Origin of the sequence: Acinetobacter sp. YH12040 (assembly GCF_013420005.1) — a bacterium.
In the GTDB taxonomy this organism is placed as follows: domain Bacteria; phylum Pseudomonadota; class Gammaproteobacteria; order Pseudomonadales; family Moraxellaceae; genus Acinetobacter; species Acinetobacter amyesii.
Genome location: NZ_VOZB01000005.1, coordinates 111,759 through 227,101, shown reverse-complemented (window position 1 = coordinate 227,101; position 115,343 = coordinate 111,759). Strand labels below are relative to the sequence as shown.

Genomic DNA, 115,343 nt, shown 5'->3' with positions numbered 1-115,343 from the left:
GTTGAGCTGTGCCAACAAAATGCGGTAGCCAATGATGTGGTGTTATTGTCTCCAGCGTGCGCAAGTTTTGATATGTTTAAAGGCTACAGTGAGCGTGGACACCAATTTGTTGATTGTGTGAATGCACTCGTTTAAAAGAACGATAAGGAAAGTTGTATGGCTGGGTTGGCTCAGACGACCATAAATAGAATAAATGAAGTTGTAGAGCGTTGGCTTCCTCGGTTACCTGCCGAGGTCAACGTGCGCAATGTTCTGGTGTTCTGTGTTTTGGCATTGTTGTGTATTGGTTCGATCATGGTGGCATCTGCATCGATGCCTTATGCAGAACGCATGCATGAAAATGCCTTTCATTACATTTCACGACACGGTATTTCGATTGCCGCTGCCGCCGCCGCCGCCTATATCGCCTATAAAGTGCCGTTGAATGTTTGGTTTAATAACACCTTCTTTTTATGGATTATCACGATTATCTTATTGGCTGCTGTATTGGCTGTCGGGACAGAGGTCAATGGTTCTAAACGTTGGATTCGTATTGCTGGTTTCACCTTACAGGCTTCGGAGGTCGCCAAAGTCATGATGGCGATATTTACCGCGGACTATGTGGTACGACGTGCTGAAGAAGTCCGCAATAACATCAAGGGCTTGGTACGATTGGCAGTGATTATGGCTGCAACTGTCGGTTTAGTCATGGCAGAGCCCGATTTAGGGGCGACGGTGGTGATTGCCTTAACTATGCTAGGGGTATTCTTCCTCGCAGGTGCACCGTTGATTCAGTTCGCAATTGCCTTTGGTGCGATCATCATGGCCTTTGTGTTCTTGATTTTATTTGAACCTTATCGTTTAGAACGTTTGATGTCCTTCTCAAATCCATGGAATGATCCATTAGGCGCAGGCTACCAGTTGTCGAATGCATTAATGGCTTTTGGTCGCGGTGAATGGTTTGGTGTCGGCTTGGGTCATAGTATTCAAAAAATGTCGTATTTACCTGAGGCTCATACCGACTTCATGTTGGCGGTTTTGGGCGAAGAATTTGGCTTCTTTGGAATTTTGACCGTATTGACGCTGTCATTTGTGATGTTGATCTGCTGTATTCGCATTGGTCATCGTGCTTTACGTCATCAATACTTACGTGCAGGCTACTTGGCTTATGGCATTAGTATTATCTTCTTGCTGCAAATTTTGGTGAATGCCGGCATGAACATGGGCATGCTTCCAACCAAGGGTTTGACCTTACCGTTTATTAGTTATGGGGGGTCTTCTTTGATTATCTGTGCGGTTATGGTGAGTCTGATCTTAAAGATCGATGCGACGACCAAAGAAGTGAACCCAAGTAAAGAAGAATCAAGCTTCTAAATTTGTATCTCGTTGCGGATCGGGAGATGCATGGTGCAGTACACTCGCCGGCATCTCCGTTCCACAATGGAGACATTTGACCAAGCTCGCCTTGGCTTTAGATAGTGGAATCAATGGAATAAAAAATAAAGAAAAATAATGACGTTGCTGTTTCAACTCATACTGAGTTCTGCTGCGGCAGACAGGGCAAGTAAATTGGCTCTTTTCAATGACTTTGGTTTTCGGACCAACTCCAAAAATAAAAAACATTAGGCTCTCCAATGGTCGATTGATCACTTTATTAAAGCATAATTCAATTGAATATCGAGTGATTGGCTTAGATCAATATTTGGGTTTATTGATAGATTTGAGGCAATGCTGTGCCATGGGGAATATGTTGAATATCCCACTGCGCAATCGCCTGTTGCAGCATAATATGTGGCGTGTCTAAGTCGACTGGCGGTTGATGTAGGGCCTGCAATGCTTGTTGCAATAAAGGTGCTGCTTGGTTTAAATCAAGAGCTTGAGCCATATTCTGTTTTGACAGCTTTTGTCCCTGATTATTCATTGCTAATGGCAAGTGCATGTATTCAAGGCGCGGATAACCCAAAACCTGTCCGAGCCAAATTTGACGTTCGGTATTGTCCAAAAGATCAGCCCCACGTACAACATGGGTCATCCCTTGTAGGTAGTCATCCACCACGACAGCAAGTTGATAATTGATAATGCCATCACGGCGTTTTAAGACAAAGTCACCCAAATCCTGTTGCAGATTGGAGCAATGCGTCCCTTGTAAGCGGTCGGTAAAACAAATGTTCTGTGCATCGACTTTGATTCGAATGGCCTGATCCTGAAGGGGAAGGCCGAGATTGCGACATGTGCCTTGATAGATATGATTCGAACCAAGCATTTTTCGGGTGCATTGACAAGCATAGATCAAGTCTTGGGAATACAAATGTGCAATGACTTCCTCATAGATTTCTAAGCGGTCTTTTTGGAAAATGATCTCGGCATCTGGTTCGAATTGAAATGCATCAATACAACGTAAGATATGTTCTTCGCTGCTGGGAAATATACGTGGAATGTCGGTATCTTCGATACGAACCACCCATTGCCCCTGATGGGCACGGGCATCGCAGTAGCTTGCGACTGCTGTAATTAAAGAGCCAAAATGCAAAGGGCCGGTTGGCGATGGCGCAAACCGACCCACGTAATGCTCTGCAGCTTTCCCTCCCTTATCTAAAGGGAGGGCTAGAGAGGAATTACTCAACACAGAATTAACCGTTATTTTGCTTCTCTTTGATCTCTGCAAGTGTTTTGCAGTCGATACATAAAGTCGCTGTTGGACGCGCTTCTAGGCGACGTAAGCCAATTTCGATACCACACGTTTCACAGAAGCCGTAGTCATCATTTTTGATCGCTTCAATTGATTGTTCAATTTTACGGATCAGTTTACGTTCACGGTCACGTGTACGAAGTTCAATCGCAAATTCTTCTTCTTGCGTTGCACGGTCGTTCACATCTGGAAGCGCAGTATTTTCGTCTTGCATGGTATTCAAAGTACGGTCTACTTCAGACATTAACTCAGCTTTCCACGCCAATAAGATGTGACGGAAATGCTCAAGTTGCCCTTCAGACATGTATTCTTCATTCTTTTTAGGCTGATAAGGTTCAATACCAAATAAGCTTGCAGTAGAACCACCTTCAGTCGCCTTTGGCTTTGATTTGCGCACGCGTTTGGTAGACTTTTCGTCTACTACATCAGTTTGTTCGTCTAAGACTTGATTTTGGTTGTCATTCGCCATGTAGGGCATTCCTCATCATATGCATATATCTATACGCAAAAAATATGGTGATATGCAAGTTTTTTATCCACCCAACACAGAGTTTCCTTCTGTGGGGGTCGTCATCATATAGACTTTTTCTGCTTATTGATAGTCTTTGATGTTTGGATTCTAACTATCACTTTTCCTTTAGAAGCCATAAAGTAAAGCAAAAGAATCAAATTGAAAAGTTAATAACCTGAAATTTCAACATTAATTTGAGGTTGTTTTAATTTGACCCGAACAACTTCAGTTTTAAATTCACCATTATCATTCAGATAGAGTGCACGATACCCTGGTAAAGCTTCATCTAAGGCAAAATTTTCACTATGTGGTTTGAACTGAACACTGGTCGAAGGTGTCGATAAAAACTGAATATTGTGCCATTGATTAGATGAGTCTTGATGCACGTGTCCGCACAGTACAATTTTGACATTGTCGTGATGTGAAAGCACATCCATCAGATGTTCAGCATTCTTTAGTTTATGCTGATCTATCCAATGCGATTGCATGGCAAAAGGGTGGTGGTGGCATGCCACAATGATGTGTTGCTGTGGGTGTGCTGTGAGCAACTGATCTAATTGTTCCAACTGCTGTTGTGATACCCAACCATCGACTTTTCCTTTGACCGCACTGTTCAGTAAAATCAGACACCAATTGCCTAATGCGATGCAGTGTGCCCGATCTTTCTGTTGATGAAATGGGAAGCAAGACGCTTCGTCATGGTTCCCCGGAATCTGATAAAACGGAAACGGCTGCTGTTGCATATATTCGAGATAACGCGCATAGGTACGCTCTACCGGCACTTGTGCAAGATCGCCAGTATGGACAAGCGTATCGATGTGATGATGGTTCAACTGAATTTGTTGAATCACATCGTGAAAACTCTGCTCTGGATTCATGCGGACAAATTCAAGATCTTCCTGATCCATTAAATGTGTGTCCGAGATCTGGATCAGTGTCCAGTCGTATTGTGGTGTATCCCTTAAAGTCATGTCCTTCCCCTTAGACATTCCTTGTAGTATGTATTTGTTGTTGTAACCATTGCAAGGCCATAATGACAGGTGCGTTTTTTAGCCGACCATTGGTTAATAATTCAGGAATATCAGCATAGTTTAAGATATGCAATTGAATATTTTCTCCTTCATCAGGCATGCCAAAGACTCCGCCATGTTCAGGAAGTTCAGCTTCAGCACTATAAAGGTGGAATAATTCCGCGCAGGCACCCGCAGAGGGATAAAAACTAAATAAATGCTGTAGTGCATCTAATTCACAGCCTGATTCTTCCAAACTTTCACGGCGGATGCAGCTTTCAGCAGATTCATCACCATCGAGCACGCCGGCAATAATCTCTAGTTGCCATGGCGAAGTTTCATCATCAATCGCCCCAATGCGGAATTGTTCAATTAGGGCAAATTTTTGTTGTTGATGACTATAGATCAGCACACCTGCTGCTTCAGGACGATGAATCAATTCACGCTGAATGGTTGGAATCATGCTGTCTTGATGGAATAAGCGGTGTCGAAGCTGAACTTTTTCAACTTGAATAAAGCCTTTATAAAGATGTTCACGCCCTTCAATGCTGTAATCTTTTTTGTTATATGTGGCCTGTTTAATAATATTCATAAGCGCTAATTAGGATGAAATCTTCCATTTCATCCTAACCGAGATTTTGTTGAATACAAAAGATTTTTTTTAAGCTTTACACTTTGTGGTACAACTTTTGACCATGTTCATGATAGGCCGCTTTCATGCTTTGTAAACCTGTTTCAATTTCAGGATTAGATTCTGAAGAAAGCTGCATATCTTGCTGATTTTTTGCATAATCTCTCACATTTTGTGTGATTTTCATCGAGCAAAATTTAGGTCCACACATCGAACAAAAATGGGCTGATTTATGTGCTTCTTTCGGCATAGTTTCATCATGCATGCTACGCGCTGTATCAGGGTCTAAGCTCAGATTAAATTGGTCTTCCCAGCGGAATTCAAAGCGTGCTTTGGATAATGCATTATCACGAGCCTGCGCACCGGGATGACCTTTGGCAAGGTCTGCGGCATGGGCTGCAATTTTGTAGGTGATAATGCCATCTTTGACGTCTTTTTTATCTGGTAGACCAAGGTGCTCTTTCGGGGTCACATAACACAGCATCGCGGTGCCGTACCAACCAATCATTGCTGCACCTATCGCAGAGGTAATGTGGTCATAGCCCGGGGCAATATCGGTGGTGAGTGGTCCAAGGGTATAGAAAGGCGCTTCTTTGCAAACCTCGAGTTGTAGATCCATATTTTCTTTGATCATGTGCATTGGTACATGGCCTGGGCCTTCAATCATGACTTGTACATCATGCTCCCATGCACGGTGAGTCAATTCACCTAAGGTGCGTAATTCACTAAATTGAGCTTCATCGTTGGCATCTTGAATACACCCTGGACGTAAACCATCACCTAAACTGAATGACACATCATAGGCTTTCATGATTTCGCAGATTTCATCAAAATGCGTATACAGGAAGTTTTCTTCATGATGCGCTAAGCACCACTGCGCCATGATGGATCCGCCACGTGACACAATCCCTGTTAAACGGTTGGCGGTGAGTGGAACATAACGAAGCAGTACGCCTGCGTGAATCGTAAAATAATCGACACCTTGCTCGGCTTGTTCAATCAGTGTGTCTTTGAAAATTTCCCAATTTAAGTCCTCTGCGACACCATCAACTTTTTCTAAAGCTTGGTAAATTGGCACGGTGCCAATCGGTACAGGGGAGTTGCGAATAATCCATTCGCGGGTCTCATGGATATTTTTACCTGTCGATAAATCCATGATGGTGTCAGCGCCCCAACGAGTTGCCCAAGTCATTTTTGCCACTTCTTCATCGATGCTTGAACCAAGTGCTGAGTTACCAATGTTGGCATTGATTTTCACCAAGAAGTTACGACCAATAATCATCGGTTCACATTCAGGGTGGTTAATGTTGGCAGGGATAATGGCACGACCTTCAGCCACTTCTTGACGTACAAATTCTGGGGTGATTTCAGTTAAATTGCGTGCGCCAAAATTTTGACCGGCATGTTGGCGCATATCAACACCTTCACGCTGGCGCTGATTTTCACGAATCGCAATGTATTCCATTTCAGGGGTGATGATGCCTTGTTTGGCATAGTGCATTTGAGACACATTGTGTCCACGACGAGCGCGACGGGGTTTTGAAATATGCGCAAAACGAATCTCTGCAGTACGAATATCTCGAAGACGCTCTTGTCCAAATTTTGAAGTTAAGGTATCGAGTATTTCCGTATCATTTCGAGACTCGATCCAAGATTCACGGACATTGGGTAGACCTTGATTCAGGTCAATTTGAATATTGGGGTCTGTATAAGCACCAGAGGTGTCATAAACCATGATCGGCAGATTTTTTTCTCCACCCAGACCTGTAGGCGTATCTGTAAGACTGATCTCACGCATTGGTACGCGAATATCTGGACGTGAGCCTTGGATATAGACTTTCTTTGACGCGGGGAGAATACGAGTGAGATCTTTAGCATCTTGTTCATGTTGAGCAGCGCGATCTGAAGCGGTGAGATTCGTTAATTGGTTCATTGCAATGATCCTTATGAATGACATCAACGAATCAAGCACGACCAAAAACGTGGCAGTTTATCTGATGGATTCACCTGAAAATAAAGGCGTAAAACCAAGAGATAAGAAGGGCTTAAGTTTTTAGATGGCTTGATTCCTACGCAGGTATTAACCTGATCAGGTTCAACGGTACTCATCCTTAAATTTAGCGAACTAAATTTAGATGATCTCAGCAGGAAATTACCTGCGCTCCGTCAAGCTTTGTGCGGATATTAGCATGAAGGCTGTTTTAAAACAGTGTTATTTTTCATCGATTTTGCAGTGCAGAATTTTGGGCAGGCTCGTGTGCAATTGAGCTAGAGTTAGCTAAAAGGACTATTTATTTACACAAATAGCATCACTAAAACAGTCTTTCTTATAATGCGGATCAGGATTACGGACACCAATTAAATTCAACAACTGAGCTTCAGAACGTTGAGTAGATGCAGCAGTATTTTGATCTAATAATTTTAAAAATAAACGCGCCTGATCTGCCAATGTGGAGTTTTTTAATTGAGCCAAACGTTCAATTTCTTCTAAAGAACTGGCTTGAATACTGAGGCGGTCTGAAAAATCATTAGAAACTGGGCTATGCGCTGAACCAATAAATAACAACTGGCTATATTGATATAGCAATTGTTGTGCATCTTTTTTGTATGGGCTATCTGGATATTGTTTCAGATAGTCTTCCCAAAAAATTGCACGTGTTGCAATCTCTTGCGGCTCAATGGTTAAACTTTGTTGCAGCAAGGCAGGTTGTGCATTTTGTTCAGCCAGTTTTTCAATAAAGACTTGCTCAGATTCTTCCATATAAGGCGCAAAAATTTTGGCTAAATATTCAGGACTTCGGCGATAGCGTAATTGTCCTTCACCTGCATCGAACAATTCTACATAGGCTTGGCCTTTATGTTTCAGTAAGTATTGATCTCGGGCAGTGAGCTGCTCATAATGATTTTGTTGAATTGTGGGATGCTGAGCCATATCAAAGGCAAATTGTTCGAACGCCATTTGCTGTTGAGCTGTACGTTCAACATGTAAAAAGTTGCGATACATTTGATTGGACAAACGCAGTAATTTTTTTTGTTCGTCCGCTTTTAACAGCGGTAAGCAGACTTTGAGATCTTGGTTGATTTGTTCTAAAGCGAAAGTTGTGCGTTGATCGTCTATTTCCAGCATGTTTTTTTCAAGTTTTTGGCACAGCAAAGACAAATCGACTGCTTCTTTTTGAACAGTCTTATTGTTGGGAAACTCTGGTGCAGGTTGAGGTTCAGGCTGTTGTTGGCATCCATTCAACATACTGAAACATAAAAACATTGCACTAAACTTTGCAGGCAGCTGAAAAAATTTTGACACAGGAACTCGATGCGCTATAGAAGTGGTATTGTCCGATGGAATGTCGACTATTTTATAGATGAAACACGTGCAATATGTGTACTATTGTACAGTTCTTTGTTATAGCGTTGTGAGTAGTGTCCGAAAACGACTGAAATTATCCGGTTTTGTCGCATTTGATATAAAAAATTAATAAAAATCATACGGAAATTTGTAAGGATATGATTAGTATCTGCTTAGTTTTAGGCTTGAATATTCAATCTCGGGTATTTGAATATTAGGAATTTACAAAAAAAATGAACAAAAAAGTTGTGGTGGGTCTTTGTTTGCTTTTCACGAGTCAATGGGCGTGTGCGCTAGACCTTGTGCAAGCTTATGAACGTGCAAAACAAGAAGACCCCAATTGGCAAGCCAATAAACTACAATATGAAGCGGATAAATTGAATTTGGGGATTGCCAATGGGAACTTACTCCCGACGGTAACAATCTCCGGAAATGTGACCCGAAAAAATCAAAATTCCAACCAAAGCGGCGCTCAAGCCGGGCTGATCATGCCAGACAGCACCACAACAAGACAAATTGCGCTCACTGCCCGTCAGCCCATTTTTCGTTGGGATGCATGGGAAGGGCTGAAGCAAGTCAAGACCTCGATTAATTTAAGTGAAATCAATCTGCGGATTCAAAAACAAGATCATATTTTAAATGTCTCTGAAGCTTATTTTAATGTCCTACGTCAGCAAGCATTGACGGTTGCCAACTTACAAGAAGAACAGGCGCTATCTGAACAGCTGCGCATGATGAATGCTAAATTAAAAGAAGGCTTGGTGGCAAAAAGTGATGTCAGCGAAGCCAATGCTCAATATCAAAATGCTCGGGCCAACCGTATGGCGACTAATGTTCAATTGGTTTTGGCGCAGGAACAATTACAACAGTTGATTGGGCCATATCGAGAAAATTTGGCGGTGTTACGTGAAGATTTTCAGTTTGAAAAACCGATTCCAAACAATGTACAAGCGTGGGAAGAACTGGCTCAGGAGCAGAACCTAGGCATTTTACAAGCGCGTATGCAACAACGTTATGCGGAAGATAGCAAACGCGTCGAAAAAGCTGCCTTATATCCTCAGATTGAAGCGGTAGGGACCTATGGTTATAACAAGCAAAGTCCACAATCCATCATGTCGCAAGATGGTCAATTTGATCAGGTGGGGATTGAAATGAACTGGAATGTGTTTAATGGTGGACGGACACAGAAATCCATTAAGCAAGCGGCGATCAATGTTGAAAAAAGCCAAGCACAGGTGGATGCAGCGATTCGAAAAGCACAAACCGATGTAAAAAAATCTTATATGCAAGTCGAAACGGATCAAAGTAAATTACAGGCACGTAAAGCCGCGATGGATTCTTCCGCGCAAGTGTCGTTGGCCTCACAAGCCCAGTATCAGGAAGGTCTGAAAACCATGGTTGATGTGCTACTGGCACAGCGTAATGCCTTTTCAGCCCGTCAAGATTATTTAAATTCCAAGTACGATTATTTAATTCATGTTCTACAACTTAAAGCCTCAGTTGGGAAATTAACGGAAGCTGATTTAGTGGAAATGAATGCGTGGTTGGTCGATCAGAAAAATCAGCCATCGATCCTACTAAAGAAATAATCCATGGTCATAAAAGTTTCACAATCAATATGCTTTAATATGGCACTAAAATCTGCCGATTCACGTTGTAGTGGAGACTCGCTTTGCCTAATAATCCTGTTTTAAATCATCACATTTCTTCGCAATTCAATGAAGAGTTGCAGGATGTGCATACCAAATTTATGACCATGGGTGGTTTGGTGGAGCAACAGGTTGCAAATGCCATTCATGCCTTATTGGATACGGATGCAACAATGGCGATTGATGTTCAATTTCAAGACAATACGGTGAACCGTATGGAAACTGAAATTGATGAAGCGCTTACCCTAATTTTGGCGCGTCGTCATCCTGCTGCGATTGATCTACGCATGGTGATTGCGATGTCGAAAGCCAACACAGATTTAGAACGGATTGGTGATGAAGCGGCAAAAATTGCCCGTATTGCACAAAGCTTGTGTGAAGAGGGTGGTTCACCGCGTGGTTATATGGAAACACGTCATATTGGCAACCAAGTCCGCGTGATGATTCATGATGCGCTCGATGCCTTTGCACGTTTGGATGTAGATCAGGCTTTACGTGTCCTTTTGGCCGATGCTGATATTGACCGCGAGTACCAATCGGCAACCCGTACCCTCATGACGTATATGATAGAAGATCCACGCCACATTACTCGGGTCATGAATGTACTTTGGGTGCTGCGTTCACTTGAACGTATTGGTGACCATGCTCGAAATATCTCTGAACAAGTGATTTATATGGTGAAAGGTCTAGATGTCCGTCACACCAGTGTTGAAGAAATTGAGCAAAAAGTTCAGCGTTAATTGAATAAAACAAATATGAACGAAGCCCATCAAACGATGGGCTTTTTTCGGTGTAAAATTAACTATGTGTTTCTTCGTCTTCCTCAAAAGTACGGGCAATTTTGTCAATATTTAAACTTTTCGCCATCGCATTGAAGATTTGCTTATAAGCACCTTCTTGATGGTACAAATCATGATGCTCCCCGTGTTCTACGATTTGTCCGTCTTTCATCACATAGGTGTAATCGGCATCGATAATTTGCGACAAACTATGTGAAATCATGATGACGGTACGCTCTTGTTTAATTTGATCCAGACTATTTTTAATTTGTTCAGCAGCGATCGCATCTAAACTTGCAGTCGGTTCATCTAAGAAAATAATCGGCGGATTTTTTAGGAACATACGTGCCAAGGCAATACGCTGTTGCTGTCCACCTGAGAGCAGTAAGGCATCTGCTTCATAGGCATGTGGCAGTTTTAAGATCTGATCATGGATCGAGGCTTTCCGTGCTGCATCGAAGACTTCTTGTTCTGTAGCTGTACTTTTTCCATAGCGAATATTTTCAAAAATTGAACCTGGGAAAATATGATTTTTTTGCAATACCAAACCAATATTTTCACGTAAATACTGTGTATCAATCTGTTCTAAATCGATGCCATCGAGTTTGATATTGCCCGCTTGAGGATGATAAAACTTATCCAGTAAGCTAATTAATGTCGATTTACCAGCGCCAGATAAACCAACCAAGGCGGTGATTTTGTTCGGTTGGATGGTCATATTGATGCGGTGCAATGCCTGAAAACCATTGGGATAGCTAAAGTCGACATTGCTTAATTCAAACTGACCTTGAATCGGAGGTTGAGCAGTGCCACTGGTTTCAATTTCATGATCCGCTTCTAAGATGTTAAAGAAGCTTTCCGAATAAATCATCGCAGAGTTAATTTCATCATAGATACGATGCAGCGAGCGAATCGGGGCAGAGACATTATTAAATAACAACACGTGATACATAATCATCCCGATACTCATTTGCCCATCCAAAACAAAATAGGCTGTCAGAATGATGATCAGTACCACACCGACCTGTTCAATAAAGGTTTTGAGTCCGTCAAAGATATAACTGGTTTGCCGTGTCTGCATCTGGTTTTCAGTCAGCGACTTTTGCAGATTTAATTGCTTTTTCGATTCGACGGCTTCTTTGTTAAAAGATTTAATGACCGTTATCGAATTGATAATACTCAGAATACCCTGATTTTTCTTTTCAAAATTATCGCGTAGGGCACGGCGTTTGCCTGCCAGTTTTTGTGATTGTTTGAAAGTTAGCCAAAAATAAATCGGCACAATAATTGTGGCCACCACGCCAACCCAAACATTGGCATAATACATTAAGCCCAGTGCAATAATGGCACTGGTAAATAACGGTAAAATATCAATAAAAAAGATTTGAACCAGTCGTGTGAGCGAGCTAACCCCCCGATCAATTCGAGTTTGGAGTTTGCCTGCTTGGTTGTCTTGTTGATCGAAGAATGCCAATCGATAGGTGATAAATTTTTCAATAATGCCTTGGGATAAATCCTGAGAAATTAAAATACGTAATTTTTCACCAAACGATTTTTGTCCAAATTGCACGATGGCATTGATGACTTCTTTTCCCAGTAAGACTACGGTGATGGTGATTAATATATGCCAACCATTCGCTAGACCGAGGCCTTGTTGTAAAAGCTGATTGATGCTGTCTACAGCATATTTGAGTGTCAGGGCATTCACCTGTGCCGTGAGTGAGCCAATTAAGGTCAAGATCAGCGTCACGACCACCAGCCAGCGGTATGGCTGTACGAATGGACGTAATTTTTGGAAAAGCTGCCACAGGTTCATAAGCAATTATTTTTATTGTGAATATGAGCTTTAGTCTAAGACTGAAAATTCTATGCGACAAGTAATGACAATGTTTTGATTTGTGACGAGAGTTTTTCGGCTAAGATATTTTTTAAATGTGCTCACGACATCAGCATCACGCTGCTGTGCCAAACAGTGTTGAGTTGAACCGATGAATTTTGAATTATTTACGCCTGAACCGCATGCAAATCTGTTGCCCTATGATGGTGAAGTTGAAGATTATGGATTGATCTTCAATGCTGAAGACAGTGAAAAATATTTACGCTATTTCCTCACGCAGTTGGCTTGGCAGCATGATGAAGTCATTTTGCATGGACAGTATTTTCAAACGGAACGAAAAGTGGTTTGGTATGGAGATGCTCATTATGAGTATCACTATTCAGGCATGCAAAAGCAGGCATTGATCTGGAATCCAGCTTTACTGCGCTTAAAGAAATATATTGAGCAACGGGTGGGTCAGACGTTTAATTCCTGTTTGGCCAATTTATACGAAAATGGTACGCAAGCGGTGGGGTGGCATAGTGATGATGAGCCATCTTTGCTTTCACCCACACAGCAGGTGGTGATCGCATCTTTGAGTTTTGGCGCAAGCCGAAAGTTTTGCTTTAAACATAAAAGCACTCAAGAGAAAGTACAGCTTTTACTGCAAAGTGGACAGTTGATTGTGATGCGTGGGAAAACCCAACGGTATTGGAAACATGCCCTAATGAAGTCGATGAAAGTGACCGAGCCGAGGGTGAATTTAACCTTTCGTTATTTCTATGATCAACAGCCGTAAAAAAAGCCCATATCTAGATGAGCTTTTTTCTTTCTCTGAGGAAGAGTATAGCGACAATCAACTGAAATCATGGAACACATGGTTGAGATGACTGCTAAAGAACAATAATCATATTATGATAATTTATCCAATATTTATAATTAATAAATTCAATTAATAATATGAATTTATCAGATTAATTAAATATCATCTTTACAACATCGCATCAGTTGTGCGCAAACTGATCAGATTTAAATGGCGTCCGATTCTTCCATCATACTGCTGTATTTTTTCTCAATACGCGCTGTACAGTCTTGCATCATTTCTACGACTTTTTGAAAATTCATAAATTCAAAACGATTTTTAGACGCCAATAGGGTCAAAGCAAGTGGGGGTTCTTTACTGGAAAACTTAATCGGAATCGATAAGCTCGACATATTCGGGTCAACTTCACCATTGGAAAAATAATAACCCTGCTTTTTAATCTTTTTCATTTGCTGCATAAATTCTTCTTCATTATGCGCAAAACCAACTTGTGATAACTCGTCCGCAAAACGGTGGTAATAATCTAAAATCCGTTGCTTAGATAACTGCGACAAAATCACTTTAGACGATGAGCCTTTGTACATTGGACGTGGGCTACCTCGACCATATGCCAAGGCAGTATAGTCCTTATACAGTTCATGATGTACATCAATACATGAGTCGATATTCAGATGCGTCAATAAGCAACAAGACTCTGTGCGTTCCACAATTTCTTTCATGAAGGGAATGCTAATTTGCACCAATGGATCGGTGGTGCGAGAAATAAAATCAAGCACAGCAATTTTTGAACCCAGTGTGTAATCGCCAGAAGTCCCACTGAGGCGCTGCAATAATTCAGCAGAAACCAGTTCTTTTAAATAGCGATAGCTCGTTGGTTTAGATAAGCCTAATTCTTCACTAATAATGTCGACATTGATGATGGGACGAGCAACTGAAAATAAGTCGAGTACGGTGAGAATTTTACCAAAACTGGAAAGCGCCATAAGAACCTGCTTGGTCACAATAAAAATGAATCGTTAAGTTACTTTATAACAAATTGCTCGGCCTGATGTTGCGCTTTTCTACACTGGAAATGAAACAAATCTGAAATATCACAGGGTTTCTTGGGTTATTCTGATAAAAGCATAATAAAAAATTGAAATACGCATTTAAAATATAGGTCAATTATCAAAATAAGATATTAATATTGACTTTAATTTGTTTTTTTAGCAAAATTGCTATGAAAATATCCTATATTGAATAAATATTGCCCATATGTTCGATGCGCAGGGAATATTGCACACTACTTTTTGTATTCAAATAGTTTGAAACACGATTTGAATCGCTTCTTTACTTATTGAAATTTCTAGTCATTCCTGTGCCGTGATACAGGTTGTGCTGTCGAATGTTTAAGCATTCGATACGAGGCCGTTTTCACTAAAAAGAAGCAAACTGACGAGATCAATCATGTTGCTGACGAAACAAATACTCGCTTTTCGGCCCAATAAAATGGACTGGATTTTTGCGACCAAAACGTTCATCGCGGGCATGTTGGCATTGTATGTGGCCTTTGTACTGAATTTGGCTTATCCGATTTGGGCAATTGGCACCGTTTTCGTGATCGCGAATCCATATTCAGGGATGACGTCTTCAAAAAGTTTGTATCGTGTATTAGGAACATTCTTAGGGGCGGCCGTGTCGGTGGTGGCACTGCCACATCTCATCCATATGCCAGTACTGTTTACGGTGTTTTTGGCGGTTTGGGTTGGGTTTTGCCTGTATTTGTCACTGCTAGACCGTACGCCTCGTAGTTATGTTTCCATGTTGGCGGGTTATACCACGGTCATTATCTGTTTTAACGTGGTGTATTTTATTGATACTGCTTCGATTTTCGATATGGCCTTGGGACGTTTTCTCGAAATTACGGTGGGTGTGGTGTGTAGTGCCATCGTGACCACGACAATATTTCCAATGCATATTGGTCCTGCAGTCGAAACGCGAGTGAGCAAAACCTTTGCCGATACCAAAGAAATTTTTGATCAAATTTTATTAGAGCCTGCTGAGTTAGAAAATTATTCAAAAAACCTCGGCAATATTGCACGAGATATCGCGGATATACATGTCATGGCGGTGCATTTGTCTTATGAAAAATCCACCTTAAAAGGTATGACACGTCCATTGCAGGAAATCTTGCATCAGTTGAGTTTGTTGGTCAGTAACTTGGTGGCCATGTCTGAACGGATGAAACAATTAGACGGTCTGGACACACATTATCGGACGGCACTCAAACAAGCCCATGAACATATTGCAGCGTTTTTATTAGATCGACATCAGATTGAGGAAAGTGAACTTAATCAATTACCTGAACAATTTGAGCAAGATTTTCAACAGATTCAGACACAGGCATTGCCAACACAGCAGGTGATTTTGGGTAGTCTAAAAATGGATATTCGCCATTTTATTCAGAATATTCGTGCGATTCGTCTGCTTTGGCAGCGAGTACAACAAGGCGACTCCACTTTACCAGCTACACTGACTGCCTTGGGCAATAGTCATTATCCGACTTTGCACCGAGATGTGGGGGTTGCCATTCGTGGCGGGGTGTCTGCGTGTCTGATTATTTTAATTTCCACGGGTTTTTGGATCGTTAGTGGTTGGAAAGCTGGATTTATGATGGCTGAAATGGCTGCGATCAGTGCCTGTATTTTAACGGCAATGGATAATCCTGTTCCTGCATTGAAAATGTTTATTCGCGCGAATATGTATGCAGCGGTCGTGGTATTTATCTACGCCTATGGCATTTTCCCGCATGTGACCGCCTTTTGGCAGTTGATCGTGGTGTTAGCACCGTTTGTGATGTTCTGTCTGATGTTGTTTTTACATCCACCTTTGATTGGAATTAGCTTGCCATTACTGATGGGGGCGATTATGGGACTGAATATTCAAAACCGCTTTAGCCTCGATCAGGTGTTTTTCTTTGATGCATCGATTGGGACGGTTTTGGGACCCATTATTTCGGTGTTTATTATTCATTTAGTGCGTGCAATGTCACCAGATATGACGGCCCAACGCATCCTTTCTCAGCATTATAAGGCGCTGCGTCAGGCTTTATATCTGCCGTACGGCTTACCGTTTCGGGTGCATTTACGCAGTATGTTGGACCGAATCGGCATCCTAAATAGCAAAATGGTGCAATCAGGGAACTTGAAACAACAGATCGAGTGGGCTTTGGTGGAAGCCAGTGCGGTGATTGATTTGACCCGCTTGCAAGAACTCATGAATAAACTCGATCCGAATGATGCACTGGTCAGTGAACTTGAAGAGTTACAACAAGATTTAGATGACTATTTTCGGGCCATGGAACAAGGGCAAAAGAATGTCTTTATGAGCTTGAAACAGCAAATTGTAGAGCGAGTTCAACGATTGAATCAGGCCGTTCAGGGTGTGGAAAACGACGATGTTATGCATCGAATTCAGTATTCACTGAACAATATTCAAAGCAGTTTGTGTCATGTCCTAACACAGCAGACTCCAAATCATTTACAGGTCGAGGCACAACATGGGTGAGCTAAATGTATATGGCATTTATGTGCCCATTCTATTGATTCAAGCGGTATTGGCCTATCTGTTATTGCGGGTCATCATGCGTTTGCTTGACCGATGGATGGCGCAAGATTGGGTGCCGATGCCTAATATTTTTTATTTGGGTGTATTTGTGATGTTGCTTTGGCTGGTGCATGAAATCTTTATTTTCTGCCAGTTCTAAGCCCCTAAAAAAATGAAATGATTGAGGTAATCGTATGACCAATTTGAATGTCCGAAAATATATTCGGCCTGTATTGCTAATAATTGTGCTATGTGGCGCATTACTTGCGCTGAAACATATTTGGGAATATTACAATTCGGAACCTTGGACGCGTGATGGACGGGTACGTGGTGACGTGATTCAAGTGTCATCGGATGTTTCAGGTTTGGTCACAGACGTTTTGGTTCAAGACAATCAGCAAGTGAAAAAAGGCCAAGTGTTATTTCGTATAGATATGGCACGTCAAGCGTTGGATGTTGAGCAAGCCAAGTCTGACTTGGCGAAAGCCAAAGCAGGACTGGCAGGGGCTGAAGCGCAGCTTGCTGAAGCCAAAGCCAATCTAGTGAAGTCACAAGCCAATATCAATCTTGCAGATAAAAATGCAAATCGTTATGCAAGTTTGATGGACGGTGCGATTTCAAAACAAGAACAAGATCAAATGTTTGCAGTACGTGATCAATCACATGCAGAGCATGAGCAAACTCAGGCAGCGATTGAACAAGCCCAAGCCAGTGTGGTGCAGCAAAAAGCCCTAATTGAAGCAGCGAATAGCAGTTTGCATTTGGCTGAGTTGAATTTAAAACGTTCGGAAGTGGTTGCACCAACAGATGGAACTTTGTCTAACTTTGAACTCAAAGCAGGGAATTACGTCAAAGTAGGCCAAGCCGTAGCGGCTTTAATTGATCGTCAACAATTGTATGTTGTGGGATATTTTGAAGAAACCAAACTGGATAAAATCTATGTTGGCGCACCTGCAACAATCCAACTGATGGGAAGTTCTGAAGTTTATAAAGGCCATGTACAAGGCGTTGCCACAGGGATTGAAGACCGTGAACGTACGTCGACTGATGGTTTGCTTGCTAATGTTAATCCAACCTTTAGTTGGGTCCGTTTGGCACAGCGTGTACCAGTGAAAATTGTACTGGATGAAGTGCCGCATGATCAGTTGGCTTTTGTCGCGGGTCGAACCACCACGATTCATATTGTGGATAAAAACTAAGTTATCCCCAATCATTTCATTTGCGCAGCATTGAGTGATCAATCTTGCGCATAAAAAAGCATCCTCTTTTGGATGCTTTTTTATTTGCCTGTTTGTTGAAAGCGCTTAAGGTTTTAGTCCAACTGGGTTTCGATACCAACTTTCAATAAATAATGCTGCAGCAAGGCTGTCGGCAGAAAGATTCTTCGCACGGCCTTGGGATTGATAGTGATCTAATTCATCACGCGCTTCACGTGTCGTTAAGCGTTCATCGACCATCAAGGTTTCAATATTGGTTTGGTGGCGAAGGCGTCGTGCAAATTTACGCGCACGTGTGGAGAGTTCAGATTCGCTATCATCCATATTGAGCGGTAGACCCACGATGAACAAATCCGGCTGATACTGTTTCACAATCTTGAGTAGATTATCCCAATTGGGAATGCCATCTTTCATGGGAAAGAGTGGCAGGGGATTTGCACTTTCAATCAAGGCTTGTCCCACAGCTATTCCTGTTTTTTGTGTGCCAAAGTCAAAGGCCATAATCATTTGATATTGTGGTAAATCAGGCATGTCCAATCTCAGATGATAACCACATGCGGTCTACGCCCATTTTTTTATAGGCAGCATCCCAGCGGTCGTCATAAGGTAAGTTAAATATTAAATCCATGTCTGAGTCACAAATGAGCCAATCACCCCGAGCAATTTCTTCTTCTAATTGCCTTTTACCCCAACTGGCATAGCCTAGAGCCACCTGATAACGACCAACACCTTCATTGTGCGCAATCGCATCTAAAATATCTTTAGATGTGGTAATGCAGACATTTTCACCTATAGCAATAGACGAATGCCATGTCGGTTGACCGGTATGAAGAACAAAACCTGCCTCTGGGCGCAAAGGACCACCTTGCAACACTTCATGAGGATGCACATTATCTGCCTCAATTTCCAAATCATTCAATAGTTCTTTGATCTGCAAGCCCGAAGGACGATTAATAATGATGCCTTGAGCGCCATCTTCATCATGTCGCGCTAAATAAATCACCGTATTGGCAAAGAATTCATCGTTCATTTCGGGTGGAGCAATCAGGCAGCGGTGTGTGAGGTATTGTTTAGTCACCTAATGGCTTCTCCTTATTGGGGTAAGTTTGATTCTTGGGGTGAATTGCATTCGAATAACGTTGTATTTATCAACATACTAGACTCACAAGTTTTCAACAATGAGTTTTTCTGCAAATTCAATATTTGTCATGCTCGACCGGTGAGGGACATGCTAAAAATCTTCATCGTGCAGGCAGGTCTACAGTACGGTGAATTGTAAAGCGATGATTGGTGATTTGAACAACAGCAGTACAAAAGTGAGGAGAAGATATACGTGATGGATGACTGAGATTGCTTAAAATAGCAGGATAAACTGAGGGTAAAACAATGACACATTATTCAAAAATAATAGGGATGGCACTCTGTGCAAGCCTACCTATTTCAGGCTTTGCAGGAAGCGCTGACTTACAAAAACATGAATCTCAGGTGATTAAAAAATATAAAAACTTAAATTTTTATGAGGTCAATGAAGCGATAGAACGTGAAATTGTGGATGTCATTGCGGCAGATCCGAGCAGTTTTCACTACGGATTTACGCAACTCGAAAAGCAAGGTTTTGTTCATGTGCAATATTCACCAGATAAAAAACTTAAATTTTATAGTTTTGATGTGTCTGGCGGAGGCACCATGGGGGAGTGGAGCAGCTATGTGCAATATGCAACGGGAAAAACGCAACATTTAGATCAATTTGACTCAGGCTATATCAATCAAATTTTGCCGGTCAACATCCAAAATAAAACCGTATATTTGGTGAAGAGTTATTATAAAGGTGATAATTGCAGTGGACTACATCATCTAAGAGCTGTTGAAGTTGGACCAAAACAGTTACTTAAATCTTATGTATTTCAAACTAAGCAAAAGAAACTAGATCAAATCTCGGTAGATTATGACTGCCATTATGAAACCGATCGTCGTAGCGGTAATGAATATCTCAAAATCAGTCCGAAACACGTGGATGTTATGTTACTCAATCAACAACATCAGCCGCAGTATAAATATTTACGCTATAGCTTGGGCTCAAAAGGCTTTGTGTATCAGGGGATTTTCAAATAGTGTATTTAAGAAAAAAGCCTGTGTACTTTGAATACACAGGCTTTTTTGAAAGCATCAAAAATTAACTATGTTGAAATTTTAATTGTCGCAACTGTTTTGCGTGTTGTAAGGTCGTTTGACTAATCTCCACACCACCAGTCATTCGAGCCAGCTCTTGGATCCGATCATCTTCTTCTAATTCGATAATGGTACTGCTTGCAGGATCCGTTTGACGTTTTTTCACCAAGAGATGTTGGTCAGATTGGGCAGCGACTTGGGCTTGGTGAGTAATACATAAAATTTGAACATGCTGTGCCAAATCAGCCAACAAACGCCCGACAATTTCTGCCGTTCCGCCACTGATCCCGACATCAATTTCATCAAAGACTAACACTTCGGATTCGGTTTTTTCAGCATTCATCACTTGCATGACTAAGGCGATACGTGACAATTCACCCCCCGATGCCACGCGTGCTAGAGGCTGAGCAGGAATCCCTTTGTTGGCTGTGAATAACAGCTGAATAAAGCTTAAACCTTCACTCGAAACATGTTCAAGCGGTTCAAATTTAAATTCAAAATGCGCTTCAGGCAGAGCCAGTTGTTTGACTTGTTCAGTTAATTGTTTAGCCAATGGCGTAGCAGCGTCTCGGCGTATTTGATCCAAGTGCTCGGCTTTGGAAATGAAGTCTTGATGAGAAACCTCGACTTGTTCTGCCAACGTTTCAGGATCTTCCAGCTGATGCAGTTGCTCTAACTCAAGTTGCCATGCTTCGTATTCTTGTTTTAAATCTTCAGGCTGAGTACGATATTTACGCGCTAGGCGATGAAAAACTTCCAGTTTGGTATTTAATTCGTCCATACGTTCAGGATCAAAACTTTGACGATCAATAAACTGACGTAAATTTGCTGTCGCGTCTTCAATTTCACTTTGAGCGTTCAGCAGCGACGTATAAATTTCAGAAAGTTGTTCACTACGCCCTGCATGCGATTCAATCCGACGAATGATCGCGCCCATTTCTTGATTGATATTTTGCTCGGCGTCATCGAGGACATTTAGACTATAGCTACAATCCTGCATGATATGTTCATGATGACTGAGACGGTCAAATTCTTGCTCGATTTCTTTGTAGTCCGTTTGCACAAGGTCTTCAAGTTCTTCTAATTGAAGTTCAAGCGTTTCTATCCGTTGCTTACGTGTGGCTTGGGCATCGAGTGCTGCTTGGTGCTGTCGAATATCCTTTTGCCACTTGCTATAGGCATCACGAACGGCTTGAGCCGGCTGATAAAAATTGTAATAGCGATCTAGCCAATGTTTTGGATAGGGCGGTTCTAAGAGTTGTTGTTGGCTGTGTTGGCTATAGAGTTGTACCAATAAGCGGCCAATTTCTTTTAACTCAGATAAGCTGCTCGGACGTCCATTAATCCATGCTTTGCTACGACCTGTTGCAAAAATCACGCGACGTAAATGGATTTCTCCAGACTCATCATCCAGCTCATGTTCTTTGAGCCACAGTGCTTCAGGACTGTGCTCTTGGTAGCTAAAGGTCGCTGTTACATCGGCTTTGTCTGATCCATAGCGCACATAGTTGGTGTCTGTACGTTCACCTAAGCAAGCTGATAATGCGTCTAGAAGTAAAGATTTACCAGCACCTGTTTCACCCGTCAGGACGTTAAAGCCTTGTTCAATGTCGATGGCTAAATGGTCGGCTAATGCAAAATTGATCAGAGTTAAATGTGTCAGCATAAACGCATCCGAGCTGCGAAAAGTTCTAGTTAAAGATAATTAAGTTTTGTTTTGGTCACAAGATAAGTTTTATTTTAAGATGACGAAAAACCTCATAATTCTATCCTAAATTTCAGTTTAATAAGAAATTAGTTTCGTATCTGCCGTAAGCACGCAGTGTAGTGATGCAAAGAGTAAATGATCTTGCATAACGTGAGCTTAAACCATCCAACATTTTGCTAAGTTCTCACAAAACACGTTTGTGTATGTATTCTTGTATCTAATCTAAAGTGTTATTGCCTTAAAACGTCATGATTTGGTCTCTTAAATCCGTCCATATAATTCATTATCCATGTATATCTGTGAAATGATTTTGCAGCGTTTCTATAGACCCTAACTAGGACTTTAGTGGATGAAATAAAAAAAGTATTTTGTACAAAAGTACAGTTTGTTTTAGATTCTCAATGTCAAGATAGTGAGATGGTATTGGGACATATCCACTTCTCAGATTTTTGTAATTATCTATCTCAAAATTTTCAACACTGATTGATTAGTTTTTGCAGCACAATTAAACTACTTCGATCAAAATATTATAAATATGCTTTATCTGGAGAAAACGCATGTCAGCACAGTTTGATCATGTATCAGTCATCAAAAAATCAAATGTTTATTTTGGCGGTCTATGTATCAGCCACACTGTGCAATTTGAAGATGGAACCAAGAAAACACTGGGTGTGTTGCTTCCAACTGAACAAGCGCTGACTTTTGAAACCCATGTACCTGAACGTATGGAAATTATTTCAGGTGAATGTCGTGTTCAAATTGCTGATAGCGAAGAAAGCGAACTATTCCGTGCGGGTCAATCATTCTACGTGCCAGGTAATAGCCGTTTTAAAATTGAAACAGATGAAGTCTTGGATTATGTGTGCCACTTAGAAGGCTAATAATTCAATCCATTTAGGCACAGTTTTTTAACTTCAAATCGGTTAAACTATGTGTCATAGCATAAATCCTGTAAAGCTTGCTTTGCAGGATTTTTCTTTTTGATAACCTAAGCTGTGCGCTGGGTGATCATACCCTGTTTAAAAGTTTATCGAAGTTTGCAAATTAGAGGTCGTTCATGGCGAAACCGGAATATTATTATGGCGTTCATTCAGTGGAGTCATTACTGGAACTTGAGCCAGAACGCGTATTAACTTTATTTGCGTTAAAAGGACGTGATGATCAGCGTTTAAAACGTATTTTTGAGTTGGCAGAACCGTTTGGTGTCAGCATTCAAAAAGCTAGCCGTGATAGTTTGGAAAAACTTGCGGGACAACCGTTCCATCAAGGTGTGGTCGCGGCTGTACGCCCCCATCCAGTCTTAAACGAAAAAGATTTAGAGGCTTTATTACAAGCCAATCCCAATGCGTTGCTATTGGCTTTAGATCATATTACAGACCCACATAACCTTGGTGCATGTATCCGTACAGCGGCAGCTATGGGCGTTGAAGCCGTGATTGCACCGCGTGATCGTTCAGCGACACTTACCCCAACAGCCCGTAAAGTTGCTGCTGGTGGTGCTGAAAAAGTGAAGTTTATTCAGGTGACCAACTTGGCACGTACATTGGCTCAAATCAAAGAAGATTTTAACGTGCGTGTGGTCGGCACCATGCTAGATGAAAAAGCGTTGCCGATTCAAAAATTTGACTTCACTGGTACGGGTGTATGTGTGGTGATGGGCGCTGAAGATACAGGTTTGCGTCCTATTACGCAGGCGCAATGTGATCAAACTGTTTTCATTCCAATGGCTGGTAACTTGCAAAGCTTAAATGTCAGTGTCGCAACCGGTATGGCATTGTATGAAGCATGTCGTCAACGTAATAATGAATTGAAATAGAAGTGATGATGTCTCCCCAAAAGCAAGGTTATTTATATGTTTTCATTACCATGTGTATTTGGGGCGGATTCACCTTAACAGCGCGTTTAAGCGCCAATTGGGGAATCAGTGCTTGGGATATCACGGCACTTCGGTTTGCTTTGGCATTTTGCATCTTAATGCCAATTTTGATTTATAAAAAAGATACGGCTTTTTTATGGAAGAAAGAGCCTTTTATCCTCGCCATGCTCGGCGGGGTGACCTATTGTTTAACAGCCTATAGCGCATTTCATTATGCTCCTGCGGCCCATGCTGCAATTTTCCTCAATGGTTGTATTCCCTTATGTACGGCCATAGCCGCGTTTCTGATCTTCAAACAGCCGATCGATAAGCATACGTGGATCAGTGTGGTGATTATGGTCTCTGCCATTAGCTTAATGAGCTATTTAATGTACGTCGAGACTGGTGTGGCATTTGGTTTAGGTGATTTGCTATTTTTTATCAGTGCCATTTGGTGGGGGATATTTACGGTATTGCTTAAGCAATGGAGGCTCTCTGCTTGGCATGCCATGGCGGGGGTTGCGGTTTGGTCTGCCGTGGTATTCGTGCCTATTTATCTACTATTTTTCCCTAAACATTGGTCTGACCCAGAGCCATTGCAACTCATTGGACAAGTTATCTTTCACGGTATTTTTGTAGTGATTATTGCGACTTTAACGTATGTAGAGGCGATCAAGCGTCTGGGTGCATTTAAAGCCGGAAGTATCGTAACTTTGGCACCTTTTATTGCTGCAATTTTAGCGGTACCGCTGCTGAATGAACCCTTAAGTTTTGCAATTGTGTGTGGATTGGTCGGGATGGGGATTGGAGCGATTCAACCTTGGAAATGGTTGGGACGAAAGGATAGTCTAGAGCAGCAACTCGAACAACAAAAAAAGCAGTCTGAGTAAGACTGCTTTTTATTTAGCTTTTTTCAGCGTGCGCTAAGTACTTAAGATGCAATGGCTGAAGCTGCGCATAAAGATGATCTAAATGACCATCATTCAGCACGATATCATCGGCGATTTTTTGCTTTTCCTGACGTGACATTTGTACGTGAATAATTTTTTGGATTTGCTCGATAGTTTGACCATCACGCTGTGATGCACGCTGAATTTGCAATTGTTCTGTGGCATCAATAAGTAAGGTGTGATTGGTTAATTCATGTTGATTGGTTTCAAATAACAGCGGCGAAACCAAGATGACATAGGGGCTGGTGGCTTCATTTAACTGTTGGATAATGGACTGACGTATTGCAGGATGGGTAATGGCTTCAAGTGTTTGACGTGCTGTAGGATCTTTAAAGATATATTCACGTAAAGCGCGCCGATTTAACTCACCATTCGCAAGTAAAACCCAATCACCAAATTGTTGTTGAATCTGAATCAGTGCGGGTTGCCCCGGTTCGACAACCTCGCGAGCAACGATATCAGCATCGACGACTTGAATGCCTTGGAGTTCAAACCAATTGCTTGCAGCAGATTTTCCGCTACCGATACCACCTGTTAAACCCAAGACAAATGTCATACAACGACCTTACTGACCCAAATAAATTTTCATAATTTGATCACCCCATAAAAAGGCGATCCATCCAGCGATGGCAATATAGGGACCAAATGCAAAAGGTTGGTTTTCTTTACGAACTTTGAGCAAAATAATGCCAATGATTGCACCTACCAGTGAAGAGAGTAATACAATCAGTGGGAGCAGGAAAGGGCCCATCCATGCACCCAACGCAGCTAAAAGTTTAAAGTCACCATAGCCCATGCCTTCTTTGCCAGTGATGATTTTAAATAAATAGTAAACAATCCATAGGCATAAGAACCCGATGATATACCCCCAAATGGCTGAGGTTGCAGAGGTATAAATGGCATAGCTATTCACGCCAAGCCCGAGTGCAGCCAAAGGAAGGGTATAGCGGTCAGGTAAAAGTTGGGTGTCAAAGTCAATAAATGTTAAGGCAATCAATACATAAGTCAGCACTAGACCAAACAGCATTTGGATAGTTGGACCAAAAACTGCAACAACAATCAGCGCACAGATCATGGTGAGTAATTCGATCAGTGGATAACGGCTACTGATTGGATTTTGGCAACTTCCACATTTTCCGCGTAAAACGATCCAACTGATAACCGGAATGTTTTGATACCAACGAATGGGCATTTTGCATTTTGGGCAGGTTGAAGCAGGTGTGCTCAGTGTGATCTTTGTTTCGTCAATAATCGGTTGATCCGGATGTAAAAACAGTTGGCAATCCGTACGCCATTCTTGTTCCATCATCTTTGGTGTGCGGTAAATTACCACATTCAAAAAACTACCGATGCAAAGACTAAAAATCCCAACTGCGATATATAACGCAATTGGGGTATTAATTAAATATGTTATTAATTCTTGCATTAAACCACAGAACCCATTTGGAAGATTGGAAGATACATTGCAATCACAAGACCACCAACGAGGACACCTAGTACCGCCATAATCAAGGGTTCCATCATCGAAGTTAAGCCATCTACGGCATTATCCACTTCATTTTCATAATGGGTTGCCACTTTGTCTAGCATAGCATCCAAGGCACCGGATTCTTCACCAATAGCCACCATTTGAATCGCCATAGATGGGAATTTATCGGTGACACGCATAGCAAATTGCAGTTGTTGACCAGTCGCCACATCTTCACGAATTTTCATGACCGCTGTTTCATAGACCACGTTGTTGGTTGCACCTGCAGTTGATTCGAGCGCATCGATTAAGGGTACGCCCGCGGCAAATGTGGTTGCCAAGGTACGGCTATAGCGGGCAATAATTGCTTTATAAACCAAATCACCAAAAATCGGTGCTTTGAGTGCAGCTTTGTCTAAGAAGTCTCTGAAAGCTTTGCTACGTTTTTTTGCTTCCATGAAACCAGCAATCACAGCGCCAATTCCAATGATGAGGAAGAACCAATATTTTTGCATCCATTCCGACATGTTCACTACCATTTTGGTAAAGGCAGGTAGGTCTGCACCAAATGATGAAAACAAGTCTTGGAATACGGGAACTACTTTTACCATCAAAATGATTGTCACAATAACAGCGACAACAATTACCGCTGCTGGGTATTTCATGGCTTTTTTGATTTTTTGCTTAAGCAATTCACTTTTTTCTTTGTAAATTGCAACACGGTCTAGCATAGTTTCAAGTGCACCCGACTGTTCACCTGATTCAACCAAGGAGCAAAATAGGTTATCGAAATACTGCGGATATTTTCGCAGCGCACCGGCAAAGGTATTACCGCCTTCAACTTCACCTTTAATCCCCAAGACTACTTCACGCATGGCTGGGTTTTCTAAGCCTTCCGCTACGATTTCGAATCCTTGAACGAGCGGTACACCAGCTTTCATCATGGTTGCAAGTTGGCGCGTGAATACCGTGATATCCAAAGTGGATACTTTCTTTTTCATCAAGCCTTCGAGAATATTTTTGCGTTTTTCTCGAATGGTTTTAATGGTGATGCCTTGCTTACGTAAAGTAACTTTGGCTAAAGCCATATTACGCGAAGGCATTTCCCCTTTGATTTTCGCCCCTTTGCGATCCACGCCTTCATAACTGAAGGTTGGCATCATCTGCGCTTTTTTTACAGCCATGAATTTATCCTTATTTTTAAATACTAATTCACTTACTCACTGGTCACACGATTGACTTCTTGAAGTGAAGTCACCCCCTGCATGACCTTAATTAAGCCTGAACGGCGTAAATTGTTAAAACCTGCTTGATTTGAAGCTTCGGCAATTTGTAAGGCATTGCCGTCTTCCATAATAATTCTTGAAATTTCAGGTGTCACTTTCATGACTTCGTAAATACCCACACGACCTTTATAGCCTTCACGGCATTCGGCACAACCCACAGGCTGGTATATTTGGAATTCTGGTGTATTTAAATCATCTTCGGTAAAACCAAGCTCCAATAGACTTTGTTTTGGTACGTCTACTGTTTCTTTACATTGTGAACATAGGCGACGTGCAAGTCGCTGCGCAATGACAAGGTTCACGGATGTCGCGATGTTAAATGAAGGCACGCCCATATTGCGTAAGCGTGTCAGTGTTTCAGGTGCACTATTGGTATGCAGTGTAGACATCACCATGTGACCTGTTTGAGCCGCTTTAATTGCAATTTCAGCCGTTTCTAAATCTCGAATCTCACCGACCATCACAATATCAGGGTCTTGACGTAAGAATGATTTTAAGGCTGCAGAGAAGGTGAGGCCGACTTTATTATTTACGTTGACCTGATTGATCCCTTCTAAGTTAATTTCCACAGGGTCTTCGGCCGTTGAAATGTTGGTATCTTCACGGTTAAGAATGTTTAAACCTGTATATAGAGATACGGTTTTACCGGAACCCGTTGGACCGGTAATGAGTAGCATGCCTTGTGGTTTTTCTAAAGCCTGCATGAACAGTTCTTTTTGATCCGGTTCATAACCCAACGCATCAATCCCTAGCATCGCACTAGATGGATCAAGGATACGTAGAACAAGTTTTTCACCAAACAAGGTCGGTAAAGAGTTTACACGGAAGTCGATAGCTTTGTTCTTTGACAGCTTTAACTTGATACGACCGTCTTGAGGTATACGCTTTTCCGAGATGTCCATTTGTGACATGACTTTTAAACGTGAAGCGAGTCGTGTAGCGAGCTGCAAGGGCGGATTTGTAATTGTTCTTAACACGCCATCGACACGGTAGCGGACGCGATAGGTTTTTTCGTAGGGTTCAAAATGTAAGTCAGATGCACCCATACGAATTGCGTCGACTAGCAGCTTATTGATGTATTTAACAATCGGAGCTTCATCCCCCGTTGCCTCATCTTCATCTTCTTTCGCTGGATCAATAGTTTCCTGTTCTAAATCAAGATCAAAGTCATCATCAAAGTCAAAAGTACTTTCTTCAGCAAAGTTCTGTTCAATTAACTTTTCAAGTTTGTCATGTTCAACAATAATTGTTTCTGTATTCAGCTTACTACCAAATCGAATGGCATCCACTGCTTCAATATTGGTGGGATTACTGATTGCAACGAATAATAAATTGCCATGTTTAAAAATAGGCAAAATACGATGCTTGGTAATGAGTTTATCTTCAAATTCATCACGTATAATTAAAGACGTATCATAAGTTGAAATATCAAAAACCGGTTCACCGAACTCTATCGAGATGGTTTCTGCGATCAGGCGTGCTGAAAGGTGATATTCCTGAATCAAATGCGGCACGATATCTTGATGAGCCTTTTTTGAATTTTGCAGCGCTGCTTGCATTTTTTCGGCAGACAGATGCCCTTCGTCAACTAAGCGACGAATAAACCCCGTAAATCTTGAAGAACCTTGAACTGCTGTCATGCTTTTACTTGCCTATGCTTCAGTCTGTTTATAATTGGTATAGCAAAATTATACTTTTGTTGCACAAAAATACCATATCTTAAAGTGTTGTCACTAGCTAAGAATTGGTAAAAAGCATGAACCAGTCCTTAAATCTGCTTAATTTTTTTACAGAAAAGTGAAGATCTTGGAATGACTGGTGTGCTTCGAAGATGCAAATGTGTTGAAATTTATCTTCAAAATTATGAATTACGTGTAGAATGTGCCCGATTTCATCTTTGTCATGTGGGATAAATATGTCGGGTTCGACGATTACGCCTTGGGTAGTGGGTAACTGGAAAATGAACCCATTGCAAGCCGATGCTGGCGCACTTCTTAAGAATTTTAAGCAATTATTAGATGAACAAAATATTGCTGAAGCGGCATGTCATATTGGGGTTGCACCAACAGCTATTGCTCTGACCACGGTGCAAAATGAATTAACACAAGCTAGCCGTAACATCATAACCGTTGCACAAGACGTTTCTCGCGTTGCAGGTACAGGTGCATATACGGGTGAACTCAGTGCTGAGCTATTAAAAGATTATGGTGTTGAATTTGTACTGATTGGTCATTCGGAACGCCGTGAAATATTCGCTGATCAACCGCATATCATTAATGAAAAAGTAAAAAATGCATTAAACGCAGGTTTGACTGTGATTTATTGTGTGGGTGAAAGCTTGGAACAACGTGAAAGCGGCCAAGCAGAACAGATTGTATTACAACAAATATGTGATATTGCTGCTGTTGTACAAGCAGAGCAGTGGAAACAAATTGTGGTAGCTTATGAGCCAATTTGGGCCATTGGTACAGGTAAAACAGCGTCACCTGAAGATGCGCAAGCGATGCACGCTAAAATTCGTGAAGGTTTAAGCCAAATCACCCCAATGGGACTTCATACTGCGATTCTTTATGGTGGTAGTGTAAAACCTGAAAATGCAGTAGAGTTGGCAGCCTGTCCGGATATCAATGGTGCGCTGGTCGGTGGTGCATCATTAAATGCAGAGTCGTTTTATAAAATTGCTCAAGCATTTGCAAATACAAAATAATTAGGAGTTCAGCATGCATACGTTTGTGCTGGTGGTACATATTATCTTAGCGATTTTAATGATCGTGCTGATTTTAGTTCAGCATGGTAAAGGCGCAGATGCGGGTGCATCTTTTGGTGGCGGCGGTGCTGCAACTGTATTTGGTGCATCGGGTTCGGGTAACTTTATGACCCGTTTGACTGCGATTTTAACGGCTTTGTTCTTCGTTACGAGCTTGACACTTGCTGTGTTTGCAAAGAAACAAACGACAGATGCTTATAGTCTGAATGCGATTTCTTCAGTACCGACTGCGCCTGCAAAATCGGCTGAAACTTCGCCAACTGCACCAAAAAGCGCTGAATAATTTATTTAGCACTTTCTTTTTTGACGTGTTGCGACTAGAATGCGTCACAGCTGCGGTGGTGGTGGAATTGGTAGACACGCTACCTTGAGGTGGTAGTGCTTTCGGGCGTGGGGGTTCAAGTCCCCCCTTCCGCACCAACTTATAATCCAGAACATAAGTTGGTGTATGCAGCAAAACTCTGTTGATGCGGGATGGAGCAGTCTGGTAGCTCGTCGGGCTCATAACCCGAAGGTCGTTGGTTCAAATCCAGCTCCCGCTACCAATCAATTCTATTTTTAAGATGCAAACTTTTAAATGGACAGCTTTTAAAGCTGAGAAAACTATTTGCATATTGATGCGGGGTGGAGCAGTCTGGTAGCTCGTCGGGCTCATAACCCGAAGGTCGTTGGTTCAAATCCAGCCCCCGCTACCAATCTTATATGGCACACAATCTATATAAGCAGTTTATCTGAAAGTCATTGTGATGTTGATGCGGGATGGAGCAGTCTGGTAGCTCGTCGGGCTCATAACCCGAAGGTCGTTGGTTCAAATCCAGCTCCCGCTACCAATCCTCTGAGATGCAACTCAGTAGGGCAATTCTTCAGGTTGTTTAGATTGAAAATGACCAAGAAATTGTATATAATTTTTGCATGTTGATGCGGGATGGAGCAGTCTGGTAGCTCGTCGGGCTCATAACCCGAAGGTCGTTGGTTCAAATCCAGCTCCCGCTACCAAGTTTCTAAAAGAGGCTCACAACTAGGTGGGCCTTTTTGCACAGTGGACTATGGTTTTCTGTGTAATAATGGGGCGATTTACGCCCTTTTTTATTGGCTATCGTGTAGTGTCGACAGTATTTTGGTCAAACCGTCATGTTTCACTACTACTATAGTTTCGCATTGGTCTGTAGTGGTCATTTCGACCATCGAATCGCACAAATTTGACGAGAGTAAATGAAGCTATCAAATAAAACTCAAGCACTTCAGGACTTAATTGCCCCAGCGGTGCAAGCATGTGATGTAGAACTTTGGGGGATTGATTTCCAACCTCAAGGAAAACGTTCACTGTTACGTATTTATATCGACCGTGAAGTTGATGAAAATGCAGAACCTGTCATCAATGAAGATGGCGAAGTTGAGCAAGGCCGTGGTATCGGCGTGCAGGACTGTGTTCGTGTCACTCAGCAAGTGGGTGCGATGTTGGATGTACATGATCCAATTTCAGGCGAATATGCATTGGAAGTGTCATCTCCAGGTTGGGATCGTCAGTTCTTTAAATTGGAACAAATGACGGCATACATTGGTCAGCAAGTCGCTTTGCGTTTGATCAGTGCTGTAGATAATCGTCGTAAATTCCAAGCCAAACTTGTAAACGTAGACCTTGAGAACGAAATGATTCAGGTTGAAGTTGAAAAGCAACAAGTGTTGGATATTGACAGCCACAATATTGATAAAGCAAATCTGGTTTTCCAAGATTAATTTAATAAATAAGAATCTGAACGAATAGGTGACTTATGGCTCGTGAAATTCTTACCGTAGTAGAAACGGTTAGTAACGAAAAAGGTGTAAGTCGTGATGCAATTTTTGAAGCGCTTGAACAAGCTTTAGTTGCAGCGACTAAGAAGAAATTCTACGAGGGAACTCACTCGGAAGAAGCTCGTCTACGTGTAGAAATCGACCGTCGTACTGGTGATTACCGTACTTTCCGTCAATGGGAAGTGGTTGCCGACGAAGATCACGAAATGCCAGCATGCCAAGATGCGATCTCTGATGTAGATCCTGCAAAATGGGCAATTGGGGATATCCGTGAACTTGAAGTTGAATCGATTGATTTTGGTCGTATTGCGGCACAAATTGCGAAACAAGTGATTGTTCAAAAAATTCGTGAAGCAGAGCGAGCGCTAATTGCAGATGCTTACGAATCTAAAGTTGGTGAACTCATCTACGGTGAAGTGAAAAAACAAACCAAAGATGGCTTTATCATTGATTTAGGTGACAATGCAGAAGCATATCTTGCGCGTGAAGAAATGATCGCTAAAGAAATTCTACGTCCTAAACAACGTGTAAACGCGATTTTGTTTAACGTAAACCGTGAAGGCCGTGGTGCTCAGTTATTACTTTCTCGTTCTAAACCAGAAATGCTTATTGCATTGATGAAGAAAGAAATTCCTGAAATTGCTGAAGAAATCATTGAGATTAAGGCTGCTGCACGCCAACCTGGCGTTCGTGCTAAAATCGCTGTGAAAACAAACGATCACCGTATTGATCCTGTAGGTGCATGTATTGGTATGCGTGGTACACGTATCCAAGCAGTTCAATCAGAGTTAAATGGTGAGCGTATTGATGTAGTCGTTTGGTCTGATGACGCGGCACAGTACATTGCAAGTGCTCTAGAGCCTGCTGATGTATCAGGTATCGTGATTGATGAAGAAGAACGTACTGCAGATATTATTTTTGCAACGAGTGATCAGTTAGCACGTGCAATTGGCTCTCAAGGTCAAAACGTACGCTTAGCATCTGAATTGACTGGTTACAAGCTCAATATGATGCTTGAAGAAGAATATCACGCACGCCAACAAAACGAAGCGCAACAATATTTAGATATGTTTGTTACACGTCTAGATATTGATGAAGACTTAGCGATGGCGTTAGTTGAAATGGGTTTCACATCATTAGAAGAAATCGCGTATGTTCCTGCGGAAACATTCGATGAGATCGAACTTGATGCTGAAACTGTTGAAATGCTACAAGGTCGTGCAAAAGAAATTGCATTGGCTGATGCATTGAAGCAACAAGAAAACATCCAAGAGCCAAGCGAAGAGCTTGCTGCAATGGAAGGCGTGACTAAAGAAATCGCATATGCGCTTGCCGCTCGCGGTGTGGTAACTGTAGATGATCTTGCAGATCAAGCCACTGACGATATCTCTGATATCGAAGGTTTAGGTGCTGAAAAAGCAGGTCAACTTATTATGAAAGCGCGCGAATCATGGTTTAACTAGGAGGTAATATATGACGGACAAGTCGATTAAGGAGTTAGCTCTCAGCGTGGGTCGTCCAGTTGAGAAGCTACTGGAACAGGTTCGTGATGCGGGTTTACCACAAACTAAACCTGACGATATTATCTCCACTGAACAACAAAATGCCCTCGTTAACCATTTGAAAAAAGTTCATGGTCAGGATGCGGGCAATGCAGGACAAATCACGTTGAAACGTAAAACTACCAGTACTGCTAAAGTGGCGAGTACATCGGGCAAGGCAAAAACGATTAATGTAGAAGTTCGTAAGAAACATACATTTGTTAAACCGGATCCTGAGCAAATTAAAGCTGAAGCATTAGCGAAAGCACAAGCTGACCAACAAGCACGTAAACAGGAACCTAAGGTTGAAGCGAAAGCTGAAGAACCGAAGCAACAACCAGTATCTAAAGCGAAACAAGCTTTAGAAGCAATGCGTGCTGCTGCGAAGCAAGAACATGCGAAGCAAGAAACACCGAAAGCTGCGGTTGTTGTAAAACGTAAGTCAAACAACAAGCCAATTACAAAACCTGTTGAAACTCTAGAACAGAAAAAAGCACGTGAAGCTCAAGCAGCACAATTGAAAGCTGTAGAAGAAGCGGCGCGTCGTAAAGCCGCTGAAGAAGCGCAACAACGTACGCTTGAGCAAATGCGTCAAATGGCGTCTAAGTATTCTAACGAAGACACTACTGCGACCATTCGTGTTGTAGATGATTCTCCGCTTGCTGCCGGCCTTGTAGGTCAGGCATATGAAGATTCATTTGCGAAAGAAGACCGTGAAATTAAACGTGGTACCAATACCAACAATTCACGTTCACCTAAAAAAGGTGGTCGTCGTGGCGAAGAGCAATCTTTCCGTGATAACTCACATAAACGTGGTTTAAAAACAAGTCAAGCGAACAAGCATGGCTTTGAAAAACCAGTTAAAAAACAAGTTTATGATGTTGAAATTGGTGAAACAATTGTTGTTGCTGACTTGGCTGCGAAAATGGCGGTTAAAGTTCGCGAAGTTATTAAATCACTCATGAAAATGGGCGAATTGGTTACTCAAAACCAAGCGATTGATCAAGAAATTGCAGCACTTGTTGTTGAAGAAATGGGTCACAATCCAGTACTTGTTTCGGATACACAAGCAGAAGACAACTTACTTGAAGCAGCTGAAGAAGCGCGTGGTGTCCAAACCACTCGTCCGCCAGTTGTGACAATTATGGGTCACGTTGACCATGGTAAAACATCACTTCTTGACCGTATTCGTCGCTCTAAAGTGGCTGCAGGTGAAGCAGGTGGTATCACACAGCATATTGGTGCTTACCATGTGAAAACTGAAAAAGGTATTATTACTTTCTTAGATACACCGGGACACGCAGCATTTACTGCAATGCGTTCACGTGGTGCGAAATCTACAGATATCGTAGTGTTGGTTGTTGCAGCGGATGATGGTGTTATGCCACAAACTGCGGAAGCGATTGACCATGCACGTGCAGCAGGTACGCCAATTATTGTTGCTATCAACAAAATGGATAAAGAGTCTGCTGATCCAGATCGCGTATTGAATGAGTTGACGACGAAAGAAATCGTACCTGAGCAATGGGGCGGTGACGTTCCAGTGGCAATGGTTTCTGCGCACAGCGGTGCAGGTATCGACGAACTTCTTGACTTGATCTCAATTCAAGCCGAACTTCTTGAGCTTAAAGCATCTGAAGAGGGTGCGGCACAAGGTGTTGTAATTGAAGCACGTGTAGACAAAGGGCGTGGTGCGGTAACATCGATTCTTGTTCAAAACGGTACATTGAAAGTGGGTGACCTTGTTCTTGCAGGTTCGTCATACGGTCGTGTACGTGCAATGACAGATGAAAATGGTCAACGTATTAAATCTGCTGGTCCTTCGATTCCTGTGGAAATCTTGGGTCTACCAGAAGCGCCAATGGCGGGTGATGAAGTTCTTGTTGTAAATGACGAGAAAAAAGCACGTGAAGTAGCTGATGCGCGTATGGATCGTGAACGTCAAAAACGTCTTGAGCGTCAATCTGCGATGCGTCTTGAAAATATCATGGCGTCTATGGGCAAGAAAGATGTGCCTATTGTCAACGTGGTATTGAAAACAGACGTACGTGGTACTTTGGAAGCATTACACGTTGCACTTGCTGAACTTGCAACTGATGAAGTGAAAGTACGTATTATTGGTTCAGGTGTTGGTGCGATCACTGAGTCTGACGTAACACTTGCTGAATCTTCAGAAGCGGTTCTTCTCGGCTTTAACGTACGTGCTGATAATACTGCACGTCAAAAAGCTGATGCTGATGGTATCGACATTCGTTACTACTCGATCATCTATCAATTAATTGATGATGTGAAAGATGCGATGAGCGGTAAATTGGCGCCTGAACACCGTGAAACAATTCTGGGTGTGGCTGAAGTACGTGAAGTGTTCCACTCAAGTAAATTCGGTGCTGCTGCAGGTTGTATGGTACTTGAAGGTACATTACACCGTAATAAACCGATTCGCGTATTACGTGATGACGTGGTGGTATTCCAAGGTGAGCTTGAATCTCTTCGTCGCTACAAAGATGTGGTTGAAGAAGTTCGTGCCGGTATGGAATGTGGTCTTGCGGTGAAAGGCTATAAAGACATCAAAGCACAAGATAAGATCGAAGTGTACGATGTTCAATTAATTAAACGGAGTCTTTAATGGCGGGTAGTCAACGTCTGAAGCGTATGGCGGATACAGTACAACGTGAGTTGTCAGAACTGATCCGTCAGGAGCTGAAAGATCCACGCTTAGGTGGTCTCGTGACCATCTCTGCCGTGAAGGTGAGCCCAGACTTAGGATATGCCGAAGTTTATGTGACTGTAATGGGTCGTGAGCTAGGCGATGAGCAAAGTGAAGCCGCAAATAAAGAAACTTTAGATGTCTTGAATAAAGCATCTGGTTTCTTGCGTCATGAACTAAGCCGTCGTATCAAAACACGTATTACGCCACGTTTGCGTTTCCATTACGACAAAACAAATGCTTATGGCAACTATATGTTTGGTCTAATTGCGGAAGCGGTCAAGGACTTACCTCCTACTGACGAAGCAAAAAAAGATGATGAATAATTCAGTTCGCTGAATGAAAAAAGCCACCTTTGGGTGGCTTTTTTATGTTTGAATAACGGTAATTTAAAAACTCAATCACTTTAAAATTATAATATGCCAATGAAAGACAGGTCGAACATGATATTCAATCCGCCTATCTGTAAAAACAATGAAATGAAAAAAATCATGCTATTGAGCAGCATATTACTCATCACTATGCCAAGTTGGGCATGTCTAAATACCTATGTAGAAGATTTTTATACATTTGATTCAGAAAAAGAAAATCAACGCGAAGAACATCATGACGAAAAATTAAATCACTTTGTATTAAGGCATCCTAGCCCAATAGACTATCAGGCAGAGAATGATTATGCCGTACATCAGATCTACGCAGGCCGTTACGATTTAGCCATTAAGGTTTTACGTGCAATTGGAAATTGAGTATCCAGGTTTACCGAAGATGGCAGTGAATTTAGGCACAGCTTATGAGTTGATCGGTAATATTAAACTGGCCAAAAATTGGATTGCAGAAGGTATGAAGCGTGATCCAACGATTCACCTTGGAAGTGAATGGATTCATCTGAATATTTTAACAGCCAAAGAAAAACGTGCGACAGCAAAATATTTTCATGAATATCCATTGTTAAATGTACATTATGGAACAGGCTATGTTCCTGATGGACATTGGAGTGATCAGCGCAAACCCACAACAGCGGAATACGATGCCATACGAGAACAGGTCAGCTTACAAATCAGTGAGCGGAAGAATTTTGTTTCAAGACAGGATGCCGTGATGGCACAGCTGTTTTATGAATTGGCGAATCTTGAGATGAGCCAGAATCAGCCTGGCTGGTATAACAATTTTCAAAGTAGTTTTGAGACTAACTTACTGATTGATTTAGCTAGGCAGTATGGTTTAAAAAAAACACCTTATAACCAAAAACGTTTGCAATATATGGCTCAAGGGAATGTAATTGAGAAATTATGGATGAAAATTAAAGATTTTTGGGCTATAAGGGATAATCAAAACTGGATCTAGATTTAATCCAGATCCTCTGGTTTTGAATGGAGTTTAGAGTGAAATGCACGGCGCCGAGTTCGCTGCCAAGGAAGAGGGCGATTCAGAGCTTCTGGTGCCTCACCACTCATCGAGCGCAGTCGTAAATGTAATGCCGCTTGTGCCATGAGGTTTGCAGAAACCGGTGCAGTGATAAAAGCAAAAAGCGTGATCAGGATTTCTGCAAATCCAAAACGGCCTTGAAATGCTGCATAAATAATTGCAGCAATTAGAAAACTTCCTAAGCCTAAGGTGCTCGATTTGGTCGGTGCGTGCAGTCGCATAAATAAGTCGGGTAGGCGAACCATGCCAATACCGCCGACCAACATGAAAAAAGCGCCAATCACCAAAAAAATCGAGACCAAAATTTCCATGACTAATTGCATATTAAAGGACTCCTAGTCGATGACGTGGCCAGTGGTGAAATAACGCGCTAAAGCAGCTGTAGATACAAACCCAAGCATGGCAACCAATAAAGCCCCTTCAAACATTGATGTACTTGCCCAATAAATACCTAAAATGACGATTAAGCAGGTGGCATTTAAGAACAAAGTATCTAAAGCAAGTAGTCGGTCCACAACTGAGGGTCCCATCACCAAGCGGATGAGGCACAGTAACATCGAGATCGTCACCGCAACTAAACAAATGCCAAGCGCATAAGGTAAAATTGTCATGCAGACTCTCCTGTATCAGCGCCAAAAATAAGGATGAGAGGGCGCTCATAGCGCTCTTTAATGGTTTGAATTTCTGCTTCAGGATCATCCGTGCTCAGAGCATGGACCAAAATATCACCACGGTCTTGGTCAATTCCGGCAGACACCGTACCGGGTGTCGTGGTGATGATCATCGCAAGCAGAGAATTGACTTCTTCATGCTGTGTATCGAGAGGAACACGGAACCATTTCGGATGCAATTTATGTGTCGGACCAAGGACGAGTTTTGCAACATGGATATTACTGACAATAATATCCCATAACACCACAAAGAATAATTTACATGCTGCCAGCCAGTTGATATTCGGTGTACGATCAATAAAAGGGCGAACCATTCGCGGAATAACAATTGCTAAAACCAAGGCCATGCATAGTGTGGCCGCATCTAAACTGTGCGCTAACATCACCCAGCTCAGACCAACCATGACTGAGACCAATGGATGCGGAAACCAGCGATTGAATAAAGATATTGTCGCCATGTTAAGGCACCTCCATTGGTTTCAGCTGGGTCTCTTCAGGCAATTTTTCTTCTTGTTGCTGTCCCTGAATTTGGCGTCGCTTATATTCAGAAATATGTTCGCCATTTAGGGTTTCAGGCGCAATCAATGCAGGGATGAGGTGTGCATTTGGATCCGCTGATTCGCCACCATATTTGGTTTCAGGTAAATTTTCAGGATCATAAGGTTGAACACTGATAATTTGACCTTCTTTATCCTTTTTCAATAGCAACGATTCATATAATGGGTTGTCTTGAATTTGCTGCGCAGTCTTGTAGGTATAGTCATAGATTGGTGCAGCAAAGACCATATATCCCACAAGCGCTGTTAATAGTAGATAAATGGTCTTGTCATTGCGTAGCGGAGCCTTATTCGGCAAAGCCTGATAACGTTGATATTCTTCAGTATCAATATCATCTTCTGGACGAGATGAACGCCAGAAAAGTACAAAACCAACGCGGGTAAATGCCATGATACTGAGTAAACTCACCAACAAAACAATTAAAATAATCATGATTTGGTAAGGTGAATTGGCTGTTGCTTGTAAGATAAATACTTTACCCAAAAAGCCGCTAAATGGTGGTAGACCAGCCATCATCAACGCAATGATGAAATAGCAGACAGCAACTGTATTATGCTGTTTCATGCGGGGCGCAAGTTTAAAATGATCTTTAAATTCGCCGCGTTGTGAGGTAATCCAACCCGATAGAATATAAAAAGCTGCACCAATAATGGTACTGTGAATCAGGTAATAAAGTCCTGCAGCCCATGCATCCGTATTAAAGAGTGAAATCGCAACCAATATTGTGCCGATAGAAGACAAAATCATAAAACCGACAAAACGACGTAAACGATCCGTTCCGATTGCACCATAAGCACCATAGAGCGACGTCACTAAACCAATCGGTAATAGCCACTGCTGTAAGATTTCACGGCTAATCCCATCGTCAAACACAGTGCCATTAACACGGAGAATGGCATAGATGCCGACCTTGGTCATAATGGTGAACAAGGCTGCGACAGGAGTGGTTGCCACAGCATAGGTCTTTGGTAACCAGAACCCTACAGGCAGCATTGCTGCCTTGATGCCAAAGACGGTAAACAGTAACAATGCACCAGCTACAGCAATACGATGTTGATCCGCTTCAAGCAAAGGCATAAGTCGTGCAACATCTGCCATATTTAAGCTACCTACACTGCCATAAATCATCCCGAGTCCGATCAGGAAGAGAGCAGAGGCAAATAGGTTAATGGTGACGTAATGAATACCCAATTGAAAACGTGCTTTGCCTTGGCCGTGTAAGAGCAAAACGTACGATGCCATCAACAGGATTTCAAAGAAGACAAATAGGTTAAATAAATCGCCTGTTAGGAATGCACCACACAAACCAATCAGTAAGAAATGGCACATAGCATGGAAATAACGACCACGCTCATCCCATTCTTTGCTGGCAAACCACATCACTGGCACAGCAAGACCATAAGTCAGCACCAACATGAATGCTGAGAGTCGATCTAGAACTAAGACAATACCAAACGGTGCGGCCCATTCACTCAGGTTATAAACCAAGACTTGGCCAGAGCTGGCGATCATCAAATAACTGATAGATGTGATCAGCCCAAGGATGCCAGAAACATAGCTGATTCCACGACGCCAAGGTTGTCGCCAGTCATGTGCCAACGAGCCAGAGCCGGGGTTGCCCAACAGGACTAAAATAAATGCAGTAATTGCAGGAATTAAAATACTGAAAATCGGGCTGTGGGTAGTCCAAAATTGGATGAAGTCATGCATTATGGCTCATCCTCCCGCGGGTCAATTTGCGGTATTTCTTCTTTGGAGTCCACATGATCTGTTCCGGTTTCATAGCGGCTACGCAGAGCCAATTGTACGATAAAGGCAGTGGTCGCAAAGCCAATCACAATGGCGGTTAGGACCAAGGCTTGTGGTAAAGGATCGGTCGCTTTGGTTGTTTCCGTTAACACAGCCGGTGCGTTGACATGAATACGTCCCATGACAAATAAAAATAAGTTCACAGCATAGCCAATCATGGCTAAACCCAGCACGACAGGAAAGGTACGTGCCCGCAAAATCAGGTATACCCCTGTTGCGGTCAGTAAGCCAATGGCTGAAGCGAGTAAAAATTCTAAACTAATCATCTTATTCGCCTCTTGGAACTGGACCAGACATACTCGAGTGACGCGAGTCGCCTAAGACGGAAATCATTAACATCGTCGCACCCACAACAGTGATGTAGACACCTGTGTCGAAGAGGGCAGCGGAGGCAAGGTGCATTTCACCTAAAATGGGTGGTGAGACATAGATATGAGCACTGGTCAGGAATGGGCGGCCCCATAGCCAAGCAGCGATCCCTGTCAAACCCGCAATGGTTAAACCAATACCAATCCACACTTCATATAAGCGACCTGATTTTGCACCAATCAATTGTTCAGCACGGTCTTGACCGAGCGCGATATATTGAATCACTAAGGCTAAAGAGGTAATTAAACCTGCAATAAAGCCACCGCCAGGTAAGTTATGACCCCGTAGGAAAATATACAGACTGATCACCAAGGCCAAAGGCAAAATCCAAGATGAGGTAATACGGAACATCAGTGGCGACGGATTAAAACGATAGGTCAGACCTTGCGTAATGGTGGTGCCATGAGCACGCATACCATCCATCATGCATAGCGTACCAATTGCAGCAATTCCCAGTACGGTAATTTCACCAAAGGTATCGAAACCACGGAAGTCCACCAAGATCACGTTGACCACATTGGTACCACCACCAAGTGGGATAGACTGCTGCATGAAGAACCATGAAATGGAGTTATGATCACGGGTCATGATCAACCATGAAATCCATGCGATCCCTAGACCTACAATAATCGCAATCAATGCATCTCGCCAACGACGTGACACGCTCGACTCATAAGGGGTGAGCTGTGGTAATAACGATAAGCTCATGAGTAAGAGCACGGTGGTCACCACGTCAACAGTAATCTGTGTCAACGCCAAATCTGGAGCGGAGAAACAGATAAATACCATGGTCACAACTAGACCGACTGCACCACTGATGAGGACGGCTTTAATCCGTTCATGGTGGAACCAAAGCATCATCCAACATGCAGAGAATAATAATAGCCACAGAACGATTGCGATGACCGGTGCATGTACCAGTTCACGACTGCCTGTGCCGATGCCTTGCAGCCAAAATGGAACGATGACGATGGCTACACTAAAGATTAAAATCCACAATAAATAGCTTTGTAATTTGCCATTTTCAGTAAAGCGACGGAATTTTCTTGAGCTGAGTAAAAGATATTTTAAAAATAAGTCGAACAGCACTTTACCTTGCAAACGACCCAAAAATGGATCTAAGTCGATCCGCCGTAATTTGCCGCCCTTTGCCAATGCGAAGTAGAAAATTAAACCACCCAATAGTGCTATTACACTCATCAAAAGCGGTGCATTTAAACCATGCCAAATCGCTAAATGTGTACCTTCAAACGCAGGGTTTTGAATACTCGCACGTGCTGTGCTGTTGACTATATGCTCAACCAATAGGGCAGGGAATAATCCAACTAAAATACATAAAGCAGCCAGTAATGTTGCTGGTGCGCGCATACCAAACGGTGGTTCATGTGCTTCTTTATTGGGAATTTCTTTCCCCAGTGGACCATCAAAAAACACCCCGTGAACTAAACGTACTGAATACGCGACAGCAAAGATACCGGCAAAGGTGGCAATGATGGCTGATACGATCATCACAGGCCCAGTTAGATTGGCTAAAAGCTCAGTAAAGAACATCTCTTTAGAGAGGAAACCATTGGTTAATGGGACACCTGCCATAGAGGCCGCAGTGATCATGGTCAGCGTTGCGGTAAACGGAAGTAATTGCCATAAACCAGAGAGTTTTCGTAAATCGCGTGTACCTGATTCGTGGTCAATAATCCCTGCGATCATAAACAAGGCTGCTTTGAAGGTCGCATGGTTAATGATATGGAAAATGGCAGCCGCAACTGCAAGGGGAGAACCGATCCCCAGTAAGCAAACGATCAGACCTAAATGGCTGATGGTGGAATAGGCCAAAAGCCCTTTTAAATCTTCTTTGAAAATGGCAAAAAAGGCCGCCATACATAAGGTAAATAAGCCAATAAAGGTGACCAAGTTGTGATACAACACAGCGCCTGCAAAAATCGGTAATAAGCGTGCAAGCAGGAAAATTCCGGCTTTCACCATTGTGGCAGAGTGTAAATAAGCCGAGACGGGGGTCGGTGCCGCCATAGCATTTGGCAACCAAAAATGGAAAGGGAACTGCGCACTTTTAGTAAATGCTCCCATTAATATTAATAGCAGTGTGGGTACAAAAAGCGAGTGCTGCTGAATTTGGCTACTCATCGTTAGGATTTGATCAATCTGATAGGTGCCCGTGATTTGCGCCAACAGAACAAAACCACCCAGCATACATAAACCACCCATACCTGTAATGGTCAAAGCCATTCGAGAGCCACGCTGAGCTGCGTCGTAATTGCTCCAATAACCAACCAAAAGGAAAGATGAAATGCTGGTAAGTTCCCAGAAAATAAGCAATAAAATTAAATTATTAGACAATGAAATGCCGAGCATGGCAGCCATGAACAGCATCAATAAAACATACAGTTTACTGAGCGAATTCTTTGGACTTAAATAATAGTAGGCATAGATATAAATTAAGGTGCCGATCCCGGTAATGAGCAGGGAGAACAACAAGCCCAGTGCATCGAGACGGAAACTGAAATCAATGCCAACTTGAGTGAGCCACGGCCAAGTTTGAATGATGGTTTTGCCATTAAAGACATCTTGAGCCTGACTCAATAATAAAACTAAACTGCTGAGGCTGACGCCAATCGCCCCTAAAGCTGTTACCCCGCGAGAGAATTGCTTCAACCACGAGACAAGTGTTGTGCCTAGTATTAACGGTAACAATATAATAATCGGTAGCACACTCGTATCCATTGTCATGATTAGGCGGTGAAACCTAGGTGTATTTCATCTTTCAAGGATTACAGGACAGCAAAGAGCAGTCCAAAAATTCAATCTTGAAAGCCATGTGTGTCAAAAAAAATTAAAAACAAGCTGTGTTGCGCAACTCGTGAAGCGATAGCAATTTCCGATGTTACTATGAAAATTGCAAATAAAACCGATCATATTACATGCGTAAAACAACATCAATCTTTTTTATGAACCACTTACACATTATACGCCTGACGAAACTGTCTAGACATCTATTGCGGCCTTGTTGCTGAATATTTAAACATCGAGTCGGTGTATTATACTCAGCCAATCAGCCTCAGTATTTTTAACTCAGTGGTTGGATTGTAACGTCCTGATCACCTCGCTGTGATAAAGCCCTAACCAATTCTTGTTGCTGTTGCTCGGTCAGTTGTGTCTGAATTAATTGCAACATGTGCTGGATGGTATCCGGATGGTTCAGCGGCTCATTTAATTCAGTCTCTTCAGTTTTAGGTGGAAGCGATGGTTTAGATCCGAGTTGCAACTGCTGATAAATTTGATCATAGGTTTCTTGTAGTTTTTCAGGCTGAATCTCACTGAGCTTTTTATTCTGTAATTGTAAGCACTGAAAGCGAGAAGCCTGTTCCATCAGTTCAGGACGGTTGCCGCTGGCAATGATTTGGAGTCGTGGAAACGCTTGATTTAAACGGGTCAAAATCACTTGGGTCATGTTTTGATCGAGTTGGTGGTCTATGGCGTCGATCAATAAAATACCGTCACCTTCTTGGCAAGGATATAAGCTATGAGGATTGAGCAGACAGAGGCGACGCACAATATCACCAATTAAGGCCACAAGGTTGCGTACACTATTTGACAGCTGTTGAAATAACATGTCTTTGCCTTGATAGCAGACCATTAACTGTAATTTAGGGTGATATTGCAGATAAATATTGCTCACATCGGGCAACACGGTCTCTAAAGCTTGTTTTAATGATCTGAGTGACGGCGCGTGTAGGTCGGCCTGAGCTTGTGCTAGTTTATGCCCAAAAAGAGGCGTGTCTGATGCGTTGGGTATATCGGCTTGGGTTTTAGGATGTAATAAATTTTGAATTAATTCGGCACTTTGCGCATTTTCAATGTCGGATATTTCTCGAAACCACTCAAAAAAACGAATAAACGTGGTAAAGGGAATGGCCGATATTTCATAAGCATGCGAAGGCTGAAAAATAGCAGGATTATTTTTATTGAGAATATTCACATCGTTGACGAAACGTTCAGCAGGGTAATAGGCAATGAGTGGCAACCCTTGTAACGGATCGGCTTTGAGGGCTTTTTGATACAGCGCAACCATCGATTCTAATTGCTGTGTTTCGGCCTTACTGAGGCCGACGCCTTGACTGTTTAAGGTTTTGTACAATTGCCATGAACAAGATTGTGGGTCTTGGTCTTGTTGATCACTTGAAAGCTGAAATGAGCCAATGTCTTCGGGAAAACTGACTTGAATATCAAGTTTCGATTGCAAGCGATTTAACATGATGTCTTGATCGAGCATTACCACGCCTGCGGTGCGTAAATCTTTATAACGTGCAGCGAACCAAGTGAGGGCCTGATAACTAAAGCGTAGTAGGGAGGTTTTTCCAGAACTTTGATCACCCAAAATTAAGGTGATCGGCAGATCGTGGTAATTAAAATTGAGGGTGATATCAGTAAAATGAAGGGTGTGCTTGAGTTGGATCGATTGTAATTTCATGGTGCACCTTTTACTGATTTATTGTTTATTCACCTTTTTCATCATACTAGCTGACCGCTTGTGCCAAAGATTTGGGCATTTGACGTTTTAAGTGCTGCATCAAGTCATAAATATGATGGATATTTAAACTTACTTTAGCACGTGTGCAAGCCACGTAAAGTAACCGTAACTCTTCGTCACTAATTTTATAATCTTTATCGTTGAGCTTAAATTGGTAGTCATCTTCAATATGTACTCGATCCCATTCTAAGCCTTTGGCTTTATGGGCGGTCGAGATGATATAGTCGGCTTGATCAATCGGGGTGATTTTCGCCAGCGCCTTTTTCAGTGGGTCAGTACCGTGGTCATCGACCAACTTCACTAGCGGTTTAATATCGCTGCCGTCGTTGGTTTCACAATATTCATGCACATCATGCCATGAGTTAAACCACGCAAGCTCTGGGACATCGACTACGCGCTTGCCTTGCTTGAGCATGGCTGCAGCATCGACAAAACGATTGAGTCGCGCATGATCTGCTTGCAGGCTAACTTTTTCGCCCTTAACCAAACCCGCCAATAACAGTTCCATCGCACGTGCATTGGTACGACATAAAATGGCATCGCGCATCTTGGTATGTGGTTTATTGACCACTTTAGAGTTGAGCTGCGGATTACCCAATAAAGGCACGGTTTCGTTCAATGCGCCCAGTAGAGCATTGGCGTTCAAGGCAATTTCTTCACCAAAACGGAACGACGTGGTTAAACGGGATTCGGGTAAAGGGAGTTGCTGCATGGCATTGACTGCGCCACGCCATGCATAAATTTGTTGATGCGCATCGCCAACATAGATGACTTGAGTATTCCGCTGTTTCAGTAAAATCCCTAGCATTAGCGGGTCAGCATCTTGAGCTTCATCGAACAGCACATAATCCGCAGGAATATTCGGTTCAGACAAAGCCCAAAGTTTTAAATAAATATCGTGTCCAATCCCTGCTGCATGGTTCGGATCAATCGACTCTAACCAACGACGTTCAATGGCAGGATACAAATGCTTTTGTAAGCTTTCGATATCGTCAGGATGCAACCAACTCGGTGCTTGTAGATGTCGTGGGGCAGGGTATTGCGAACTGGTCGAACAGAAATAACTGACAGCGTTTGCCACCAGACTTGCCAAACGCGAAGGCATGAGTACATATTTTTCATAACGACCGCCCATCATACGACGTAAGGTGATCGGTTCTAGTCGATATTCTTTGGCAATAAAGCTCGGACTTAAACGTGGTAGACGCAGTTTATCAGTCACTCCACGTGGAACACTACGATAAGCCAATGAGTGGAAGGTTCGACAGTCGACATTTTGATGAAAACGATTCTGTGCTTCGGTGGCAATGGCTTTGTTAAAGGCCAAGTACATGCCACGCCGCTGAGGCATGGCATCACTGATCATTTGCAGTGTGGTTGTTTTACCTGTGCCAGCATAGGCAATCACTTTAAATGATTTACCAAGACGTGCGTTATCTATGGCGGTGGCCTGCTCATAGGTCGCGGTCGGTTTTTTAAGATCTGGCACGGTTGCGTCTTAGTGCTGACGGTTGGCTTTTTCAACCAAACCGGAAAGGCCTTGACGACGAGCGAGTTCGTTAAGTACCAATTGAGGATCAATATCGAAATAACCCAACATCACAATGGTATGGAACCAAAGGTCTGCTACTTCGTAAATCAAATCGTTTTTGTTGTCTTCATTGGCTTCGATTTTGAAATCTTTAGCGGCAATGATGGTTTCAACACTTTCTTCACCGATTTTTTCTAAAATTTTATTCAGGCCTTTATGGTAAAGCTTTGCCACATAAGAGGACTCAGGATCAGCTTGTTTGCGTTCAGCCATCATTTTACCTAAGTAGTCGAGTACTTCGACTTGCTCAGATTGCGCATTGGATGCATTCATCGCAAGGGTATGCGGATTTGCTGATTTTACACCATAAATTGCAGCAGGATCTTTTAATTGCGCATCGACAATTTCCCAGCCATTGGCAGTAAGCTTGCGGTAGAAGCATGACTCACGGCCGGTATGGCAGGCAATGCCGCCATGCTGTTCAATTTGTAGCACAATCACGTCAGCATCACAGTCCAAACGGATTTCATGTACGGTTTGGAAATGGCCAGATTCTTCACCTTTATGCCATAACTTATTGCGTGAACGTGAAAAGTACACCGCTTGATTTTTTTCTGCAGTTTGCGCCAACGCTTCACGGTTCATCCATGCCACCATCAATACGCGCCCGCTTTGATGATGCTGTGCAATAGCAGGCACTAAGCCTTGTTCGTTAAATTTTACTTCATCGAGCCATTGCAGGTTGTTCATGAGGATTTCACCAATTCAAAAATCAAAAAATAAATGCCGCAGCATTTGAGCAGCAATATAGTGTAAGCCATCAAGAGAATGATGGGGAGTTAATTCTTAATCAAATTTTAAATTGCGCAGTTCAGCCGCAGAATCATCTGCAGGCTTTCGGGCAATGTCAGCATAATTCATTTGCCCAAATGCACCCGTTTTTAAGCCGGAAATCGTAATCGCCATTTCTTTGCGGAAAAACGGCAGCTGATACATAGCACGAAATGAAAAATCACGGAGCGGTGCTGTCCAGCGATGATGTGATTGATAAAAAGGAGTCAGCAAGCGACTAAAAAATTGGTAAAATCGCACGGAGGGCAACCGTAGCTGATGATACTCCTGCCAGAGGTTTTGCAGTGAGGAGTCCTGTTGATATTGAAGCAGAGCTTGACTGATGGCCCATGCATCGAGCAAAGCCATATTGGCGCCTTGTCCAAGCTGTGGACTCATGGCATGAGCAGCATCGCCTAATATGCCGATACGACCTTCACCAAGTTTGCTCAGCACCACATCACGATAATTGGCAGATAGCCATTGCTGCGGATCATCTGGATGTGGAATCACATGCGCTAACCATTCTGCAACACTCGGCCAGCGTTTTGAAACTTCAAGCAACCATTGCTGCTGTGCGTTCTTGGTTTTTAAGAATCCCTCTAAATCTTCTGTAGGCAGACTCCAGAAAATGCTCGAAAGTCGCTGTTCAGGCTGCGTTGGAATTGCTCCCGTTGGCATCACACCCATCATGATATTGGAACGGTCATAGAACTGATGCAAGATCTGCGGATTGAGTACTTCGCATTCAGGCACGATGATCCACTTCGCCCCCAAGGATAGGCTTGGTTGAGCTTTTCCCACGCTTTAGGACGTAAATGGCTGCGTGCACCATTGGCGATCAGCACGAGATCAAACTGACGTTGAAAGGATTGATCTGCGGACTGCCCAATTACGTTTATACCCTCACTGGATTCTTGAAGTTCATGCACTTCATGCGCCATACACCACTCAACGTGTTGAGGATATTCACGGACTTTGGATGCGAGGACATGACAGAGCGTGGCACGGTGAATGCCGAGTCCATATGAACGTTCATCGGCTTGTCGATAATGACTGTTAATCAGCAAGTCGCCGCCAGCCAGTTGACCTTCCAGACCTGTTACCACAGCACCTAGGCTTAAGGCATGTTCCAAAATGCCTAAATGTTCGAAAACCGCAAGCCCGGCGGGTTGTAATAATAATCCTGCGCCCACAGGTTCAAGTTGTGAGACTTTTTCATATAAGCAGATTTGATGGCCTTGATTAGCAAGCATTGCTGCAGCAGCCAATCCTGCCGTACCTGCACCGATGATGGCAATATTTTGAGTTTTCATTGTTATAAAAGTTGATTTTATCTCAGCCCAATGTAGCAAAGATGCTGCATAAAACCCAATAAAAAAGCCCTCAAAAGGGCTTTTTAAAGGGGGAGTCAGGTCTTACCAGTGTTCACCAGGGAATAGGCGAGCATATGCTTTTTGTACCCAATTGAGTTTTTCTTGCTTACCAATAGACGCTGAAGAGCTTGGGAACAGGTTATAACCAATCGACATGAGTTTATTGTTAATGTCAGGAGCAATGGAGTAAGTGATCGAAGCCAGACGGCCCAAATTGGTCGCCACTTTCTTCGGACGTTTCACGATGGCATAGGCAATCAGGTCTGTCGCTTGTTCTGGAGAAAGCGTTGGAACGTATTTATATATTTTGGTTGGGGCGATCATTGGTGTGCGCACCAATGGCATGTAGACAGACGTGATGGCAATATTATGCGAGTGAACTTCAGCACTCAGGCAACGGCTAAAAGCATCTAATGCGGCTTTAGACGCAACATATGCAGAGAAGCGTGTTGCATTGGCCAATACACCAATCGAACTGATGTTGATGATATGACCTTCACGACGAATCATCATTTTAGGCAACAGGTTCATCACCAAACGTACCGCGCCAAAATAGTTCAGCTGCATGGTGCGCTCAAAATCATGGAAACGATCGGTTGATTCATGCACGGCACGACGAATAGAACGGCCAGCGTTATTAATTAAGATATCAATATGATCGACGGAAGCGAGGATTTGTTGTGCCACAGCATCAATGGATTCCATATCATTGAGGTCACATGGGAAAACATCGGCTTTACCGCCAGTGGCTTCAATTTCAGCTTTTACGGCATCAAGAGTTTCTTTGGTACGTGCAACCAGTAGAACATGTGCGCCTGCATTGGCAAGGCGATGCGCTGTGGTTAAGCCAATACCACTCGATGCACCGGTGATTAAAATAGTCTTACCGTTGACACGGTCAACGAAACGTTTCTCAAGTCTTGAATTCACGATGAGGTTCCCTGTTAAATCAGTTTTATTGTATTCATTTATCGGCCCGACAACGCTATGTGCAGGGCTGTTTTAAGTCAGCGGTATGATAGCGTTTTATTTCAAAAAAGCTATATGATAAGTAATTGATAATAAAATAATATTTAGAGTTTTTACTCTAAATTAAAATCCCTATTTATTCAATTTTTAACACATAAATATGTGAAAGAGAAGTGCTTTTATCCACATCGTTGCAACATAAAAAAAGTCGATTTTCAAGATAAATAAAATTGTAAATAAATATAGAAGCAGGGCCATAGATGCCCAAAATTGGAAGGCGGATTATGTGGGGGTGGTTATTTAAATGAAATGGAAATAAAAACAGGCCTTAAAAATAAGACCTGTGGATTGTGCACTTGTGGTTTAAACAGCAGCTAAGGCTTGATCTAAGTCGGCAATCAAGTCATCTGCATGCTCGATCCCAATCGATAAACGAACCATATCAATGCTGACACCTGCTGCTTTGAGTTCATCTTCATTGAGCTGACGGTGTGTCGTGGTCGCAGGATGGCAAGCTAAACTTTTGGCATCACCAATATTCACAAGGCGAGTAAATAACTGCAACGCATCGATGAAACGTGTGCCGCCTGCAAGGCCATCTTGAACTCCAAATGAAAGAATCGCAGATGGTTTGCCTTTGACATATTTTTGCGCCAAAGCATGCTGAGGGTGGTCTTTTAGGCCAGCGTAGTTGACCCATTTTACTTTTGGATGCGCTTGTAAATATTCCGCCACTTTTTGCGCATTTTCAGTATGACGCTCCATGCGCAGGCTTAAGGTTTCCAAACCTTGTAAGATTAAGAATACATTATGCGGGCTGATCGCAGCGCCTGTATTACGCAGCGGGACCACGCGCGCACGGGCAATGTAGGCTGCGTCACCTAAGGCTTCGACATAATTGACCCCGTGGTAGCTTGGATCAGGGGTGTTGAGTGATTTAAAGCGTTCAGGGTATTTGCCCCAAGGAAATTTGCCGCTATCGACGATGATGCCACCGATCGAATTACCATGACCGCCAATATATTTTGTGAGTGAGTGCACCACGATGTCGGCACCAAATTCAAATGATTTTTGCAGAACAGGTGTGGCCACAGTATTGTCTACGACTACAGGTATGCCAAATTCATGCGCAATTTTCGAAATTGCTTCGAGGTCAATAATATTGCCCAATGGGTTACCAATAGATTCGACAAAGACCAACTTGGTTTTGTCATCGATGAGGCTACGCAGCGCTTCAGGGTTTTGATAATCAAAGAAGCGAACTTCAATGCCTTGTTTCGGCAGGGTGTGGGCAAACAGGTTATATGTGCCGCCGTACAGGGTCGAAACAGAAGCGATATTGTCGCCCGCTTCAGCAATGGTTTGAATAGCATATGTAATGGCAGCCATACCTGATGCCAATGCCAGTGCGCCTATACCGCCTTCGAGCGCTGCAACACGCTGTTCAAGTACCGCCGTGGTTGGATTCATAATGCGGGTATAAATATTACCCTGAACTTTTAAGTCAAATAAATCAGCACCATGCTGCGTGTTATCAAACGAATATGAGGTGGTTTGATAGATCGGAACTGCAACAGCTTTGGTGGTTGCTTCCGGGGTATACCCCGCGTGAATTGCTAAAGTTTCGTCTTTATATGTCATGATTACATCATCTAAGTGAGCTAATTTTTTAAATAGTCTATCATTTATATATATGAATAAAAGTGCTTTATTTATAAAATGAATATCATAATTATTCATATTGTTGAAAAATTTTCAGCTAAAGATGAGCGAAATTATGCTTAAAAACGCATGTTTAAATTTTGTTCGCCATTAAACTTGTAACAATGCATTGAAGGCGTGTGCGAAACCTTATTTTTTCACGACTTTATGCGTATAATAGCCGATTATTTTTTCGCTCAATTGAGCAGGGGCAACTTTGTGTTGTTCCGTATATGTTTTGACTATTGAGGAGTCCTAAGTGGCCCAATATATTTACACGATGAACCGTGTGTCGAAGATGGTTCCGCCTAAGCGCGAAATCCTGAAAGACATCTCTTTATCATTTTTCCCAGGCGCAAAAATTGGTGTGCTTGGTCTAAACGGTGCAGGTAAATCTACCTTGCTTCGTATTATGGCGGGCGTAGATAAAGATTTCTCAGGTGAAGCACGTGCTCAACCGGGTATCAAAATTGGTTACCTTGAACAAGAGCCGCCATTGGATGAAAGCAAAGACGTTCGTGGTAACGTTGAAGACGGTTTACGTGAGCCGTTAGATGCTTTGGCGCGTCTTGATGAAGTGTTTGCAGAATATGCAGCAGAAGATGCTGACTTTGACGCACTTGCAAAAGAACAAGAGAAGTTAGAAGCCATTATCCATTCATGGGATGCACATAACATTGTGAACCAAATGGATCAGGCTGCTGCAGCGTTGAACCTTCCAGCTTGGGATGCAGATGTATCTAAGTTGTCTGGTGGTGAGCGCCGTCGTGTTGCACTTTGCCGTTTGTTATTGTCTAAACCAGACATGTTGCTTCTAGATGAACCAACGAACCATTTGGATGCTTCATCAGTATCATGGTTGGAACGTTTCTTGAAAGACTTCCCAGGTACGATCGTTGCGATTACCCATGACCGTTACTTCTTGGATAACGTGGCAGAGTGGATTCTAGAGCTTGACCGCGGCATGGGTATTCCATACCAAGGCAACTACTCTTCTTGGTTAGAGCAGAAAAATGCCCGTTTAGAGCAAGAACAGAAGCAAGAAGAATCTTTTGCTAAAGCATTGAAAAAAGAACTTGAATGGGTTCGTTCAAATGCCAAAGGTCAGCAAAAGAAAAACAAAGCGCGTATGGAGCGTTTTGAAGAGCTTAACTCACGCGAATTCCAACAGCGTAACGAAACGTCTGAAATCTATATTCCACCTGGTCCACGTCTAGGTAATAAAGTTGTAGAAGTTGAAGGTATTAGTAAATCCTTTGGTGACCGTACACTTTATAAAGATTTATCGTTCGTTGTACCACCTGCTGCAATTGTAGGTATCGTGGGCGAAAACGGTGCGGGTAAAACCACATTATTCCGTATGATGACAGGCGAACAACAACCAGATACAGGTACAATTACACTGGGTGAGTCTGTTAAAGTGGCTTATGTTGGTCAGATTCGTGACACCTTAGATGACAACAAAACTGTTTGGGAAGAAGTTTCTGGCGGTTTAGATATCTTGAAAATTGGTGAATACGAAATCGCATCTCGTGCGTATATCGGTCGCTTTAACTTCAAAGGTCAAGATCAGCAAAAACGTGTAGGTCAATTGTCAGGTGGTGAACGTAACCGTTTACAACTTGCGAAAATCCTGCAAATGGGCGCAAACGTCATCTTACTCGATGAACCGTCAAACGACTTGGATATCGAAACTTTACGTGCGCTTGAAGATGCCATTTTAGTATTCCCGGGTACAGTCATGGTGATCTCGCATGACCGTTGGTTCCTCGACCGTATTGCAACGCACATCTTGTCATTTGAAGGTGAAACCCCTGAATTCTTCACGGGTAACTACCATGAATTTGAAGAATACCGTCGTAAACGTGATGGTGATGACCTTGTTGCAAAGCGTCAAAAATACCGCAAAATTGGCAACTAAGTTCCAGTTTTAAAATAAAAAAACCAGCCTGCGGGCTGGTTTTTTATTACTTAGGATGCAATGACTATACGACAATGTCTTCATAGGCATGATGTAAGACGTAGTCTGCTTGTTCATGGCCTTGTGCAGCTGCTTTACTGAGCCAAAGCTCTGCAAGTACATAATTGCGGTCTAAGCCGAGTTCTCCACGTAAATAACCGAGACCTAAGCGATATTGGGCATCTTTATGACCTTTTAATGCGGCACTTAAGAAATTCCACATGGCATTGCGATAGTCAGTAGGGGATTGGTCTGCTGAATCCATAGTATGGTGACTGAGAAAGTCTTGATGGTGTTGAGCCGCAAGAATTTCAAAATAAGTCCCTTGGGCGTAATCACCTTCGGCTTCTGGAATCGAAAGATGCATTCCTTGCAACTTTGGATTCATCTGTTGTGACAACAGTGCATAGATTTTTTTCAGAGCTTGTATCATCATTGTTAAACTCCTTGTTGCTAAATATAACCACTTGATTAATAAAAATATTAATTGCAGTCATTCGTGCGCTGCGATGAATGATTTAATTGTTTTAAACAGATCACACTTAAGATGAAAATTAGCATGCTTGTCATGATATGTGAATAGGTATTGAAAAATATTTATAAGTGATTTCAATCATCTAGATCGCGAAAAATTATTTTTAATAAATTGAAAGTAGATGCTGAAAAAAGCAGTTTTATAGTTTGAAGGTAAAACGTAGTACTGAAGGTTGAATAATGTAATTTTATTACGTTTACTGCACCTGTTAAGCTCAAGACTGAAGAATATATAATTTATAAAGGTCAGAAAATAATGAGTGAGCATCATGGGCATGACCACAGCCATGCCGTTGTGACGGAAGGGAATGTCAAAAAATTAAGTTTTGCCTTAGCACTGACCACGACGTTTTTGATTATTGAAGTCATTGCAGGATTTATGACGCAAAGTTTGGCGCTATTGTCAGATGCGGCACATATGTTCACCGATGCCGCAGCCCTTGCCATAGCATTGGTCGCGATCAAAATTGGCAAGCTTCCTGCTGACAACAAACGCACCTTTGGCTATCAGCGTTTTGAAATTTTGGCAGCCTTGTTTAATGCCTTGATGCTATTTGTGGTGGCGATTTATATTTTGTATGAGGCCTATCAGCGCTTTTCAACGCCGCCGGAAATTCAAAGTATGGGCATGATGATTGTCGCCGTTATTGGTTTGATCATTAACTTAATCTCGATGCGTATTTTATTTTCCAGTTCACAAGAAAGCTTGAATGTGAAGGGGGCGTATCTAGAAGTGTTGAGTGATGCCCTAGGTTCGGTTGGTGTAATTATTGGTGCGGCGATTATTTATTTTACGGGCTGGATGTGGGTCGATACACTAATTGCAGTGCTCATTGGCTTTTGGGTTTTACCAAGGACTTGGATTTTACTCAAACAAAGTATCAATATTTTATTAGAAGGCGTGCCTGAAGAAATTGACATAGAAAAGTTACGCAATGATTTATTGGCACTCAATGGGGTAGAGAGTATTCACCAGTTAAAGGTCTGGGCAATAACATCAAAGAATGTGCATTTGACAGTTCATCTCTTTGCACCTGAAGCCGATCGTAATGCCTTGTATTTTGAGGCGATTGAAATGTTGCAACATGAACATGGAATCACGGAGATGACATTACAAATCGAAGAAGATGAATGTGTGGTACATCAACATACCCAAAAGTCTGATCATGCACATGGGTATCATCAAGATGATCACGCGCATTCTCATGATGAATCACATCAGCACTAATGCTGATGTGATTTAAATGGCCGGCTTAGATTTCCCACTCATGATTACATTCGCGGCATTTCCATTTTTTCTGTGATTGCATAAAACCTTGCATTGAAATTTTGAAATCTGGCAGGTCGCGATAGAACAAGAAGCCAGCAATCAAGCAAGCAATAAATACAACAACAGTCGCAGTTTGTAATGTAGTACCTGCACCGTCACCAAAAATCCACATTGCGATGCTGATAATCACCAACAGTAAAAGAATAAATACCGCAGGGATGAGGATAATCAGGCTTTTAGGCACGACAGGACGAGCAACAGGCTGACCTGCTTGTGCAAGGGGCATAATTTTAGGGCTTTGACATTTTGGGCAACGGTATTGCATTGCAACTCCATAATTTTAATCTATGGTTTATTTTAATCAGAATGACGCAGAAAGCAAAAATACCGTAAATTTAAATTAGATAAAATTTAGGCAATAAAAAACCCAAGTCATAATGCTTGGGTTTTTTATAAGATGATTTGCATCACCTTGAATATGGCGTCCCTACGGGGATTCGAACCCCGGTTACCGCCGTGAAAGGGCGATGTCCTAGGCCTCTAGACGATAGGGACAATTTGAGGCAACTTAGAGTTGGTTGACACCATCTCTCGGTATGGGCGCTATATTAGGGGGATAACGCCCATCCGTCAACTAAAAAATCAATTAAGCTTCATTAACTGCATCATTTTTCGGCAGTTTTAAGCTTTCATTGAGTTTTTCCCATGCTTTTGTTTCTTTTTTACTCGGGCCGCCCACAATTTCAAGTGCATGACGTAAGCGAGCAAAGGTTAAATCAGGACCAATGGTTACCATTGATTGCATAACAGGTGTCGAAGATGTTGAACCTGCAATAGCAATAAAGAAGGTTGGCATGAAGTCACGAAGTTTAATGTCCATTTGGTTCGCCAAATCCATAAGCGTTTGGCTGACGGTGTCATTGTTCCAAGTAAAGATGCTTTCTAGACGCCAAATGGCAAATTGAAGGCTTTGACGCACTTGTTCTTCAGTCAATTTTTTGCTTTCAAACTGTTCTTTGCTGAGTGTTGGGAATTGGTTGAAATAAAAACCTGCCCAATTCACTGCTTCAGACAATAAATTAATACGCGGTTGAATCGCAGCAGCAATTTCTTCCAAGGTATTACGATCTGATTTCCAAGCCAGTAGGGTATCGAGCAATTGACCCGGTGTTAAACCTTTAATCCATTGACCATTTAACCAGTTTAGCTTTTCAACATCAAAGATTGGACCGCCTAGTGATACACGTTGAATGTCAAAGTGTTCAATCATTTCAGCCAAAGTGAATTTTTCACTTTCATCCGGCATTGACCAGCCCATACGGCCTAAGTAGTTCAATAATGCTTCAGGTAAAACGCCGATGTCTTTGTAGTAGTTAATTGAGGTTGGGTTTTTACGTTTAGACAGTTTTGATTTATCTGGGTTACGTAACAGCGGCATGTGGCAAAGTACAGGCATGTCCCAACCAAAATATTTGTACAACAATTGGTGTTTAGGCGCAGATGGAATCCATTCTTCACCACGAATCACGTGAGTGATTTCCATTAAATGGTCATCAACCACGTTTGCTAAGTGATACGTCGGTAAACCATCGGTTTTTAATAGAATTTGCATGTCGACTTGTGCCCAAGGAATTTCGACTTCACCGCGCAGTAAGTCATTAAATTTACAAATCCCTTCTTCAGGCACTTTCATTCGAATAACATGCGGTTCACCAGCAGCCAAACGCTGTGCAACTTCTTCTGCAGTGTGTTTTAAACCACGACCGTCATAACGCGGTGATTCACCACGCGCTTGTTGTTCCGCACGCATTTGATCGAGTTCTTCTGCTGTTGCGAAGCAGTAGAATGCATGGCCTTTTTCAACCAGTTCCAAAGCATATTGTTTATAAATGTCCATACGTTCAGATTGACGGTATGGCGCATGAGGGCCACCCACATCTGGACCTTCTGACCAGTTCAAACCTAACCAACGCAATGAATCTAAAATCATTTTCTCAGATTCTGGGGTAGAGCGTAGTTGGTCTGTATCTTCAATACGAAGAATAAATTCACCGCCATATTGCTTTGCAAAACATAAGTTAAACAATGCAATATAAGCAGTCCCAACATGTGGGAAACCAGTAGGAGAAGGTGCGATACGAGTACGAACAGTCATAATCAGCTTTTAATCAGAATGTAAATTGGGATCTATTATAACGAAAAAGCCTGATCACTTAATGCTTAATTCAACATTGAATGATCAGGCGTTTTTTAGTATTTTTTAGACGACAGTAGGGGAACTCGTCTAAAACAATAGCTTGGACAGCATCGGTATGCTGATGTCGTTATGAGCTACTACCAGAGAAAATGGCTTGAACAAAACGAGAAAAACTTTGGTTTTGTGATGCAAAGAAACTTTGAGTCGGTGCAGCTTTAATAGACGTAAGTACTTTTAAATTATCGTCTGTACGGCCTTTGCCTTCAGATTTTTGCTGATTAATCGCTTTTTCGATCAATGAGGTACGTTCAGCAGGCATCGTAAGTTTGTTATTCGATGCGGTGCTGGTTGCAGCACACAAAGCAGTCTGTGCAGTCACGCTTAAACTTAAGCCTAGGCATAGTGCGTATGAAAATTTCATGTCCAAATCTCCCCCTAGTTTTGGTGATGGAACTTTTTATTTGCAAAATAGTTTTAATATTTAGACTACGATTTAACCATCTTTCGTAATTAAAAAGTAGAACTACGTCACAATTTTTACAAAAAAACTAAAAAAGTCTGTACTGGGATTACCTAAATAGACTGTTTTCTCCAGATTTTCGGATGTTTTAGCAAACAACTATGAAGATAGCATGGAGATCGCTTCTGATTGTTGCTGTATTAGCAGAATTAAAGCTTTAAATACGTTATTTTTAGATATCTTTAAAACAGAAATAGATTTGAATTTATATTATAGATATCTGATTGTTAAAGTTATTTTTGATTTATATAGTGCTCTCAAGATCAATTTGAGTTTGAGCAGATGAAAAAAATAATAGCATCGGGCATTTTTGCTTTGTTGGGTGGGGTGGCGGTACAGGTGTATGCCGCAAAAGATTTCTTAAATGTCTCATATGACCCAACACGTGAGTTTTATCAGGAATATAACCAAGAATTTGGACAATATTGGAAAAAACGTACAGGACAAGAGATTAACTTTAAACAATCACATGGTGGTTCTGGCAAACAAGCTCGTGCAGTGGCAACAGGTTTACAAGCAGACGTTGTCACTTTGGCATTGGCCAATGATATTGATGAAATTGTGGCGACTGGACAAATCAATAAAAATTGGCAAAAACAATTTCCACATAATTCTGCACCGTATACCTCAACCATCGTATTTTTGGTGCGTAAGGGCAACCCGAAAAAAATTAAAGATTGGAATGACCTGACCAAACCGGGCGTTGAAATTATTACGCCAAATCCAAAAACAGGTGGGGCACCGCGTTGGATCTATTTATCAGCTTGGGGATATGCTTTAAAACAACCGGGTGGCAATGATGCCAAAGCCAAAGAATTGGTGAAAAAACTCTATAGCAATGTTAAAGTTTTGGATTCAGGCGCACGTGGTTCACTCACGACCTTTGCTGAGCGCGGCATTGGAGATGTCTTATTGTCTTGGGAAAATGAGGCACTATTAGCGACTCAGGGCCTAGGCAAAGATAAATATGACATTGTTTATCCTTCTATTTCGATTTTAGCTGAACCTTCGGTGGCTGTGGTAGATAAAACCGTCGATAAAAATGGTAATCGAAATTTAGCGAAGGGTTATTTGAACTATCTATATTCACCTAAGGGCCAAGAGCTAGCAGGCAAATATTTCTTCCGCCCTCGCGATGCAAAAGCCACTGCAAAGTACGCTGCTCAATTCCCGAAAGTTCAAACCTTTACCATTGATAAAGTGTTTGGAGGTTGGGCAAAAGCGCAAAAAACACATTTTGTAAATGGTGCGATTTTCGATCAAATCTATAGTGAAAAGAATAAAGAGTAAGTCTGCAAATAAAGTTGATTGGTGTAAAAACGGATAATTGGGGTTATCCGTTTTTTGCATATGTAATGCATAAAAATCTATATATAGGGAATAAGTAGATTGTTTTTGTGTATTTTAATATGAAAAACAAACAATTAAATTCGCTGCGTTAGCTGTATCTAGTAAAGGGTCTAAACTTGCTGCAATTGCGATTTATGACTTTATTTCATATATTTAGCAGTATTGAATATAACTTTATGCTGGCTGTTATGAAAACTCAATTTAAGGCGTGGCTCAGTGCTGCGTTGCTTGCCACTGGTGTTGCTTTCTCAGCGTCTGCTCAGGCCGCTGATCGTGAATTTTTAAACGTTTCTTATGATGCAACGCGTGAATTTTATGACGAATTTAATAAGTCATTTGGTGCATATTGGAAAGAGCGTACGGGTAAAACGGTCGCATTTAAACAATCACACGGTGGCTCAGGTAAACAAGCCCGTTCTGTGGTTGACGGTTTAAAAGGTGATGTCGTGACTTTGGCCTTGGCCAATGACATCGAAGAAATTGTGAAGTCTGGACAGATTCAGCCGGGATGGCAAAAAGAGTTTCCACATAACTCAGCGCCATATACGTCAACGATTGTCTTCATGGTGCGTAAGGGCAACCCGAAACATATTAAAGATTGGTCTGATTTAACCAAGCCGGGCGTACAAATTATTACCCCGAACCCGAAAACTGGCGGTCTCCCACGTTGGGTTTACTTGTCAGCTTGGGGTTATGCTTTGAAACAGCCGGGTGGTAATGAAGCGAAAGCCAAAGATTTCGTGGGTAAGATGTACCATAACGTAAAAGTGATGGACTCTGCGGCACGTGCATCGATGACTACATTTGCAGAACGTGGTATTGGTGATGTGTTATTGACTTGGGAAAACGAAGCTTTAGTTACTCAAAAAACTTTGGGTAAAAACAAATTTGATATCGTGTATCCATCGATGTCGATTTTGACTGAGCCTTCAGTGGCGATCGTGGACAAAACTGTTGAAAAAAATGGTAATAAATGGTTAGCTCAAGGCTATATCAATTATCTTTATTCTCCATTAGGTCAAGAGATGGCTGCTCGTCATTTCTATCGTCCACGTAATGCAGCAGTTTTAGCAAAGTATAAAACTCAGTTCCCGCCATTAAAAACTTTTACTATTGATGAAGTCTTTGGTGGTTGGGCAAAAGCTCAACAAACACATTTTGTGAATGGTGCGATCTTCGATCAGATCTACAATAACAAGCGTTAATGCATCGAAATCTATGATTTGAGATGTACAAAGACCTCCTTCGGGAGGTTTTTTAATGGATGGCAAAAAAATAAAAACGGTTTTCTCTATGGAAAGTAATATTTCTGTACAAAAAGACGTTTGGAGCTTTGCTAAAACAAGGTAATAATGTGCAGTTACATTTTTAGCTGTGTTGAACGAACCCTTATGTCGCATATTTCTGTATTACTTCATGAAACTGTTGATGCTTTACTGGCAGATCGCAATACAGGAATTTTCGTAGATGGCACATTTGGGCGTGGCGGTCATACGCGTTTATTACTGTCTAAATTAGATGAAAATGCACGTGTTTATGCCTTTGATAAAGACCCGCAAGCATTGGCTGTTGCAGCAGAATTAGAACAAGAAGATGCGCGTTTTAAAATCATTCACGCTAGTTTTGCCGATTTAAAAGAGGAACTACGTAGTCGTGGTATCGACTTGGTAGACGGTATTATGGCGGATTTAGGGGTGTCATCTCCGCAGCTAGACCAAGCAGAGCGTGGCTTTAGCTTTATGAAAGATGGCCCACTCGATATGCGTATGGACAATTCACAAGGTCCAACAGCCGCAGAGTGGTTGGTTGATATTGAAGAAGAAGATTTGGCCAATATTATTTTTAAATATGGTGAAGAGCGTTATAGCCGCCGTATTGCTAAAGCAATTAAAGCGGCAGGGTATATTGAAACCACAGCTCAATTGGCCGAAATTGTGAAAGTTGCCCACCCGAAATGGGAAAAAAATAAACATGCAGCGACACGAACTTTCCAAGCAATTCGTATTGCTATTAACAAAGAACTCGACGATATTGATATCTTCTTACCTCAAGCGGTGGAGATGCTGAAACCTGAAGGCACTCTGGCAGTGATCAGTTTCCACTCTTTAGAGGATCGTTTAATTAAACAATTTATTCAAAAAGAATCTACACTTGCAGAAGACACAGGCTGGGGTTTACCACAAAAACGCGAAGATACCCGCCGCTTAAAAAAAGTGTCACGAATTAAAGCAAGTGAAGAAGAAGTTAAAGCCAATCCACGATCTCGTAGTGCTTGGCTTCGTGTGGCAGAGCGTTTAGCTTAAAAGGCAAAGAATGAAAACCGAAGCAATCGAAAAAAACTCTGATCAATCGCAGTCAAAGAAAATCATTACATACGGCATTTTATTGCTCTTGGTTTTTGTGAGTGCGATTATGGTGGTGTTTCAAGTCTTTGAATATCGCCAAGATTATCGTCAATTGAGTACCTATATGCGTGAAAGGGATGACCTCAACGCAGAATGGGGACGTTTGCTGATCGAACAACAAACTTTTGGTGCAACAGCCCAAATTGGGACACGTGCAGTTACCCAATTACGGATGTATTCGCCTCCTATTGCACAAACCGTTGTTATTTCATTGCCACAAACTCCAGAACAGAAAAAATAGGCTGCCGGTCACATGGTTGAAAAGAGAAACAAACAAACTCCGCGTAAAAAACAGCAGTCTGTTACTGGTCGTACAGCCATTTCGGTGGAGATGTGGCGCTATCACTTGATGTGGGCGGTGGTTTTACTGTGCTTTATTGCATTGGTCGGGCGGGCTTTTTATGTACAAATCATCAATAAAGACTTTTTACAAAATAAAGCCAATGCCAAAATTTTAAGAACTGAAACCTTAAAAGCCATGCGCGGTGTAATCTATGACCGTCACGGCGTTCCTTTAGCCATTAGTACTCCGATCATGAAAATCGTGATCGATCCACGTGATTATTTTGACAATAAAAAACTCTTTGAAGAAATTACGGCCGAATTGGCTAAAGATCCAAACAATCGTAAGTTAAAACGTCAATTACCAGATAAAAATCTGAATTTAGATGAACTCGCTGATGCTGTAGGGATGGATCGTGCCGAACTGAGACGCAAAATGAATGAGCGTCCACGTTCACGTTATTTAGTTTTAAAGAAAGAAGTGCCACCACAACAAGCTGAATTGATCATGAAACGTGACTTTCAGGGGGTATATACCGAGAAAAACTATAAGCGCTACTATCCACAGCCTCAGCCAAACTCACAAATTATTGGTTTAACCAATAGTGAGGGTATGGGCATCGAAGGTTTAGAGATGCAATTGAATGAACGTCTTGCAGGCGTAGATGGTGCGCAGCAAATTGTCCGAGATAAAAAAGGCAACCGCGTTAAAGACCCTGAGATCGTGAAAGAGGTTGAGTCGGGTGAAAATATCACGCTGAGTATTGATTCACGTTTGCAATACATTATGTATCGTGAGTTGACTGCAGCCGGCGTAGCCAATAACGCACGTTCTGCAACCGCGATTGCCGTGGATGTCAAAACAGGTGAAATTTTAGCGATGACGTCTTGGCCGTCGTACAACCCGAATGATAAAAAAGGTGTCTTAAATAAAGATGCCATGCGTAACCGTGGTGCAATTGACTCATTTGAGCCGGGTTCAACTATGAAGCCAATGACCGTGGCAATGGCATTGGAAAGCGGTAAATACACGGCAAATACCGTTGTAAATACCACACCCGGTTCTATGCGTGTAGGGAATCATACTATCCGAGATACGCATAACTATGGCCCTCTGACTTTGGGCGGCATTATTCAAAAATCGTCTAACGTCGGTGTGGCAAAAATCGCTTTATCTCTCCCTTATGAAACATTACCAACGTTCTATCAACGTCTTGGCTTTGGTCAACGTTCAGCGGTGAAATTCCCCGGCGAAAGTGCTGGTCTGATTTTGCCGAAGAGTAAATGGAATGTGTCAGAAGTAGCGACCATGGCTTATGGTTATGGTTTGAACGCTACAGTGCTTCAACTGGCTGATGCTTATGCCATGATTGCCAATAAGGGCGTCAAAATGCCACTGAGCTTGTACAAGCTTGAGGAAAAGCCGAAAGGTGAGCAGATGGTTGACCCTAAAATTGCTGATCAAGTGCTTTTAATGATGGAAGCAGTGACCTTGCCGGGTGGTACGGCACGTCAAGCCAATATTCCGGGTTATCGCGTGGCGGGTAAAACTGGTACAGCACATAAATTACGTGCAGACCGTAAAGGCTATTCGACTTCAGAATATCGAGCACTCTTTGCCGGTGTTGCACCAGTGAGTGATCCACGTTTGGCCATGATTGTTGTAGTGGAAAACCCGACAGGTCAGTATTACGGTGGTCTGGTGGCTGCACCAGTTTTCGCTCGTGTAATGCAAGAATCTTTACGTTTAATGAACGTACCATTAGATAAACCTTTAGACACTCCTAAGATCCAGTAATAGGTGATGAATGAAAATTACGTTTCAAGATCTATACACCGTTGAACAGCCCGCTGAATGGATGTCGCAATCCTTTCAGGGCTTCAATCTGGATAGTCGCAAAGTTACAGCAGGGCAAATATTTATTGCCCTGACTTCGTTTTCGCAACCTGAAAAAACAGCACAATTTGCAGGTGCAGCGTTAGAGAATGGCGCGTTGGCTGTCATTTCAGAAACTGATTTGGGCTTGGATCAAAGTGTCGTGATCGCGGATGTGCGTCAATTGATGGGGCAGTGGCAAAAGCAATATTTACAGGCGACTCAACCGGTTCAAACTGCACGGATTTTGGCTGTGACGGGTACCAATGGTAAAACCACGATCTCACGCTTAATCGCTGAATTACTCATGCTGCAAGGCAAAAAATGTGCAGTGATGGGAACCACTGGTAACGGAATTTTACCGAATTTAGAAGCCTCTTCTCACACCACTTTAAATGCGTTACATATGCAAAATGCGTTGCATACCTATGCACTTGAAGGTGCAGAGTTTGCTGCCATTGAGGCAAGTTCGCATGGCTTAGAACAAGGTCGATTAAATGGCTGTGCAATTGAAATTGCCGCTTATAGCAATTTAAGTCGTGACCATTTGGATTATCATAAAACCCTTGAAGCCTATGCTGAAGCGAAATCACGTTTGTTTCAGTTTCCATCGCTCAAAGTTGCAGTCATCAATCTCGATGATGAACATGCAGAAGTGATGCTGAATGCCGCACGCCAAAACCCGGCTCAGCCTAAAATTTTGACTTATTCAACGCGTCAGGCTGCGGATTATCAAGTGACGGATATTCAATACAGCTTAACGGGCGCACAATTTAAATTGCGTACTGCTCAAGCTGAATTTGTGGTGCAAAGTCCATTATTGGGACACTTCAATATTGAAAATATTGTGGCGAGCTTAATTTCAGCGGAGCAAGCGGGTTTTGACTTATCTGCCTTGATCGCAACTGCGCCCGAGTTAAAAGGTGCACCGGGTCGTATGCAAGTGATTCGTGATGATGAACGCCTGTTTGTGGTGGATTATGCACATACACCAGATGCTTTAGTTCAAGTGTTACAGACTTTAAAACGTCATGTATCGCAACAGTTATGGGCGGTGTTTGGCTGTGGTGGTGATCGTGACCGTGGTAAGCGTCCATTGATGACACAAGCGGCATTAAACCATGCAGATGTTGCGTTGATTACCTCGGATAATCCACGTACTGAAAACCCAGAACAAATTTTTGCAGATATGAAGGCTGGTATTGATTTTACTGGAAAAACTGTCCATGAAATCCATGACCGCCGTGAAGCGATTAAATTCGCAGTCAACCATGCGCAAGCGGGTGATATTGTGGTGATTGCTGGTAAAGGCCATGAAAACTATCAAGAAATTGATGGTGTTCGACATTGGTTTGATGATGTGGTGGAAGTGAAATCAGCAATTGATTCACAGCATCACAACACTGACTCTGCTTATCCAGCGCAATAGGAAACAGATATGCATACTTCAACGACCAGTACGGTTCCGTTAGAACCATGGACTGCCGAACAGTTGGTTCAAGCGACACAAGGTCACTGGCATAACAATCAAGCGCCGACAGGTTCTGTAAAACGAATTTTGACCGACTCACGTCATGCAGAGCAAGGTGACGCTTTTCTTGCCCTGAAAGGTGAACGCTTTGATGCGCATGACTTCCTTGCTCAAGTGGCTGAAAAGGGTTGTGAAATTGCCATCGTTAGTCATCCGGTCGATGTGGATATTTATCAGTTGGTGGTTGCAGATACACGTTTGGCGCTTGGACATCTGGGTGCATTTCGTCGTGCCCAAAACCCAGCTTTAAAAGTCATTGCCTTGACAGGAAGCAGTGGTAAAACCACAACCAAAGAGATGCTCGGGAGTATCCTTTCTCGTCTTGCACCAACATTAATTACGCGCGGTAATTTAAATAATGACCTTGGTGTGCCGATGATGTTACTTGAGTTGCGTCCAGAACATCAGTATGCCGTGATGGAGCTTGGTGCCAGTCATAAAGGTGAAATTGATTACACCTCAAATTTGGTACAGCCTCAGGTTGCCGGTATTTTAAATATTGGTACCGCTCATATGGGTGAGTTTGGTGGACGTGATGGCATCTGTCGTGCCAAGTCTGAAATTTATGCACATATAGTGAAAACAGGAACTTCGATTGTCCCTGCGGCGGATGATTTTACGGACGCAATTCGTCAAGCGGTGCAAACTGAGCAAGTAATGAGTTTTGGTCAGGGCGGGGATGTCTTTGCGACTGAGATTGAACTTCAGGCTCAATCTTCACGTTTTATCTTAAATACGCCGCAAGGTGCACGTCCTGTTCAACTGCCATTTGCTGGTGAACATAATGTGCAAAATGCCACTGCAGCCGCAGCTTTCGCGTTGTCGATTGGCGTGAGTTTAGATGACATCGTTGTGGGTCTTGAACATGCAACTGGTGCCAAAGGTCGTCTAAACTTTATTCAACACAAAGATTATTTGTTTATTGATGATACTTACAATGCAAATCCAACCTCAATGCGTGCTGCTGCTGATGTACTTGCGCAGCAAGATGGCATCAAAGTCATGGTCATTGGGGATATTGGTGAGTTAGGTTCATCTGCTGCACAGCAGCACTACATGTTGGGACGTGATCTTGTCTCACACTCTGGTCTTCAATTTGTCGTTGCTGTCGGTGAGTTTTCACCTGCTGTGCAAGAAGGCGCGCGCAGTACACAATATGGTAAAAAATTACAGGCCTTTCTTACTCAAGAACAGGCTTTACCGTTATTAATTAGTCTAGTCAAAACACATCAGCCTCAGTCCATGAGTTTCCTGTTTAAAGGTTCTCGTTATACCCACATGGAAACTTTGATGGCTGAATTGATGGAGAAACTTTAATGCTGTTATGGTTATTTGAGCAGCTTGCGGGTTATCACAGCTCGTTTCAGGTTGTTCGTTATTTAACGCTTCGTTCGCTACTCAGTGTCTTAACGGCATTGGCCATTGGTCTGTTGCTTGGACCTGTGATGATCCGCAAATTGCAAGCTCTCAAATATGGTCAGGCAGTCAGTTCATTTGCACCTGAAAATCATGCCAAAAAAATGGGCACACCGACTATGGGCGGTGTGTTGATTTTACTGTCTATTGGGATTTCAACCTTACTTTGGGCCGATCTTTCAAATCCTTATGTATGGATTGTACTTGGCGTGATGGTGATCTTTGGTGCTGTGGGTTGGGCAGATGACTGGATTAAAATCCGCTATAAAGATAATGCCGGTCTACCTGCGAAGAAGAAATTCTTTTGGACTTCTGTGGCATCGTTAGGCGCCGGTATTGCGCTCTATGTGATTGCGACACAGCAAGCAAACCCAGTACATACCTCAAATATGTTGGATCTGCTGATTCCATTCTTTAAAGAAATTAGCATTCCATTGTCTATTATTCCACTCGGTATTGGCTTTATTGTCTTTACTTATTTGGTGATTAACGGTGCATCTAATGCGGTGAACTTAACCGATGGTTTAGATGGTCTGGCGATTATGCCAATCGTTCTGGTTGCCGCAGGTTTAGGTGTATTTGCTTATCTGGCTGGTGATGTTCGTTTTGCCGATTATTTACATATCCCTTATGTGAAATACGCATCTGAACTTGTCGTGATCTGTGCGGCAATGATCGGTGCTGGTTTGGCATTCTTATGGTTTAACGCGCATCCAGCTCAAGTGTTTATGGGTGATGTCGGTGCCTTATCTCTAGGTGCGATGCTCGGTACGATCGCAGTCATGGTTCGTCAAGAAATCGTTTTTGCCATTATGGGCGGTGTCTTTGTGGTTGAAGCTATTTCTGTTTTCTTGCAAATTGGCTCACTGCGTATGCGGAATAAGCGTGTATTCTTAATGGCACCGCTGCACCATCACTATGAGAAAAAGGGATGGCGTGAAACTCAGGTGGTGATTCGTTTTTGGATTATCACGATTATGCTGGTAGTTTTGGGTCTAATGACTTTAAAATTACGTTAAGCAAATATATAAACGAAACCGGCATTTGCTCCCACAGATGCCGGTTTTTTTATTTCAAAAATATAGTGGAGTAAATGATGAACCTGTTGATGTGTCCTGTATGCCGTGAAGCATTAAAACTCACAGAGCGGACATGGCGCTGTGAAAATAATCATAGCTATGATGTTGCAAAACAAGGCTATGTCAATTTACACGTGGTTCAACATAAACACAGTAAAAACCCGGGTGATACGCCAGAATCTGTACAGGCGCGCCGTGCGTTTTTGAGTGCAGGTCACTATGCACCTTTGCAACAGGCTGTGGTGGCATTGATTCAAAAATTGCGGGTTGAAAACTTGTTGGATATTGGCTGTGGTGAAGGCTATTACACCGATGCGATGCAAGCCGAAGTACTACAGTGCGTGGGTGTCGATATTGCTAAAAATGCAGTACAAGTGGCCGCTAAACTGAATAAAGAGGTGACTTGGGTGGTAGGGACAGGGGCAACCTTACCTGTATTAGATCATTCGATTGACTTGTGTACGAGTTTATTTAGTCCTATTCCTCAAGAAGAAATCCTTCGTGTGTTAAAGCCTGAGGGGCACTTGATGGTGGTTACACCTGCACCAGAGCATCTTTATGCAATGCGTGAAGCTTTATTTGAAGAAGTAAAACCCCATGAACCGCATAAATTTGTGGAACAACTGGCGAATGATTTTGAATTGGAAAGTGAACAAGTGGTTCAAGCGAACATGTCACTTTCTCAGCAGGATCTCAAAAACTTAATTGCAATGACGCCTTATGCCTATAAAGTGAAAGCTGAGCGTCGAGAAGCTCTAGAAAAAAATGAACAATTTGAGTTGCAAGCGCAGTATCAAATTTATCTCTTTAAAAAGAAATAATGCATTGGAAGTGATAAAAAAGCCCTCGTTTGAGGGCTTTTTTATGCAGTATTTACTGAACTTGATCGATGAGATGATCAAGTGCGTCAGTTTTATGCTCTGTACCTTGTGGTTTAGGCTGCATTGGTGGTGGCGCAGTCCGAGTAGGTGCAAGATTGGTTTCAGCAGCCCCTGGAAGATCTTCAAAATCATTTTGCGTAGCTTGTGGTTTTGGTACAACAGGAGCAGGACGATACAGCGGTTGAGCCATCGGCGGCGTTGCTGCACGATCTTGTTCAGGTTGACCTTGAGTTGCTTTAGCCGAATTACGGTTGATTGGATTCTTGGCATGGGTATCTAAACGCACCCAAGCTTCAGGTGTGCCTTTGAGGGATTTCGCCATAAAGTCTGACCAAATCGGCAGTGCTGCAACACCACCATATTCACGGCGACCTAAAGTAGAGGGTTGGTCAAAACCGACCCAAGCCACAGTGACCAATTTTCCATTAAATCCAGCAAACCACGCGTCTTTTGCATCATTGGTTGTACCGGTTTTACCGCCTAAATCACCGCGACCAATTTTTAATGCCGCACGACCTGTACCGTGTTGAATCACGTCACGCAAGATGTTCGCCATATCAAAGGCTGAACTTGACTTCAAAATCCGCTGAGCTTGTTTATAGTTTGCTGCTTCAGTATCGGAAATTTTTGATTCAGCGGGCTTGTTATCCTGATTGGTGACTTCAATCACTTCATCATCCGGCGTGGTTGGATCTGCAGATTCAACTTCGTCTTTTTGATTGATGCATTGAATACATGCATATTCAGGATTGGCTTGATAAATCACTTTGCCATAAGCATCTTCAATACGACTAATAAAGTGCGGTTGAATACGATATCCACCGTTGGCAAATGTCGCATAACCTGTCGCCATTTGAATCGGCAATACCTGTGGGGTACCTAAAGCAATGGTGTAGTTACGTGGAATTTGGTTTTCTTGTAAGCCAAAATCCATAAATAATTGGCGAGTACGTTCAATTCCGACGACTTGTAATAAGCGAACTGAAACTGTGTTACGTGATAAATAGAGGGCACGGCGTAGAGGTATCATCCCTAAATACCGACCGTCAGAGTTTTTAGGCGTCCACTTGCCAATCGTAATTGGATTGTCATTGACCATGGAATACGGAGTCATACCGCGTTCAAGTGCTAAAGCATAAACAAAGGGTTTAATGGTTGAACCCGGCTGACGCCAGCCTTGTAAGGCACGGTTAAATTTAGATTGATAAAAATTATAACCACCGACAATGGCTTCAATGCCACCATTATTGGGGTTGAGTGCGATCAATTGACCTTGCGCTTTTGGAATTTGCACCAAAGCCCATGAGCTTTTATCAGCATTCGGACGTAGGCGAATAATATCTTTTACTTTAACAATTTGTGAGGCTTTGCTTGGCGCATTGCCTACACTATTGGCATTGCGATAGGGACGTGCCCAAGACAGACCTGACCATGGAACAGTCACACTACTGCCGTCTTGCATCAACACTTCGATACTGGTGTTGTTAACTTTAGTGACTTCGGCAGGGTATGTGTTGGCATATGGAATAAAGTTTTTTAATGGCTCATCATGTGCTTCTGCACCACGCCAACCATGTCGTCTATCGTAAGCTTCAAGACCATCTTGCACAGCTTGCTCAGCATAGGCTTGGCGTTGGCTGTTGATGGTGGTATAGACTTTATAGCCAGAATCTATCGCTTGTTCGCCAAACTTTTCTACGAGCTCAGAGCGAACCATTTCCCCGACATAGGGGAATTTGTTGCTAACTCCGCGGTCAGGCATATCGAGATTAATTGGTTCAGCAATTGCTTCTTGATATTCCGATTGATTGATATAACCCAATTGCAACATACGTCCTAAAATCCAATTACGACGCTCTAAAGCACGTTTTGGATTGGCTACAGGATTATATTTTGATGGTGCTTTGGGGAGGCCTGAAATCATTGCCATTTGAGCCAAGCTCAAATCTTGCAAGCTCTTGTTATAATAAATTTTTGCAGCTGCTGCGATCCCGTATGCATTTTTGCCCAAAAAGATTTTGTTAACATACAGCGTTAAAATTTCTTCCTTACTTAGATTTTGTTCAATTTTTCGAGCAAGGAAAACTTCGGTTAGTTTACGTTTTAAAGTACGCTCTGGAGTCAGATAATAGTTTTTTGCAACCTGCATGGTAATGGTTGAACCACCCGTTTGCACATCTGAGCCTGTAATACTTTCACTGACGGCACGCCCCAATCCTTTGAAACTAATTCCGCTGTGTTCAAAGAACGAAGAATCTTCCGCAGCTAAAAAGCCATGAATGAAATGAGAGGGGATTTGGTCGTACTCTACAGGAACCGAAAGTTTGCCACCATATTCTGCAATCAGCTCATTATCAGCACTATAAACTTGCAATGGTTTTAATAATGGAGCCTTTTTTAAGATGGACATTTCAGGCAAAGACGGGGCAATATAGAGATACATGCCATAGAAACCCATTGGAATTGCGACCAAAACAATAATAATGGCCAAAAAAAATGGATGAACAAGGCCTGAACAAGATAGCTTTTTCATAACAAGTAAGTTTTAATAAGAGCTAATGGCAAACTAATTGGTGGTCAGTATATCCTTTCGATATACGGATTGTTAGATGAGTTATTGTATCTGTATAAAATTATAGACCAATGCTAATTAGTGGGTTAATTTTTTTGGGGATAAAAAAATAATAGGAATTATATTGTGCTCAGGTTATATCGTAAGCCAAATAAGGGGTTAATAGGAGTAGATATTAGTTCGACTTCTGTTAAGGTTTTGGAACTTTCTGTAAAGAGTGGGCGGTATTGGGTAGAAAGCTATGCTTTGGTACCATTACCAGAAGGAAGTGTTGTTGAAAAGAACATATTGAATCCGGAAGCTGTCGGTGACTGTTTAGAGCGCGCAATTAATTTGGCCAATACGCAGACCACTAATGCAGCTTTGGCGGTTCCAACGTCGATGGTGATTACAAAAATCATCGAAATGGACGCAGATATGAACGATGATGAACGTGAAATTCAGATTCGTGATGATGCTGAGCAATATATTCCGTTCCCACTTGATGAAGCGAGCCTTGATTTTGAGGTCTTGCCAGATCGTCTGTCCAACCCAAATCGTGTCAATGTTTTGCTTGTCGCTACGCGTATTGAAAATGTCGAAGCGCGTGCGGAAGTCATTCAGCTTGCTGGTCTTACACCAAAAATTGGCGATGTAGAAAGCTTTGCAATTGAAAATGCGTTTAAAGTTTTCTCAGATACTTTGCCAATGGGTGTGAATACCGTGGGTATTTTAGATATTGGTCATAGTATGACGACCTTATCTGTCATGCAGAATAACAAAGTGATTTATACCCGTGAGCAAGTGTTTGGTGGCAAACAATTGACACAGGAAATTCAAAATCGCTATGCATTGTCTTTCGAAGAAGCTGGTCGTGCGAAAAAAACACGTGCCTTGCCAGATGATTATGATATCGAAGTCTTAGAACCCTTCTTAGAAGCTGTCGTTCAACAAGCAGCACGTTCTTTACAGTTCTTTTTCTCATCTTCACAGTTCAACGAAATTGACCATATTTTATTGGCAGGGGGGAATGCCAATATTCCGGGGCTTGCAAAATTACTTCAACAAAAATTGGGTTACCGCGTCACGATTGCCAATCCATTCTTACAAATGGGTTTTTCACCTCAAATTGATATTAAAAAAATTGAAAATGATGCCTCATCACTCATGGTGGCATGCGGTCTAGCATTGAGGAGTTTTGATTAATGGCAAAAATTAACTTGCTCCCTTGGCGTGATGAGCTAAGAGAGAAACGAAAAAAAGAATTTATTGCACTTTGTATTGGGGCTTTCTTAATTGGGGTAATTGGGGTTGGTTTAACATGGTTGTACTTTGATCACAAATTAAAAGATCAAGAACAAGCGAACCAATTGATTATCAGTCATAACCAAAACTTAGATGTTCAATTAAAGTCTTTGGATGGTTTACAGGAACAGCGTAATGCCATTATTGAACGAATGAAGTTGATTCAAGGCTTACAAGGTCAACGTCCAATCGCTGTACATCTTGTAGATGAATTGGTTCGTGTGACACCTGCCAATATGTACATCACAAAATTTGAACGTAATGGCGACAAATTTATGATCGAAGGGCGTGCGGAAAGTCCAAACACTGTTGCAGATCTACTGCGTAATTTGGAAGCATCACCTTGGTATCGTAATGCCTTCATGAGCTCATTCCTTGTGGCGGAAGAGAAAAAAGACAAAGCACCGACGTCAGTGGTTCCTCGCGTAGAAGAATCTTATGGTGCATTTACTGTGACTGCTGATTTGGAGCAAATTGCGCAGCCGACCATTAATGATCCAGCAGCAAATGCAGGACAGTCAGCTTCATCGGCGCAAACATCTGACGCACAAACTGCAGCAACACCAACTCCGGAGGCTGCAAAATGAGTCGTGATGAATTTGAACAATTGAATCAAGATGCTGTGGTCATTCCGAAAAAGAAAATGACTTTTGATAAGTTTGTACAGCAGTTCAATACGCTAGATCCGAATAACTATGGTAGTTGGCCAATTTCAGTCAAAATTACATGTTGGATTTTTATCATTATCCTTGTGGCAATTTTGGGCTATTTCTTGGCGATTAAAGGCAAGATTGAAGCTATTTCAAGTGCCAATGCACAAGAACAAAATTTGTTAAATGAGTTTCGTGAAAAAGATTCAAAACTACGTAATTTGCAACAATATCAATTGCAGTTGCAGGATATGGAAGCACGTTTTAATCAACAGTTAGAACAATTGCCGAAAGAAACTGAAATTCCAGGTTTGGTTGAAGATATCAACTTAACAGGCGTGAATTCTGGATTGAAATTTAAAATTATTCGTCTTGAGCCTGAAGTGAAGCAAGAGTTCTTTACGGAACAGCCAATTCATATTGAGGCAACAGGTGATTACCACGCCTTTGGTTCATTTGTAAGTAGTATTGCGGGGCTTTCACGGATTGTGACTTTGCATAATTTAACGATTACAGCAACTGAAAATAAAGAAAAGAACTCAGATATTCCAAAAATTGACTATGTGATTTCTGCAAAAACATATCGTTATGAAGGGAATACTGAAAGTGCTGCGAAAGCTGCAGATTCAGCAAGCACACAGGAGGCTCCAAAATGAAAATGAATAAATTGGCACTTTCTGTGATGGTTGGATTTGTATTGGCTGGTTGTGAATCACGTATTGATGTGGTCAATCAAGAGATGGCAAATATACGCAATCAAGCTCCACTAGCGATTGAACCTGCGCCAGATTTTGTACCTGTCGAAACTTTTAATTATGCGGCGCATTCTTTAAAAAGTCCGTTCTTGCCAAGTTCCTTGGCAGCAGAACTTAAAATCATGGCAGGTAAGCGTGTTTATCCAAACTTGAGCCGTCAGCCTCAACCTTTGGAGAGTTATGCACTCGAAACCCTGAATATGAAGGGTAGTATGCGTAACCAATCTGGGCAAATATTAGCCTTGATTCAGACACCTGATGGTGAAGTTGAGCGTATTCAACGTGGAAGTTATATGGGGCTCAATCATGGTCGAGTGGTAAATATTACCCCGACTCAAATTGATTTGATTGAGATTATTCCGGATGGGCGAGAAGGATATGTAGAGCGTCCTAGAAGTCTCATATTAATTGGACCAGCACCTTAAGCTTAAAGGAATAAAAATGAAGAATAGTGTACAAGATTTTATTTTTGGGGATGGCAATACAATGAATCATGTGTTTCGTCAGTTTTCGATGGGGGCTGTTGCAATGGCGATGATGCAAGTTGCTAATGCTCAGGTGAGTGTAACCAATGTGGTACCAATGCAAATTCCAGGTCAAGGGACTGAAATTCGCGTGATGTTTAATGGCTTGCCGCCGCAACCACAAGCTTATCAACTCGATCAACCATCACGACTAGTTTTAGACTTTGATAAAGCACAGCAAAATTTAAAACAAAGTTCAATTCCTGTTGCAACGGCTGAAGCGAGCACTGTGGATGTGAGTTCGGATGCACAACGTGCGCGCTTAACTGTGAATTTAGCCAATGCTGGCGCTTTTACCACGCGTGTTGAAGGTAATACCTTTATTTTAAAAATCAACTCTGCACAAGCTGCAAATTATGTACAGCCTGTAGCACAACGTCAGCAACAGGGCATCTCAAATATTGGTTTCCACCGTGGTTCTAATGGTGAAGGTCAAGTTGTTGTTGATTTACTGGGTGGAAATACTCCCGTTGATGTTCAACAGCAAGGCAGTAAAGTGGTGATCCGTACTTTAGGCAATAAAGTACCTGCACATTTGACTCGCCGTTTAAATGTCAATGATTTTGCAACACCTGTTGCAACGGTGGATGCACATAATGATGGCGGTAATGGTGTGATTACCATTCAGTCGACGGGCAGCTATGAATATATGGCGTACCAAACTGATAATAAATTAACGGTAAGTTTGAAACGTCCGGAAGATAAGAATCCATTACGTCCTAAAGCTGCCAATCATTATACCGGTAAGAAGATTTCATTAGACTTCCAAGATATTGAAGTACGTCGTGTGCTGCAACTTTTGGCTGATTTCACTGAAATCAATATGGTTGCTGCTGATACGGTTCAAGGAAATATTACACTTCGCTTAAAAGATGTGCCTTGGGATCAAGCGCTAGATATCGTATTGAAAACCAAGAATTTGGACAAACGTCGTAATGGTAATGTGATTTGGATTGCGCCTGTATCTGAGTTGATTAAAGCGGAAGAAGAAGAAGCAAAAGCCTTACGTCAAAGTATGAAGTTGGCACCATTACAGACTGAATATTTAACGTTAAGCTATGCAAAAGCTGCTGAGCTAGAGAAGCTGATTACGCAGTCTAAAACTGCGGGTAATAGCGGTTCGTCAAATAATAGTAATAATGCTGATGATGATCGGGGTAATTTGTTAAGTCCACGCGGAACGATTTCTGCAGATACGCGTACAAATACACTGATTATTAATGATACCGCGCAAAACATTGATCAGATTCGTAAGATGGTGGATTTGCTTGATGTATCAGTCAAGCAGGTCATGGTTGAAGCACGTATTGTAAAAGCATCTACTGACTTTACCAAAGAAATGGGTGTGAAATGGGGTCTCTTGTCTCAAGGGATTAACCAAAATGACCATTTATTGGTGGGTGGTAGTGATACTACGCTTTGGGACTTAAAAACACCGGATGATGATGGGAAATATACCATTCAGCGTCCAAGTAACTTAAACGTGGACTTAGGGGTGACTACTGCAGGTGCCAGTCGAATTGCGTTCGGCTTAATTAGTCTTTCTGATTTTATGTTGGATTTAGAGCTTTCTGCTTTACAAGCAGATGGTTATGGTGAAGTCATTTCTACACCAAAGGTACTGACAGCGGATAAACAACAAGCGAAAGTGGCTTCGGGACAAGAAATTCCATATCAAACCACAACGGGTACAGGTTCAAATGCGACTTCTTCTACCGAGTTTAAAGAAGCTTTATTAAGTCTGGATGTCACGCCTAGCATTACTCCAGATGGTAAAGTGCAAATGAAGCTGAATATCAAGAGCGACTCACCAGCAGGATATGCACAAAATGGTGAAATCATCCTGAATAAAAATGAAATTAATACCGATGTCTTAGTCAACAATGGTGAAACTGTTGTGCTCGGCGGTATTTTTAATCAGGAAACACAAAGTAAGCAAACTAAAGTACCGTTCTTAGGTGATATTCCTTATGTGGGTCGCTTATTTCGTAAAGATATGAAAAGCGATGCAAAAAATGAGTTACTGATTTTTGTTACTCCGCGAATTGTTAATGACAGTGTTACCAGAAATCATTAATATATTTTCAATTTAACAAAAGAAATAGGTGACTCCTTGCCAAGCAAAGAGTTTGAAACCCTACCAAATATCTATTTGGTAGGGCCAATGGGGGCAGGAAAAACAACCGTAGGGCGACATTTAGCAGAATTGTTAGGACGTGAATTTCTAGACAGTGATCATGAAATTGAACGTAAAACAGGTGCGACCATTCCTTGGATTTTTGAAAAGGAAGGGGAAAAAGGCTTTAGAAGTCGTGAAACGAATGTCATTGATGAGTTAACTGCAAAGAAACAACTGGTCTTAGCGACTGGCGGTGGTGCTGTGACTCAGCCCCCAAATCGTGAATTTTTAAAACAACGTGGTATTGTTGTTTATCTATATACTCCGGTGGAAATTCAGTTACAACGAACCTACCGCGACAAAAATCGCCCACTTCTTCAAGTGGAAAATCCAGAGCAAAAGCTACGAGATTTATTGGCTGCCCGTGATCCGCTTTATCGTGAAGTCGCGCACTATATTATTGAAACCAATCAAGGTGCCGCGAGAGATCTTGCGCAAAAAATTTTTAATTTAATTGTTTCACAAAATATATCTCGTTAGAAAAGGTTAAATTCATGCAAACCTTACATGTTGAACTCGGTGATCGTCGCTACCCTATTTTTATTGGGAGTGACCTTAATCCACAAACTTTACTTGAGCCTTATGTTCAGGGTAAACAAGTGATGATTGTCTCTAATACCACAGTTGCACCGCTCTATTTAAAACATTATGTAGAAGCAATTGAGGCATTAGGGAAAACTGTTGCGACATGTATTTTGCCTGATGGTGAAAAGTATAAAAATTTAGACCATTTGAATTTAATTTTTGATGCCTTGCTCGAAGCAGGCTTTAACCGCGATTGTACGGTTTTGGCATTAGGTGGTGGTGTTATTGGAGATATGACCGGTTTTGCCTCTGCATGCTATCAACGCGGTGTGTATTTTATTCAAGTACCGACGACTTTACTTTCTCAAGTGGATTCAAGTGTTGGTGGCAAAACAGGGATTAACCATCCACTAGGTAAAAACATGATTGGTGCCTTTCAGCAACCCCAAGTGGTCCTAGCGGATATGGCGCAATTAAAAACTTTGCCTGCGCGTGAACTTTCTGCAGGTTTGGCTGAAGTGATCAAATATGCGTTGTTGGGTGATGTTGAATTCTTAACTTGGCTTGAACAGCATATGGATGCTTTAGTTGCAGGCGATGCAACTTTGTTGGCTGAAGCGGTTTATCGTTCATGCGCTCATAAAGCGCGTATTGTGGCTAATGATGAAAAAGAACAAGGCGAACGTGCGTTATTAAACTTGGGTCATACCTTTGGCCATGCGATTGAATCGTACTTGGGGTATGGTGAATGGTTACATGGCGAAGCCGTTGCAACAGGGATGGTGATGGCTGCAGATTTGTCCCATCGTATGGGCTGGATCACAGTTAAAGATTTAGAGCGTACAAAAAAAATCATTTTACGTGCACAATTACCGATAGTTTGCCCTAAAATTCCGCTAGAGGAATTTTTGGCGTATATGTCCCATGATAAAAAAGTATTGAATGGGCAATTACGACTTATTTTACTGAAATCATTAGGTCAGGCCATCATCACCAAAGAGTTTGATGTCGAATTAATGAAACAGACAATTTTGGCAAATCAGGCAGAGTAGGTACATCATGGCAGCGCGGCAGTCTCAATGGCAAAAAGTTCATCACTACACATGGTTGGTGGGTGGAGCTGTGTGTCTGTTCGCTGCATTGGTTTTTTGGGCGATTACAGATACCAAAGAATTGGTTGAAGTTGAAAAACAAGCGGAAACCGAAGTCGATTTACAAATTCAGCCAGAGAAAGTGGCAGCAATGTCCCATCTTGGTGCATTAAATGACGAAGTGCGTCCGCTTGATATGACGACCCGTGTGGTTGCTACAGCTCAACATGAACCAGAATTTCGCGGCACTAAATTTATCAATGATTCTGTCAAGCTTTATGGTATTGAATTGTTTAGGGTTTCTGAAGAAGATATTTTAAAAAGCTTCTTACGCAAGCAGCCTGAGCGTCACAAATTTATTTATCTACGTCTTTCTGGTGAAGATCATCCTGAGCAATACGTCATTTTAACAGGACCATATTCGTCTCAAAATGATGCGAAAACTGCAATGTCGAGCCTCAATATTGCTTTGCCTGCATCAATTAAACCTAAGGTTGTGGAATTTAAACAATATCAAGCATATGTGAATGACTTAGGCGCGGAAGAAATGTCGTCGAGTCAAAAGTTATATGCTGTTAAATTAAAGTCTGTGCCTTTACCGAAAATTGATGAAGCTCAAATCGCAGCACGAAAAGCAGCGGCTGCAGCGACAGTAACAACTCCAGCTAATGCAACAACAAGTACTACGGTGACTCGCCGTGATGCTGAAGGGAATGTGATTGATGTGCAAAAATCACAAAGTAGTGTAGATGTACCACGTCCAAAACCTGCACCGCTAGAACAAGAAGTAACCGATCCATTCAATTAGTTCTAAAATAGCGCAAGACGTCTTATGAAAAGCTTAAACTGCACAGAAAAAGTGCATAAAATAAAAAAAGAACAATTTGAATTATTTGTTATAACTAAAAAATGCTTGTAATCAGCTATCTTAGGAGAAAATGCATCAAGTTGGCATATAAATTGCTTAATTGGTGCGTAAATTGAACTTTTCTCCCTGTTTTGGCGCGAAAATGATTCGATAAAAGTGCGAAGTCATTAATCCAGTCGTTATCCCTGATCTGAACTGCAAAAGCAGAAAATTTGACTTTTATTCATGCATCTAAGATGAATTCGGTTTATCTTAAGGGTGTGAATAAGAAATAATTTTGCTCGACAGAACAATTCATGTGAGTAAGTTAAGACGAATCGCAACAAGAAATTAGTTTGTTAAGTGCTCGAAAGAGCTGTAAAGAAAAGAAGGGTACGCTATGCACATGCCATCGCCTAATACTGTAGCTCCCGCTCAAGGTTTATACCAACCGGATGAGTTTAAAGATAACTGTGGTTTCGGTTTAATCGCCCATATGCAGGGTGATGCAAGCCATGATCTCGTCAAAACCGCAATGCATAGTTTAAGTTGTATGACCCACCGTGGTGGTATTGCCGCAGATGGTAAAACCGGTGACGGCTGTGGTCTACTCCTTGCTATACCAAAAGAATTTTTCCGTGAAGAAGCGAAAAAACTCAGTGACATTACATTGAGTGAAATCTTTGCTGTGGGTACGGTATTTCTAAATCTAGACCCTGCATTAGCCGCACATGCAAAACAAATTTTAACCAAAGAAATCGAAGACGAAGGTTGTAAAGTCATCGCTTGGCGTGTTGTGCCAACCAATAACGATGCGTTGGGTTCAATCGCGATGCAGTCATTGCCTGCATTTGAACAAATTATCGTGAATTGCCCAATGGGTGTTTCAGAGGTTGAATTCAACCGTAAGTTGGTGATGGCACGTCGTCGTGCAGAACAACAGCTGACTGCTGACCCATACTTCTATGTAACCACTTTATGCTCAACTGTGATCAGCTATAAAGGTTTGATGATGCCAGCAGCCATTGCTGACTTCTATACCGATCTTGCTGATGAGCGTTTAAAGTCACATATTGTTGTATTCCATCAGCGTTTCTCAACTAATACCTTGCCTCGTTGGCCATTGGCTCAGCCGTTCCGTTACTTAGCACACAATGGTGAGATCAATACCATTACCGCCAACCGTAACTGGGCGATGGCGCGTACACCAAAATTTGAAAACCCATTGCTGCCAGGTTTAACTGAGCTGAACCCAATTGTAAACCGTACAGGTTCGGATTCTTCAAGCTTAGACAATATGCTGGAAATCCTTGTCGGTGGTGGTATGGACTTGTTCCGTGCGCTACGCATGTTGGTTCCACCTGCTTGGCAAAACGTTGAAACTTTAGATGCGGACTTACGTGCATTCTACGAATTCAACTCGAAGCATATGGAAGCATGGGATGGTCCAGCAGGGCTGGTAATTCAAGATGGTCGTCATGCGATTTGTATGCTTGACCGTAATGGTTTACGTCCAGCACGTTGGGTGATTACCAAAAATGGTTACATCACATTGGCATCAGAAATTGGTGTTTGGGGTTATGAACCAGAAGACGTTGTGTCTAAAGGCCGTGTCGGTCCGGGTCAAATCTTGGTGATTGATACCTTTACCGGCAAAATGCTCGATACTCAAGATGTGAGTAATCACCTCAAACGTATGCGTCCGTACCGTCAGTGGTTACGTGAAAACTCAGTACGTGTACAAGGCAGTCCAGAGCTAGAAGAATATTTATGTGATCAAGGCTTAAAAGGTGATGACCTGAAAGCTTCACAAAAAATGTTCATGGTGACATTTGAAGAACGTGACCAATTGCTTCGTCCAATCGCTGAAAGTGGTCAGGAAGCCGTGGGCTCAATGGGTGATGATACGCCAATGGCAGTATTGTCTCGTCAAGTCCGCCATGTGTCTGACTACTTCCGTCAGCAGTTCGCTCAGGTTACGAATCCGCCAATCGATCCATTACGTGAATCGATCGTAATGTCGTTAGAGACATGCCTCGGCCGTGAACAAAATGTATTTGAACAAGGTCCAGAGCATGCAGATCGTCTGATCATTTCAAGCCCAGTATTGTCAAATTCGAAAATGCATCAAATCCGTACCCTTGGCCGTAAAGGTTACGAAATTGCAGACATCGACCTGAACTATGCAGAAGATGAAGGCTTAGAAGCTGCTATCGCGCGTATTTGTGAAGAATCTGCACAAGCGATTCGCGACGGAAAAACATTGCTTGTATTGTCTGATAAGAAAATCCGTCAAGGTTTCTTACCTGCAAATGCATTGATGGCAACTGGCGCGGTTCACCACTATTTAATCAATGTAGGTCTACGTACAGATGCCAACATCATTGTGGAAACTGGTTTGGCGCGTGATGCACATCAGTTTGCGGTGATTCTTGGTTTCGGTGCGACTGCGATCTATCCGTACCTTGCTTATGACGTGATTAATGACTTGATCGCGAAAGGCGAGTTGCTGGGTGACCCAATCCATGCGCAAGCGAACTTCCGTAAAGGCATTGAGAAAGGCTTATTGAAAGTACTTTCTAAGATGGGTATTTCTACTGTTGCCTCTTACCGTGGCGGTCAGTTGTTTGAAGCAGTCGGCCTCTCTGATGAAGTGGTTGCAAAATGCTTTACGGGTGTACCGAGCCGTATTAAAGGCGCAACATTCTCTGATCTAGAAAATGACTTGAAAAAATTGGCAGATTTGGCGTGGAAATCACGTAAGCCAATCGATCAAGGCGGTATGCTTAAATTTGTATTCGGTAAGGAATATCACGCATTTAACCCAGACGTGATCAATGCGCTGCATAAATCTGTGCGTTCTGGTAATTATGCGGACTTTAAAGAATACGCAGAGCTAGTGAATAACCGTCCAATCGCGACGATTCGTGACTTATTCAAGCTGAAAACAGATCAATCGATTGCACTCGATCAAGTTGAATCCGTGGAAGAAATTCTGCCACGTTTTGACTCGGCTGGGATGTCTTTAGGCGCATTATCACCTGAAGCACACGAAGCTATTGCAATCGCTATGAATACGATTGGTGGTCGCTCGAACTCAGGTGAGGGTGGCGAAGACCCAGCGCGTTACGGCACTATCCGTAACTCGAAAATCAAACAAATTGCATCTGGCCGTTTTGGTGTGACCCCTGCATATCTAACTTCTGCAGAAGTCCTTCAAATTAAAGTGGCGCAAGGTGCAAAACCAGGTGAAGGTGGTCAGTTGCCGGGCGGTAAAGTGAATGGCTTAATTGCACGTTTACGTTACTCAGTGCCGGGTGTGACATTAATTTCTCCGCCACCGCATCACGACATCTACTCAATCGAAGATTTATCACAGTTAATTTTCGATTTAAAACAGGTTAACCCACAGGCGATGGTGTCCGTTAAGCTGGTTTCTGAGCCGGGTGTTGGTACGATTGCGGCTGGTGTAGCAAAAGCATACGCAGACTTCATTACCATTTCTGGTTATGACGGAGGTACAGCGGCTTCTCCACTTTCTTCAATTCACCATGCAGGTTCTCCATGGGAGCTTGGTCTATCTGAGGCGCATCAGGCGCTACGTGTGAATGACCTGCGTGGCAAAGTCCGTGTACAAACTGATGGCGGCTTGAAAACGGGTCTAGATGTTGTGAAAGCAGCGATTCTAGGAGCTGAAAGTTTTGGTTTCGGTTCTACACCGATGATCGCATTGGGTTGTAAATACCTACGTATTTGCCATTTAAACAACTGTGCGACCGGTGTTGCAACACAACAAGATCATTTACGTCAGGAACACTATATCGGTGAGCCTGAAATGCTGATCAACTTCTTCCACTTTATTGCAGAAGAAACGCGTGAATGGCTGGCAGCGCTAGGCGTTGCAAGTCTGAAAGATTTGATTGGCCGTACAGATTTACTGGAAATGCTTCCAGGTGAAACTGAAAAACATGCACACCTTGATTTGAGCGCATTACTCCAATCGCATCCTGCGGCTGAAGGCAAAGCACAGTACTGTGAAGTACAAGGTAATGCACCATTCGATAAAGGTTTATTGGCTGAGAAAATGGTAGCTGAAATGCTGCCAGCGATTGAAGCAGGTACAGGCGGTGAATATAGCTTCACAATTGGTAACTGTGATCGCTCAATAGGCGCGCGTATTTCGGGTGAGATTGCAAAACGTTATGGCAACCTCAGTATGGAAGCACATCCTGTTAGAGTTAAATTAACAGGGACTGCAGGTCAGTCATTGGGTGTTTGGAACGCAGGTGGGTTACATATCAGCCTAGAAGGCGATGCGAATGACTACGTGGGTAAAGGTATGGCTGGTGGTCGTATCTCGATCTTCCCACCGAAAGGTTCACCGTTCCAAACGCAAAATACTGCGATTATTGGTAACACCTGTTTGTATGGTGCAACAGGCGGTAAATTGTTTGCTGCAGGTACAGCAGGCGAGCGTTTTGCTGTGCGTAACTCAGGTGCGTTTGCCGTGATTGAAGGCGCAGGCGACCACTGCTGTGAATACATGACGGGTGGTATCGTGACTGTATTGGGTAAAGTGGGTCATAACTTTGGTGCGGGTATGACAGGCGGTTTCGCTTATGTGCTCGACCTCGACAATGACTTTGTTGACCATTACAACCACGAATTGATTGAATTGAACCGTATCTCTACAGAGTCGATGGAAGAACACAAAGAGTTCTTGTGCCGTATCTTAGATGAACATATTAAAGAAACAGGTAGTGCTTGGGCGTATAAGATCCGCAACGAGTTTGACTTCTATAGCCGCAAATTCTGGCTTGTGAAACCAAAAGCTGCTAATTTGCAGACTTTGTTGAAAACAACTCAAGCTGATCCACAATAATTCCACTACTGCAGATTTGATAGGCAGGTGTAAGTCCAAACATGCTTACACCTACCCACGGAGAGAGACATGGCAGAGCGCCTAAATAATGACTTTCAGTTCCTGGATGTAGCACGCCAAGATCCAGAGAAAAAAGATCTAGTTGTCCGCAAAGCAGAATTTGTGGAAATCTATAAACCGTTTACAGCTGAAGTTGCAAAAAACCAAACTCACCGCTGCCTTGGCTGTGGTAACCCGTATTGTGAATGGAAATGTCCAGTACATAACTACATTCCAAACTGGTTAAAACTGATTGCAGAAGGTCGCATTTTCCAAGCGGCAGAATTGTGTCATCAAACCAACACCTTGCCTGAAGTTTGTGGTCGTGTGTGCCCGCAAGACCGGTTATGTGAAGGCGCGTGTACGCTAAATGACGGCTTTGGTGCAGTCACCATTGGTAATGCTGAAAAATACATTAACGATACAGCCTTTGCATTGGGCTGGCGCCCAGATATGTCACACGTTAAGTGGACAGACAAAAAAGTTGCGATTATTGGTGCAGGTCCTGCTGGCCTTGGCTGTGCAGATATTCTTGTACGTAATGGTGTGAAGCCAGTCGTATTTGACAAGCGTCCTGAAATTGGTGGTTTGCTGACATTTGGTATTCCAGAATTCAAAATGGAAAAAGACGTAATGAAACGTCGCCGTGAGATTTTCTCGGGCATGGGTGTTGAATTCCGTCTAAATACCGAAATTGGTACAGATGTGACGATAGATCAGCTATTGGCTGATTACGACGCTGTATTCATGGGTATGGGAACCTATACTTACATGAAGGGTGGTTTTGCGGGTGAAGATCTTGTTGGTGTTCATGATGCACTGGATTTCTTGATTGCCAATGTCAACCGTACGCAAGGTTGGGAAAAAGATCCATCTGAATACATCAGCATGGAAGGCAAAAAAGTGATTGTTCTCGGTGGTGGTGATACCGCGATGGACTGTAACCGTACCTCGATCCGTCAAGGTGCCGAATCCGTTGTCTGTGCCTACCGTCGTGATGAAGAAAACATGCCGGGTTCACGTCGTGAAGTGAAAAATGCACGTGAAGAAGGTGTTGAATTCCAGTTTAACCGTCAGCCGATTGAAATTGTGGGTGAAAATGGCAAAGTGACGGGTGTTAAAGTTGTGACTACACAGCTTGGCGCACCTGATAGTCGCGGTCGTCGTAGCCCTGAACCAGTTCCGGGTTCAGAAGAAATTTTACCAGCAGATGCAGTATTGCTAGCCTTTGGTTTCCGTACCAGCCCCGCAGATTGGTTTACAACATCAAACATCAGTATGGATGGTTCAGGCCGCGTCATTGCTGCTGAACAGCAAGAATTTAAGTTCCAGACATCGAATCCGAAAATTTTCGCCGGTGGTGATATGGTACGTGGATCTGACCTTGTGGTAACCGCAATCTGGGAAGGTCGCCAAGCTGCAGAAGGTATTCTTGACTACTTAGATGTTTAAGTCATGACACGCCCAGTGCTTACACTGGATTCATTCAAAAAACCCGCTTCGGCGGGTTTTTTATTTTTTGGAATTTACCTCAAATGACAAGTGAATGGATTTTGCAGATAAATACGCTGAAAAGTTGTCAGACAGCGCTTTAGAATGGTGAATTATGCAAATGTGCTAGCACATTTTGCCATGTGTGAAAGAGCTTAGGAATTACATACTGCGATCATGATCTAAATCTTAGGAAGCGACCATGACGCAAGTGACGACACAAAAAACATATCTAAATCGTCCTAAAGCCATTGGCATTACGGTACGTCGAGCACAATTCAATCCTAAAGCGATTCGCCGGCATTATTTTGCCAACTCACCGGTGATGTCGCATTTGTTGACGGCATTGTCATCGACCTTTCCCATTGGTGAGCAATTCTTTGTGCATAGCGTGCGTAATGTACGCGATAAAGTCAGTGATGAAAAATTACAAGCTGAGATCGCAGCATTCATTGGGCAAGAAGCGATGCATTCCAAAGCCCATGCTGAATTTAACGATGCTTGGCGCAGTGAAACCTATAATTTAGATCGTTTCCAAGCATGGCTGGCGCGTAAAGACAGCTATGTAAAAAACTTACATCCAAAAATACAGTTAGCAATCACCTGTGCATTTGAACATTTTACTGCTTTACTTGGCGGCTATATTTTAAGACATCCTGAAGTACTGAGTACTTTAGATGATGATGCAGTGAAACTTTGGGTTTGGCATGCGATTGAAGAAATTGAGCATCGCGCAGTGGCATTTGATGTATATCAACATGTCTATGGAGATGACAAAATACGCCGCATGATTATGCGCAGTGTGACCACGGGTTTTGCAAGTCTTACGTTTTATTCTGCAACGAAGCTATTTATGCAGGATAAGAAAAAAAGTTTGCCGAAGGTTGGTGGAAATATATTCGGGGCGTATTTATTGGCAAAAATGTTTATTCAATTGACGCCAGAATATTTGTCATATTACAAAGCAGAATTCCATCCGAGCGAAATTGATTACAGTCAGATCGTGAAATATTGGAAAGAACGCCTTGCTGATGAATATCAAATGGAAAGTTTTAAGACTGAAATTACACCGCAATTGTATAGTTAATTCAATATGATAAAAAAGCCCGAGTTGTGGGCTTTTTTTAATGCTAAATATTTTTCGAGTAGATCCGTTTAATCACAAAGAAAATACATAATTCATTCGAAAAATAAGGTTAGAATGAATTTATTTAAACAATTACAAATAAATACTTGAGGTTAAGGGTTATGAATTCAATGAAAAAAAGCATGCTCGCAATCGCATTAGTCAGTACGTTGACCCTGAGTGGTTGTGGCTATAACACATTACAAGTTAAAGACGAAGCCGTTACAGCAGCATGGTCTGAGGTGCAAAACCAATATCAACGCCGTGCAGATTTGGTACCTAATCTTGTCAATGTGGTTAAAGGTTACGCGAAACATGAGGAACAAGTACTGACCGAAGTGACTCAAGCACGTGCCAATGTTGCGGGCTTAAAAGTGGATAAGGAAGTTTTGGAAGATCCAGCACTGTTCCAAAAATATCAAGAAGCTCAAGCGCAGATGACCAGCGCACTTTCTCGTTTAATTGCAGTCTCGGAAAATTATCCAGACTTAAAAGCCAATGAGCAATTCCGTGATTTACAGGTACAGCTTGAAGGCACTGAAAACAGGATCGCTGTCGCACGTAATCGCTACATTACTACGGTACAAGACTTTAATGGCTATGCACGCCAGTTCCCGCAAGTGATGACGGCTAAAGTCATTGGCATGGATACTAAACCTAACTTTAGCGCAGAGCAAAGTGCACAAACTGCACCGAAAGTTGATTTTAATTAATTGGCGTCACTGCATTGTGAGGTGGGCTGATGGTGTATTTTGAGCTAAAACATACAGGTTTGTTGTGGTTGCAGCGCATGGTTTTAGCATGCTTATTGTGTGTGGTGGGTTTCACACATGCAGAAACTGCCACCGCTACAGATGTAGATGCTGAAACAGTTGTTGTCGGTAAAATATTAAAAGATCAGCAGTCAGCTACGCAAAAAGAAACAACAGCACAGCCTGAAATCAAAATTCAGCAGCCGAATATTGCCAATGATATGGCAGATGGCGAGTCGATTCGTGGCTTGCCGACGCTCAATGAACCTGTAGTTGATCAGGCAAACTTACTTTCTGCTGCTGAAAAGCAAGCCATTAGCCAGAAAATTTTACAGTTACACGAACAAGGCAAGACACAAATTGGCGTCGTGATTGTACCAACCACAGGTCAAGAAGATATTTTTGATTATGCCATGCGTGTTGCAGAAAAATGGCAACTCGGTTCAGCAAAACGTGACAACGGGATATTGATGGCGATCGCTGTGAATGATCGCAGAATTCAAATCCTGACGGGTTATGGGCTAGAAGGAATCATGCCCGATATCATCGTTAGTCGCATTATTCGAAATCAAATCACACCGTATTTTAAGCAAGCTCAGTATGCTCAAGGCATTGATGCTGGCTTAACGGAAATAACACGTATTTTAAATCAAGACCCTGAAGTTGCAGCTCAGGCAGCCCAAGAGTTGAAAGAGCGTCAGGAACAAGCCTTACACGAACAACAAGCCAAAGAGAAAACGTTTACAACGGTTCTCATCATTTTGGTGATTGGTATTTTTGCATCCTTTATTGTGGGTAAGCGCTTAAGTGCGTCAACTGCTGCTGTTGCAGGTACCGTTGCGGGTTTGGTCAACGGTGCAGGTCTACTCACCAGTCTGTTGATGGGTGGAGCAATTTTCTTTTTACTGATTACGGCTATTGCTCAAACCATTTTTCAAATGTTCCTTGCTGGTGGTGGGGGCGGTGGAGGCCGTAGCGGAGGTGGTGGCTTTGGTGGCGGCAGCTATAGCGGAGGCGGTGGTGGCTTTGGCGGTGGGGGAGCATCAGGTTCATGGTAACGAAAACAGAAACAACAGAAATTGTCACCTGTCCTAAAACACAGGAAATACAACAACCAAGTTTTAAACGCTGGTTGAAGCACTTCTTTTATATGCCTGCAGCAAACCGCTTTTTTAATAAGCAAGATCAGCAGGCCATTGCGCAAGCGGTGACAGAAGCTGAGCATGGACATGTAGGTGAAATACAGGTGGTGATCGAAGGGCATATTCCTTCGAACCAAGCCTATTATCAAAATACCCGTGCACGTGCTGAACAGCTCTTTGCTGAACTGGGTGTGTGGGATACGGAATTTAATAGTGGTGTTTTGCTTTATCTAAACTTATGTGAACGTCAGGTGGAAATTGTGATTGATCGCGGGATGAGACAGGCAACCGATGCCCAAGTGTGGCAGGATATTTGCGCGCGAATTATCCAAAGCATGCAAAATAAACAATACCGAATAGCTTTGACTGTTGGTGTAAAAGAGATTGGTGAAGTGATGGATCACTTTTATGCAGGGAAGTCTGTAGATAAAACTAATGAAATCGCAAATGCGCCAATAATTTTGCGATAAAAAAACGGTGATAAAGTGACACAAATCGTCACTTTTAAACACAAAAAGAGACGTAATGGTTACAAAAAATAAAAATATTTTTTTAAAGTGCTGTTTTTTCTGTTATTTTCACTATAATAATTCTTGGCACGCTCTGTGCTATTTATAAAACAAGCTACATAGCTTTATTAAATAATTAAATTAAAAAACATTTGTGGAGAATGTTATGAAATCAGTTCAAAAGGGTTTTACTCTTATCGAATTAATGATCGTTGTAGCAATTATCGGTATTCTTGCTGCGATTGCGATTCCTGCTTATCAAGACTATATCGCTAAATCTCAAGCTACATCTGGTTTAGCAGAGATTTCTCCAGCTAAAACTCAATATGAAGTTCTTGTAAATGAAGGTAAAACAGATGCGGCAGATTATACTCCTGCTTCTGTTGGTATCAAAAACTCTGATCGCTGTACTGTTGGGGTAGCAGAACCGGCTGCTGACGGTTCAAAAACTGGAGCGATCACTTGTGCTCTTAAAGGTTCACCAAAAGTATCAGCAGGGACACTTAGTTTAAACCGTACAGCGGCTGGTGCTTGGACTTGTACAGTAACTGGTACTTTAGATCCTAAATATAAACCAGGTTCATGTTCATAATTTGAATTTGGGTTAGAAAAGAGAGCCTATAGGCTCTCTTTTTTTGATTTAATATTTGTTGGTCGGTTTGCCTAAGTTTTCAGGAACATAGGGTTCTAAACGTAAAGGGCGACCTGAATCCCAAAATGCAGGTGCACCTTCCCAATCTATACTAATACAGTCTTTACAGATAATATCTTGTCCATGTACCAACAAAAGAATGCTAGAAAATAGAACGATTAAAAACATCCATAGATATTTCATTGAATTTATATTTGAAGGTGCAGGATTTGGACGAAGACAAAAACTTAGAGTATATGACAAGACGCATAAACTTGTGATTTGGCTGACTGGATAAAGCAAACTACCAGACAACATTGAATTGATCAAAATCGCAATTGTACCTGCCAATAGTAGCGGAGGGATCTGAGATATTTTTTGCTTTATATTTATGCAGAGTGCAATGATGAGTCCTGTCAGGAGAAATACAGAAAGTCCCCATTCGCTTAAAAATTTTAGCCAAATATTATGTGGGTGAGCAATGATGGTATAAGGTTGCTGCAAAAGAAAATGATTACCACCCACCCCTAAAATTGGATTCTCAAGCCAAGTATTGAATGCCTTTAACCATAAATCAATTCGACCCGAGCTACTAGTTCTTGCTAAAGCAGATCCGATTGAACTCGGTAAAATTTGATGATAGATGGTATACAGGCTAAGTGCAGTGAGACCTGATAAAATAGGGAGTTTCAAATCAAATTGCTTACTTTTTTTATGATAAATCACACTCAGTATTAGACCAGTGATGATTGCAAGTAGACATGCTCTTGCGCCATGAAATAGAAAATTCAATAAGTAAATAGTTGAAACACTATAGATGGAAATAGTAAGTAGCCAATGCTTGGGTTTTGTGAGTTGATCAGATACTTTTAAAAAGCCAACACGAAGCCAGAGTAGAAATATGCAGGGTAGTAGAGCATCATCAAGCATGCGGATATTGGTAAAGGATTGGGTCCAGCTACCAATGCCACCTTGTAATCGATCAAAAATCGCAATGGGTAAGAACATCAGCGTTAGCATGGGTAGAATTGCTACGCATGCAAGTATATTTTCTGCAAGTTTTTTATAGTATTTAAAGAGATTGGCATAAATGAGGCAAGCGCTCATGAGTAAAAAATATAAAGAGGCATCTGCATATGCACGAGGAGGATAATGGGAATTTGCAGCTGAAATTAATATAATGAAGACTAGAATACTAATTATAAGAGAGATATTTTTATCAAATTTAATATCAATTATTTGATACTTCTGTTGAAAAATCAGTTGGATACCTAATATGTTGGCAAAAATTAATAGTAGAATTTCGTATATTCGCCAGGCATCATAAGGTGCTTTAACCCAATAAAAGCTTAGACTAGAAAATACAATAAAACTAAATAATGGAATAAAAATAATTAAAGATTTGTTTATACTATTAAACATTTGAAATCCGTTTGAATTTTTTATTAGGGGAATTATATGCAAGATATGAAGGAAATACTAAAAGAAAAATTTAGGGCATTTGTGCTACATTTAATGTTATCCATTTTTGTTTTGACATTATTATCATTTTTTATTTTATATCTTTGGTATCCATCTCCATTGTTAGAAGCAGTGAATGGGTATAGGATTTTTCAATTAGTACTTATGATAGATGTAATTTTGGGACCATTATTAACTTTTGTTGTTTATAGAAAAAATAAGAAGACTCTTAAAAAAGATCTTACTATTATTGTTTTATTGCAAGTTAGTGCATTGATATATGGGGTATATAGCCTAGCATCAGCTAAACCTGTTTGGATTGTTTTTAATGGTAATAAATTTGAATTAATTCAAAAAAATGAGATTATAAATTCAAGCAAAAATATTAAAAAAGAGTACTTAACATTTAATTATTTTGCCAAACCTAAATTTGTCGCTGTGGAGTTAAGTGGTACAATGGAAGATAGACAAAAGAAAATGATGGATGAAATTTTTTCTGGAATTTCTCTTGCACAGCAACCAGATAATTATGTAAAAATATCTAAATTAGCACCTAAAATTCTGAAATCCTCATATCCCTTAGAAATGCTTTCAAATTATAATAGTAAAGATCAAATTGAAATTGAATTAAATAACTATCGTGAGACCTCTAGGTTTGTTCCATTAAAAGCCAACGCCGTAGATATGACAGTCTTAATCAATAAAGAAACGGGTGAGGTTATTAAAATCGTTGACCTTCGCCCTTGGTAGTAATTTATGAAAATAAAAAACCCGCATCCGCGGGTTTTTTTAATAAGTTTAAATCTGACTCTGAATGTAATTCTCTATACCTACAGATTCAACTAAGTCTAATTGGGTAGTAGCCCAATCCAACCATTCTTCTTCTTTTTCTAAAATTTCTTGAACTAGATCACGAGTGACATAATCAAGTTGCTCTTCTGCTAGTTTAACGGCAGTTTGAATGGTTTCAATGTTCTCTTTGACTTTACGTACATCACAATTTAAGACTTCAACAGTATGCTGACCGATATAGAGTTTACCGAGGTGCTGTAAATTTGGTAAACCTTCTAAAAACAAAATTCGCTCAATAATTTTATCAGCATGCTTCATTTGACGAATTGATTCTTTATATTCCGCAGAGCCCAGTTGCTCAATACCCCAATCGTTAAACATCCGTGAATGAAGAAAATATTGGTTAATTGCAGTTAAATGATGATAAAGCACCTGATTTAACTGATTAATTACATCACGATTGCCTTTCATGTCTGACTCCTTAACCACAATAAAGCTCGAACTAAGCAATATAAATTCGATATTAGAATAGAAATATCTTAAACAACAAAGTGCAAATTAGCGAGTGTTTTATAGAACAGCAAATGAAAATCACAATCAAAACAAGGCGCTAATTTTTAGATCTTTAATAAATAAAAACCCGCTTAGAGTCAGAAGCGGGGGAGGAGGAATGGTCTGAGACCATTGGTTTTATAATTATGATTGTTGAGAAAATTTAAAAGCTTGGTTTATGCGGCAATTGCGATACGGGCTGCAATTTGCGCAACTTCATCACTGATGATCATACGAGCTTCAGGAACACAGCGACCACAACAGGTGCCTAAATCGAGCATATCGCGAACTTCACGATAGCTTTCTGCACCATTGGCAATTGCATCTTTAATGTCTTGATCAGTAATACCACGGCACAAACAAACGTACATGAAATCAAACCAAGTGAATAAATGGGATAAGTAATATTATTGATAATTATTATCGTTTGTCAATAAAAATCATTTAAAAATGCTTTTAAGGTGATTGAGTTTTTGAATAAAAACTGTCATTTAAGCGGAAATCTGAGTAATGCTCAGATTTCCATGTGAGGCTTTTGTTCTTTTGGAATGTGATACTTAGTGAATGGCTTAAGCAATGTTTACTAACTTATTGATTAATAATAACCACACCATCCATTTCAACTAGTGCACCTTTTGGTAGGCTAGCTACACCGAGTGCAGCGCGTGCAGGGTAGGGTTGAGCAAAGTATTCGCCCATAATTTGGTTGACCAATTGGAAGTTAGAAAGGTCAGTGAGGAAAATATTCAGCTTAGCGATATCGGCTAGCGTACCACCTGCCGCTTCACATACCGCTTTTAAGTTGTCGAATACACGGCGAATTTGAGCTTCGATGCCTTCTACCAGCTCCATGCTATATGGATCTAAGCCAATTTGACCTGATAAATACAAAGTGTCGCCCACTAAAATGGCTTGTGAGTAAGTACCAATTGCAGCGGGTGCATTTTCAGTATGGATTACCTGGCGGGACATCTATTTCTCCTATTATCATCACAGACACAACATATATAAAAATGCGGTGTCAGGTTAGCTGGCAACTTTCGCAGGCTCAGCAATGGCAAGAGGTTGTGCCAAACGACTGATGCGTGGGAAGCCAAAATGCATTCTTAAATTACGGATAATTTCGGCAATTTGTTTACGATTGTGTACAACAATATTCACATAGGTTTTTTCTTCATGTGAACGGACAGTTTCTACACCGACTTTTTCTTTACGGCATAGATAAATCAGCTCTGAAATTTGTTCATCATTTAACAGTATGTTTAAGCATAAATAGGCTGTAAAACTAATGTCCTCACTGTCTTCTGTAGTCCAGTGTAAAGGCATGATATTTTCAGGATGTAAATGTTGTTCATGCAATAAATTATGACAACGTGAACGGTGCACAATCAAACCACGACGTGATAAATGCCCTTGTATTGGATCGCCTAAAACGGGGTTACAGCAGTGCGCATATTTAACGTCGACACCGTCAGTGCCCAAGATTAAGCGTGCAGAGTTTGAAGTCTGAATGGTATCTTGAGCATATAAATGATTAGCAACCAATTGCGGTAATAAGTCACCCACGGCAATCTGTTCAAATAATTTTTCTTTATCATTTAAATGACGCCAATTCAGCACATTTTCCCAATCCGCTAATGTCAAATCACTTACAGAACGGTTAAAGAGTTTTAATGCGCGATTTAAAGCTTGCTGACCAACTAAACGTTGTTCATCTTGGTCTTGGTCACGGAGGATATTTTGTAATGCGCGGCGGGCTTTTTGCGTATTAATAAAGCTTAGCCAGTCAGGGTTTGGTGTTGCAAGAACATCAGTGATAATTTCAATCACTTGACCACTCAGTAATGGTGTTGAAAGGGGCTTGGTTTCCCCATCAATTTTTGCACCAACGGCATGGTTGCCCAAAAATAAGCTTGCTGAATAAGCGAAATCAACCGCAGTGGCACCCTGAGGGAGTTCATGCAAATGACCGTGTGGGGTGTAAACCCAAATTTTTTCTTGATGTAGATAATCGAGTAATTCACTAAATGTGGTCTTGGCACATGCGCCATCGACTAACACGTTTAAATTTTGCATGGAGGCTTGGATCGCTGAGCGACAAGCTTGTGGTGCATTTTCACCGAGAACCACACCAAAGCGCGCCGCTTTACGCATCAACTCCGTTTGGATGGTCAGTGATAAAATGGTCTTTTCACCTTTTAAGCGCATCATCAGTGACTGGTTGCCACCGGGTAACGGGCGGCGAATATGATCGGTGTAATTTAGAACTTTAAAGCTTTCTTTGAGGATGTCTGCAAGTCGGTCACAGTCTGCGATACTTTGTAAAATAATTTCAAAGGCATGACTATGGGTAAGCTCTTGCAGATCAATATCGTTTTTTACAAAGTGACGAAGTAATTCAATATTATTATTCTTCTTTTTAATTCGACCTGAAATATGGTGTTGTTCTAGTAAGGCGGTGAGGTTGTTTTCCCACTTAGTTTGGTATTCGCAGCGTTTCGGTTTGGTTTGTAATAGAGCTTCTTGAACATTGTTATACATATCTAAGTCGAGATTTTGATAACACAAATGTTCAAGGTTGTCGGCCATTTCATTCATACCGACAAGGCGTGCCATAGGCACAAAAATTTCAAAGGTTTCTTGGGCAATACGAGCACGTTTGTCAGGGCGTAAAGCACCTAGTGTGGTCATGTTATGATAACGATCCGCCAGTTTAATAATAATGACACGTGGGTCTTGTAGGGTGGCTTGCAGAATTTTACGGAAGGATGCGGCTTTATTATATTCTTTATCACTAGAGTGGCTGAGTTTAGTGACGCCGTCGACGAGTTCAGCAACGGTCAGACCAAATTTTTCAGTAATATCTTGTTTTGTAAATTCGGTATCTTCAATGACATCATGTAGTAAAGCGGCCATTAAAGTTTCCGCATCAAGACGCATATGCGCCAAAATACAGCTCACCGCAATCGGGTGAAGGATGTAGGGTTCGCCACTTTTACGTGTAATACCATCATGGGCAATATCCGCATAGTCGCAAGCTTCAAGCACGCGTTCGACATCACTTACTGAAAGGTAAGCGTCGATAATCACATTTAACTGTTGCTTGGCTTGGCTGACCATTGGGCCTGGCATAGAACACCCTTTTACTACTGATTTACAAATGAAACGGTTAATACTTTAATGAAATGCATATTGCATGACTTGTCAATTTTTTAGTTTAAAAAAATGAAAATCTTTTTCGCTTGCTTTGCACTTCTTAAGCTTATGTTATAACTGTTCTGAGTAAAATATTAAAGAGAATCCATAAAAAAAGCCTAGTTAAAAACTAGGCTTTTAAGGTCAGGTTTATCTTATTGGAAAGAAAAACCGTCTAAGTTTAGGTTATTTGCAGAAAGTGCAAGGTCTAAACTTGAAGTTTGGTAGTCTTGTTCACGTTGTTTCAAAATGTCTTTAGAAACGTGACCCGCTGCGATTTCACGAAGAGCAACAACGGTTGGTTTGTCATTGTCCCACTCAACAGTAGGTTCGATACCTTGACGTGCCAATTGACGCGCGCGTTTGCTTGCCACTAGTACAAGCTCAAAGCGGTTGTCTACATGGTCTAAACAATCTTCAACGGTTACGCGTGCCATAAGAATTCTCGTTTGAATATAAATTTTTAACAGACTGTGCAGTATAAGGTGCTTTGTCTATAGACTCAAGTTTTAATCACTGTTCCGTAGGGGTGATTAATTTCTCAATCAATTTTTCGTGACGCATGGCCTGTTGTTTTAAAACAAGACGATTGGCAATAATCACGGACTCTAAGTCATGCAGTGCTTTATTAAAGTCATCATTAATAATGATATAGTCAAAATTAACGTATTGCTGCATATCTTCTACGGCACAGCTAAGACGATGTTCAATGACTTCAACAGAGTCTGTGCCACGATTGGATAAACGTTGACGTAAATCAAACTGACTCGGAGGGAGAATAAAAATTTGTCTAGATTCAGGAAAAAGTTTACGAACCTGTTCAGCACCTTGCCAGTCAATTTCAAGTAAAACGTCATGACCTTTGGCCAATTGTTCTTTTACTGTGCGCTGTGCAGTACCGTAATAATTACCAAATACTTCTGCATATTCAATGAAGCCGCCTTCATTTACCAAAGATAGAAAATCTTCTTTTTTTGCAAAATGGTAATGTACGCCGTCTAATTCGCCAGGACGCTGACCACGAGTGGTATGAGAAACAGAGACATGTAAATTGTTTACACGTTCAAGCAGGGCTTTAACGAGGGATGTTTTGCCCGTTCCCGAAGCAGCAGAAACGACAAACAAGAGACCCGACATGATATTTTTCCTGATATGATAAAATATCTTCTCTATTTTAGAGCAGACGCGCGCCAAACAAAATAGTCAGACGTCTATTGTTTACATTTATTTCAAGTGATACCCGTAAAATTGAGTGGGCATTGAGGATTCTATGGAAATTGTTTTAGCTAATCCACGCGGTTTCTGTGCAGGTGTTGATCGCGCCATCGCGATTGTGAACCGTGCACTGGAATGCTTTAACCCCCCAATATATGTGCGTCATGAGGTAGTACATAATAAATTTGTGGTGGACGACCTGCGTCAACGCGGTGCGATATTTGTGGATGAACTGGATGAAGTGCCAGATGACAATATCGTGATTTTCAGTGCGCATGGTGTATCTAAAGCGGTACAACAAGAAGCTGAACGCCGTGGGCTAAAAGTTTTTGATGCGACCTGCCCTTTGGTGACCAAGGTGCATATAGAAGTGACCAAGTACGCTCGTGAAGGTGTGGAAGCGATTTTGATTGGTCATGAAGGTCACCCAGAAGTTGAAGGGACAATGGGTCAATATGACACCAAAAATGGTGGTTCGATTTATTTGGTTGAAGATGAACAAGATGTTGCAGAGCTAGAAGTGGTGCATCCTGAAAAAGTAGCGTTTGTAACTCAGACAACGCTTTCTATAGATGACACAGCAAAAGTCATTGATGCCTTACGTCAGAAGTTCCCTGAAATTCAGGGGCCGCGTAAAGATGATATTTGTTATGCCACTCAAAACCGCCAAGATGCCGTACGTGATCTGGCTGAGCAATGTGATGTTGTATTGGTTGTGGGTTCACCGAACTCTTCGAACTCGAACCGATTACGTGAATTGGCTGAACGGATGGGTAAGCATGCGTATTTGGTGGACAATGCCGATCAGTTACAGCAAGAATGGTTTAATGAGCACACAAAAATTGGTGTAACTGCAGGAGCATCGGCACCTGAAATTTTAATTAAACAAGTAATTCAGCGCTTACAAGATTGGGGGGCTAAATCTCCGCAAGAGTTGGATGGTCGTGAAGAAAATATTACATTTAGTTTACCAAAAGAGTTACGTATTCCTGTAACTCAGGCATAAAGTGTTAATGACTTAACATTCTGAATTTTTTTAAGAATTGACAGATAATTGCTTTTTGGCAATTATCTGTTTTTTTATGCCTTTTATCCTTATTTGTGTTTGTTTTGTAATTTAATTAGATATTATTTTTAATAGGGTAAAGTTTGGCGCGCCTTGGGGGGAGTATGCAGAAAAATAATGGATTTACGTTAATTGAGCTGATTGTGACGATTGCTGTTATGGCGATTATTGCGACTTTAGCTGCGCCTTCGTTTGGGAATTTAATTGAAAAAAGAAAATTAGATGCTGAAACAAGAGAGTTATCTTTTGTGTTAAGTGAAGCTCGTGCTCAAGCAACAACATTGAGGTCCAATGTCACCCTTAAATTTCAACATGGTCAAAATACTTCAATTCTAAAGTATTGGGCTCCAAAATCAGAAAATATCATATTAGATAATACTGCAAATGATGTTGATTTTTCAGATGTCGTATTTACACCTATTGGACAACCGTTACAGCGGACAAAAACTATTATTGATCCAGCAGATTCATCTACTAAGGTCGTGAGAATTCCGTTGAAATTTTCATTATGTAATCCTGAAATAAAACAAAGTAGAACGATTTCGGTATCGATGAATGGCACTGTGACAAGTATAGAGTCGGGGCAATGCTAATGAGTTCAAAAAATATAAAATCACAACATGGCGTGGGACTGATTGAAGTACTTGTTGCCTTGCTTTTGATTGCGATTGGAATTTTAGGTTTTTCTGCCTTGCAATTAAGAGCAATGGATGCAGCAAATGAAGCGGCTGATAGAACCTTCGCCATTAATATCGCACGTGATTTATCTGAGCGAATGAGAGCAAATAAATCAGGTTTTGATCAATATAAAACTTCTATTAATTCGAATAAAATCAATGAGACAGGTTGTATAGGTACTACAAGTTCATATGCTCCAAACTGTAATGCTGAAAAAATGGCTAACTTTGATGCTTCTGAAATAAATAAGAAGGCTACTGCCAATGGACATATCGTAAGAATAGATGCTTGTCGTGGTTCTACATTAAGCTGTGTTTATGTAGCGTGGGGCGATACAGATATAAAAACATCTATTGATCAATGTGTTTCTACAAGTGGAAGTTATGTTGCTAATGCTCAATGTTTAGTTATGGAGTCTTACTAATGAATAGAGGTCTTCAAAACGCTAATAAAGGCTTTACTTTACTTGAATTAATGATTGCCTTAACACTTGGTCTAATTGTTAGTGCAATAGCAATTCAATTGACCTTAACGGCCCAAAAAGGTGTTTCAAGTCAGCAAGCTATGTCTAATTTACAAAATGATGCTTTGTTTGGTTTGGAGGCGGTTGTTAGGGATATTCGCCTCGCAAATTTAAATGCTTCAGATGTCGTTATAAATGACAGCGTTCTGCATGGTGGTATTGTACTTGATGCGAAAAATTATACTTCAAAAAGAACGGGTGCAGGACTGGGTGATGTCGAGCTTGTAGATGCTTTATCACTAGGTAATATAGAAAATACATCTAATTTGTCGGGTGTAAAAAGTGATCAATTGGTCATTCAATATAAAAATATGATGGAAGATCAGTTTGATTGCGAGGGTGCAAAAATCCCAGTAAATACTTTTGTGGTTCAAAAGTATTTTGTTCGTAAAGACAGTGCTAAAAATGAACCTAATGAACCTTTTTCTTTGGCATGTAAAGCATTTACTTATACAGGTGATGAGCCAGCAAAAATCGATTTAAGTGGAAATGGCGAAATTATAATTCCTCGAGTGGATTATTTTGGGGTTATGTTAGGCGTTGCTAAGGATAAATGTGTTGATACAGAAACCGCAGATGCCTTGATGAGCTGTTTTGGTTATATCTCAATAAATGACTATATGGCATTAACAACGAAGCCGCAAATTGTAATGTTAAAAGTGGGAATGTTAGTACGTTCAACGAATTCTACAGGTAGTAATGATTTATTTAATGAAGATAAATTGTATGAAATATTAAATGTAAATTCTAAATTGAAACCTAATACTAAAAATGACCAATATATGCGCAGCATTGTGACTCAGACTATTGCTCTAAGAAATGGTTTTGGCATAGAGAAGCAGGAATAGGAGTTGCGCCATGAAAAGTATTAATAATTTAAAAAATCAGTCTGGTGCAGTTCTTATTGTTGTACTGATCATGCTGGTTATTATCGCCATTGCGGGAACCTGGGCTATTCGCTCAAGTATTACTTCACTCAATATTTCTACCAATGCTCAAGCTCAATCTTTGCTTATGCAAAACAGTGACTCAGTGTTTTACACCTTAGAAAATAAAACGAGTGACGATTTGACATTTGCTCAAATGCGGATTGGTGATGGCATGTTGGCTTATGTGTTGAGACCTGAAAACAAAGGTAAAGAGCTGGTCTTCTGTATTCGTGGGGCTGTGACTGATAATTTTTCGGGTAGTCGTATTGCGAGCTCAGTTTATTGGGTAGGTAATTCAATTATGAATACTGAGTTGGGTGTTAATGGTTTTTGTAAGGTTGAACGTGGTGATTTTATTAGCGGTCGTCAAGCTGTGATGACACAGGTTTCTATTCGTGCAGCAGATGCCTCTCGTGATTGGGAACACATGATGGAAGGTGATGATAAAGAAAGTTCAAAAAGTACAGGTATTCAAAAAGTAGCGATTACTTCGACATCTATATTGCCAAATTTAGGGAATGCAAGCCTTAAACAGGTGAGCGGATGTTTATCAAATTACACGAGCTTTGTAGATCCTCTTGTTAAAAATGACACAGTTACCGACTGTCTATCCCAATTAAATGTCCCATATAGCACTCAAGAAATGGAATATAGTCTGCGCTCGCTGAAAGCTAGCTCGTAGGAGATGAAGAGATGAAAAATTTAAATGTTCAAACCCATCCTCTACAGGGTGAAGCTAAAGTAGTTAATAAACTTAAAGTTTCTGTATTAGCAGCATCGATTACATTATTGATTGCGCAAAGTACTAATACGTATGCAAGTGATATTGAAATTTATACTAAACCTTCCGCATCTGCGAGTTCGGGTGTGGTTGTGATGATGTTAGATACTTCGGGTAGTATGGATGTATCTAATGTTGGAACAAATGCTTGTGATATTCCTGAAGGTGCAACAAATATAAAATATGATAAAAATAGTAATTCTTATAAGGAAGACTTGCCTGCGCCTGCAAGTTATTCAAGAAGATTTTGTACAGCTGATATACGGACTTATTACTATAGGCAAGTCCCTAAGAAAGTTTGTGATTGGTGGCAATCGTGGTGTACACCAGTCCCAACAGAACAATGGTATTCATGTGGAGTAGGAGGTGCTTTTAATACAAATCTCTGTACAACATTATTAAGTAGTAAACCATCTATAGATGGTTTTACTAAGAATAGTGATAACTATTACTACCTCGAAGAGAAAAATAAAAAAATATACGATCGGATGAGTCGTTTAAAAGATGCTTTGTACACTCTCGCTACAATGCCTGTATATAATGAAACTACAAAAAGTGGTATTAAGTCCGATGTGAAAATTGGCATTGGCACTTTTCCATATGTGGCAAGTGGCGAAAATAATCTTAGGGGGTATATTCGAATTCCTGCAGCAGCGTGGGGTGCTGTGGGTTCCCCACAACGTGAGAAAGTATTAGCATTAATTAGAAATACTAATTTTAAAGGTACAGGTGGTACACCAACTTCAGCAGCTTATGCTGAAGCTGCTGCTTATCTGTTGGGTACAACCACTGGTGGTGGTACATACAGCGGTATAAATTTATCAAAAACAGCAGATGCAGCTCTAGTTTCAGGATCTAATTATGTTTCTCCATTGGATAAATCTGCCGGTGCAGCAGAATGCAGTGGTCAGGGAGTGTATTTTTTAACAGATGGGCAACCACAAACCTTGGAAACAAGTAATACCGCTACGTTAATGAAAAATGCACTTAGAATGAGTGCTGATTATACTTTTAGTAGTGGGTTATCTGGGGGGGCGAATGATGGGGTTAATTTGGGGAGCTATTGGAGCCCTGTGTATGCTAAATCAGATTGGCGTGCAATCGGGTCGTTCGCGAAATCACTTAATGATCCTGATGTGATAAAAAAAGCTTTAAATGTAGAAGAGGCTAAACGTAGTGTATTAACTGCTGTAGTTGGATTCGGTAGCGTGTTTGATGGTACCTATTCATCAATGAATAAAGATGCTCAAAATGCATACGACTGGGGCTTAGCAGCAGAAGATGGGGGGGAGTATGGTGAGGGCGGGTTTATTGCCGCTAGAGAGTCGGAAGAGGTAGTGCGTAGTTTAAATGACTTTATTGGTAAGGTAGGCGGAGCTATCCCGAGTATTAGTACCGGGTCATCGACAATTCCTTTAGACGCTCTCAATCCTGAAATTATTCAGCCTTATTCATATTTTCCACAGTTTGAACCAAAAGTAGATGATGATGCAAAACAACAGTTATGGTTTGGTAACTTAAAAAAATTCCATGTCGTTAATAATGGAGTGTTTGCAGATGAGGCAGGAACGAAGAAAGTTGTCGTTGAAGTAAATAAAAAAAGTAGTTTACAAGATGTACGAGATATTTGGGCATCTGGTGATGCTCCAGAAGGTCTAGCTGTTTTTGCAAAATTTGGTGCTTTGGCTAAGCTGCCTTTAGGTACTTTGATTACAGCAGATTCCAAGATTACAGGGCGTAATTTACTTACAGATTATGAATTTGATAGTGCAGAAAGTGCAGGTAATCAAATTAAGCAGAATTTAGGGTTAGTACGAATTACACATCAATATACAACTGATGCAAAAACCAAGACTGATGATGCCAATCGTATTAAAGGACTCATGGGGCTGCTGGGATATAATATTTCTGATGCCAACCAAGATTTATCTTCTGTACCTGCTGAAATGCGTCAGATGGGAAGTCTACTGCATTCTTTACCTGTTTTACTCACTCAAGAAGGTGAAGCTGTAGCGAAACTAAATGCCGATAAGAAGGTTATAATTGATACAGAAGGCCGTAAAGATTACGTACTCTTTGGTACGACACAAGGCTTATTACATGTAGTTGATGCAGAGTCAGGTGTGGAAAAATTTAGCTTTTTACCTAAAGAAATGGCAGAAAAGCAATATGAATTATTTAAATATGGTGCAGGCACTTGGAATCATGGTAAAGATGGGCTTTATTATGGAGTAGATGGTGAGTGGACTGCTCATACCGTATACGTAAGTAAGGATGATGGTACTTTAACCGTCGATGGTGTGGCTCGAAATGTTGTCGGTGGTGATGAAGGCGAAAAAGAAAACCTAAAGGGTAAGCAATGGGTTTATGGTGGTCTGCGTATGGGGGGCAGAAGTTACTATGCGCTCGATTTAACTGGTTTGAGTAGCTCAAATTCATTTGTACCCAAAATTAAATTTCATATTGATCCAAATACTGGCACGGTAAAACGTCAGCGTGTAAAAACAAATGGCGAAAAAGAGCTAGTTGTAAAGCATTATCCTGCTGTTGAAAAAATGGGACAAAGCTGGTCAAAACCAAAACTTGATTATGTAAATTGGAATGGTCAACGTAAATTAGTTATGTTCGTGGGTGGTGGCTATGATGCAGGTGGTGTGAACGGTGATGGCTTACGCGATGTAAATGGTGTGCGTACAGGGTATGATGGTTACGAAAAATATGATTACAAACAAGACAATGAAATTGGCGCTGGCGTTTATATGTTTGACGCCGACAATGGAGATCTACTCTGGTATTCGAGCAAGACGAAAGCTACAGCAGTTGATACGGATGACATAAAATACAGTCAACCAGATAAATATACTCAAGATGATAACTTGCAATATAGTGTTGTAAGTGAAATTAAAACAGTTGATCGTAATAATGATGGTATTGTTGATCATCTATATTTTGGTGATCTTGCAGGTCAAGCTTTCCGTGTAGATCTTAATAAACCTACCGATCATGGATATACATTTGAGCCTCAAATTACCCGCATTTTAAACTTAAATAATAGCAACGGGAAAAGTCCTAGATTTTATTTACAACCTGTGTTTACAGCGCACCACAGCACGAGTAAAACAGAGGGTGGTAATATTGTAATGGCTACCTTTATTTCAGGGAATAAAAGTTCGCCATTACTGGGTACAAGTGAATCCCCGCAAAAAGATGCAACTGGTTTAACTATGGATGCTGTATATGGTATTTATCAATACGATATTCTTCCTACTGGTGAGTATTATCCAGATAATACTTCGTCTGAAAGTAAAAATAAGGATAAAACGCTTTCAACTGATTCTGTAACGGTTGACCTTAAAAAACTTATGCCGTTAAGTACGATTGTAAATGATAAGACGGCAAAGACTATGCTGGGTGCAAAAATTAGCCCAACCAATGGTTGGGGTGGCTGGTATTATCAGTTGAATAAAAATTTCGATGAAGGTGCTGAGGTTGCTGGTGTTGTAAAAGGAATTACACCTTTGGTTGCGATGGAAGGAAATCTATATGTAACACTTTATGATTCATCAGAAGCCGGTTCTACTGAAACTTGTGGAGCAGGTGTAAAAGGACAAAGTTTTACCCAAAGATTATGTCTACCTACTGGTGTGTGCCAAGAAAAAGCAAATTTTAAATATAATTTAGGTTCAGGCATTGTGAGTTTGAATGTTGGCCCAATGTCAAGCAACAAGGGTAATAAAGGTATTATCATTCCAGATCCAACGCGTGCAGAAAATATGAAGTGTGATGGGGAAGATTGTCCTAATCCGGGTAATCTATTTATTCCAGCTGGCGGCGCTTTGAGATTTATCCCACATCGTTGGTATGAGCGTTATTCAACGAAGGGGCAATAAAATGAAAAATGATTCGTTGCTGTCATCGAAGAATACTAAAGGTTTTACATTAATAGAATTAATGATTGTTGTTGTGATTGTCGCAGTGCTTGCGGCAATTGCACTACCTTCATACCAGCTTTATATTCGTAAGGGAAATTTAGCTCAAGCGCAGCAAGAAATGCAAAAACTAGCTGAGCAACTTGAACGGCATAAAGCCAAAAACTTTAGCTATAAGGGATTTGATGCGGCTTATCTTTATAAGGATAAGGCTGGAACCTTAAGTAGTAACTTTGATGTTGCTGCTCAAGAAGTTCAACTCCCATTGGATACAGCCAATCCTAGATATAAAATATCAATAATTGGTTTTTATGCAGTAAATGAGTATTCAAAAGATGAAGAAGGAAAAATTACTGGAGTAAAGGAAACAGAAATTAAATTTGATAAATTAAACAAAGTAATAAATTTTGATAAAGCAACGCAATCGGATATGTTTGTCATTGGTAGCAATTGGGCAATTCAGGCAGAAAGTCTAGATAATCAAAATTATAAACTATTGCTTAATAGTAGGGGGACGAAGTGTATGAATAAAAAAGATTATACAAAAGTCACCTATCTTACATGCGGTACAGAAGATGAGGGAGCTCAGTCATGGTAAAACAAGGATTTACATTGATTGAAATTATGGTTGTTGTAGCAATTATTGCGATTTTAGCAGCGATAGCATATCCGTCTTATACTGCCTATACAATTAGAACAAATAGAGCTGATGCTCAGTCTGAATTAATGTTCATTGCGCAAAGAATGACGGAGTATAAAGGAGTAAATGGTTCCTTTAATGGGGCAACTGTTCAAAAGTTATATGGTCAAACAACTATTCCCAGAACCAAAGCCTTATATGATGTGTCGTTTGAGCCTTCAGCAGTTGAAGCAACGAAATGGACTTTAGTTGCTAAGCCAAAGGTGTCAACAATGCAAAAAGATAATGGATGGTTGTGTTTGAATTATAAGTCGCAACGTTATTGGGAAAAAGGCATAAATAATTGTAACGGTCTTTCTGCCACCTCTAACTGGGACGGCAAATAACCTCAAATTCAAAATTGTGGATAAACACTTTTTGATCTTTCATTCAGGGCAAATTTCACGTAAAATATTGCCCTCTATGAAAGGGGTTTGAAATGTATCGATGGTCGGTACAGGGATAATCCGTAAAAACTATAAGGTTCTATCATGGTTGTTATTCGTCTTGCACGCGGTGGTGCTAAAAAACGTCCGTTCTATCAAATCATTGTGACTGATAGCCGTAATGCACGTGACGGTCGTTTCATCGAACGTATCGGTTTCTTCAACCCTACAGCTCAAGGTAAAGCAGAAAAACTTCGTTTAGATGCTGACCGTTTTGCTCACTGGGTTTCACAAGGTGCTCAACCTTCAGAACGTGTTGCTTCTTTAGCTGCTGAAGCTAAGAAAGCTGCAGCTACTGCTTAATTAGTAGTAGGTTGCCCATGACACCAACACAGAATGTTCCCGAAGATCGTATTCAGATTGGACAGCTACGTTCAGCATATGGATTAAATGGGTGGCTCTGGGTCTATTCCAATACAGAACCTATGAGCAATATTTTTGACTACCTCCCTTGGTACATTGAGACCAAAGCAGGTTGGCAAACAGTAGATGTAAAACGTTGGAAACCACATGGCAAAGGCTTGGTTGTTTCGCTAAAAGGTGTGAGTGATCGTACCGCAGCAGATAACTTGGTTGGCGCAAATATCTGGATTTCTAAATCGCAACTGCCTCAAGCAGGCGTGGACGAGTATTACTGGTCAGATTTGAAGGGCTTAACAGTGTTAGGTCTTGGAGAAGATGAACAAGAAGTCAACCTCGGTCAAATCCACGAATTGTTTGAAACAGGTGCTAACGACGTGATGGTAGTTCGCGCTACTGCTGACAGTGTCGATAGCGAAGAGCGAATGATTCCATGGCATAAAGATGTAGTACAGCGTGTTGATCTCGAAGCTGGTCGTATCTACGTAAATTGGGGCGTAGATTATTAATCCTTTAAGGATTGACGCAGCAGGAAAATAGAGGAGTCTGCGATGTTTTTTGCAGTCATTACGCTTTTTCCTGAAATGTTTGAAGCGATTACAGCCTACGGTATTAGCGGGCGCGCAGCAAAACGTGACATTGTGCAAGTTCATTGTATCAATCCACGCGAATTTGCTGAGGGCAACTACAAAAGAGTGGATGAACGTCCATTTGGTGGTGGTCCAGGTATGGTGATGATGGCTGAGCCATTAGCGAAAGCAATTCATCGTGCCAAAGAGCTTGCCAAGCAAGCGGGTGCTGTTCATGTCCCTGTGGTGTATATGTCGCCGCAAGGAAAAACCTTAAATGAACCTGCGGTACAAGATTTCGTCAAATATGATGGATTGATTGTATTATGTGGTCGTTATGAAGGAGTTGATGAGCGTTTGATCCAACAATATGTTGATCAGGAATGGTCAATAGGCGATTACGTTTTATCTGGTGGTGAACTCCCTGCGATGGTTTTATTGGATAGTGTGATTCGGAGACTTCCGGGTGCAATGTCTGATGAGCAATCACATGTGCAAGACTCATTTGTGGATGGTCTTTTAGATTGCCCACAATATACCAAGCCAGACCATTTTGAAGGTTTAGACGTTCCTGAAGTATTAAAATCGGGACATCATGCCAATATTGAGAAATGGCGGTTTTTGCAGCGATATCAACGCACTTTAGAACGCCGACCTGAGTTGGTTGAAAAAGTTGAATTGACCAAGCAGCAAAAGAAATGGCTAAAAGATTCTCAGGTTTAAATTTTTTAAATCTTATATTAGGCTCTTTATGCATTGAAGCGGTCAAGCATAAAGGGAAAGTCAATCGGGTCTATGCGCTTTAGCCTCTAGCCCCAGCGATGATTAGACCTCTTCTAACTCGCATAATTGGAGATACCCCATGAGCGGTAAACATCCTTTAGTACAAGCTGTTGAAAATGCACAGTTGAAACAAGACATCCCTGCTTTTGCTCCTGGCGACACAGTAGTTGTTCAAGTAAAAGTAAAAGAAGGTGAGCGTGAACGTCTTCAGGCATTTGAAGGTGTTGTAATTGCTAAGAAAAACCGTGGTTTGAACTCTGCGTTCACAGTACGTAAAATTTCTAGTGGTTTCGGTGTTGAGCGTGTATTCCAAACTCACTCACCAATCGTTGCTGGTATCGAAGTGAAACGTCGTGGTGACGTTCGTCGTGCTAAACTTTACTACCTACGTGAATTGTCTGGTAAAGCTGCACGTATTCGTGAAAAATTACCAGCTCGTAAAGCAAAATAATTTGTCTTACAACGCTGTAAAAAAATGCGCCTTTAGGCGCATTTTTTTATGCAAGAAAGAAAATTATAACCCTTGAAGTTTCAAACGATTGGCATGTTGACGGTAGACTGAAACAGGGTCTGGTGCAAATAAGCCTTTCAAGCCTAATACTTGATTGACTTCATCGAAATGGTTCCACTTATAATTATCACGGATGGTTTTACCCAATTTACTGCTGCATTGGCTCACTAAGCCATCGTTCGGTTGTCCGCTAAATGCAATTGGCCCCATTGCGGTAAAGATCGTGTCTGGATCAAGTAAGTTGGTGGTGTTGGAAATACCTGTCCATGAATAGAAGCTAATGCCATTGGCTACACTTGGGCCATCAGCACATTTGGTTGCAGGCATACCCAGTGAGAATTTTGCATTAAAGGCTTTGACTCCTGGTTGAGACATACTATAGATCGATGCTTTAAAATTTGACGGTAGATTCGACTGCTGGGCGAAGTTAATCACTGGGGTCATTAAGGCATCCATAACTGTCGCTAATACGCCATTTAAAATCGGCACACTCTGTACTAAATCCGCCACAGGTGAACCGTCATTGGTGCCTGCGACTGTACTGACAGAGGCAACCAAATCAGGTCGTACACCAGCAATATATCGAGCCGTAGGACCACCATGTGAATGACCAATTAAATTCACTTTGGGTTTGCCAGTAATGGCAACTACTTGTTCAACTTGGTCTAACAGTTGTTCTCCACGAACTTCAATGGATTCCAACGGGGAGATTTGTGTCGCAAAGGCCGTAGCTTTATGGCTTGCCAAATCGGGAAGAACTTGATACCAATAATCCAGACCAAAAACGGCACCGCCTAAGCGGTTAAAACCAAACATCCCGTGTACAAACACTAGGGGGTATTGGGTTTCAGCATAATTGTCGATGACTTTTTTGGTGGTCGCTTGCTGTATACCCAATTCAGCATGCGTTTGGGTCACTGCCATACTTGCAAGGAGCGTGGCGCAGAGCAATTTTCCTTTCATTTTTCATTCCTTTCTTTTTGTTTTGGTATTCAAACTGTGATTTAGTTCAGTTTGGAAATAGACAAACTCGTCTATTTGACAATTTTTATTGTCATTAAGGATTATAAAAAAAGAAAGTAGAATGTGCGAACTAATCGATGGAATGAAGATGATTTTGTAAATTGATTAATGAAAATATCATTAAACCCTGAATTTACAGGGTTTAATGTATAGCTTTACTAAATTATAAACCTTGAAGTTTTAAACGATTGGCATGTTGACGATAAACGTCGACAGGATCTGGTGCGAACAACGCTTTGAGACCAAGCACTTGGTTGACTTCATCTAAATGGTTCCAGTTGTAGTTATCACGAATGGTTTTACCAAACTTGGCACTACAGCGTGATACGAGGCCATCATTGTCTTTTCCGCCATCGATCAGTAATGCGGTCACTTTTAGGGCTGAGTCTAAATCTAAAATATTGGTGATTTGGCCCACACCTGTAAATGAATAGTTATAAATGCCTTTTTCCACGCTATTGCCATCAGCACAATTGGATTTAGGCAAGCCCAGAGGGAATGCGGTATTGTACTTTGCAGAACCCGCTAGCGTTAAACTTGAACCACCTGCCAATGCATCATGAGGGTAAGTCTTTGGATCTAGACCTTGCGCCCAAACGATGGTTTTAGAGACAAAATTCACAGCTCCAACCAAGGGTGCTTCGACAGCGGTGCCTTCAGCTTTTAAAATTAAGTCTGCAACAGGGGATCCTTGATGAGGTCCTGCAACACTGGTTAATGAAGCCACCACATCTGGGCGAACACCGGCAACATAACGAATCGTTGGTCCACCATGACTATGTCCAATTAAATTCACTTTATCCGCACCTGTGAGTGCTTGGATTTCAAGAACTTGTTGTAGAAGCTGTTCGCCACGCACTTCGGTAGAGTTAAAAGGCGATACGCGAGTTGCCCAAACATTTGCACCATTTCGGGCAAGATCAGGAAGGATTTGATACCAATAGTCGAGTCCAAATGAGTCCGTACCAACGGTAATAAAACCACCCATACCATGGTTGAATACGATTGGATATTTGGTCTTTGCATAGCTGGAACTAGCTTTGGCAGTGACTTGGGTTGCTTGCGATGCAGATACATTACTGATGAACGTAGCTGCAATTAAACCTGCTAAAAATGATCCGTATTTCATGAGCGATCCTCAATGTATTATTGTTTTATGACAATATTTATTGTCACTTCTAATAAAGCAATAAAGATCACCTGTTGCAAATTGAAAAAGATTAACTGTGACGCTAAATGTAACAAAATAAAAGAGCACAATTTATCAGATCGATAAAAGCAAATAAGAGGGCCGAAGCCCCCTTATTGCATTTAAATTTCAACGATAAGAATTAAAGTCCTTGCAGTTTTAAACGGTTAGCATGTTGACGGTACAGCGCCACAGGGTCTTGGGCAAATAGCCCCGTTAAGCCGAACATCATATTGGCTAAATCGGTATGGTTAAGTTTGTAGCTATCGTTAATGACTTTACCGATATAAGCGCTACAACGTGCAACCATACCGTCATTGTCTTTATTGCCATAAGACAATGGCCCGAGTTGCATCAGGATCGTGTCGATATCAAGTAGATTCGTGGTTTGTGCAACACCAGTCCATGAATAGTACTGAATTCCTTTGCTGTCGACTTGCTTTAAGTTTTTGCTGCAATTTTCTGAAGATGCCAAAACACCGTCAGCTACAGCAGATTTTGCAACCGTACTGTTAAATGTAGCAGAACCTGTTTGTGATAATGATTTCATTGAAGCATCGAAATCAATTTCAAGCTCTGGTTTTGCCTGACCCAAAGCAATCAGTGGGCCGACAATATAGTCACCTAAAATATTAAAGGCAGTGCGAGAAAGTGAGTTGCCTTGAATATCATCCGCTACTTTAGAGCCGTGATAGGTTCCTGCAACACCTGTAATAGACGCAATGTACTGTGGTTTTGTTTGAGCAACATACAATACAGTTGGGCCGCCATGAGAGTGACCGATTAAGTTAAGTTTTGGTTTCCCTGTAATAGCCAAAACATCTTCAACTTGTGCAATTAACTGCTCACCACGATGTGCTGTGGTATTTGCAGGAGATAATTGCGCCGCGAATACGGTTGAGCCATTTCGTGCCATATCTGGCAAGATTTGGTACCAATAATCTAGTCCGATGGTGTCGGTGCCGATACGTGACCAACCGAGCCAACCATGCACCATTAAAATTGGATATTTGGTTTTTGCGTAGTCAGATTTTACCGTTTCCTTCACCTGGAGGACGCTAGGCGCAGCTTGAGTGCTTGCCGATATACTCATCGCTAAGCCTGCAACTGCAGCTACAGAGGCCATCTTGGCCGTGTTTACTAAAGATCGCATAAATGTTCCTTGATCTGATGTTGTTTTTATTACTTTTTAATAATGAAAATACTCTCTGTTTTTAAGCAACATCTTTGTGATTGGCCAGGCCATATCTTTGATTTTAGAGAGTTTGAATAGACAAAGATGCCTGGTCATTTTTTCATGCTCGGTTTGAAATTCCATGTCATTTTAGGACATGGACGGCGTTGAGGTGACAAGTATATTTATATACATTCGTCTTTTATTTTTGCTATTTATTTTAGTTGTTATGATTTAATAACTTATTGAATTAATTTATTTAATGCTTACAAGTAAGAAAATTGTAAATAAAAAAGGACGTCCAAAGACGTCCTGTTCACTACTTAAAGGGAACTAACTTTTGGATTAAAGTCCCTGTAATTTTAAACGATTGGCATGTTGGCGATAGAGCGCAACTGGGTCAGGTGAAAATAGGCTGCGTAGACCAAAGACCATATTCACTTCATCTAAGTGGTTGTGATTGTAGTCATCACGGATTACTTGTCCGATGTGGGTGCTACAGCGTCCAACCAAACCGTCATTGTCACGATTTCCATAGGCCAAAGGGGCAAGCTGACTAATCACTGTATCTAGTACATCTAATACATTTGTGGTTTGCGCTGTACCTGTCCATGAGTAGTAATACACGCCATTGTCGACTTTGGCACCCGACTGATTGCAGTTCGCAGCCAGTGCTGCAGTTGGAAATTTTGCATTAAATTCAGCAGAACCTTTTTCACTGATCGCGGTAAGTGATGCATCAACACTGTTGGGTAGACTCGAGTTGCCTTCAGCCCAAGTAATAATCGGTGCTAAGAGTTGATCGCCAAGGACCCCAAAGACTGAGTTAATGGTTTTATTTGCTTGGATTTTATCTGCGACTAGAGAGCCACGATAAGTGCCTGCAACCCCAGTCACCGAAGCCACATATTCAGGTTTGATCGCTGCAATGTAGCGAGTTGTCGGTCCACCATGTGAATGACCAATGAGGTTCACTTTGGGTTGGCCGGTCAGAGCAAGAACTTCTTCGACTTGAGAGAGCAATTGCTCACCACGGACTTCTGTCGACTCTAGCGGAGAAACTTGGGCAGCAAAGGTATTGGCCCCATTACGAGCTAAATCTGGCAAAATTTGATAAAAATAATCCATGCCAAAGCTGTCAAAACCAATGCGAGTAAACCCGAACATACCATGGGTAAACACAATCGGATATTTGGTCTTGGCATAGTTTGCCGAGCTGTTGGCGGTGACATGTTGGAGTCCTGCCGCTGCTTGGGATTGTGTGCTGGCGATCATTGCTGATGCAGCGATGATTGCGCATAAAAGAGCTTGTGGTTTTTTCATCATTTCATCCTGAAATTGAAGTTGTTTTTAAATTGTTGTTTGCAGTTATTCTGCGAAAGGTAATTTTCCACCTTGATCATGCACAGATTCAAAGGTACTGACGCGGAGCTGATCTTCCTTCGATTTAAAATGTTGATTACGGAGTTGCTGCACCGCTTGTTGTTTAGCACTGTCACTCATATTGCTTTTCACAATGCTGTCACGCTCTGTGAGGTATTGATTTACGCTAGATTTCCAAGAGCTGCGCTGGCTGTCTAGATTTTCAAGGCGTTGAGTAGCTTCTGGACCCACTAAATTTAACCGCATTTGATGGATTTCTTCGCTTGAACCACCACGGGCTTTAATGTCTGCTGTGAGCTTGCGTAAATCTTCAAGTTTATTGATTTGTTCCAGATTTTCTTTCCAATCTTCTGGGAGTTCATCAAACAGGGCTTTTAGTTTTTTGGCTTTTTCTGATTCAGACAGTTTTTTGTCATTTACTACTTCCATCCGTTTTAGGGTGTATTCGTGATAAGTATTTTCCTTGCCAAATAAACCTTCAATTTCATAATCAGAAAAGAACTGTTTTCTTAAATTCTGGGTGCTGCTGTAGATCGAGCGATAGTATTGTGGTGATTCTTTGTCGTCGCTTGGTGGCTGTAAATGACCTAACTGTTCACGATATTTCATATAACGATCCCACAAATCATAAATTTGGGACAGCGCAGGTTCTTTATGACCTTGCGCAATGTAGGCTTTAAAATCCTTTTTAATTTGATCTATCGACTTTTCACCATACTGAGTAATGAAATATTCAAAGCAATTCCGTGTTTGTTCATTCACGATCAAACGGTTTGAACCATCCATACTGATTTGACAGTTAACTTCCGTGTCTTGTTGACTTGGACTGAGCAGCGAAGAACCGCTTGTTGCTTGAGCCGTAACGCTTTCGCCCTGAGCTAAAGGCGTATTTTGTTGTTGAATCGATTGATCTGAAGGATCATTTTGTGATGCTTTTGGCGCAAGCCAATATATGAATGCAGCAACTGCGATAACGACCAAGGCTATGATGAGCCAAAGTTTATTTTTTTGCATATCCCAATGCACCTTTATTCCGTTTTTAATTGTTTTAGAGTTCTAAATGCGAACTCAATATGACATAAAACGCAGATAAAAACATAGAAGAGTTGTAAACGTTAGAGGTGGGTTGTTACCATTGCGCTGTTCCTGTATTAGCCAAATTTTGACATGAAAAAAGCCTCTCCTAAGATCCAACGTCGTCCTGTACATGGTGTATTTCTTTTGAATAAGCCATTAGGTATTAGCTCGAATGCAGCCTTACAGAAGGTTCGTTGGCTGTTTCGTGCGCAAAAAGCAGGGCATACTGGTGCGCTTGATCCACTGGCTTCAGGTTTATTGCCAATTTGTTTGGGTGAAGCGACGAAGTTTTCACATTTCTTGCTCGACTCGACCAAGCGTTATCAAACCACCGTCTTTTTAGGACACAGCACCACGACGGGTGATGTGGAAGGTGAGGTATTGATGGAACAAGCTGTACCTGTTTTGACCGAGGCATCTATTCAGCAGGTACTGGCACAGTTCGTGGGAGATATCCAACAAATTCCACCGATGTATTCTGCGCTGAAAAAAGAAGGTCGCCCGCTGTACGAGTTGGCGCGTAAAGGCATAGAAATTGAGCGTGAAGCACGTCCAATTTCGATTTATGCCATCGAGTTATTATCATTTAATGAGAATAGTATTACACTCGACATCACCTGTTCCAAAGGCACGTATATTCGTGTATTAGGCGAAGATATTGC

The 115,343-nt window shown here is 41.6% G+C and carries 104 protein-coding genes, 6 tRNA genes, 1 pseudogene and 1 riboswitch (2 of these 112 cut by a window edge); of the genes and pseudogenes, 65 read left to right on the top strand and 46 right to left on the bottom strand.

Annotation, left to right across the window (positions count from 1 at the left end):
- Positions 1 to 135 carry the final stretch of a UDP-N-acetylmuramoyl-L-alanine--D-glutamate ligase gene (gene murD, locus FTT99_RS07840; protein ID WP_180129611.1) on the top strand. 1,212 nt of this gene lie to the left of the window's left edge, so 135 of the gene's 1,347 nt are visible here — the last part of the coding sequence; the start codon falls outside the window, past its left edge; its stop codon occupies positions 133 to 135.
- 21 nt (positions 136 to 156) lie between these two features.
- Positions 157 to 1,353 carry a putative lipid II flippase FtsW gene (ftsW, locus tag FTT99_RS07835; RefSeq protein WP_078192579.1) on the top strand — a complete coding sequence of 399 codons (1,197 nt, stop codon included), beginning with the start codon at positions 157 to 159 and terminating at the stop codon, positions 1,351 to 1,353.
- Here the strand turns inward: ftsW and FTT99_RS07830 are convergent.
- The 7 genes from FTT99_RS07830 to FTT99_RS07800 all read right to left on the bottom strand — a co-directional run bounded on the left by FTT99_RS07830 (position 1,342) and on the right by FTT99_RS07800 (position 8,067).
- Positions 1,342 to 1,602 (bottom strand): zinc-ribbon domain-containing protein, encoded by a 261-nt coding sequence (locus FTT99_RS07830; protein WP_180129609.1) that lies wholly within the window; start codon positions 1,600 to 1,602, stop codon positions 1,342 to 1,344. The genes ftsW and FTT99_RS07830 overlap by 12 nt on opposite strands.
- An 85-nt stretch (positions 1,603 to 1,687) precedes the next feature.
- Positions 1,688 to 2,605: a tRNA glutamyl-Q(34) synthetase GluQRS gene (gluQRS, locus tag FTT99_RS07825; RefSeq protein ID WP_373684547.1), complete on the bottom strand. Its 918-nt coding sequence runs from the start codon at positions 2,603 to 2,605 to the stop codon at positions 1,688 to 1,690.
- Positions 2,606 to 2,609: 4 nt separating this feature from the next.
- Positions 2,610 to 3,137 carry an RNA polymerase-binding protein DksA gene (gene dksA, locus FTT99_RS07820; protein WP_078189438.1) on the bottom strand — a complete coding sequence of 176 codons (528 nt, stop codon included), beginning with the start codon at positions 3,135 to 3,137 and terminating at the stop codon, positions 2,610 to 2,612.
- A 209-nt stretch (positions 3,138 to 3,346) separates the two neighbouring features.
- The gene (gene cpdA, locus FTT99_RS07815) at positions 3,347 to 4,150 is read right to left on the bottom strand and encodes a 3',5'-cyclic-AMP phosphodiesterase (RefSeq protein WP_180129607.1); all 804 of its coding nucleotides are present in this window, start codon (positions 4,148 to 4,150) and stop codon (positions 3,347 to 3,349) included.
- 10 nt (positions 4,151 to 4,160) lie between these two features.
- Positions 4,161 to 4,781, bottom strand: coding sequence for an NUDIX domain-containing protein (locus FTT99_RS07810; RefSeq protein ID WP_111884865.1), 621 nt, complete (start codon positions 4,779 to 4,781; stop codon positions 4,161 to 4,163).
- A gap of 76 nt (positions 4,782 to 4,857) precedes the next feature.
- Positions 4,858 to 6,753: a phosphomethylpyrimidine synthase ThiC gene (thiC, locus tag FTT99_RS07805; RefSeq protein ID WP_180129606.1), complete on the bottom strand. Its 1,896-nt coding sequence runs from the start codon at positions 6,751 to 6,753 to the stop codon at positions 4,858 to 4,860.
- 116 nt (positions 6,754 to 6,869) lie between these two features.
- Positions 6,870 to 6,996: riboswitch (TPP riboswitch) on the bottom strand.
- Between the two features lie 111 nt (positions 6,997 to 7,107).
- A complete protein-coding gene (locus tag FTT99_RS07800) occupies positions 7,108 to 8,067 on the bottom strand; it encodes a hypothetical protein (RefSeq protein WP_180129605.1) in 960 nt (319 codons plus the stop codon).
- A gap of 332 nt (positions 8,068 to 8,399) precedes the next feature.
- Between FTT99_RS07800 and FTT99_RS07795 the strand changes: the two genes are divergently transcribed.
- A complete protein-coding gene (locus tag FTT99_RS07795) occupies positions 8,400 to 9,755 on the top strand; it encodes a TolC family outer membrane protein (protein WP_180129604.1) in 1,356 nt (451 codons plus the stop codon).
- 83 nt (positions 9,756 to 9,838) lie between these two features.
- Positions 9,839 to 10,555: a phosphate signaling complex protein PhoU gene (phoU, locus tag FTT99_RS07790; RefSeq protein WP_078189433.1), complete on the top strand. Its 717-nt coding sequence runs from the start codon at positions 9,839 to 9,841 to the stop codon at positions 10,553 to 10,555.
- Positions 10,556 to 10,613: 58 nt separating this feature from the next.
- Here the strand turns inward: phoU and FTT99_RS07785 are convergent, their stop codons facing one another.
- Positions 10,614 to 12,410: an ABC transporter ATP-binding protein gene (locus FTT99_RS07785; protein ID WP_180129603.1), complete on the bottom strand. Its 1,797-nt coding sequence runs from the start codon at positions 12,408 to 12,410 to the stop codon at positions 10,614 to 10,616.
- 172 nt (positions 12,411 to 12,582) lie between these two features.
- Here FTT99_RS07785 and FTT99_RS07780 point away from each other — a divergent pair, with 172 nt between their 5' ends.
- Positions 12,583 to 13,209, top strand: coding sequence for an alpha-ketoglutarate-dependent dioxygenase AlkB (locus FTT99_RS07780; protein WP_078192573.1), 627 nt, complete (start codon positions 12,583 to 12,585; stop codon positions 13,207 to 13,209).
- A gap of 230 nt (positions 13,210 to 13,439) precedes the next feature.
- Here FTT99_RS07780 and FTT99_RS07775 read toward each other — a convergent pair whose 3' ends face one another.
- On the bottom strand, positions 13,440 to 14,216 hold the full coding sequence (locus FTT99_RS07775; RefSeq protein WP_180129602.1) for an IclR family transcriptional regulator: 777 nt from the start codon (positions 14,214 to 14,216) through the stop codon (positions 13,440 to 13,442).
- Positions 14,217 to 14,679: 463 nt separating this feature from the next.
- Between FTT99_RS07775 and FTT99_RS07770 the strand changes: the two genes are divergently transcribed.
- The 3 genes from FTT99_RS07770 to FTT99_RS07760 are packed head-to-tail and all read left to right on the top strand — an operon-like array spanning position 14,680 to position 18,017.
- Entirely contained in the window at positions 14,680 to 16,779 is a 2,100-nt protein-coding gene (locus tag FTT99_RS07770; protein ID WP_180129601.1) for an FUSC family protein, read from the top strand.
- Positions 16,772 to 16,978 (top strand): DUF1656 domain-containing protein, encoded by a 207-nt coding sequence (locus FTT99_RS07765; protein WP_180024254.1) that lies wholly within the window; start codon positions 16,772 to 16,774, stop codon positions 16,976 to 16,978. Before FTT99_RS07770 ends, FTT99_RS07765 begins: the two co-directional genes overlap by 8 nt.
- 34 nt (positions 16,979 to 17,012) lie before the next feature.
- Positions 17,013 to 18,017, top strand: a complete 1,005-nt coding sequence (locus FTT99_RS07760; protein WP_180129600.1) for an HlyD family secretion protein — start codon at positions 17,013 to 17,015, stop codon at positions 18,015 to 18,017.
- A 105-nt stretch (positions 18,018 to 18,122) separates the two neighbouring features.
- On the opposite strand, the gene ruvX is transcribed toward FTT99_RS07760, so the two are convergent.
- A complete protein-coding gene (gene ruvX, locus FTT99_RS07755) occupies positions 18,123 to 18,566 on the bottom strand; it encodes a Holliday junction resolvase RuvX (protein ID WP_180129599.1) in 444 nt (147 codons plus the stop codon).
- Entirely contained in the window at positions 18,559 to 19,113 is a 555-nt protein-coding gene (locus tag FTT99_RS07750; protein ID WP_180129598.1) for a YqgE/AlgH family protein, read from the bottom strand. The genes ruvX and FTT99_RS07750 overlap by 8 nt, the downstream gene beginning before the upstream one ends.
- 308 nt (positions 19,114 to 19,421) lie before the next feature.
- Between FTT99_RS07750 and FTT99_RS07745 the strand changes: the two genes are divergently transcribed.
- The gene (locus FTT99_RS07745; RefSeq protein ID WP_180110460.1) at positions 19,422 to 20,147 is read left to right on the top strand and encodes a hypothetical protein; all 726 of its coding nucleotides are present in this window, start codon (positions 19,422 to 19,424) and stop codon (positions 20,145 to 20,147) included.
- 61 nt (positions 20,148 to 20,208) lie between these two features.
- Here the strand turns inward: FTT99_RS07745 and recN are convergent, their stop codons facing one another.
- Positions 20,209 to 21,870 carry a DNA repair protein RecN gene (gene recN / locus FTT99_RS07740; RefSeq protein ID WP_180129597.1) on the bottom strand — a complete coding sequence of 554 codons (1,662 nt, stop codon included), beginning with the start codon at positions 21,868 to 21,870 and terminating at the stop codon, positions 20,209 to 20,211.
- Positions 21,871 to 22,469: 599 nt separating this feature from the next.
- Between recN and FTT99_RS07735 the strand changes: the two genes are divergently transcribed.
- From FTT99_RS07735 to FTT99_RS07725, 3 genes are all read left to right on the top strand, one after another.
- Positions 22,470 to 22,793, top strand: coding sequence for a pyrimidine/purine nucleoside phosphorylase (locus FTT99_RS07735; protein ID WP_067763086.1), 324 nt, complete (start codon positions 22,470 to 22,472; stop codon positions 22,791 to 22,793).
- A 176-nt stretch (positions 22,794 to 22,969) separates the two neighbouring features.
- Positions 22,970 to 23,728 carry a 23S rRNA (guanosine(2251)-2'-O)-methyltransferase RlmB gene (gene rlmB / locus FTT99_RS07730; protein WP_180024258.1) on the top strand — a complete coding sequence of 253 codons (759 nt, stop codon included), beginning with the start codon at positions 22,970 to 22,972 and terminating at the stop codon, positions 23,726 to 23,728.
- A gap of 8 nt (positions 23,729 to 23,736) precedes the next feature.
- Positions 23,737 to 24,657 carry a DMT family transporter gene (locus FTT99_RS07725; protein ID WP_372491165.1) on the top strand — a complete coding sequence of 307 codons (921 nt, stop codon included), beginning with the start codon at positions 23,737 to 23,739 and terminating at the stop codon, positions 24,655 to 24,657.
- Positions 24,658 to 24,670: 13 nt separating this feature from the next.
- On the opposite strand, the gene coaE is transcribed toward FTT99_RS07725, so the two are convergent.
- From coaE to pilB, 4 genes are read right to left on the bottom strand one after another with little or no spacing between them, the layout of a single operon-like run.
- A complete protein-coding gene (gene coaE, locus FTT99_RS07720; protein WP_180102317.1) occupies positions 24,671 to 25,273 on the bottom strand; it encodes a dephospho-CoA kinase in 603 nt (200 codons plus the stop codon).
- Positions 25,274 to 25,282: 9 nt separating this feature from the next.
- Positions 25,283 to 26,143, bottom strand: a complete 861-nt coding sequence (locus tag FTT99_RS07715) for an A24 family peptidase (protein WP_180106794.1) — start codon at positions 26,141 to 26,143, stop codon at positions 25,283 to 25,285.
- Positions 26,143 to 27,369, bottom strand: a complete 1,227-nt coding sequence (locus FTT99_RS07710) for a type II secretion system F family protein (RefSeq protein WP_078192563.1) — start codon at positions 27,367 to 27,369, stop codon at positions 26,143 to 26,145. Before FTT99_RS07710 ends, FTT99_RS07715 begins: the two co-directional genes overlap by 1 nt.
- Positions 27,370 to 27,401: 32 nt before the next feature.
- Positions 27,402 to 29,111, bottom strand: coding sequence for a type IV-A pilus assembly ATPase PilB (pilB, locus tag FTT99_RS07705; protein WP_078192562.1), 1,710 nt, complete (start codon positions 29,109 to 29,111; stop codon positions 27,402 to 27,404).
- A 275-nt stretch (positions 29,112 to 29,386) separates the two neighbouring features.
- Between pilB and tpiA the strand changes: the two genes are divergently transcribed.
- From tpiA to FTT99_RS07640, 13 genes are all read left to right on the top strand, one after another.
- Positions 29,387 to 30,178 (top strand): triose-phosphate isomerase, encoded by a 792-nt coding sequence (gene tpiA, locus FTT99_RS07700; RefSeq protein WP_078192561.1) that lies wholly within the window; start codon positions 29,387 to 29,389, stop codon positions 30,176 to 30,178.
- Between the two features lie 13 nt (positions 30,179 to 30,191).
- Positions 30,192 to 30,521, top strand: a complete 330-nt coding sequence (secG, locus tag FTT99_RS07695; RefSeq protein ID WP_078192560.1) for a preprotein translocase subunit SecG — start codon at positions 30,192 to 30,194, stop codon at positions 30,519 to 30,521.
- A 52-nt stretch (positions 30,522 to 30,573) separates the two neighbouring features.
- Positions 30,574 to 30,658, top strand: a tRNA-Leu gene (locus FTT99_RS07690).
- Between the two features lie 48 nt (positions 30,659 to 30,706).
- A tRNA-Met gene (locus FTT99_RS07685) sits at positions 30,707 to 30,783 on the top strand.
- 73 nt (positions 30,784 to 30,856) lie between these two features.
- Positions 30,857 to 30,933, top strand: a tRNA-Met gene (locus tag FTT99_RS07680).
- Between the two features lie 58 nt (positions 30,934 to 30,991).
- Positions 30,992 to 31,068 (top strand) — tRNA-Met (locus tag FTT99_RS07675).
- Positions 31,069 to 31,157: 89 nt separating this feature from the next.
- Positions 31,158 to 31,234: transfer RNA gene (locus FTT99_RS07670), tRNA-Met, on the top strand.
- Between the two features lie 216 nt (positions 31,235 to 31,450).
- Positions 31,451 to 31,975 carry a ribosome maturation factor RimP gene (rimP, locus tag FTT99_RS07665; protein WP_078192559.1) on the top strand — a complete coding sequence of 175 codons (525 nt, stop codon included), beginning with the start codon at positions 31,451 to 31,453 and terminating at the stop codon, positions 31,973 to 31,975.
- A gap of 35 nt (positions 31,976 to 32,010) precedes the next feature.
- Entirely contained in the window at positions 32,011 to 33,495 is a 1,485-nt protein-coding gene (nusA, locus tag FTT99_RS07660; protein ID WP_078192558.1) for a transcription termination factor NusA, read from the top strand.
- 10 nt (positions 33,496 to 33,505) lie between these two features.
- Positions 33,506 to 36,199 (top strand): translation initiation factor IF-2, encoded by a 2,694-nt coding sequence (gene infB, locus FTT99_RS07655; RefSeq protein ID WP_111884116.1) that lies wholly within the window; start codon positions 33,506 to 33,508, stop codon positions 36,197 to 36,199.
- Positions 36,199 to 36,606 carry a ribosome-binding factor A gene (locus FTT99_RS07650; protein ID WP_078189413.1) on the top strand — a complete coding sequence of 136 codons (408 nt, stop codon included), beginning with the start codon at positions 36,199 to 36,201 and terminating at the stop codon, positions 36,604 to 36,606. Before infB ends, FTT99_RS07650 begins: the two co-directional genes overlap by 1 nt.
- 165 nt (positions 36,607 to 36,771) lie before the next feature.
- Positions 36,772 to 37,026: a hypothetical protein gene (locus FTT99_RS07645; protein ID WP_180129596.1), complete on the top strand. Its 255-nt coding sequence runs from the start codon at positions 36,772 to 36,774 to the stop codon at positions 37,024 to 37,026.
- On the top strand, positions 37,010 to 37,624 hold the full coding sequence (locus FTT99_RS07640) for a hypothetical protein (RefSeq protein ID WP_180129595.1): 615 nt from the start codon (positions 37,010 to 37,012) through the stop codon (positions 37,622 to 37,624). The genes FTT99_RS07645 and FTT99_RS07640 overlap by 17 nt, the downstream gene beginning before the upstream one ends.
- Positions 37,625 to 37,626: 2 nt before the next feature.
- Here FTT99_RS07640 and FTT99_RS07635 read toward each other — a convergent pair whose 3' ends face one another.
- The 12 genes and pseudogenes from FTT99_RS07635 to FTT99_RS07580 form a co-directional block, all read right to left on the bottom strand.
- Entirely contained in the window at positions 37,627 to 38,028 is a 402-nt protein-coding gene (locus FTT99_RS07635) for a Na+/H+ antiporter subunit G (RefSeq protein ID WP_180121346.1), read from the bottom strand.
- A 12-nt stretch (positions 38,029 to 38,040) separates the two neighbouring features.
- Entirely contained in the window at positions 38,041 to 38,316 is a 276-nt protein-coding gene (locus FTT99_RS07630; protein ID WP_078192553.1) for a monovalent cation/H+ antiporter subunit F, read from the bottom strand.
- Positions 38,313 to 38,834, bottom strand: a complete 522-nt coding sequence (locus tag FTT99_RS07625) for a Na+/H+ antiporter subunit E (protein WP_078192552.1) — start codon at positions 38,832 to 38,834, stop codon at positions 38,313 to 38,315. Before FTT99_RS07625 ends, FTT99_RS07630 begins: the two co-directional genes overlap by 4 nt.
- A 1-nt stretch (position 38,835) precedes the next feature.
- On the bottom strand, positions 38,836 to 40,644 hold the full coding sequence (locus tag FTT99_RS07620; RefSeq protein WP_180161378.1) for a monovalent cation/H+ antiporter subunit D: 1,809 nt from the start codon (positions 40,642 to 40,644) through the stop codon (positions 38,836 to 38,838).
- Entirely contained in the window at positions 40,644 to 41,009 is a 366-nt protein-coding gene (locus tag FTT99_RS07615; protein WP_078189407.1) for a Na+/H+ antiporter subunit C, read from the bottom strand. Before FTT99_RS07615 ends, FTT99_RS07620 begins: the two co-directional genes overlap by 1 nt.
- 1 nt (position 41,010) lies before the next feature.
- Complete coding sequence (locus FTT99_RS07610; RefSeq protein WP_180129653.1) at positions 41,011 to 43,851, bottom strand: monovalent cation/H+ antiporter subunit A; 2,841 nt, start codon at positions 43,849 to 43,851, stop codon at positions 41,011 to 41,013.
- Positions 43,852 to 44,194: 343 nt separating this feature from the next.
- A complete protein-coding gene (locus FTT99_RS07605) occupies positions 44,195 to 45,598 on the bottom strand; it encodes an AAA family ATPase (protein ID WP_180129593.1) in 1,404 nt (467 codons plus the stop codon).
- A 46-nt stretch (positions 45,599 to 45,644) separates the two neighbouring features.
- Positions 45,645 to 47,147, bottom strand: coding sequence for a UvrD-helicase domain-containing protein (locus FTT99_RS07600; protein ID WP_111884125.1), 1,503 nt, complete (start codon positions 47,145 to 47,147; stop codon positions 45,645 to 45,647).
- A gap of 9 nt (positions 47,148 to 47,156) precedes the next feature.
- The gene (gene hisIE, locus FTT99_RS07595) at positions 47,157 to 47,939 is read right to left on the bottom strand and encodes a bifunctional phosphoribosyl-AMP cyclohydrolase/phosphoribosyl-ATP diphosphatase HisIE (protein ID WP_180026546.1); all 783 of its coding nucleotides are present in this window, start codon (positions 47,937 to 47,939) and stop codon (positions 47,157 to 47,159) included.
- Positions 47,940 to 48,035: 96 nt separating this feature from the next.
- Positions 48,036 to 49,336, bottom strand: a pseudogene (locus FTT99_RS16475) (FAD-dependent oxidoreductase).
- Between the two features lie 102 nt (positions 49,337 to 49,438).
- A complete protein-coding gene (locus FTT99_RS07585; protein ID WP_180024275.1) occupies positions 49,439 to 50,326 on the bottom strand; it encodes an SDR family NAD(P)-dependent oxidoreductase in 888 nt (295 codons plus the stop codon).
- Positions 50,327 to 50,728: 402 nt separating this feature from the next.
- Positions 50,729 to 52,006 (bottom strand): O-acetylhomoserine aminocarboxypropyltransferase/cysteine synthase family protein, encoded by a 1,278-nt coding sequence (locus FTT99_RS07580; protein WP_180093101.1) that lies wholly within the window; start codon positions 52,004 to 52,006, stop codon positions 50,729 to 50,731.
- 319 nt (positions 52,007 to 52,325) lie between these two features.
- Between FTT99_RS07580 and ettA the strand changes: the two genes are divergently transcribed.
- The gene (ettA, locus tag FTT99_RS07575) at positions 52,326 to 53,987 is read left to right on the top strand and encodes an energy-dependent translational throttle protein EttA (RefSeq protein ID WP_078192544.1); all 1,662 of its coding nucleotides are present in this window, start codon (positions 52,326 to 52,328) and stop codon (positions 53,985 to 53,987) included.
- 64 nt (positions 53,988 to 54,051) lie between these two features.
- Here the strand turns inward: ettA and FTT99_RS07570 are convergent, their stop codons facing one another.
- Entirely contained in the window at positions 54,052 to 54,462 is a 411-nt protein-coding gene (locus FTT99_RS07570) for an SEL1-like repeat protein (RefSeq protein ID WP_180161376.1), read from the bottom strand.
- A gap of 354 nt (positions 54,463 to 54,816) precedes the next feature.
- Here FTT99_RS07570 and FTT99_RS07565 point away from each other — a divergent pair, with 354 nt between their 5' ends.
- Complete coding sequence (locus FTT99_RS07565) at positions 54,817 to 55,788, top strand: cation diffusion facilitator family transporter (RefSeq protein ID WP_180129592.1); 972 nt, start codon at positions 54,817 to 54,819, stop codon at positions 55,786 to 55,788.
- A gap of 25 nt (positions 55,789 to 55,813) precedes the next feature.
- On the opposite strand, the gene FTT99_RS07560 is transcribed toward FTT99_RS07565, so the two are convergent.
- From FTT99_RS07560 to FTT99_RS07545, 4 genes are all read right to left on the bottom strand, one after another.
- The gene (locus tag FTT99_RS07560) at positions 55,814 to 56,155 is read right to left on the bottom strand and encodes a hypothetical protein (RefSeq protein ID WP_180129591.1); all 342 of its coding nucleotides are present in this window, start codon (positions 56,153 to 56,155) and stop codon (positions 55,814 to 55,816) included.
- A 154-nt stretch (positions 56,156 to 56,309) separates the two neighbouring features.
- Positions 56,310 to 56,385: transfer RNA gene (locus FTT99_RS07555), tRNA-Glu, on the bottom strand.
- Between the two features lie 91 nt (positions 56,386 to 56,476).
- Positions 56,477 to 57,985: a glutamate--tRNA ligase gene (gltX, locus tag FTT99_RS07550; RefSeq protein ID WP_180129590.1), complete on the bottom strand. Its 1,509-nt coding sequence runs from the start codon at positions 57,983 to 57,985 to the stop codon at positions 56,477 to 56,479.
- A 169-nt stretch (positions 57,986 to 58,154) separates the two neighbouring features.
- A complete protein-coding gene (locus FTT99_RS07545; protein WP_180062805.1) occupies positions 58,155 to 58,448 on the bottom strand; it encodes a hypothetical protein in 294 nt (97 codons plus the stop codon).
- A 381-nt stretch (positions 58,449 to 58,829) separates the two neighbouring features.
- Here FTT99_RS07545 and FTT99_RS07540 point away from each other — a divergent pair, with 381 nt between their 5' ends.
- From FTT99_RS07540 to FTT99_RS07500, 9 genes are all read left to right on the top strand, one after another.
- Complete coding sequence (locus tag FTT99_RS07540; RefSeq protein WP_078189392.1) at positions 58,830 to 59,837, top strand: sulfate ABC transporter substrate-binding protein; 1,008 nt, start codon at positions 58,830 to 58,832, stop codon at positions 59,835 to 59,837.
- 248 nt (positions 59,838 to 60,085) lie between these two features.
- On the top strand, positions 60,086 to 61,102 hold the full coding sequence (locus FTT99_RS07535) for a sulfate ABC transporter substrate-binding protein (protein ID WP_180077121.1): 1,017 nt from the start codon (positions 60,086 to 60,088) through the stop codon (positions 61,100 to 61,102).
- 186 nt (positions 61,103 to 61,288) lie between these two features.
- Positions 61,289 to 62,200, top strand: coding sequence for a 16S rRNA (cytosine(1402)-N(4))-methyltransferase RsmH (rsmH, locus tag FTT99_RS07530; protein WP_180011304.1), 912 nt, complete (start codon positions 61,289 to 61,291; stop codon positions 62,198 to 62,200).
- 10 nt (positions 62,201 to 62,210) lie between these two features.
- Positions 62,211 to 62,543 carry a cell division protein FtsL gene (gene ftsL, locus FTT99_RS07525; protein ID WP_078189390.1) on the top strand — a complete coding sequence of 111 codons (333 nt, stop codon included), beginning with the start codon at positions 62,211 to 62,213 and terminating at the stop codon, positions 62,541 to 62,543.
- 12 nt (positions 62,544 to 62,555) lie between these two features.
- Positions 62,556 to 64,382, top strand: a complete 1,827-nt coding sequence (ftsI, locus tag FTT99_RS07520; RefSeq protein WP_168378186.1) for a penicillin-binding protein PBP3 — start codon at positions 62,556 to 62,558, stop codon at positions 64,380 to 64,382.
- 10 nt (positions 64,383 to 64,392) lie between these two features.
- A complete protein-coding gene (locus tag FTT99_RS07515) occupies positions 64,393 to 65,889 on the top strand; it encodes a UDP-N-acetylmuramoyl-L-alanyl-D-glutamate--2,6-diaminopimelate ligase (RefSeq protein WP_180161374.1) in 1,497 nt (498 codons plus the stop codon).
- A 9-nt stretch (positions 65,890 to 65,898) separates the two neighbouring features.
- Positions 65,899 to 67,308: a UDP-N-acetylmuramoyl-tripeptide--D-alanyl-D-alanine ligase gene (gene murF, locus FTT99_RS07510; RefSeq protein WP_180129587.1), complete on the top strand. Its 1,410-nt coding sequence runs from the start codon at positions 65,899 to 65,901 to the stop codon at positions 67,306 to 67,308.
- Positions 67,308 to 68,426, top strand: a complete 1,119-nt coding sequence (mraY, locus tag FTT99_RS07505; protein ID WP_078189386.1) for a phospho-N-acetylmuramoyl-pentapeptide-transferase — start codon at positions 67,308 to 67,310, stop codon at positions 68,424 to 68,426. Before murF ends, mraY begins: the two co-directional genes overlap by 1 nt.
- A gap of 77 nt (positions 68,427 to 68,503) precedes the next feature.
- The gene (locus tag FTT99_RS07500; RefSeq protein ID WP_180129652.1) at positions 68,504 to 69,307 is read left to right on the top strand and encodes a putative RNA methyltransferase; all 804 of its coding nucleotides are present in this window, start codon (positions 68,504 to 68,506) and stop codon (positions 69,305 to 69,307) included.
- Positions 69,308 to 69,359: 52 nt separating this feature from the next.
- Here the strand turns inward: FTT99_RS07500 and ponA are convergent, their stop codons facing one another.
- Positions 69,360 to 71,900: a penicillin-binding protein PBP1a gene (gene ponA, locus FTT99_RS07495; RefSeq protein WP_180129586.1), complete on the bottom strand. Its 2,541-nt coding sequence runs from the start codon at positions 71,898 to 71,900 to the stop codon at positions 69,360 to 69,362.
- Positions 71,901 to 72,065: 165 nt separating this feature from the next.
- Between ponA and FTT99_RS07490 the strand changes: the two genes are divergently transcribed.
- From FTT99_RS07490 to FTT99_RS07420, 15 genes are all read left to right on the top strand, one after another.
- A complete protein-coding gene (locus FTT99_RS07490; RefSeq protein WP_078192532.1) occupies positions 72,066 to 73,124 on the top strand; it encodes a pilus assembly protein PilM in 1,059 nt (352 codons plus the stop codon).
- Positions 73,124 to 73,810, top strand: coding sequence for a PilN domain-containing protein (locus FTT99_RS07485; protein WP_078189382.1), 687 nt, complete (start codon positions 73,124 to 73,126; stop codon positions 73,808 to 73,810). Before FTT99_RS07490 ends, FTT99_RS07485 begins: the two co-directional genes overlap by 1 nt.
- Positions 73,807 to 74,529: a type 4a pilus biogenesis protein PilO gene (locus tag FTT99_RS07480; RefSeq protein WP_078192531.1), complete on the top strand. Its 723-nt coding sequence runs from the start codon at positions 73,807 to 73,809 to the stop codon at positions 74,527 to 74,529. Before FTT99_RS07485 ends, FTT99_RS07480 begins: the two co-directional genes overlap by 4 nt.
- Entirely contained in the window at positions 74,526 to 75,053 is a 528-nt protein-coding gene (locus FTT99_RS07475; protein WP_078192530.1) for a pilus assembly protein PilP, read from the top strand. Before FTT99_RS07480 ends, FTT99_RS07475 begins: the two co-directional genes overlap by 4 nt.
- A 61-nt stretch (positions 75,054 to 75,114) precedes the next feature.
- Positions 75,115 to 77,229: a type IV pilus secretin PilQ gene (gene pilQ, locus FTT99_RS07470; protein WP_180129651.1), complete on the top strand. Its 2,115-nt coding sequence runs from the start codon at positions 75,115 to 75,117 to the stop codon at positions 77,227 to 77,229.
- A 36-nt stretch (positions 77,230 to 77,265) separates the two neighbouring features.
- On the top strand, positions 77,266 to 77,811 hold the full coding sequence (gene aroK / locus FTT99_RS07465; RefSeq protein ID WP_078189378.1) for a shikimate kinase AroK: 546 nt from the start codon (positions 77,266 to 77,268) through the stop codon (positions 77,809 to 77,811).
- A 14-nt stretch (positions 77,812 to 77,825) separates the two neighbouring features.
- Entirely contained in the window at positions 77,826 to 78,908 is a 1,083-nt protein-coding gene (gene aroB / locus FTT99_RS07460; RefSeq protein ID WP_180124536.1) for a 3-dehydroquinate synthase, read from the top strand.
- A gap of 7 nt (positions 78,909 to 78,915) precedes the next feature.
- Positions 78,916 to 79,755 carry a hypothetical protein gene (locus FTT99_RS07455; RefSeq protein ID WP_180129585.1) on the top strand — a complete coding sequence of 280 codons (840 nt, stop codon included), beginning with the start codon at positions 78,916 to 78,918 and terminating at the stop codon, positions 79,753 to 79,755.
- A 445-nt stretch (positions 79,756 to 80,200) separates the two neighbouring features.
- Positions 80,201 to 84,676 carry a glutamate synthase large subunit gene (gene gltB / locus FTT99_RS07450; protein WP_180161372.1) on the top strand — a complete coding sequence of 1,492 codons (4,476 nt, stop codon included), beginning with the start codon at positions 80,201 to 80,203 and terminating at the stop codon, positions 84,674 to 84,676.
- Between the two features lie 69 nt (positions 84,677 to 84,745).
- The gene (locus tag FTT99_RS07445; protein WP_180129584.1) at positions 84,746 to 86,167 is read left to right on the top strand and encodes an FAD-dependent oxidoreductase; all 1,422 of its coding nucleotides are present in this window, start codon (positions 84,746 to 84,748) and stop codon (positions 86,165 to 86,167) included.
- A 241-nt stretch (positions 86,168 to 86,408) separates the two neighbouring features.
- Positions 86,409 to 87,293, top strand: a complete 885-nt coding sequence (locus FTT99_RS07440; protein ID WP_180161369.1) for a metal-dependent hydrolase — start codon at positions 86,409 to 86,411, stop codon at positions 87,291 to 87,293.
- A 161-nt stretch (positions 87,294 to 87,454) separates the two neighbouring features.
- Positions 87,455 to 88,045 (top strand): LemA family protein, encoded by a 591-nt coding sequence (locus tag FTT99_RS07435; RefSeq protein WP_078189372.1) that lies wholly within the window; start codon positions 87,455 to 87,457, stop codon positions 88,043 to 88,045.
- Positions 88,046 to 88,074: 29 nt separating this feature from the next.
- Entirely contained in the window at positions 88,075 to 89,142 is a 1,068-nt protein-coding gene (locus FTT99_RS07430) for a TPM domain-containing protein (RefSeq protein WP_180161367.1), read from the top strand.
- Positions 89,136 to 89,696 carry a TPM domain-containing protein gene (locus FTT99_RS07425; RefSeq protein WP_180161365.1) on the top strand — a complete coding sequence of 187 codons (561 nt, stop codon included), beginning with the start codon at positions 89,136 to 89,138 and terminating at the stop codon, positions 89,694 to 89,696. The genes FTT99_RS07430 and FTT99_RS07425 overlap by 7 nt, the downstream gene beginning before the upstream one ends.
- 205 nt (positions 89,697 to 89,901) lie before the next feature.
- The gene (locus FTT99_RS07420) at positions 89,902 to 90,327 is read left to right on the top strand and encodes a pilin (protein ID WP_180161363.1); all 426 of its coding nucleotides are present in this window, start codon (positions 89,902 to 89,904) and stop codon (positions 90,325 to 90,327) included.
- Positions 90,328 to 90,375: 48 nt separating this feature from the next.
- On the opposite strand, the gene FTT99_RS07415 is transcribed toward FTT99_RS07420, so the two are convergent.
- Positions 90,376 to 91,788, bottom strand: coding sequence for an O-antigen ligase (locus tag FTT99_RS07415; RefSeq protein WP_180161360.1), 1,413 nt, complete (start codon positions 91,786 to 91,788; stop codon positions 90,376 to 90,378).
- Between the two features lie 36 nt (positions 91,789 to 91,824).
- Between FTT99_RS07415 and tfpZ the strand changes: the two genes are divergently transcribed.
- Complete coding sequence (tfpZ, locus tag FTT99_RS07410) at positions 91,825 to 92,577, top strand: TfpX/TfpZ family type IV pilin accessory protein (RefSeq protein ID WP_180161358.1); 753 nt, start codon at positions 91,825 to 91,827, stop codon at positions 92,575 to 92,577.
- A 48-nt stretch (positions 92,578 to 92,625) separates the two neighbouring features.
- Here tfpZ and bfr read toward each other — a convergent pair whose 3' ends face one another.
- The 6 genes from bfr to gmk all read right to left on the bottom strand — a co-directional run bounded on the left by bfr (position 92,626) and on the right by gmk (position 97,503).
- Positions 92,626 to 93,090 (bottom strand): bacterioferritin, encoded by a 465-nt coding sequence (gene bfr, locus FTT99_RS07405; protein WP_180132113.1) that lies wholly within the window; start codon positions 93,088 to 93,090, stop codon positions 92,626 to 92,628.
- Positions 93,091 to 93,347: 257 nt separating this feature from the next.
- Positions 93,348 to 93,542 carry a bacterioferritin-associated ferredoxin gene (locus FTT99_RS07400; protein ID WP_218953929.1) on the bottom strand — a complete coding sequence of 65 codons (195 nt, stop codon included), beginning with the start codon at positions 93,540 to 93,542 and terminating at the stop codon, positions 93,348 to 93,350.
- A gap of 217 nt (positions 93,543 to 93,759) precedes the next feature.
- Positions 93,760 to 94,143, bottom strand: coding sequence for a RidA family protein (locus FTT99_RS07395; protein WP_078189365.1), 384 nt, complete (start codon positions 94,141 to 94,143; stop codon positions 93,760 to 93,762).
- Between the two features lie 54 nt (positions 94,144 to 94,197).
- Positions 94,198 to 96,303 (bottom strand): bifunctional (p)ppGpp synthetase/guanosine-3',5'-bis(diphosphate) 3'-pyrophosphohydrolase, encoded by a 2,106-nt coding sequence (locus FTT99_RS07390; RefSeq protein ID WP_180132114.1) that lies wholly within the window; start codon positions 96,301 to 96,303, stop codon positions 94,198 to 94,200.
- Positions 96,304 to 96,521: 218 nt separating this feature from the next.
- Complete coding sequence (gene rpoZ, locus FTT99_RS07385; RefSeq protein ID WP_067762989.1) at positions 96,522 to 96,803, bottom strand: DNA-directed RNA polymerase subunit omega; 282 nt, start codon at positions 96,801 to 96,803, stop codon at positions 96,522 to 96,524.
- A gap of 76 nt (positions 96,804 to 96,879) precedes the next feature.
- The gene (gene gmk, locus FTT99_RS07380; RefSeq protein ID WP_078192517.1) at positions 96,880 to 97,503 is read right to left on the bottom strand and encodes a guanylate kinase; all 624 of its coding nucleotides are present in this window, start codon (positions 97,501 to 97,503) and stop codon (positions 96,880 to 96,882) included.
- Positions 97,504 to 97,636: 133 nt separating this feature from the next.
- Here gmk and ispH point away from each other — a divergent pair, with 133 nt between their 5' ends.
- From ispH to rplS, 12 genes are all read left to right on the top strand, one after another.
- Positions 97,637 to 98,587 (top strand): 4-hydroxy-3-methylbut-2-enyl diphosphate reductase, encoded by a 951-nt coding sequence (ispH, locus tag FTT99_RS07375; protein ID WP_180161355.1) that lies wholly within the window; start codon positions 97,637 to 97,639, stop codon positions 98,585 to 98,587.
- A 164-nt stretch (positions 98,588 to 98,751) separates the two neighbouring features.
- Positions 98,752 to 99,240 carry a Tfp pilus assembly protein FimT/FimU gene (locus FTT99_RS07370; RefSeq protein ID WP_071850951.1) on the top strand — a complete coding sequence of 163 codons (489 nt, stop codon included), beginning with the start codon at positions 98,752 to 98,754 and terminating at the stop codon, positions 99,238 to 99,240.
- A complete protein-coding gene (gene pilV, locus FTT99_RS07365; protein WP_180161353.1) occupies positions 99,240 to 99,749 on the top strand; it encodes a type IV pilus modification protein PilV in 510 nt (169 codons plus the stop codon). The genes FTT99_RS07370 and pilV overlap by 1 nt, the downstream gene beginning before the upstream one ends.
- Complete coding sequence (locus tag FTT99_RS07360; RefSeq protein ID WP_180161351.1) at positions 99,749 to 100,696, top strand: PilW family protein; 948 nt, start codon at positions 99,749 to 99,751, stop codon at positions 100,694 to 100,696. The genes pilV and FTT99_RS07360 overlap by 1 nt, the downstream gene beginning before the upstream one ends.
- A 10-nt stretch (positions 100,697 to 100,706) precedes the next feature.
- Positions 100,707 to 101,459: a hypothetical protein gene (locus FTT99_RS07355; protein ID WP_180161348.1), complete on the top strand. Its 753-nt coding sequence runs from the start codon at positions 100,707 to 100,709 to the stop codon at positions 101,457 to 101,459.
- 11 nt (positions 101,460 to 101,470) lie between these two features.
- A complete protein-coding gene (locus FTT99_RS07350) occupies positions 101,471 to 105,448 on the top strand; it encodes a hypothetical protein (protein WP_180161346.1) in 3,978 nt (1,325 codons plus the stop codon).
- A 1-nt stretch (position 105,449) separates the two neighbouring features.
- Complete coding sequence (locus tag FTT99_RS16560; RefSeq protein ID WP_180106862.1) at positions 105,450 to 106,085, top strand: type IV pilin protein; 636 nt, start codon at positions 105,450 to 105,452, stop codon at positions 106,083 to 106,085.
- Positions 106,079 to 106,513, top strand: coding sequence for a type IV pilin protein (locus tag FTT99_RS07340; protein ID WP_180106864.1), 435 nt, complete (start codon positions 106,079 to 106,081; stop codon positions 106,511 to 106,513). The genes FTT99_RS16560 and FTT99_RS07340 overlap by 7 nt, the downstream gene beginning before the upstream one ends.
- A 144-nt stretch (positions 106,514 to 106,657) precedes the next feature.
- A complete protein-coding gene (gene rpsP, locus FTT99_RS07335) occupies positions 106,658 to 106,915 on the top strand; it encodes a 30S ribosomal protein S16 (protein ID WP_078189354.1) in 258 nt (85 codons plus the stop codon).
- 17 nt (positions 106,916 to 106,932) lie between these two features.
- Positions 106,933 to 107,481, top strand: a complete 549-nt coding sequence (gene rimM / locus FTT99_RS07330) for a ribosome maturation factor RimM (protein ID WP_078189353.1) — start codon at positions 106,933 to 106,935, stop codon at positions 107,479 to 107,481.
- A 42-nt stretch (positions 107,482 to 107,523) separates the two neighbouring features.
- Positions 107,524 to 108,264 carry a tRNA (guanosine(37)-N1)-methyltransferase TrmD gene (gene trmD, locus FTT99_RS07325; protein WP_180024307.1) on the top strand — a complete coding sequence of 247 codons (741 nt, stop codon included), beginning with the start codon at positions 107,524 to 107,526 and terminating at the stop codon, positions 108,262 to 108,264.
- A 139-nt stretch (positions 108,265 to 108,403) separates the two neighbouring features.
- Entirely contained in the window at positions 108,404 to 108,775 is a 372-nt protein-coding gene (gene rplS, locus FTT99_RS07320) for a 50S ribosomal protein L19 (protein WP_078189351.1), read from the top strand.
- 63 nt (positions 108,776 to 108,838) lie between these two features.
- Here rplS and FTT99_RS07315 read toward each other — a convergent pair whose 3' ends face one another.
- The 5 genes from FTT99_RS07315 to FTT99_RS07295 all read right to left on the bottom strand — a co-directional run bounded on the left by FTT99_RS07315 (position 108,839) and on the right by FTT99_RS07295 (position 114,618).
- Positions 108,839 to 109,798, bottom strand: coding sequence for a triacylglycerol lipase (locus tag FTT99_RS07315; protein ID WP_180132086.1), 960 nt, complete (start codon positions 109,796 to 109,798; stop codon positions 108,839 to 108,841).
- A 223-nt stretch (positions 109,799 to 110,021) separates the two neighbouring features.
- On the bottom strand, positions 110,022 to 110,987 hold the full coding sequence (locus tag FTT99_RS07310) for a triacylglycerol lipase (RefSeq protein WP_180132085.1): 966 nt from the start codon (positions 110,985 to 110,987) through the stop codon (positions 110,022 to 110,024).
- A gap of 202 nt (positions 110,988 to 111,189) precedes the next feature.
- Complete coding sequence (locus tag FTT99_RS07305) at positions 111,190 to 112,200, bottom strand: triacylglycerol lipase (RefSeq protein WP_180161344.1); 1,011 nt, start codon at positions 112,198 to 112,200, stop codon at positions 111,190 to 111,192.
- A 366-nt stretch (positions 112,201 to 112,566) separates the two neighbouring features.
- Positions 112,567 to 113,496, bottom strand: coding sequence for an esterase/lipase family protein (locus FTT99_RS07300; RefSeq protein ID WP_373684604.1), 930 nt, complete (start codon positions 113,494 to 113,496; stop codon positions 112,567 to 112,569).
- Between the two features lie 93 nt (positions 113,497 to 113,589).
- Complete coding sequence (locus FTT99_RS07295; protein ID WP_180161342.1) at positions 113,590 to 114,618, bottom strand: lipase secretion chaperone; 1,029 nt, start codon at positions 114,616 to 114,618, stop codon at positions 113,590 to 113,592.
- Positions 114,619 to 114,771: 153 nt separating this feature from the next.
- On the opposite strand from FTT99_RS07295, the gene truB reads away from it, so the two are divergent.
- Positions 114,772 to 115,343 carry the 5' portion of a tRNA pseudouridine(55) synthase TruB gene (gene truB, locus FTT99_RS07290; RefSeq protein WP_180062885.1) on the top strand. It continues 337 nt past the right edge of the window, so 572 of the gene's 909 nt are visible here — the first part of the coding sequence; its start codon is at positions 114,772 to 114,774; its stop codon lies beyond the right edge, outside the window.

What these genes read in the sequence shown, in the direction of transcription:
- ftsW (WP_078192579.1), top strand. Translation starts at nt 157, where the DNA reads ATGGCTGGGTTGGCTCAGACGACCATAAATAGAATAAATGAAGTTGTA.
- FTT99_RS07830 (WP_180129609.1), bottom strand. Translation starts at nt 1,602, where the DNA reads ATGTTTTTTATTTTTGGAGTTGGTCCGAAAACCAAAGTCATTGAAAAG.
- dksA (WP_078189438.1), bottom strand. Translation starts at nt 3,137, where the DNA reads ATGGCGAATGACAACCAAAATCAAGTCTTAGACGAACAAACTGATGTA.
- cpdA (WP_180129607.1), bottom strand. Translation starts at nt 4,150, where the DNA reads ATGACTTTAAGGGATACACCACAATACGACTGGACACTGATCCAGATC.
- FTT99_RS07810 (WP_111884865.1), bottom strand. Translation starts at nt 4,781, where the DNA reads ATGAATATTATTAAACAGGCCACATATAACAAAAAAGATTACAGCATT.
- thiC (WP_180129606.1), bottom strand. Translation starts at nt 6,753, where the DNA reads ATGAACCAATTAACGAATCTCACCGCTTCAGATCGCGCTGCTCAACAT.
- FTT99_RS07800 (WP_180129605.1), bottom strand. Translation starts at nt 8,067, where the DNA reads ATGTTGAATGGATGCCAACAACAGCCTGAACCTCAACCTGCACCAGAG.
- FTT99_RS07795 (WP_180129604.1), top strand. Translation starts at nt 8,400, where the DNA reads ATGAACAAAAAAGTTGTGGTGGGTCTTTGTTTGCTTTTCACGAGTCAA.
- FTT99_RS07785 (WP_180129603.1), bottom strand. Translation starts at nt 12,410, where the DNA reads ATGAACCTGTGGCAGCTTTTCCAAAAATTACGTCCATTCGTACAGCCA.
- FTT99_RS07780 (WP_078192573.1), top strand. Translation starts at nt 12,583, where the DNA reads ATGAATTTTGAATTATTTACGCCTGAACCGCATGCAAATCTGTTGCCC.
- FTT99_RS07775 (WP_180129602.1), bottom strand. Translation starts at nt 14,216, where the DNA reads ATGGCGCTTTCCAGTTTTGGTAAAATTCTCACCGTACTCGACTTATTT.
- FTT99_RS07770 (WP_180129601.1), top strand. Translation starts at nt 14,680, where the DNA reads ATGTTGCTGACGAAACAAATACTCGCTTTTCGGCCCAATAAAATGGAC.
- FTT99_RS07765 (WP_180024254.1), top strand. Translation starts at nt 16,772, where the DNA reads ATGGGTGAGCTAAATGTATATGGCATTTATGTGCCCATTCTATTGATT.
- FTT99_RS07760 (WP_180129600.1), top strand. Translation starts at nt 17,013, where the DNA reads ATGACCAATTTGAATGTCCGAAAATATATTCGGCCTGTATTGCTAATA.
- ruvX (WP_180129599.1), bottom strand. Translation starts at nt 18,566, where the DNA reads ATGCCTGATTTACCACAATATCAAATGATTATGGCCTTTGACTTTGGC.
- FTT99_RS07745 (WP_180110460.1), top strand. Translation starts at nt 19,422, where the DNA reads ATGACACATTATTCAAAAATAATAGGGATGGCACTCTGTGCAAGCCTA.
- recN (WP_180129597.1), bottom strand. Translation starts at nt 21,870, where the DNA reads ATGCTGACACATTTAACTCTGATCAATTTTGCATTAGCCGACCATTTA.
- FTT99_RS07735 (WP_067763086.1), top strand. Translation starts at nt 22,470, where the DNA reads ATGTCAGCACAGTTTGATCATGTATCAGTCATCAAAAAATCAAATGTT.
- rlmB (WP_180024258.1), top strand. Translation starts at nt 22,970, where the DNA reads ATGGCGAAACCGGAATATTATTATGGCGTTCATTCAGTGGAGTCATTA.
- FTT99_RS07725 (WP_372491165.1), top strand. Translation starts at nt 23,737, where the DNA reads ATGTCTCCCCAAAAGCAAGGTTATTTATATGTTTTCATTACCATGTGT.
- coaE (WP_180102317.1), bottom strand. Translation starts at nt 25,273, where the DNA reads ATGACATTTGTCTTGGGTTTAACAGGTGGTATCGGTAGCGGAAAATCT.
- FTT99_RS07715 (WP_180106794.1), bottom strand. Translation starts at nt 26,143, where the DNA reads ATGCAAGAATTAATAACATATTTAATTAATACCCCAATTGCGTTATAT.
- FTT99_RS07710 (WP_078192563.1), bottom strand. Translation starts at nt 27,369, where the DNA reads ATGGCTGTAAAAAAAGCGCAGATGATGCCAACCTTCAGTTATGAAGGC.
- pilB (WP_078192562.1), bottom strand. Translation starts at nt 29,111, where the DNA reads ATGACAGCAGTTCAAGGTTCTTCAAGATTTACGGGGTTTATTCGTCGC.
- tpiA (WP_078192561.1), top strand. Translation starts at nt 29,387, where the DNA reads ATGTCGGGTTCGACGATTACGCCTTGGGTAGTGGGTAACTGGAAAATG.
- secG (WP_078192560.1), top strand. Translation starts at nt 30,192, where the DNA reads ATGCATACGTTTGTGCTGGTGGTACATATTATCTTAGCGATTTTAATG.
- rimP (WP_078192559.1), top strand. Translation starts at nt 31,451, where the DNA reads ATGAAGCTATCAAATAAAACTCAAGCACTTCAGGACTTAATTGCCCCA.
- nusA (WP_078192558.1), top strand. Translation starts at nt 32,011, where the DNA reads ATGGCTCGTGAAATTCTTACCGTAGTAGAAACGGTTAGTAACGAAAAA.
- infB (WP_111884116.1), top strand. Translation starts at nt 33,506, where the DNA reads ATGACGGACAAGTCGATTAAGGAGTTAGCTCTCAGCGTGGGTCGTCCA.
- FTT99_RS07650 (WP_078189413.1), top strand. Translation starts at nt 36,199, where the DNA reads ATGGCGGGTAGTCAACGTCTGAAGCGTATGGCGGATACAGTACAACGT.
- FTT99_RS07645 (WP_180129596.1), top strand. Translation starts at nt 36,772, where the DNA reads ATGCTATTGAGCAGCATATTACTCATCACTATGCCAAGTTGGGCATGT.
- FTT99_RS07635 (WP_180121346.1), bottom strand. Translation starts at nt 38,028, where the DNA reads ATGCAATTAGTCATGGAAATTTTGGTCTCGATTTTTTTGGTGATTGGC.
- FTT99_RS07630 (WP_078192553.1), bottom strand. Translation starts at nt 38,316, where the DNA reads ATGACAATTTTACCTTATGCGCTTGGCATTTGTTTAGTTGCGGTGACG.
- FTT99_RS07625 (WP_078192552.1), bottom strand. Translation starts at nt 38,834, where the DNA reads ATGGCGACAATATCTTTATTCAATCGCTGGTTTCCGCATCCATTGGTC.
- FTT99_RS07620 (WP_180161378.1), bottom strand. Translation starts at nt 40,644, where the DNA reads ATGCATGACTTCATCCAATTTTGGACTACCCACAGCCCGATTTTCAGT.
- FTT99_RS07615 (WP_078189407.1), bottom strand. Translation starts at nt 41,009, where the DNA reads ATGATTAGTTTAGAATTTTTACTCGCTTCAGCCATTGGCTTACTGACC.
- FTT99_RS07610 (WP_180129653.1), bottom strand. Translation starts at nt 43,851, where the DNA reads ATGGATACGAGTGTGCTACCGATTATTATATTGTTACCGTTAATACTA.
- FTT99_RS07605 (WP_180129593.1), bottom strand. Translation starts at nt 45,598, where the DNA reads ATGAAATTACAATCGATCCAACTCAAGCACACCCTTCATTTTACTGAT.
- hisIE (WP_180026546.1), bottom strand. Translation starts at nt 47,939, where the DNA reads ATGAACAACCTGCAATGGCTCGATGAAGTAAAATTTAACGAACAAGGC.
- FTT99_RS07580 (WP_180093101.1), bottom strand. Translation starts at nt 52,006, where the DNA reads ATGACATATAAAGACGAAACTTTAGCAATTCACGCGGGGTATACCCCG.
- FTT99_RS07570 (WP_180161376.1), bottom strand. Translation starts at nt 54,462, where the DNA reads ATGATGATACAAGCTCTGAAAAAAATCTATGCACTGTTGTCACAACAG.
- FTT99_RS07565 (WP_180129592.1), top strand. Translation starts at nt 54,817, where the DNA reads ATGAGTGAGCATCATGGGCATGACCACAGCCATGCCGTTGTGACGGAA.
- FTT99_RS07560 (WP_180129591.1), bottom strand. Translation starts at nt 56,155, where the DNA reads ATGCAATACCGTTGCCCAAAATGTCAAAGCCCTAAAATTATGCCCCTT.
- gltX (WP_180129590.1), bottom strand. Translation starts at nt 57,985, where the DNA reads ATGACTGTTCGTACTCGTATCGCACCTTCTCCTACTGGTTTCCCACAT.
- FTT99_RS07545 (WP_180062805.1), bottom strand. Translation starts at nt 58,448, where the DNA reads ATGAAATTTTCATACGCACTATGCCTAGGCTTAAGTTTAAGCGTGACT.
- FTT99_RS07540 (WP_078189392.1), top strand. Translation starts at nt 58,830, where the DNA reads ATGAAAAAAATAATAGCATCGGGCATTTTTGCTTTGTTGGGTGGGGTG.
- FTT99_RS07535 (WP_180077121.1), top strand. Translation starts at nt 60,086, where the DNA reads ATGAAAACTCAATTTAAGGCGTGGCTCAGTGCTGCGTTGCTTGCCACT.
- rsmH (WP_180011304.1), top strand. Translation starts at nt 61,289, where the DNA reads ATGTCGCATATTTCTGTATTACTTCATGAAACTGTTGATGCTTTACTG.
- ftsL (WP_078189390.1), top strand. Translation starts at nt 62,211, where the DNA reads ATGAAAACCGAAGCAATCGAAAAAAACTCTGATCAATCGCAGTCAAAG.
- ftsI (WP_168378186.1), top strand. Translation starts at nt 62,556, where the DNA reads ATGGTTGAAAAGAGAAACAAACAAACTCCGCGTAAAAAACAGCAGTCT.
- FTT99_RS07515 (WP_180161374.1), top strand. Translation starts at nt 64,393, where the DNA reads ATGAAAATTACGTTTCAAGATCTATACACCGTTGAACAGCCCGCTGAA.
- murF (WP_180129587.1), top strand. Translation starts at nt 65,899, where the DNA reads ATGCATACTTCAACGACCAGTACGGTTCCGTTAGAACCATGGACTGCC.
- mraY (WP_078189386.1), top strand. Translation starts at nt 67,308, where the DNA reads ATGCTGTTATGGTTATTTGAGCAGCTTGCGGGTTATCACAGCTCGTTT.
- FTT99_RS07500 (WP_180129652.1), top strand. Translation starts at nt 68,504, where the DNA reads ATGAACCTGTTGATGTGTCCTGTATGCCGTGAAGCATTAAAACTCACA.
- ponA (WP_180129586.1), bottom strand. Translation starts at nt 71,900, where the DNA reads ATGAAAAAGCTATCTTGTTCAGGCCTTGTTCATCCATTTTTTTTGGCC.
- FTT99_RS07485 (WP_078189382.1), top strand. Translation starts at nt 73,124, where the DNA reads ATGGCAAAAATTAACTTGCTCCCTTGGCGTGATGAGCTAAGAGAGAAA.
- FTT99_RS07480 (WP_078192531.1), top strand. Translation starts at nt 73,807, where the DNA reads ATGAGTCGTGATGAATTTGAACAATTGAATCAAGATGCTGTGGTCATT.
- FTT99_RS07475 (WP_078192530.1), top strand. Translation starts at nt 74,526, where the DNA reads ATGAAAATGAATAAATTGGCACTTTCTGTGATGGTTGGATTTGTATTG.
- pilQ (WP_180129651.1), top strand. Translation starts at nt 75,115, where the DNA reads ATGAATCATGTGTTTCGTCAGTTTTCGATGGGGGCTGTTGCAATGGCG.
- aroB (WP_180124536.1), top strand. Translation starts at nt 77,826, where the DNA reads ATGCAAACCTTACATGTTGAACTCGGTGATCGTCGCTACCCTATTTTT.
- FTT99_RS07455 (WP_180129585.1), top strand. Translation starts at nt 78,916, where the DNA reads ATGGCAGCGCGGCAGTCTCAATGGCAAAAAGTTCATCACTACACATGG.
- gltB (WP_180161372.1), top strand. Translation starts at nt 80,201, where the DNA reads ATGCCATCGCCTAATACTGTAGCTCCCGCTCAAGGTTTATACCAACCG.
- FTT99_RS07445 (WP_180129584.1), top strand. Translation starts at nt 84,746, where the DNA reads ATGGCAGAGCGCCTAAATAATGACTTTCAGTTCCTGGATGTAGCACGC.
- FTT99_RS07440 (WP_180161369.1), top strand. Translation starts at nt 86,409, where the DNA reads ATGACGCAAGTGACGACACAAAAAACATATCTAAATCGTCCTAAAGCC.
- FTT99_RS07435 (WP_078189372.1), top strand. Translation starts at nt 87,455, where the DNA reads ATGAATTCAATGAAAAAAAGCATGCTCGCAATCGCATTAGTCAGTACG.
- FTT99_RS07430 (WP_180161367.1), top strand. Translation starts at nt 88,075, where the DNA reads ATGGTGTATTTTGAGCTAAAACATACAGGTTTGTTGTGGTTGCAGCGC.
- FTT99_RS07425 (WP_180161365.1), top strand. Translation starts at nt 89,136, where the DNA reads ATGGTAACGAAAACAGAAACAACAGAAATTGTCACCTGTCCTAAAACA.
- FTT99_RS07420 (WP_180161363.1), top strand. Translation starts at nt 89,902, where the DNA reads ATGAAATCAGTTCAAAAGGGTTTTACTCTTATCGAATTAATGATCGTT.
- FTT99_RS07415 (WP_180161360.1), bottom strand. Translation starts at nt 91,788, where the DNA reads ATGTTTAATAGTATAAACAAATCTTTAATTATTTTTATTCCATTATTT.
- tfpZ (WP_180161358.1), top strand. Translation starts at nt 91,825, where the DNA reads ATGCAAGATATGAAGGAAATACTAAAAGAAAAATTTAGGGCATTTGTG.
- bfr (WP_180132113.1), bottom strand. Translation starts at nt 93,090, where the DNA reads ATGAAAGGCAATCGTGATGTAATTAATCAGTTAAATCAGGTGCTTTAT.
- FTT99_RS07400 (WP_218953929.1), bottom strand. Translation starts at nt 93,542, where the DNA reads ATGTACGTTTGTTTGTGCCGTGGTATTACTGATCAAGACATTAAAGAT.
- FTT99_RS07395 (WP_078189365.1), bottom strand. Translation starts at nt 94,143, where the DNA reads ATGTCCCGCCAGGTAATCCATACTGAAAATGCACCCGCTGCAATTGGT.
- FTT99_RS07390 (WP_180132114.1), bottom strand. Translation starts at nt 96,303, where the DNA reads ATGCCAGGCCCAATGGTCAGCCAAGCCAAGCAACAGTTAAATGTGATT.
- rpoZ (WP_067762989.1), bottom strand. Translation starts at nt 96,803, where the DNA reads ATGGCACGCGTAACCGTTGAAGATTGTTTAGACCATGTAGACAACCGC.
- gmk (WP_078192517.1), bottom strand. Translation starts at nt 97,503, where the DNA reads ATGTCGGGTCTCTTGTTTGTCGTTTCTGCTGCTTCGGGAACGGGCAAA.
- ispH (WP_180161355.1), top strand. Translation starts at nt 97,637, where the DNA reads ATGGAAATTGTTTTAGCTAATCCACGCGGTTTCTGTGCAGGTGTTGAT.
- FTT99_RS07370 (WP_071850951.1), top strand. Translation starts at nt 98,752, where the DNA reads ATGCAGAAAAATAATGGATTTACGTTAATTGAGCTGATTGTGACGATT.
- pilV (WP_180161353.1), top strand. Translation starts at nt 99,240, where the DNA reads ATGAGTTCAAAAAATATAAAATCACAACATGGCGTGGGACTGATTGAA.
- FTT99_RS07360 (WP_180161351.1), top strand. Translation starts at nt 99,749, where the DNA reads ATGAATAGAGGTCTTCAAAACGCTAATAAAGGCTTTACTTTACTTGAA.
- FTT99_RS07355 (WP_180161348.1), top strand. Translation starts at nt 100,707, where the DNA reads ATGAAAAGTATTAATAATTTAAAAAATCAGTCTGGTGCAGTTCTTATT.
- FTT99_RS07350 (WP_180161346.1), top strand. Translation starts at nt 101,471, where the DNA reads ATGAAAAATTTAAATGTTCAAACCCATCCTCTACAGGGTGAAGCTAAA.
- FTT99_RS16560 (WP_180106862.1), top strand. Translation starts at nt 105,450, where the DNA reads ATGAAAAATGATTCGTTGCTGTCATCGAAGAATACTAAAGGTTTTACA.
- FTT99_RS07340 (WP_180106864.1), top strand. Translation starts at nt 106,079, where the DNA reads ATGGTAAAACAAGGATTTACATTGATTGAAATTATGGTTGTTGTAGCA.
- rpsP (WP_078189354.1), top strand. Translation starts at nt 106,658, where the DNA reads ATGGTTGTTATTCGTCTTGCACGCGGTGGTGCTAAAAAACGTCCGTTC.
- rimM (WP_078189353.1), top strand. Translation starts at nt 106,933, where the DNA reads ATGACACCAACACAGAATGTTCCCGAAGATCGTATTCAGATTGGACAG.
- trmD (WP_180024307.1), top strand. Translation starts at nt 107,524, where the DNA reads ATGTTTTTTGCAGTCATTACGCTTTTTCCTGAAATGTTTGAAGCGATT.
- rplS (WP_078189351.1), top strand. Translation starts at nt 108,404, where the DNA reads ATGAGCGGTAAACATCCTTTAGTACAAGCTGTTGAAAATGCACAGTTG.
- FTT99_RS07315 (WP_180132086.1), bottom strand. Translation starts at nt 109,798, where the DNA reads ATGAAAGGAAAATTGCTCTGCGCCACGCTCCTTGCAAGTATGGCAGTG.
- FTT99_RS07310 (WP_180132085.1), bottom strand. Translation starts at nt 110,987, where the DNA reads ATGAAATACGGATCATTTTTAGCAGGTTTAATTGCAGCTACGTTCATC.
- FTT99_RS07305 (WP_180161344.1), bottom strand. Translation starts at nt 112,200, where the DNA reads ATGCGATCTTTAGTAAACACGGCCAAGATGGCCTCTGTAGCTGCAGTT.
- FTT99_RS07300 (WP_373684604.1), bottom strand. Translation starts at nt 113,496, where the DNA reads ATGATCGCCAGCACACAATCCCAAGCAGCGGCAGGACTCCAACATGTC.
- FTT99_RS07295 (WP_180161342.1), bottom strand. Translation starts at nt 114,618, where the DNA reads ATGCAAAAAAATAAACTTTGGCTCATCATAGCCTTGGTCGTTATCGCA.